The following is a 111,977-nucleotide window of genomic DNA, read 5'->3' as shown; positions in this document are numbered from 1 at the left end:
ATGGGCCTATGACCGCATCCCCGCCACGCAGTCGGTCGCACATCCGCTTACGCAGGATGTTGAAATCGCTGTTTACGCGGTGCCAAAGGACCGTCACAATGCGCCGACAGATCATCATCCGCTGCTGCTCAGCTACATCGACGTCGTTGTGCAAGGATATCTGCGTATTTTTGGACCGGACGGGGCCGACCGGTTCTTCGCAACAACGGATGGCTGGGACGCGCCCGTCTTGAATGACAGGGCCGAGCCAAGATACCCGCGCCACCAGCAGCTCAGACCCGACGAGACAGACTTTGTTGACGATCGTTTGCGCCGGGCGTCGGTGCGGGTCATCCAACCGAACCAACAAAAAGAGGCAGACGAATTGCCTGCCTCGTTCAAGTTCTAAGGTCCGGCAATCAGCCTCGCGCGCGGATCACTTGCAACAGCGGCAAGAGTGCAGCCATCTCAGGCCCACGCTCCATCCCGGTCAGCGCCTTGCGCAGCGGCATGAACAGGCCCTTGCCCTTGCGGCCTGTGGCCTCTTTGACGGCCTTGGTCCAACTGCCCCAGGTTTCGCCATCAAACGGACCTTCCGGCAGTAGCGCAATCGCCTCGGTGATGAAGTCACGATCCTCATCCGCGATCAGAGGCTCGGCTCCGTCCCGGCAAAGATCCCACCAGCCCTTGAGATCGGTCAGAGTGGTGATGTTCTCGCGCGCCATGGCCCAGAACGGCTCGGCCAGATCGGCAGGAACGCCCGCCTCGGCAACCGCGTCTGCAACATCCGCCAGCGGCAGCGACTGCAGATGCTTCGCCGTCAGTGGGAACAGGTCCTGCACATCGAACTTCGTTGGTGCCGACCCAAAACGGTTGATATCAAACCCGTCGATCAACTCGGCCATTTCGGAACGCAATTCAACCGGATCAGACGAGCCCAGACGCGCCATCAAGCTCAGCAACGCCATCGGCTGCACGCCCTGCTCTCGCAGATCACGCAGGGCCAACGTACCAAGACGTTTCGACAGCGCCTCACCCTGAGGACCCGTCAGCAGCGAATGGTGCGCAAAGCGCGGGCTGGTGCCGCCCAGCGCTTCGATGATCTGGATTTGAGTTGCGGTGTTGGTCACGTGGTCGGACCCGCGCACCACATCGGTCACGCCCATCTCGGTATCATCCACAACAGACGCAATCGTATAAAGAACCTGACCGTCGCCGCGGATCAGGACCGGATCGGAAACCGAGGCCGCATCAATCGAGATGTCGCCCAGAATACCATCATTCCACTCGATCCGCTGGTGATCCAGCTTGAACCGCCAGACACCATTGCCCCGCTCGGCGCGCAGCGCGTCTTTCTCGGCATCGCTCAGGTTCAGCGCGGCACGGTCATAGACCGGCGGCTTGCCCATGTTGAGTTGCTTCTTGCGCTTGAGGTCCAGCTCGGTCGGCGTCTCGAACGCTTCATAGAACCGGCCCATCTCACGCAGTTTGTCCGCGGCTTCGGCGTAGCGGTCCAGACGTTCAGACTGACGCTCGACCCGATCCCAGTGCAGACCCAGCCACTCAAGATCCTGTTTGATCGCGTCGACATATTCCTCTTTCGAGCGTTCGGGGTCGGTATCGTCGATACGCAGAACGAAGGTGCCGCCTGTCTTTTGGGCGATCAGGTAGTTCATCAGGGCGGTGCGCAGGTTGCCCACATGGATGTAACCGGTGGGCGACGGGGCGAAACGGGTGGTTGTCATGGGTGTCTCCTGTTGGCGCGGCTCTTGTCACAGGATGGACGTATTGTCCAGTCAAGGCGGAATTCCGCGCCCTTTCACACTGCTCACAGCAACGTGGAGTGGCAAGCGCATCCTATTGTTCTACCATTTGCGCGCTGGCACCAATTTGGAGAATGACAATGACCATCAAACTGACACGCCGGGCCGCACTCGGAACTGCTGCAGCCCTGCCATTTGCCGCTGCCGTAACCCCGGTTCTGGCTGCAAGTTCTGATACCAAAGCCAACTCGATCATTGCCCGGTCTTTTTCGCTGGGCGATTTCACTGTCACGACCCTATTGGACGGCAGCGCGCCACGTGATGACGTCCGACAGCTATTTGGCGCAGGCGTTCCAGAGGAAGAGTTCAACAAAGTCTCGTCCGAAAACTTCATCTCGCCCGACAAAGCGCAGTTGGCCTTCACACCGACGCTGGTCAATACCGGGTCAGAAATGGTGCTTTTTGACACCGGGCTGGGACAGGGCGGCATTCAGGCGGCGCTTGCGGATGCAGGTGTGGCACCCGATCAGATCGACGTGGTCGTGATCACGCATATGCACCCCGACCATATCGGCGGGATGACCACCAATGACGCGCCGACCTTCCCGAATGCGCGCTATGTCACTGCAGCGGCTGAATATGATTTCTGGGCCGCGCAAGAGGCCGGAAACCGCGTTGGCGATCTTGTCGCCTCCAAGGTTACACCCTTGGCCGAGAAGATGAGCTTTGTTGACGACGGTGCCGAGGTTGCGTCCGGTATCACCGCGATGGCGGCGTTCGGCCACACGCCGGGTCACACTGTCTATCATCTGGAAAGCAACGGTAAACGACTGGTTCTGACCGCCGATCTGGCCAATCACTATGTCTGGTCGTTTGCACGCCCGGAATGGGGCTTCAGTTTCGATCTGGACAAAGAGGCCGCAAGCGCCTCGCGCCGAAATGTGCTGGGCATGCTGGCCGCCGACAAAGTACCGATGATCGGCTATCACATGCCCTTCCCCGCCGCCGGTTTTGTAGAAACGCGCGGAGACGGCTTCCGCTTTGTGCCCGTCAGCTACCAGTTGGCAGGCTAAGCGCTCAATACCCAGGGTCCGGCCGGACCGTTGAGCCATCGGTGAAACGAGACAGGCGAAACGCGGCCGGATCCACACAGGGCGTTCTGTGCATAACCAGATCGGCCATCAACAGGCCTGCACCGGGGCCGATGCCGAAACCGTGGCCGGAAAACCCGGTGGCAATGAACAAGCCGGGCAGTTCATCGACCGTCGACATCACCGGGATTGCATCCGGTGTCACGTCAATCATACCGGCCCAGCTTTGGACGATCTCGGCCTGTTCCAGCGCCGGATAAGTCTTGCGCGCATTCGCCCATGCTCTGCGTATGACTTTTTGCGACGGCTCGGGGTCCAGCACACGGCAATGTTCGAACGGAGTCACATCGGTGGGCAGCCACCGCCGGTCCTCTCGCGCTTCGGTCGCCCAGCGGCCCGACAGGCGAAAACGCAGCGACCTCCACTCCTGCGCGAAAGCTGGCAGGAACTTCAGCGCCAGCCGGAAGCTATCGGGTACGATATCCACCGTGTTTTCATGGCCCGAGGCGATGGTATAACCGCCATCGGCCCGCTTTCGGATTGCAAACCCATCCGACCAGAACGCGGCCTTGGGCCCCTCGGCCACTGGCGACACGCGCATGACCGTGTTCAGCACCTTCAGTTGCGGCAGGTCGATTCCGGCATTTCCCGCAAACAGGCGCGACCAAGCCCCACCGGCCAGAACGACCTGATCACACGCCACACGGCCCCGCTCAGTGAACACGCCAGCAATGCGGCCCTCTTGCATATCGACGCTACGCACGGCGCAATTTGTCATGACAATCGCCCCGCGATCACGCGCGGCCTCGGCGATGGCGGGGGCGGCCCATTGCGGCTCGGCCCGGCCGTCTTGCGGCATATAGAGACCGCTTGAAATATCCGACTGCGCTCCGGGTATCAGATCGGCCAGTTCGGCCCCGGCAACGATCCGCGCCCCTGTGTCCAACCCGTCGACATGGCACAACCAGCGTTCAAGATTTCGCGCATCCCGCTGACCCGAGGATCCGAACACGATCCCCGACTGCGTATAGCCGGTCTGGCGTCCGATTCGGCTATCCATCCCGCGCCAAAGGCGTATCGCCTCCTGCATCAGAGGGATCTCCCTCGGGTCGCGCATCCCCAGCCGCACCCATCCCCAATTGCGAGAGCTTTGTTCGCCCGCGATCTGGCCCTTTTCACATAACAGGACCGAAACGCCCCGCTCGGCCAGCTCCAACGCTGTCGACACCCCGATGATACCGCCGCCGATCACGACGACATCGATTTGTTTCGGCAGTGAGAGATCGGAGTCAAAGACAGTAGGCTTGGGGCCGGGCATCAAAAGCTCATGGTCAATCGCATGGACCGCCATGGAGACCCACCGCCGCGCCACTGGCAACCGGTTTTTCAGGATCACAAAAGGATTGTGCAGACCTGTGGCGCGCACGCCAAAGGTGCCGCGAAAAACGCCGCACCTTTTAGGATTTTAGCCTGACGATTTACGCCGCGCCCGACAGTTCAGCCCATTTCTGACGCAGATTGACCGAAAAGCCGTTGGCTTCGGACCTTGACGCAGACCTGACCTCTTCCTGAGGGACAAGATCGGGGAATTCAGGCCGCTTTATCGGCGCGACATTCTGCTGGCCTGCATCTTCCTTCAACAGGTCCGCAATGGCCGCATCCAGCTTCTCCTCATCCAATTCCTGAGGAGGAGACTCCATCGTATTCAGCGCCAACGGCGCATGAAGCGATCTATCATATTGCTCATTCATCGTAACACCACACTGTTCACTCAGACATCCCACCCGGATGTGGCGTCGTCAGGCTAGAAACACTTCGCCATGACCCTGCAACCTTCGCAGCAATACGTCACACCCGCCTCACATGAGGCAATATCCAAGCATAAATATGGCGAAAAAATGTCTTCGAAACAAGGGCGACCAGCAAAACACCCCAGAATCCAGCGGTACACACATCATTTCGGAAACAATGACGGATCGGTAGGTGATACTACACCCAAAACAAGAAACGGCTGCCCTTATTCACCCTGATCGCGCCAACGATTCACAATCGGATAGCGACGATCCAACCAGAAAGCCCGACTGCTCAGACGCGTACCGGGGGCGGATTGGAACCGCTTGTACTCGCTGATGTAGATCAGGTGTTCGACCCGTTTGGCATCGGCCTCGTCGAAACCGGCCGCAATGCAATCAGCAATCGAGCCATCCTGATCGACCAGGATTTCCAAGATGCCATCCAGAACCGGATAGTCCGGCAGGCTGTCGCTGTCTTTCTGATCTTCGCGCAGCTCGGCGCTTGGGGGTTTGTCGATGACTGAGGGGCGAATGACCTCACCCTCGGGGCCCATCATCCAATCGCGGTGATGCGCGTTGCGCCAGCGGCAGGTTTCAAACACACGGGTTTTGTAGAGGTCTTTGATCGGGTTATAGCCCCCGTTCATGTCGCCGTAGATGGTGGCATAACCCACGGCGACCTCGGATTTGTTGCCGGTGGTCAGCAGCATCTCACCAAACTTGTTCGAGATCGCCATCAGCAGCACACCGCGCAGGCGGGATTGGATGTTCTCTTCGGTCAGATCGGCGTCACGACCGGCGAACAAAGGGGCCAGAGTTTTGGTCACAGCGGCGCGGCTGTCCGAGATCGGCACATAGTCATAGTGAACGCCCAGAGCCTTGGCGACAGCCTCGGCATCGTCCAACGAGGCCTGGCTGGTGTATTCCGACGGCAGCATCACGCAGCGCACATTGTCATCGCCAATCGCGTCAACGGCAATGGCCGCAACAAGGGCTGAATCGACCCCGCCTGAAAGCCCAAGAACGGCCTTTTTGAACCCAGTCTTGCCCATATAGTCACGCAGGGATTGGACCATGGCGCGGTAGTCCTGCTCCCATACATCCGGCTGGGGGACGATCTCAGCCGGAACGATGCGCCAGCCGTCATCGCCGCGCTCTAGGTCCACATGGCGCATGGCTTCGTCGAATACGGGCATGCGGAATGCAAGCTCACCACCCGGATTCAGGCCGAAGGTGGCCCCGTCAAAGACCTGATCATCCTGCCCGCCGACCATGTTCAGATAGATCAGCGGCAGGCCGGTCTCGACCACGCGAGCCACCATGTGGTTCAGGCGCACATCATATTTGTTACGAAAATAAGGCGAGCCGTTGGGGATCAGCAGAAACTCGGCCCCGGTTTCCTCCAGCGTCTCAGCCACATCCGGGTGCCAGCCATCTTCACAGATCGGGCTGCCGATGCGGAAATTGCCCACCGAGTACGGCCCACCCAGCGGACCGGAATCATACAGGCGCACCTCATCAAAGACCGTTTCGTTCGGCAGATGGTGCTTCAGGGACTTGCTGGTGATTCGTCCGCCATTCAGGATCAGGTAGGCGTTATAGAGGCTTTGATCCTCGACCCACGGCCCACCAATTGCAATGGCGGGTCCTTCGGCGCAATCCACAGCCAGCGCCTCAATTGCGGCCATTGCAGCGCGGTGAAACACGGGCTTCATCACAAGGTCCTGCGTGTTGTAGCCGGTGATGAACATCTCGGGGAAGGCCACCATATCGGCCCCGGCCTCGCGGGCCTCGTGCCACGCTGCGCGCGCTTTGGCGGCGTTGCCGGGAATATCCCCCACGGTGGGGTTAAGCTGCGCCAGAGTGATGCGGAAACGGTCGGCCATGCTGCCCTCTTGCCTTCGTCAGTCCATTTGCATTTAGCAGATCACCGCGCGAGTAAAAGGGTCATGCGCCAAAAGCCGTTGCTCTGCCCGTGGCGGTCCCTTAGTTTTGCGCCGAAGACAGCAAGCAATGATGACCGGGCAGGCAGGAACAACAATGGATGTGATCCGCAATTCGATTGCTGCAGGGGCCATGACCCTGATCGCAGCGACAGCCTTTGCACAGGACGGAACCGTCATCGTCAAGGATGACGAGGTCGGAGGCGTCTATGAGGGCACCTTCCTGAACGGCCTGCGGCACGGGACCGGCTCGTATCGGCTGCCCAATGGGTTTGAATATTCCGGTGAATGGATCGAGGGCAAGATTCAGGGGCAAGGCACGGCGCGCTTTGCCAATGGTGCGATCTACGAGGGCACATTTGCCGATGGCCAACCGGATGGTCAGGGCAAGATCACCTATCCTGATGGCGGCACCTATGAAGGAACCTGGTCCAACGGGGCCATCAACGGAACCGGCGTGGCCCAATATGCCAATGGCCTGCGCTATGAAGGCGCGTTCAAGGACGCGCGCCATCACGGCAAGGGCACCCTGTCCGACCCCAACGGGTACGCCTACGAGGGCGACTGGGTCGATGGTGAAAAACAGGGCACGGGCAAGATCACCTTGGCCGATGGATCGGTCTACGAAGGCGAGATTGAACAGGGACAGCGCCAGGGTCAGGGTCGTCTGGTTCAATCCGATGGCGTGGAATATGACGGCGAGTGGCAGAACAACCTGATGACAGGCACCGGGCGGCTGACGCTGGCAAACGGGGATGTCTATCAGGGCGCATTGCTGGAAGGGCGCCGTCAGGGCAAAGGCAAGGAAACCTATGCCAACGGCAATGTCTATGAGGGCGACTACGAAGACGATCAGCGCCACGGCAAAGGCACCTTCACCGGGACGGATGGCTACAGCTATACCGGCGACTGGTCCCGCGGTCAGATCGAAGGCTTTGGCGAGATCACCTATCCCGACGGCTCAACCTATATCGGCGAACTCAGCGCGGACCTGCCTCATGGCAAGGGCCAGAACACCTATCCCGACGGCACGGTCTATGATGGTGAGTGGGTTGCGGGCGTGTTCGAAGGCCGGGGCAAGGCTACTTATCCGAACGGTGTCGTCTATACCGGCGAATTCCGCAATGCAGTCAGCCATGGCACCGGCGTTGTCACCTTTGCCAACGGCTACCGCTATGACGGCGAATGGGTCGACGGCGCGCGGCAGGGCAAAGGCAAGGCAAGCTACGCAGACGGTACCGCCTATGACGGAGATTTCCTGAACGGCAAGCGCCACGGCAAAGGCACGATCACAACGCCCAACGCCTTCACCTACACGGGCAATTGGGTTGACGGAAAAATCAGTGGTGTCGGCGTTGCGACCTACAGCACGGGCGATGTTTACGAGGGCGGTTTCCTCGACAACAAGCGCCACGGCGAAGGCACTATGCGTTATGCCAATGGGAAAGAGGAATCGGGCGTTTGGGACAATGACGCTCTACCCGCGCAAAGCGCCGCAGAAGAGGCCCCCGCGCAAGAGGAACAACCCGATCCGGTCGAAAACGCTGAAGAACCAGCGCAGGCTGAACCGTCCGACGGTTGACCCGCTACCACGGAACGGATTTTCCGGCCCAGTCGAAGAACCCACCCGTGTCATCGGTTGTCAGGCCGTTGACCACGTCTAGCAAATTCCGAGCGGCCTCTTCAGGCTCCACAGCCGGATGCCGCCCTAGGTATTTCTGCGTGAAACCCGTTTTGACGGTGCCGGGATGCAAAGACACGCAGATCGCCTGTTTATGCGTGCGCGTCAGCTCAATGGCCGAGGTGTGGACGATCTGATTCACAGCGGCTTTGGCGGCACGGTAGCTGATCCAACCCCCGATCCGGTTGTCTCCGATCGACCCCACACGCGCCGACAGGACACCAAAAACAGATCGCCTGTCGCGCGGCAGCAATCTGTGCGCATGGCTAAGGACCAAAGCCGGGCCAACCGCATTCAACGCAAACTGATCCATCATGGCCTGTGCCGATACAGCGCGGATCGTCTTTTCCGGCTCCGCCCCGTTGATCTCCAACGCGCCTGAGGTGACCAAAACCAGATCGAACGGATCAGGCAGGTCATCCAACATCTGCAAAGCCTCGTCCGGTTGGGTCAGATCAAACCCGTCAACCGACCGGGACAGGCTTGTGACCTGCACGCCTAGTCCCTCAAGACGCGCGCAAAGCGTCGCACCAATTCCGCCAGAGGCGCCTATAACCAAAGCTGTTTTCATGTCTCTCGACCTAGCGGCGGTATCGGCTGGATCAATGTTGGGTCCCCAAGAATTCGCACAGAAAGGACCACGCCCTCATTTTGGTTCTTTTCATTCCGCGCAAGCTGGGTATAACCTCATCCTCATGATCAACCGCGCAGATATCCTTGTTGCCGACACCGCCCTTCGCGGTGCGTCGCTGCGTGGCCTACTGATCCTAATCCGCCTCTGAGCGTGCCAACCGGCGCGCCCGCTCAGAGGAGGACGCCAGCGCGCCAAGAGGCTTTAGGACAGAAGAAGAAAGAGAACCCCATGACCAACGTGACCGACCAAGACCGCGTCTTGATCTTCGATACCACTTTGCGCGACGGCGAGCAGAGCCCCGGCGCAACCATGACCCATGACGAAAAGCTCGAGATTGCCGAGCTGTTGGACGAAATGGGCGTCGACATTATCGAAGCCGGTTTCCCCATCGCATCCGAGGGCGATTTCAAAGCCGTTTCCGAAATCGCGCAACGATCGAAAAACAGCCGTATCTGCGGGCTGGCCCGTGCGAACTTCGCCGATATCGACCGCTGCTGGGAGGCGGTGAAACACGCCGAGAAGAATCGCATTCATACGTTTATCGGCACATCCCCCCTGCACCGCGCCATTCCGAACCTGACGATGGACGAGATGGCCGAAAAGATCCACGAAACCGTGAGCCACGCGCGCAACTTGTGTGAAAACGTGCAGTGGTCACCGATGGATGCGACGCGGACCGAGTGGGACTACCTCTGCCGTGTGATCGAGATTGCGATCAAAGCAGGCGCAACCACGATCAACATCCCTGACACGGTGGGCTACACCGCCCCGGTGGAGTCTGCCGACCTGATCAAACGCCTGATCGAGACTGTGCCCGGCGCGGATGAGGTGATCTTTGCCACGCACTGCCACAACGACCTTGGCCTGGCGACCGCGAACTCTCTGGCCGCTGTTGCAGGCGGTGCGCGTCAGATCGAGTGTACCATCAACGGTCTGGGCGAACGGGCGGGCAATACGGCTTTGGAAGAGGTCGTGATGGCGCTGCGCACCCGCAACGACATCATGCCTTGGCACACGGGCATCGACACCACCAAGATCATGCATATCTCACGTCGCGTGGCGACGGTGTCGGGCTTCAACGTGCAGTTCAACAAGGCCATCGTCGGCAAGAACGCCTTCGCGCATGAAAGCGGCATCCATCAGGATGGCATGCTGAAAAACCGCGAAAACTTCGAGATTATGCGCCCCGAGGATATCGGCCTCTCAGGGACTTCTCTGCCCTTAGGCAAACACTCGGGCCGCGCCGCGCTGCGTGACAAGCTTGAGACGTTGGGGTTTGATGTGGGCGACAACCAACTCAAAGACATCTTCGTTCGGTTCAAGGATCTGGCCGACCGTAAAAAAGAGGTGTTCGACGACGACCTGATCGCCTTGATGACCATGGATGAGCATGACGACTATCTGCAGCTTGTCTCGATGAAAGTGACCTGCGGCACCGGTGGTCAGGCCGAAGCAACCGTTGAGCTTGAGATGGACGGCAAGGACATCATCGCCACCGAGCACGGCGACGGGCCTGTGGATGCAACGTTCAAAGCGATCCGCGCGATCTATCCCAACAACGCCCGGTTGCAACTGTATCAGGTTCACGCAGTGACCGAAGGCACCGACGCGCAAGCCACGGTCTCGGTCCGGCTGAGCGAGGACGGCATGATCGCCACCGGTCAGTCAGCCAACACTGATACGGTTGTTGCGTCAGCCAAAGCCTATATCCACGCGCTGAACCGCCTGATCGTCCGGCGCGAGAAAACAGGCCCCGGCGTAGACACGCGTGAGATCAGCTACAAAGACCTGACCTAGAAACGGCAAAGGGCTCCCGCACCCGCGGCGGCCCGGCTTCGCCGACCCACCTTGGGTTTTGGGCCCGGCAGCGCGCCTATGGCGCGCTGCCGGGCCCAACGCGTTTGACGGCATCTTTGATGCAGGCAAACGGGGCGGGAGCTTTACGTGTTTCCCACCAAGGCCTCAGAGCTGTTTGAACAAGCCGGACAGTCTGTGCGTTTCCTGATCCAAACCAAAGGGCGCGTTGATCACGAACATTCCAGACCCGACCATCCCATGCCCCTCGCGCGCTGCGGGGAACAACACCTCATGTTTCAGCACCTTCGGGAAACCCTGAGCATTCAGCGCATCCACCATCGGCTTGTGCCGCCTGTCCTTCAGGATCGGATACCACAAAGCGATCACGCCCACGTTCCACTTGCGATGCAGCTTGGCGATTATCCCCGGCAGGCGGTCATATTCCGCCTTCACCTCGTAGCTGGGGTCAATCAGCAGCATGCCTCGTCTGGGCGTCGGTGGGAGCAGTGACTGCGCCAGCTCATACCCGTCCTGCTTGTAGACGCGCGTATTGCCCCCCGGCACCGCCAGCGACAATGCCGCGTATTCCTGCGGATGCAATTCGGCGAGGTGAAGACTGTCCTGCGACCTTAACAAGCTAGCCGCAATCAAGGGCGATCCGGGATAGCTGGCCTCTCCAAAACGCGCCCGGGTCATCTCGATGGCCTGCGCCAGCGGATGATCATCGCCAAACCACGCACCACGCTGCACCCGCTCAATCCCGGCAGCTGCTTCTCCGGTCTTAAGCGCCTCATCTGAATCCAGCCGGTAGAGCCCGCGCCCCGCATGGGTTTCGACATAGGTCAGCGGTTTGTCCTTTTGGGTCAGATAGGACAGGGTCCATGCCAATAAAGCGTGCTTTTGCACATCAGCCAGATTCCCGGCGTGGTAAATATGTTGATATGAGAGCATGTTGCCTTCTACAGTCCCTGCAATTGAGGCGAAAAGGTGCTGATTGCCGCGGAATCAGCCCTTTTACCGGGCGAGTTGGCACCCTATAAGTCATCCGTCCCGGAACCGTCGAGTCGCGGGCAGTAGAAAACCGACATACAGGATCAGGGGAAACATGGGGATCTTTGGCAATCTGGGCGGCCTGTTCACAGCGGACATGGCTATCGACCTTGGAACGGCAAACACGCTGGTCTACGTCAAGGGGCGCGGTGTGATCCTGTCTGAACCCTCGGTTGTAGCCTATCACGTCAAGGACGGCGTAAAAAAGGTTCTGGCTGTGGGCGAAGACGCCAAGCTAATGCTGGGCCGGACGCCTGGATCCATCGAGGCCATTCGCCCGATGCGCGAAGGCGTGATTGCCGACTTCGACACCGCCGAGGAAATGATCAAGCACTTCATTCGCAAGGTGCACAAGCGTTCGACCTTCTCGAAGCCAAAGATCATCGTCTGCGTCCCGCATGGCGCGACCCCGGTTGAAAAACGCGCGATCCGTCAATCGGTTCTGTCCGCAGGCGCGCGCCGTGCTGGCCTGATTGCCGAACCGATTGCAGCAGCGATTGGGGCAGGCATGCCGATCACCGATCCGACCGGCAACATGGTCGTCGACATCGGCGGCGGTACAACCGAGGTTGCGGTTCTGTCGCTGGGCGATATCGTGTACGCCCGCTCGGTCCGCGTGGGTGGGGACCGTATGGACGAGGCGATCATCTCATACCTGCGTCGTCAGCAGAACCTGCTGGTCGGCGAATCCACCGCTGAGCGCATCAAGACCACCATCGGAACCGCCCGCATGCCCGACGATGGCCGTGGCCAGTCGATGCATATCCGCGGACGCGACCTCTTGAACGGCGTGCCGAAAGAAATCGAGATCAGCCAGGCTCAGGTGGCCGAGGCACTGTCAGAACCCGTCCAGCAAATCTGCGAGGCGGTGATGACCGCGCTGGAGACCACGCCGCCCGATCTGGCCGCAGATATCGTGGATCGCGGCGTGATGCTGACCGGTGGCGGCGCGCTACTGGGTGATCTGGATCTTGCCTTGCGCGAACAGACCGGACTGGCCGTGTCGATTGCCGATGAAAGCCTGAATTGTGTGGCTTTGGGCACCGGCAAAGCGCTAGAATACGAAAAACAGCTGCGCCACGCGATTGACTACGAAAGCTAAGGCGCGCACCCTTTAGAAAATAGGGTAAACTCGGCCCGAGCAGCACGGGAAGGTAACCTGTGGCAAAAGACCGATCACAGCGCGATGACTATACGGCCCCACTGCGGCGTCTGCTTCTGGGGATCGTTGTGCTGTGCCTGCTGGGCATCTTCATTGTCTGGCGGATCGACAGCCCCCGGGTCGAACGGTTCCGCGCGCAGGTTGTGGATGCTGTTGTGCCCTCGATGGACTGGGCCATGGTTCCGGTCACCGCAACGGTCAACCTGTTTCGTGATTTCCAAAGCTATCAACGCCTGAGCGAACAGAACCGCGAGCTGCGCTCGGAACTGCGGCTGATGCGCGCCTGGAAAGAGGCGGCGCTGCAGTTGGAACAGGAAAACGCGCGGCTGCTGGATTTGAATAATGTGCGGCTTGATCCGCGCCTGACCTACGTCACCGGTGTTGTGATGGCTGATAGCGGCTCACCCTTCCGGCAGTCAGTACTTTTGAATGTGGGGGAGCGGGACGGGATCGTCGATGGCTGGGCCACGATGGACGGGATCGGGCTGGTTGGCCGCATCTCGGGTGTTGGGCCGGACACGGCGCGCGTCATTCTGCTGACCGATGCCTCTAGCGTCATTCCCGCAACTATCCAGCCTTCGGGTCAGACTGCGCTGATCACCGGCGACAACACCCCTGCCCCAGTGGTCGAGTTTCTGGAAAACCGTGAGCTTGTGCGCCCCGGCGACCGGGTCGTAACCTCGGGCGATGGCGGCGTGTTTCCTGCCGGTCTGCTGATCGGCCAGATCGCCGCCGACCCCGGAGGCCGCCTGCGCGTGCGTCTCTCTGCCGATTTTGAACGGTTGGAGTTCCTGCGCGTTCTACGCTACAACTCAGCCCCCACAATCCGCGATCCGGGTCAGATTGTTGGCCCCTCACGTCCCGCTGCTTCGTTGTCACCTGAGGAAGCCGACGATGGATAAACCGGCCTCTCACAAATGGGCAATGCGCGGTCTCTATGGGGGGCTGGCAGTGTTTGTGCTGTTTCTGCATCTGCTGCCGCTGGATACACAGCCGGATCGCTGGCCTTTTCCGGATTTTCTGATCGTCCTTACTTTTGCTTGGGGACTCCGGCGGCCGGACTATGTGCCGACCGTTTTGGTGGCTCTGGTCATGTTGCTGGCCGATTTTCTGCTGCAACGCCCGCCGGGCCTGTTGGCCGCATTGGTTGTGCTGGGTGCGGCGTACTTGCGGTCTGCAGCACCCGGGATGCGAGATGCGGGTTTTTTAGCAGAATGGATGTCGGTCACAGCCGTCGTTGCTTGCGTCTTTCTGGGCAACCGGGTCATCCTTGCAATCCTGTCTGTTGATCAGGCGGCTTTGTTACCGGTTTTGATCCAGCTTGTGCTGACAATTCTGGCCTATCCGGTCATTGTTCTGCTCTCTCAGAGTGTATTCGGCGTGCGCCGCGTCTCGGCCGCGGATGCCAGCGCTGCGGGGGCGCGTGCATGAAACAACGCAAGATCAAAAGCGAAGGTGTCGCCTATAAACGTCTGCCCCGGCGGGCCTTGCTACTGGGCGGTTTGCAGGCGGTTTTTATTGGCGGGCTGGCCGCGCGTATGCGGTATATGCAGGTCGACCAAGCGGATGAATATCGCCTTCTGGCCGAAGAAAACCGCATCAATATCCGCCTGATCCCGCCGACACGGGGGCGCATCTATGATCGCAACGGACAGGTCATCGGGCAGAACTCACCCTCCTACCGCATCGTAATTGTGCGCGAGGATGCCGGTGATATCGACAAGGTGATCGCCAAACTCTCGGACCTGATCCCGCTGAACGAGGATGAGATTGAACGCGCGCGCACGGAAATGCGCCGCTCGGCCCCGTTCCTGCCGGTCACACTGGTCGATCAGGTTACGTGGGAAGATATCTCGAAAGTCGCGGTCAATGCGCCCGCCCTGCCCGGTGTCACGCCTGAGGTCGGCCAGACCCGGCAATACCCGCGCTATGAGGATTTCGCCCATATCGTCGGCTATGTCGGCCCGGTCAGCGACTATGACCTCAGCCAGATCGAAGACCCCGAACCGGTGCTGCGCATCCCCCGCTTCCAGATCGGAAAGGTTGGCCTTGAGGCCAAGCAAGAGATCGACCTGCGCGGCAAAGCAGGCTCAAAGCGGGTCGAGGTCAACGCCACCGGCCGCGTCATGCGCGAGTTGGACCGGCAGGAAGGCCAGACGGGTGCTGATCTGCAACTCTCGGTCGACGCGGACCTGCAGCAATACGCGCAGGCACGGCTTGCCGGAGAAAGCGCCGCCGCCGTTGTCATAGATTGCGAAACCGGCGATCTGAGGGCGATGGCCTCGGCCCCCAGTTTCGATCCCAACCTGTTCGTGCGCGGTATCTCGGTTGCGGACTACCAGATCCTGACGCAGGACAAATACCGCCCGCTGGCCAACAAGACGGTTCAAGGCACATACCCGCCCGGATCGACCTTCAAAATGGTCACCGCGCTGGCCGCGCTTGAGGCTGGCGTCGTTGGCCCCGGTAACACCGTATATTGCCCCGGCCACCTCAAGGTCGGCAGCCGCCGCTTCCACTGCTGGAAGCGCGGGGGTCACGGTACGGTCGACCTCAATACTTCGCTAAAGCGCAGTTGCGACGTTTACTACTACGACGTGGCGCTGAAGGTTGGCATCGACAAAATATCGGAAATGTCGCGCACCCTTGGGCTTGGCATCAAGCACGACATCCCCATGTCCGCCGTTCGAGCAGGTTTGGCGCCTAACCAAGAGTGGAAGCTGAAGACCCATGGTGAGGAATGGCTGAGCGGCGATACGGCCAACGCCTCAATCGGGCAGGGATTCATGCTGGCTTCGCCCATGCAGCTAGCCGTGATGACCGCCCGGATCGCCACCGGTCGAGCAGTGAAGCCGCGACTGGTCCGCTCGATTGATGGCGTCGAACAGCCAACGGGCGCGGGCGAACCGCTTGAGATCAATCCGGTCAATCTGAAACATATCCGCGAGGCGATGTGGTCGGTCTCAAACGACCGGCGCGGCACGGCCTATCGCAGCCGGATCATCGCCGATGACCTCCGCATGGCGGGCAAAACCGGCACCAGTCAGGTGCGCAATATCACCAAAGCGGAACGCGCCGCAGGTGTGATCCGCAACGAGGACCTGCCATGGGAACGGCGCGACCATGCGCTGTTCGTCAGCTTCGCCCCCTATGACAATCCCAAATACGCCATTGCGGTTGTGGTTGAACACGGCGGAGGCGGCTCCAAGGCGGCGGCCCCGGTCGCGCGCGACATCATGCTTCAGGCGCTTTATAACGGCACCCCGCCGCTTGAGGCCTACCCGGCCGGAGATCGAGAGCGCATCAAGGAACAGCAAAAACGGCTCGAGGGTGACCGCCGCCCCAAAGCGCGCCCCAGCGAGAAGGACCGCGCATGAGCTATCTTGAATATGCGGTCAAGACCACGCCATCGGGGTTCCGCAAGTTCCTGTATATGAATTGGCCGCTGACACTGTTGCTGATCAGCACGGCCAGTGCCGGCTTCCTGATGTTGTACTCGGTGGCGGGTGGGTCTTGGATGCCATGGGCCGAGCCTCAGATCGAACGTTTCGGGCTGGGCCTGACGGTGATGTTCATCATCGCGCTGGTGCCGATCTGGTTCTGGCGCAATATGTCGGTGCTGGCCTATCTGGGATCAATCGCGCTGTTGGTGTTTGTGGAACTGTTCGGCACCATCGGCATGGGCGCACAGCGCTGGATCGACCTTGGCTTCATGCGCCTGCAACCGTCCGAGGTGATGAAAGTCGCGCTGGTGATGCTGCTGGCGGCCTATTACGACTGGTTGCCCTCGCAAAAAACCTCGCGCCCGCTTTGGGTTCTGATCCCGGTTGTGCTGATCCTGATCCCTACCTTCATGGTGCTGCGACAGCCGGACCTCGGGACCTCGATCCTGCTGTTGGCCGCTGGCGGAGGGCTCATGTTTCTGGCGGGTGTCCATTGGGCCTATTTCGCCGCCGTGATCGCGGCAGTGGTCGGCCTGATTGCCGCCGTTTTCAACAGCCGAGGGACCGAATGGCAGTTGCTGAAAGACTACCAGTTCCGCCGGATCGACACGTTTCTTGACCCGTCTACTGACCCGCTGGGCGCGGGCTATCACATCACCCAGTCCAAGATCGCCCTTGGGTCAGGTGGATGGAATGGGCGCGGCTTCATGCAGGGCACGCAATCACGGCTGAACTTCCTGCCCGAAAAACACACCGATTTCATCTTCACCACATTGGCCGAAGAGTTCGGCTTTGTCGGTGGCATCACCCTTTTGCTGCTTTACGCGCTGATCCTGATCTTCTGCATGGTTACCGCTCTGTCGACCAAAGACAGGTTTTCGTCGCTGGTCACCATGGGGATCGCGCTGAACTTCTTCCTTTTCTTTGCGGTCAACATGTCGATGGTGATGGGGTTGGCCCCGGTTGTCGGGGTACCTCTGCCCATGGTCAGCTATGGCGGGTCGGCCATGCTGGTTCTGATGGCCGCCTTCGGCGTTGTGCAAAGCGCCCATATCCACCGCCCCCGCTGATCGGAAGGCCCCTTCATGCCTATCAATATCCTGTTCTCCGCGCGTCCTGAGATTTGGCCGGTGTACCAGCCGCTTCTGACTGAGGGGCTGCAAAAGGCAGGCGTCGCCTTCAATCTGGCAACCGAATTCCCCGAGGATGAGGTGGACTACATCGTCTACGCCCCAAGCGGCGGGCTGCTGGATTTCACGCCCTACACCCGGCTGAAAGCGGTTCTCAGCCTCTGGGCCGGGGTCGAGAAGATCGCGGGGAACAAGACGCTGACAGTCCCATTGGCGCGGATGGTAGATCACGGTCTAACCCAAGGTATGACCGAATGGGTCGTGGGACATGTGCTGCGCTATCATTTGGGGATGGACCAGCACATCAAGGTGCAAGCCGGTGTGTGGACGCCCGACGCACCGCCATTGGCGAACGAACGCAAGGTCTGCATTCTGGGCCTTGGCGCATTGGGGCAGGAGGCAGCCCAAGCACTGGCTGCATTGAATTTCAACGTCACCGGTTGGAGCCGCACTCCCAAAGCCGTCCCCGGAGTAACCTGCCTGAGCGGCGAAGACGGGTTACGAGAGGCTCTGTCAAAGGCCGAGATCGCCGTTCTGCTGCTGCCCGATACACCGGCGACCGAGAACACTCTGAACGCCGAAACCCTTGCGCTGATGCCCAAAGGCGCGCGGATCATCAATCCGGGGCGTGGGCCTCTGATCGACGATGACGCGCTATTGCAGGCGCTGAACACGGGCCAGATCGGACATGCCACGCTGGATGTGTTCCGGGTTGAACCTCTGCCCGCTGATCATCCCTACTGGGCGCATCCGAACGTGACAGTGACGCCGCATATCGCCTCGGAAACACGGCCGGTCACAGCGGCGCAGGTGATTGTCGAGAATATCCGGCGCGGCGAAGCTGGCGAGCCGTTTGTGCATCTGGTGGATCGCCAGCTAGGGTATTGATCCCCCCCAAGGGCTGAGGGAGAACGGATTAAGCTGCGATCAGGCCGCGCCCTTTCAGCAAAGCTTCGACGCCCGGCATCCGACCTCGGAAAGCCAGATACAGCTCCTCAGCATCGCGCGAGCCGCCAGTGGACAGGATGTTGTCTTCCAGAGCTTTGGCACGTTCGGGATCAAAAGCCCCTCCGGCCTCTTCAAAGGCCTCGAATGCGTCGGCATCCATCACTTCGGACCACATGTAGCTGTAATAGCCCGAGCTATAGCCATCGCCCGCGAAGACATGTGCGAAATGCGGGGTCGCGTGGCGCATGCCGATGGCCGAGGGCATACCGATACCGTCCAGAACCTCGGCCTGTTTCGCCATCGGGTCCGCCGGGGCCGCGCCTTCATGGAACGCCAGATCAACCAAAGCCGAGGCGACATATTCCACCGTCTGGAACCCTTGATCGAAATTCGCGGCTTTCAGAACTTTCTCAAGCATTTCCTGCGGCATTGCCTCGCCGGTGTCCGCGTGGGTGGCGAACTCGGCAAGCACCTCGGGGACCTCCAGCCAATGTTCGTAAAGCTGGCTTGGCAATTCGACAAAATCGCGCGCCACGGACGTGCCCGAGATGCTTTCATAGGTCACATTCGACAGCATCTGATGCAGGGCATGCCCGAACTCATGGAACAGCGTGCGTGCGTCGTCATAGGACAACAACGCCGGATCGCCTTTGGCGAAGTTGCACACGTTGATCACGACCGGAGCCTGTTCTTTGGGGAACTTCGCCTGCCCACGCATCGCACTGCACCATGCGCCTGATCTCTTAGACCCGCGTGCGAAATAGTCACCGATGAAGACCGCGATATGCTTGCCGTCGCGCGTCACCTCCCACGCCCGGCAATCAGGGTGGTAGAGCGGAACGTCCAGCGGTTTGAACTCCAACCCGAACAGACGGTTGGCGCAGGCGAACGAGGCCTCGATCATCCGATCCAGTTGCAGGTAGGGTTTCAGCGCGGCCTCATCTAGATCATGCTCGGCCTTGCGGCGTTTCTCAGCGTAGTAGCGCCAATCCCACGCCGCCAGAGGGCCGTTGACGCCATCCTCCTGCATCATCGCGGTCAGCACGTCGGCATCTGCGTCGGCGCGCGCCTTCGCAGGCTCCCACACTTGCATCAGCAGGTCGCGAACACGGTCGGGCGAGCGGGCCATTTCCGTCTCAAGCTTGTAGTCGGCAAAGCTGTCATAGCCTAACAGCTTGGCGCGTTCTTCGCGCAGGCTTAGGATCTCAGCGGCGATGTCGCGGTTGTCGGTCTCACCGCCATTCGCCCCGCGCGCGGTCCAGGCGCGATAAGCTTTTTCCCGTAGGTCGCGACGAGTGGAGAACTGAAGGAACGGCACAATGATCGACCGCGACAGGGTGACAACGGGACCAGCGGCGCCTTTTTCCTGACCCGCCGCGCGCGCGGCATCGACAACGAAATCCGGCAGGCCCTGCAGATCATCCTCGGACAGGTCCATGAACCAGTCGCGCTCATCCGCCAGCAGGTTTTGGGTGAAGGATGTTCCAAGTGACGCCAGCCGCGCCTTGATCTCTTGCATCCGGGCGTCCTGCTCGCCCTCCAACGCCGCGCCGGCGCGGATAAAACCGCGATGAGACAGCATCAACACGCGGGCCTGTTCGTCGCTCAGGCCCAGATCATCGCGCCGCGCCCACAGGTCGGCCACACGTTTGAACAGCGCCTTGTTCGAAGATATGCCCGAAAAATGCGCGGCCAGCTTTGGCGAGAATTCCCGCTGCAGCTCTTCTCGTTTCGGATTGCTGTCCGCGCCCGCGACGGTGAAGAAAACCGACAGAACTTTATCCAGCTGATCACCCGCCGCCTCAAGCGCTTCGATCGTGTTGGCAAAACTCGGGGCCTCAGCGTTTGCGGCGATCGCGTCAATCTGCGCGTTATGAGCCTGCAGCGCCTCCTCCAGAGCGGGGGCAAAATCATCATCCGAAATCTTGGCAAAAGGGGCGAGTTCGAACGGAGTGGTCCAGTCGGACAGGATCGGGTTGGTCATTCAGATCTCCTTTGACCACAACCTAGGAAGGGTCGGTCAGATGATCCAGAGCTACACTGCGTTTATTGATCACCCGCGCCGCAAATCGGGCAGTCCGAGCGCTTGGACAGGGTGATCTTGCGGCTTTCCCCATAGAGCGCGTCATAGATCAGCATTTCGCCGCGCAGCGCCTGACCGGCCCCGGTAATCACCTTGATCGCCTCAACCGCCATCATGGACCCAACCACGCCTGGCAAGGGGCCGATCACGCCCGCCTCGGAACAGGACGGGGCCAGACCGGCTGCGGGGGCTTCGGGGAAAATACACTGGTAGCAGGGGGCATCATTGGCCGGGTCGAAGATGCTCAGCTGTCCTTCCCATTGAGACAACGCGCCCGAGATCAGCGGTTTGCCCAACGCAACGGCCGTGCGATTGGCCAGATAGCGGGTTTCGAAATTGTCGGTGCCATCCAGAATCACGTCGAAGTCCCCCAACAGGTCCGTTGCGATTTCCTCGCTCAGCCGCCGATTGTAGGGCAGGACGGTGACGTTGGGGTTCTGAGCCTCCATCGCCTTTTGGGCCGAGAACACTTTGGGCACGCCGATATCGGCATCGCGGTGGATGACCTGACGCTGGAGGTTGGCGTTTTCGACCACGTCGTCGTCGATCACCCCGATCGTGCCAACACCCGCTGCGGCCAGATACTGCAAGGCCGGTGCGCCAAGCCCGCCTGCCCCGATCACCAGGACGCGGGCCTTTTTCAACCGTTTCTGCCCCGGCCCGCCGAGTTCACGCAGAACAATGTGGCGGGCATAGCGGTCCAGCTCGGTTTCCGTGAACCGGTCCGAGGGTTTGGCATCGGACTGATCCGTCTTGGGTTGCGCACGATTTCGCAGCGCTTTCAACCCCTTGCCATAAGCCATGACCAGCGCGGCCGCCCCGGCCAGCATCAGCCACAGCGCCGCCGACCCTCCGGTTGCTTCGCGCAAGGGATGACCGTTTGGCAAAACCAAATGCGACAGGATCACCCCGGCCATTAGCACACTGACCGAGGTCACACGCGCCGCCCGTGACACGCCCGCGATATAGCCGACGCCCCACAGACCCGCCGCAAGGACCAGAACCAGCAGCATCAGCCGCGCCCGGTTGAGCCGAAACCGCCCGACCCACGCGCGGTCTCGCCAAGGGTTTCGGTCAGGTCGAACGTGGCCTGCACGACAGGCGCGACGATCAGCTGCGCGATGCGTTCTCCGTGGGTGACCTCGAACCGGTCCTGCCCTGCGTTCATGACGATCACACCCAGCGGGCCGCGATAGTCGCTGTCGATGGTCCCCGGCGTATTGGGCAGGGTAATGCCATGCTTCAATGCCAGCCCGGAGCGCGGGCGGACCTGCACCTCATACCCTGCCGGGATTTCGATCCGCAGGCCGGTGGGGACAAGGGCGCGTTGCCCCGGCTCCAGAAAGATCGACGCGCCTTCGGGCAGGTTGGCGCGCACATCGGCCCCGGCCGCGCCTGTGGTCTCATAGGACGGCAGTGGAACAGAGGCGTCTGCCCCCTCTTCCCGGATCACGCGGATAGCTACCATTTGTATTCCTTTTGTATCATCCGGCCAAAGCGTCGGCGATCTTTTGTGCCAGACGCGCGGCGACCATGTCTTTGCCCATGCGCGGCCAGCTCTCGGCCCCCTGATCCGAGATCAGGACGACTGCATTTTCCGAACCACCCATGATGCCGGTTGCCGGGCTGACGTCATTTGCCACGATCCAGTCGCATCCCTTGCGGGCACGCTTTGCCGTCGCGTTGTCGATCACATCGTCGGTTTCCGCTGCAAAACCCACGACCAGATCAGGGCGACCCGCACCCATCTGCGAAACGCGTTTCAGGATGTCAGGATTCTCAGCAAACTCCAGCGAGGGCAGACCATCGCGGCTTTTCTTCAGTTTTCGATCCGAGGCGCTGGCCACTTTCCAGTCGGCGACTGCGGCGGCAAACACACCTGCATTCACGGGCAGCGCCGCATCCACTGCGTCCGACATCTGCTGTGCGGTCTCAACCTGCACGACCTGCACGCCTTGGGGCGGCGGAACGTCGGCAGGGCCCGTGACAAAAACCACCTCGGCCCCAAGCGCCGCCAAGGCGCGGGCAACGGCAGTCCCCTGCGCCCCGGATGAGCGGTTGGCGATGTAGCGCACCGGATCAATGGGTTCATGCGTCGGACCGGAGGTCACAAGGATGCGTTTACCCTTTAGCGGCCCGTCGGCCAGATACGCCTCAACGGCGGCAACGATCTCCAATGGTTCAGACATCCGGCCCGGACCGTATTCACCACAGGCCATGTCACCTTCGTTGGGTCCTACAAACCGGATGCCGTCCTGCTGCAACTGTTTCAGATTGCGCTGGGTCGCCGGGTGGTCCCACATACGCACATTCATGGCAGGCGCACACAGAACGGGGGTGTCCGTGGCCATCAGCAGGGTCGAGGCCAGATCGTTGGCCAGACCCGCAGCCATTTTGCCCATCATATCCGCAGTAGCAGGCGCGACCACGATCAGATCAGCGGAACGCGACAGTTGGATATGCCCCATCTCGGCCTCATCGGTCAGGTCGAAGAGATCGCGATAGGCTTTCCGACCCGCGAGTGCAGAGACCGACAGCGGCGTCACGAACTCTTCGGCGGCGCGGGTCAGCACCGGAGTAACTTGCGCGCCGCGCTCTTGCAGCCGTCGGATCAGGTCCAGCGACTTATAGGCCGCAATGCCGCCGCCGATGATCAGCAGAATGCGTTTTGATGCCAGCATGTTCAGCCCTTCCCGTCCCGGTCGGTCCTGACATTAGGCAAGGCCACCGGGTAGTTCCAGCGGTTAATTCTGCATCTCAAACGCTTTGCATGGATCTTCACGCTCGATTTCCGGGCTGTCGATCACCGCATCAAAGGTCCCGTCGATTACGCCGCCTTCGGACTGACCCAGCACAAAGACCTTCAGCCCCGGCTTCAGCCGCGACAGAAAGGTCGGGATGCCCCGGTCGGTTCTCGCGTGGCCATTGCCGGTGATCACGGCAATCGGACCATCGGTTTCCTCGTCCGCGCGCAGGATCGCGCGGGTCAGCACCGCGTCACGCAGGCGTTGGATCGAGACCATCTGCGGCAACATCTCGGCGGGCAGGGCATCGCAATGGGCGGCCAGTTGATCCGCCTCACGCGCGGCCTGATCCTCGGACGACAAAGGAACAGTCAGGCCATAGCGTGCCGCATCTGCACCAAGGGCGGTTGCCGCGCCTTTCTCCATCGCGGCGCGCGCGGCAGTGCGTGGAACCATGGCGCCATAGATCGGCGCGTCCGAGGCCTGAAAGACCGGGTAATACATGCTCAGAGGGGGCCAGCCAGACTCTGCCCAGCGCAGGATCCGAGACAATTCCTCGGGGTTGGACGCGGCGGTCTGTGCCAGACGCTGCGCGCCTTCTTCGGTCACCATTTCCCACACCACAGCCGACGGAGCGATCGCGTCCAGCGCCTCGGTCTGCACAAGGTGGTGACGCGGGTTGTCGTGGATTTCACCAAGGATCACCACATCGGCGTCCCGCATCGCGGTCAGGACATCCTCGGGGATCAACTCACCGGCTTGGACCGGGCGCACGACGCTGGTTACAACCGCCAGCCCACACAGCAGAATCGCAAATCTTGTCATGCGATGAAGTGTTGCACCTCACGCGATTGGGCTTCAAGGTTCTTGCGCATCTTGGTGAAGGCCGCGGCCTCAAGCTGGCGTACACGTTCCTTCGACAAACCCAGCTCATTGCCCAGGCTTTCAAGGGTCCGGGCCGGTTCGCGCAGCTTGCGTTCCCGTACGATAAATCTTTCGCGGTCATTGAGGGAATGCATCGCCAACAGCAACCATTCGCGCAATTGTTCGGTATCATGGCGATGTTCGACCGCTTCGGCGGCCTGTTCGCGGTCGTCTTCCAGCGCATCGATCCACTCGCGCCCATCTTCATCAGCCGATTGCACCGCGTTAAGCGAAAAATCGGAACCGGAAAGACGCCCCTCCATCATCTCAACATCCCGCAAAGGCACGCCGATTTCACTGGCGATCTTCTGGTGCAGCTGGTGCCGATCCAATTCAAGTCCTTCAGTTGCAGCTTCACGTTCCAAACGGGCCTGAACGCGGCGCATGTTGAAAAACAGCGACTTCTGGGATGAGGTCGAGCCGGTCCGCACCATCGACCAGTTGCGCATCACATAGTCCTGAATGCTGGCCTTGATCCACCACACCGCATAGGTCGAGAACCGCACGCCGCGATCCGGGTCGAACTTGTCGGCGGCTTTCATCAATCCAAGACCGGCCTCTTGGATCAGATCATTCATCGGCGCGCCGTAACGCTTGAACTTGGCCGCCATCGAAATAGCGAGACGCATATAGGCGGTGATGAGCCGGTGCAGCGCCTGTTCGTCACGGTTGTCGCGCCAGGCATAGGCAAGCTGCAATTCGGTTTCCGCGTCCAGCAGTTCGGCCTTCATCGCTTTGCGGGACATCGAGAAATCGGATGCGTTGTCCAGTGCCATGAAACTCTCCCTTTTTTTGCAGGCATCAGCCGGGCTTGCCTTGCCGACTTAGGGTCGATACGCAGATCATCACCAAGTGGATCACCAGAAAGGTAAGAATTGTGACCGCCAATTTCACCTTTGTGCTGGGTGGGGCCGCATCGGGAAAGTCGGCCTATGCCGAACAACTGGTTGTATCCTCGGGAAAAAGCAGGATCTACCTTGCGACATCACAAGTGTTTGATGGCGAGATGCGGCAAAAGGTCGATCGCCACATCGCACAGCGCGGGTCCGGCTGGGAAACGGTCGAAGCTCCGCTGGACCTTGCCCCGGTGCTGGCAGAGCTGAGCACCGACCAAGCCTGCCTGATTGACTGCGCCACGATGTGGCTGACCAATCACTTGCTGGCCGAGAACGATCTGGGTCAGGCCCAAACCCAACTGCTGAACGCCCTGCACAGTTGCCCTGCGCAGCTTGTGATCGTCTCGAATGAGGTCGGGCACGGCATCGTGCCCGAAAACGCCCTCGCCCGCCGGTTCCGCGAGGCGCAGGGCCGGTTGAACATTGCGCTGGCGGCGCAGGCTGATCTGGTGGTGCAGGTCACGGCGGGGCTGCCGATGGTCTTGAAAGGACACCTGCAATGACCCGCCTGCATCTGGTCCGTCACGGCCCTACCCATGCTAAAACGATGGTCGGCTGGTCTGATCTGCCCGCCGATCTAAGCGATCAGGCCGCGCTGCAACGGTTGCACGATCACATACCTGCGGATGCGGTCGTCGTCTCATCCGACCTGTCGCGCGCAGCGGATACGGCAACAGCAATCCAAGGCCAACGCCTGCGCCTGCCTCACCACCCCGACCTGCGCGAAATCAACTTCGGCACGTGGGAGCTGCGCGGTTTCGCCGAGATTGAGGCTGAAGACCCCGAGCTTGCCTTTGCCTATTGGGACAATCCCGGCGAAGTGCGCCCTCCGAACGGCGAAAGCTGGAACGACGTCCGCGCACGGGTCGACAAAACCGTCGATGCGCTGATGGCAGCACATGGAGGCGCGGATCTGGTCATCGTTGCCCATTTCGGAGTGATCCTGACGCAAGTACAGCGCGCTTTGGATATTGAGGCGCAACAGGCGTTTTCACACCGGATCGACAACCTGTCGGTGACAGAAATCATGTATCACGCGGGCGAATGGTCCGTCGGGGCCATCAATCATCTTCCGTGACCCCTCAGGTCACAAATCACTGATTTACGAGCGCTTCCGGCTCCGCCATCCTTTGATCATGACCTATGATCTCTTTATCGGTGACCGCCTGTTTTCCAGCTGGTCCATGCGCGGCTGGTTGATGCTCGAGAAGTTCGACCTGCCCTATCGCAGCCACTTGGTTGGCCTCTATTCCGGCACCATGGCCGTGGATATGGAACCCCTTGCCCCGGCCCGTCTGGTGCCCGCTCTACGTCTGCCCGATGGCACTGTCGTGGGCGAAAGCCTCGCGATGGCCGAGACATTGGCCGAACACCATCCCGAAGCTGGCCTTTGGCCTGCAGACTCCGCCGCGCGCGCAACTGCCCGTTGGCTATGCGCCGAAATGGTCGCAGGATTTAACGCGCTGCGCGGGGAATGCCCGATGCAGCTGGCGCATGTTTGGAAGGGTTTTCAACCATCAGCAGGCACTTTGAAAGACCTCGCCCGGATTGAGACGCTTTGGGCGCATGCTCGGGCGATCTCGGGCGCGTCAGAAGGGCCATTGTTCGGTGCCTACTCGCTGGCTGATGTCTTCTACACCCCTGTCGCAGCGCGGATCATTGGGTATGATCTGCCAGTCTCAGCCGACAATCGCAGCTATTGCCTAAGCATAATGTCAGATTTATCGGTCCGACAATGGCGCGCGATGGGGCTGACCGTTCAATATGATCCGTACCCCTACCCGGAATACTCCCCTTCGGCCCACTGGCCTGTTGGAGAACCGTCCGAGGCACGACCCGCCGACGAAGGCCCCTCGATCAACGCGCACTGCCCGTATTCCGGCGACCCGGTCACCGATTTCCTCGACCTTGAGGGCCATCGCTGGGGGTTCTGCAACACGTTCTGCCGCGACAAAACCATCGCTGACCCGGATGCGTGGCCAAAATTCACCGCAATGCGTGCAGCCGTTAACCATTCTTAAACCGCCGCCATGGCAGCAACGTCCTGTTAACCAAGAACAGGATTGCCATGGTTGCCCGCGCTCATACAGTTGCGTTTCAAGGGGTCGATGCCCGCCCGGTCGAGGTGCAATGCGCCGTCTCACCGGGCCTGCCCGCCTTTTCCATCGTCGGTCTGCCGGACAAGGCCGTGTCCGAGGCGCGAGACAGGGTGCGCAGCGCGCTTGGCTCCATGGCCATCGCATTGCCGTCAAAGAGGATCACCATCAACCTATCCCCCGCCGACCTGCCAAAAGAGGGCAGCCATTTCGACCTTCCCATCGCCGTTGCCCTCCTGTCCGCGCTTGAGATCATCCCGGCAGACGCGGCCGAAGGCACTGTCGCGTTGGGCGAGTTGTCCCTGGACGGGTCGCTGGTTCCGGTCGTGGGTGCTTTGCCCGCTGCGATGACGGCGGCGGCCGAAGATCGCGCCCTGCTCTGCCCTCGCGCCTCAAGCGCCGAGGCTGCATGGGTGGACGCCACTCAGGTCATCGGAGCCGGTACACTGGGCGACGTGGTGCGCCATTTTTCGGGTCAGGCCCCACTGGCCGCAGCCACACCGGGCGAAGTCAGCCTGTCCTCCAGCACCCGCGATTTGCGCGACGTCAAAGGGCAGGAACGCGCCAAACGCGCGCTTGAGATCGCTGCGGCAGGGCGGCACCACCTGATCATGATCGGCACGCCGGGATCCGGCAAATCCATGCTCGCCGCGCGCCTGCCCGGCATCCTGCCGCCTTTGACCCCGGTTGAGGCGCTGGAAACATCGATGATCCAGTCCCTCTGTGGCTTGTTGGACGAAGGCGGCATCAACCGGACGCGGCCCTTTCGCGAACCGCACCACACCGCCTCGATGGCGGCGATTGTCGGTGGCGGGCGCGGCGCAAAACCCGGAGAGATCTCTCTGGCCCATAACGGTGTCCTGTTCATGGATGAGTTTCCCGAATTTCCCCGCACGGTGCTGGAAACCCTGCGCCAACCGATCGAGACCGGAGAAGTCATGGTCGCCCGCGCCAACGCCCATGTAAAATACCCCTGCCGTTTCATGTTGATTGCCGCAGCCAACCCCTGCAAATGCGGGTACCTGACTGACCCATCCCGCGCCTGTTCCCGCGCACCGGGATGTGGTGAGGACTACCTGAACCGCATATCTGGCCCCTTGATGGACAGGTTCGATATGCGCATCGAGGTGCCTCCGGTCGCCTTCACAGATTTGGATTTACCACCCTCTGGCGACAGTTCGGCCACCGTGGCCGCGCGCGTCGAGCAGGCGCGCGCGGTTCAGGCCGCCCGGTTTGAAGGTCACGAGGGCGTCCGCCAAAACGCTGATATCGAAGGCAAACTGCTGGACGAGGTCGCCGCCCCGGATGCCGAGGGCAAAGAGTTGCTGCTGAAGGCCGCCGACCGGTTTGGCCTGTCGGCGCGCGCGTTCCACCGCATCCTACGGGTCGCGCGCACCATAGCCGACCTGGATGGCGCCTCCGACATCCACCGCCCTCACGTGGCCGAAGCGCTGAGTTTTCGGATCAGCGCACGGGTCATGGCATAAGCGCATACTCTTGGCATTTGTTGGGCTGATAGAGATGCAGATATAAAGCCCGAACAGCCTTTTTTAGACCGTATTGTCAGACCCTCCGATTCGCCTGCTCATTTGACAATGGAACCAAAACGTTACCGCCCCGATCGACACAAGCGAGCAGAGTTTTCCCGATGCCATTTCGGCCACAGCACGAATGGCATGAAGGCCTAGCCGATGGCGACCGAGGCAGCGAGAAAAGCAGTTGGCCTTCGGTTCGGCAGTCAAAGACCCATGAAAACAAACTATGCGAGGTAGACCACTGGCCAACGTCAGCGACAAGCCCGGCAGCCTACCTATTGCGCCATGTTCTAAAGCGTTTTGCGTATTGCTTGAGGCGAGACCATCGAAATGCGCGTTCGACCGCAGGGAGAGGCCGCGTATTTCGATTCAAATCAAACGCAAAGCGATCTAGTGGGCAATCCAGCCAACAGTGCGGCCGTCCATTCCAAAGAACCGGCCGCACCGAACAACCTAGCGCTGCCCCACGACTGTTGCGCTTAAACCTTGGCCTCGATCGCCTGCCAGATTTTTTCGGCAATGTTCTCACCGTTGAAACGCTCAAGCTCTTGGATGCCGGTGGGGGAGGTGACGTTGATCTCGGTCAGGTAGTCTCCGATCACGTCGATTCCGACGAAAATCTGACCTTTTTCTTTTAGCAAAGGGCCAATGGCCGCGCAGATTTCGAGATCACGCTCGCTCAAACCGATCTTCTCGGGTCGCCCGCCGACATGCATGTTCGATCGTGTCTCACCTTCGGCCGGGACGCGGTTGATGGCGCCCACCGGCTCTCCATCCACGAGTATCACACGCTTGTCGCCGTTCTTCACATCCGGCAGGAATTTCTGAATAATCAATGGCTCGCGCGAGAATCCGGTGAACAGCTCGTGCAGCGATGTCAGGTTGCGGTCGTTCGCGTCCAGCCGGAACACCCCCGCCCCGCCATTGCCGTAGAGTGGTTTCAGGATAATGTCCTGATGCTTGTCCTTGAAGGCCTTGATGGTCTGCAAATCCCGCGCAATCGTGGTCGGAGGGGTCAATTCCGGAAAATCCAGAACCAACAGTTTTTCGGGGTAGTTGCGTACCCAGAACGGGTCGTTGACCACCAATGCCTGACCCTTCAACCGATCCAGCAGGTGCGTTGAGGTGATATAATGCATATCGAACGGCGGGTCCTGACGCAGCCACACCACGTCAAATTCCGCCAGATCGACCTCACGTTCGGGGCCGAGAATCGCAGGATCTCCAGCGACGCGCTGAACCTGCATGTCTTGTCCCCGCGCAGTGATCCGCCCCTCCTGATAGGCCAGTTGGTCCGGCCCGTAGAAGAACAGCTCATGCCCGCGGGCCTGCGCCTCTTCCGCAAGGCGGAACGAGCTGTCGGCATTGATATCCACGGCCCCGATCGGGTCCATTTGAAAGGCGATTTTCATGGCATGTCCCTCAACTTCATGCCAGATACATGGCGCAGCAGGGCGAGGGGTTCAATGGGGCTTAGGCCTGTCCGAACGCGTTTTCGATGATTCGAACGGCACCCGTGCCATCTACCAGCGCTGCATCAAACCGAACATTCGTCAGTTGCCCGCCCGGCTCGTTTTCCAGAAACTGCGCGGCAGAGGCGCAGATGCGCTGGGTCTGCCGACGGGTGATCCGCGCCGCAGCCTTATCGAAACTGGCGCTTTTCTTGACTTCAATGAAAACCAGCCCGTCGCCATCCCGCGCAATCAAGTCGATCTCACCACCTGCACCGCGCCAGCGTCGATGAGCGATCGAGAATCCACGGCGTTCATAGTCGGTCGCAACCCGCAATTCTGCAGATTGCCCCGCGTGATAAGATACCGCCCCCCGCACCGAACGCTGCGCCATGTCATCCCTTTCCCAGTTTGAGGGCCTGCTGGTAGATGGGGCGTCGGGGAAGGTCATACATCTTTGACACCAAATCCGCCGCGTCCCGAACCGAATGGGTTTGCAAGGCCTGTTTCAATGCCTCTTCTACGTCGGATTCGTTAACGTTTGGCGAATGGCTGCGATCAACCAACAAAACGACCTCACCCTTGACCGTTTGGTCTTGGTACACTTCTGCCAGTTCATGTAACGGGCCACGTCGGACTTCTTCGAACTTCTTGGTCAGCTCACGGCACAAAGCCGCCTGCCGGTCGGCGCCCAGAATGTCGGACAGGTCCGACAGGCAGCCAGCTACGCGCTTGGGCGATTCGTAGAACACAAGCGTTCCGGGAATATCCCGCAGCGCCTCGATCCGGCTGCGACGCGCGCCTGTGGCATTGGGCAGAAAGCCCGCAAAAAAGAACGCATCCGTCGGCAGGCCCGCCAGCGTCAGCGCCGTCAGCACGGCGGACGGGCCCGGAGCGCAGGTGACTGTGTGACCGGCTTCGGCCGCTTGCCGCCCCAGATCGTAGCCCGGGTCGGCGATCAGTGGCATACCGGCCTCGGACGCGTAGGCAACGGATTGCCCTGCGGTCAAAGCCTCCATGATCCTGCCGCGTGCGCCTGCTCCGCTGTGGTCGTGATAGGCTTGAATGCGTCGTCCGCCCAAGGGGATACCATGGATTTCCATCAACCGACGCAGGCTGCGGGTATCTTCCGCTGCAATCATGTCAGCCGAAGCCAGAACATCCAGAGCCCTGAGCGTAATGTCGCGCGCCGTACCGATCGGAGTGGCAACAAAATACAGGCCCGCAGCCAAACTTATGTTTTGGAAATTCAAAGCTGGACCCTCACAGCGTGACGTTTATTATCGCGGCTCGATAGAACAGCAGCGTCGCAAGCCGCCGGATCAGGGAGTTTTCTTTTAGATGTTTACCGTTTGCAAGTCCGTAAGCAAGTTCGCCAAAACCACCATTGCCCTGACCACTGCCGTTTTTCTGGCCGCATGTGAAACCACAGGCATCGGCGGAGGCCCCTCGATCAACACCTCGGAACCGGTGCCCGTCGCGCTTCTGGTTCCGCGTGGATCGGGCCAGTCCGGCGACGCGGCGCTGGCGCAAAGCCTTGAAAATGCGGCGCGTCTGGCGATGTCAGACCTGCCGAACGTCAAGATTGACCTGCGTGTTTATGATACGGCTGGCAACGCGGGCACGGCAACGGGTGTAGCGCAACAGGCTGTGGCGGACGGCGCCAAGATCATCATCGGACCGGTATATGCACAGGCCGCCAACGCAGCCGGTCTTGCAGTGCTGAACAATAACGTTAACGTCCTGTCCTTCTCAAACAACACCAGCATCGCGGGCGGAAATGTCTTTGTGCTGGGCCCGACCTTCCAGAACACCGCCAATCGACTGGCCAATTTTGGCGGCAGACAGGGCAAGACCGGAGCAATCATAGTACACAGCAATGACGCCGCCGGAGAGGCTGGCCGTTCCGCCATTGCCAATGCGCTGGCCAGCAGCAGTATGAACAACGCCGGGAGCGTCGGCTATGACCGGTCGCAGCAGGGCGTGATCAACGCGGTACCCAACATCAAATCCGCCATGGACTCTACCGGAGCTGATTCGGTGTTCCTGACTGCAACGACCGCGGGTGCGCTGCCTTTGTTTTCGCAATTGCTGCCCGAAGCAGGGATTTCGACGTCGACCTCCCAGTATATCGGTCTGACCCGGTGGGACATTCCCGCCCAAACGCTGGAGTTGCCCGGTGTGCAGGGGGGATGGTTTGCCCTGCCTGACCCCTCGAAAGCGCAGTCCTATCGCCAACGCTACAATGCGACTTACGGCGAAGCGCCTCATCCGATCAGCGGGCTGGCCTATGACGGGATCGCCGCCATCGGTGCGCTTGTCAGCCAGGGCAAGTCGAACGCTCTGACCGGGGCTGCGCTGACCCAGAGCGCCGGTTTCCAGGGCGTTGGCGGCATCTTCCGCCTGCGCTCGGACGGTACCAATGAACGCGGTCTGGCGGTTGCCACGATCCAGAACAAACAGGTGGTTGTGATTGACCCTGCCCCGCAAAGCTTCTCAGGGGCCGGTTTCTGACCAGCCTCACCTGACCATAGTGCCTGAAAACACACTGATCTGCCCGCCCGAGGATATTTTCGACAGCGCCCGCGTTGACGCTCAGCTTGCCGCGGCGCTTGAGACGAGCCCTGACAATTCTGCGCTACGTGCCGAAACGGTGCGCATTCTGCGTGAGGCGCAAGAAACCGGGCGCGCCGCCATTGCCGAGGCCTTTGCCGCCCGCCCCTTTGACGCGCGCCCTCTGACGCGGACCTATACCTACCTCACGGATTGTCTGGTCGGCACTGCAATGCGCGTGGCAAGCGAGCATCTGCATCCGCTGGCCACCCCGACCCAAGGGGAACGCATCGCCGTTCTCGCCGTCGGTGGCTATGGCCGGGGCGAAATGGCACCCGCGTCAGATGTCGATCTGCTGTTCCTGACACCCTACAAGATCACGGCCTGGGCCGAGAGCGTGATTGAATCCATGCTCTATATCCTGTGGGATCTGCGCCTGAAGGTCGGCCATTCCTCACGCACGATCAAAGATTGCCTGCGTCTGGGGACCGAAGATTTCACCATCCGCACCGCGATGCTGGAACAGCGCTATCTGGCCGGAGACACGGGTTTGGCCAAAGAGCTGGACCAACGCCTCAAGGCTGATCTGTTCAAGGGCACCGAGCGCGAGTTCATTGAGGCCAAGCTTCAGGAACGCGACGAGCGCCACCTCAAGCAGGGCCAGCGCTACGTGGTCGAGCCCAATGTGAAAGAGGGCAAGGGCGGGCTGCGCGATCTGCAATCGCTCTACTGGATCGCGAAATACATCTACGGTGTGCAAGACGTGGCCGAGCTGGTTCCGCTGGGCCTGTTCACACCCGATGAATTCAAGACCTTCGCCGAAGCTGAAAACTTCCTCTGGGCCGTGCGCTCGCACCTGCACCTGGTCACGAGGCGCGCGACCGAGCAGCTGACCTTCGACATGCAGGTCGAGGTTGCGGCGCGCATGGGCTATGAAGACCGGGCCGGGCGGCGGGCCGTCGAAGTGTTCATGCAGCGCTATTTCCGCCATGCCACCAGCGTTGGGGAATTGACGCGGATCTTCCTGACCAAGCTGGAAGCCCTGCATATGAAAGGCGCACCGCTGCTGGAGAGGATTTTCCGCCGCCGCCCTCGGGTCAAGGCCGGGTACAGCGTGGTTCACGGGCGACTGGATATTGCCGATCCGGATGCATTCCTTGGCGACAAGCTGAACATGTTGCGCCTGTTCGAAGAAGGCCTGCGCACGGGGATGCTGATCCATCCGGATGCCATGCGGCTGGTCACGGCCAATCTGCACCTGATCGACGACGATATGCGCAACAACAAGGAAGCCCGGCGCATCTTCCTTGACCTGATGCTGAAACATGGCAACCCGGAACGCGCCCTGCGGCGGATGAACGAACTTGGGGTGCTATCGGCCTTCCTGCCCGAGTTTGAGCCGATCGTGGCGATGATGCAGTTCAATATGTATCACAGCTACACCGTGGACGAGCATACCATCCAATGCATCGTCAACCTCGCCCAGATCGAACGCGGAGAGCTGGTTGAATCCCTGCCGCTGGCCTCCTCGATCCTTGAAGGGGGCGTGAACCGCAAGGTCCTCTATGTTGCGCTGCTGTTGCACGACATTGCCAAGGGGCGGCCCGAAGATCACTCGATCCTCGGGGCGCAAATCGCGCGCAAAGTGGCCCCACGGCTGGGATTGAACAAATCCGATTCCGAAACCGTTGAATGGCTGGTGCGCTATCACCTGCTCATGTCGGATATGGCGCAGAAGCGCGATATCTCGGACCCTCGGACCGTGCGGGATTTTGCCAAGGCTGTGCAAACGGTCAAACGGCTGGATCTGCTGACCGTGCTGACCGTCTGTGACATTCGCGGTGTCGGGCCTAATACCTGGAACAACTGGAAGGCCACGTTGCTGCGCGCGTTGCATGCGGAAACCAAACGTGCCTTGGAAACGGGCATGGAGGATCTGAACCGTGCCAATCGCGGGGCCGAGGCCAAGAAACTGCTGCGCGCAGAACTGGCCGAATGGTCCAAGGCCGATCTGAAGACGGAAACCGGGCGGCACTATGCTCCGTACTGGCAGGGCCTGAACGTCTCGACCCACGTGGAATTTGCCGAGATGCTACGGGCGCTGGAACACAGCGGCGATCCCGGCGCGATGGAAATCCGCCTGCACCCGGACGAGGATCGCGATGCCACCCGCGCCTGCTTTGCCATGGGTGATCACCCCGGTATCTTTGCGCGGATCGCCGGGGCCTTGGCCTTGGTCGGTGCTAACGTCGTGGATGCCCGCAGCTATACGACCAAGGATGGCTATGTAACGGATGCGTTCTGGATACAGGATGCCGAAGGCCACCCGTTCGAAGCCAGCCGTCTGCCGCGTCTGACCCAGATGATCCACAAAACGCTGAAGGGCGAGGTCGTGGCCCGCGAGGCACTGAAATCGCGAGACAAGATCAAGAAACGCGAACGCGCTTTCAACGTGCCGACCCATATCACCTTCGACAATGACGGGTCTGAGATCTACACGATCATCGAGGTCGATACCCGCGACCGCCCCGGCTTGCTTTACGATCTGACGCATACGCTGGCGGCGGCCAATGTCTACATCGCCAATGCCGTGATCGCGACCTATGGCGAGCAGGTGGTAGACACCTTCTACGTCAAGGACATGTTCGGGTTGAAATACCATTCGGAGAACAAACAGCGCGGGCTGGAATCCAAACTGCGCAAAGCCATCACCGAGGGCGCAGCGCGCGCGGCCTCATGAAGCAAATCCGGTTGTTTTCGGGCTTCTTCACCGTCGGTTTCTGGACTTTGGCCAGTCGCATTCTGGGCTTTCTGCGGGAAATCCTGCTGACCGCGTTCATCGGGCCCGGTCCGGTGATGGACGCCTTTGTCGCGGCTTTTCGCCTGCCCAACATGTTCCGCCGCTTTTTTGCTGAAGGCGCGTTTAACGCAGCATTCGTGCCCATGTTCTCCAAACGGCTAGAGGGCGGAGAGAATGCGCAAGAATTCGCGCAAGGCGCCTTCAACCTGTTGGTCGCCGTGGTTCTGGCCCTGGTCGGGTTGGCTATGGTGTTCATGCCCGGTCTTGTCTGGCTGACGGCCGAGGGGTTTTACGGCGATGAACGCTTCGATCTGGCGGTCGACTACGGCTATATCGTCTTCCCCTACATTCTGTTCATGTCACTCGCGGCGCTGTTTTCGGGCGTTCTGAATGCAACCGGGCGGTTTGCCGCCGCAGCCGCAGCGCCCGTACTTCTGAACATCTTCGCCTGCACCGCCCTGATCGCTGGCGCGATATCCGGGGGTGAGGTCATTCGCTGGCTCATCGCTGTGATCCCTGTCGCAGGTATGGCGCAGTTGGCGCTGGTCTGGTTCGCCACCGAACGCGCCGGTATCCGCATACGCTTTGGTCTGCCACGTCTGACGCCCGAGATGCGGAATATGGTCCGTATCGCCCTGCCCGCTGCCCTGGCTATGGGGGTGACGCAGGTCAATCTGGTCGTAGGTCAACTGGTGGCCTCGAAAACCGAGAAAGCCGTCAGCTGGCTGTTTGCGGCGGATCGCCTGTATCAACTGCCTCTGGGCGTCGTCGGGATTGCCATCGGAATCGTGCTTCTGCCCGACCTGTCCCGCCGCCTGCGCGCGGATGACAAAGCAGGCGCGCGCAATGCGTTTTCGCGGGCCGGAGAGTTCATGTTGCTGCTCACCCTACCCTCGACCGTGGCTTTCCTGATCATCCCGAACCCGCTGGTCTCGGTCCTGTTCCAGCGGGGCCAGTTCACCGCCGAAGATACAGCCGCGACAGCCCTGGCCGTTGCGATCTATGGCATCGGGCTACCCGCATTCATGCTGCAGAAGCTGCTGCAACCGCTGTACTTCGCGCGCGAGAACACGCGGTCTCCGTTCCACTATGCGGTGGTGGCAATGATCATCAACGCGGCGCTCGCCTTCGGCTTATACCCGATTGTCGGGTGGATCGCGCCCGCCATCGCGGCCTCTGTCGCTGGCTGGGCGATGGTGGCCCTGCTGGCCTTGGGCGCGCGTGGCATGGGGGATGAGGCGCGGTTCGATGACCGCTTCCGGCAACGCGCCGGGCGGATCGCCTTGGCCTCAATCGGGATGGGCGCGGTGTTGTTTGCCGCCATCCAAATGCTCGGCTGGACGCTTGATATGCCCGGATGGCGCTATCTGGCCCTGCTTGCGCTGATCATGGTTGCGGCGGTCAGCTATTTCGCACTGGGCCACCTGCTGGGCGCGTTCAAACTGTCCGAGTTCAAAACGGCCCTGCGCCGGTCTTGATCACTCGCGCCGGATGCGGCCTCTGATCCGCGCCCAGCCGCCCGGCGCCAGAAAGAAGGACAGGCCGAACCCGGTTGCAAAGCCACCCAGATCGGCCACCCAGTCAGATGTGCCGCCAAAGAGCAGACCAAACACCAACTGAATGCCCATCAGCATCGCAATCAACTGAAACGCGCGTGCCTGATTGGCCCCAACCGACGAGAGTTTGCGCCACAGCAGCCAAGTAAACGCCCCGATCAGCCCATAAACCGGAGGGAACCCTCCGACCAGCGGATAAGACGGGTCCAGAAACAGCGCATAGGCAAGCGCGCCACCGATACCCGACAGGACGAAGATCAGCAGCATCGGAAAGCCGCCGAAGACCTCACCCACCATCTTGCCCATGGCCAGCACAAAAACGCAGACAAACACCGCTTGCGTGAAACTGCCCGAGACGAACGGATAGGTTACAAAGCGGATGACATGCTCAAACGGCCAGCGCCCGTTCTGGACCATCCAATCAAAGATATCGGCCGAGAACGCGTAGCTCTGCAGCGCATCCAGCCGCCATCCGACTGCGCCCGGCCCTCCGACCAAACCACGGGCGCCCAGCGTAAACGCCAACTCGATCCCCATGATGAACAGAACCAGGGCCACCACGACAGGCGGCAGAGGGTTCACGGCGGGTGTATAATGCTCACTGCTCATTGGGCTGGCCTTTCGCGGCTGTTGACGTCCCTTTGCCTCATGGGTAAGCGACGAGGGCTGATTTTTCCAGACGGGAGTTCCATTCGATGACCCAGACCCAATTCACGCCGCGCGTGTTTTCCGGTGCACAACCTTCAGGAGATTTGCATCTCGGGAACTATCTGGGTGCGCTCCGGAACTGGGTTGGCATGCAGGGCGACGACTACGAGACTATCTATTGCATGGTCGATCTGCACGCGGTCACCGTCTGGCAGAAGCCCGATGAACTGCGTCACGCAACACGAGAACTGTGTGCCGGCTATATCGCTTCTGGTTTGGATCCGGAAAAATCTATTCTGTTCAATCAAAGCCAGGTGCCTGAGCATGCGCAACTGGCATGGATATTCAACTGCGTCGCCCGCATGGGTTGGATGCAGCGGATGACTCAGTTCAAGGACAAGGCCGGTAAAAACGCACAGAATGCGTCACTGGGATTGTTTGCCTATCCAGCGCTTATGGCAGCAGATATTTTAATCTATCACGCCACGCACGTGCCGGTTGGAGACGACCAAAAGCAACATCTTGAATTGACCCGTGATATCGCCACCAAGTTCAACCATGATTATGGCGTTGAGTTCTTTCCGCTGACTGAGCCAGTCATCCAAGGGGTTGCGACGCGGGTGATGAGCTTGCGGGACGGTTCCAAGAAGATGTCCAAGTCTGATCCATCGGACATGAGCCGCATCAACATGACCGACGATGCCGACACGATCGCCAAGAAAATCCGCAAGGCCAAAACCGACCCGGATGCCCTGCCCTCGGAAGTCGACGGCTTGGAAGGTCGCCCCGAGGCGCGAAATCTGGTCAATATCTACGCCGCACTCAGCGACAGCTCTGCCGCACAAGTGCTGGCCGATGTTGGCGGCAAGCAGTTCGGTGAGTTCAAACCGATGCTCGCGGAACTGGCGGTTGAAAAACTGTCTCCGATCTCGACCGAGATGGCCCGCCTGATGGGCGAGCAGTCCGAGATTGACCAGATCCTTGCCCGTGGTGCGGAAAAGGCGCGCGCGATTGCCGCCCCGATCCTGCGACAAACCTACGAGATTGTGGGCATGGTCGGCGGCGCATCTCGCTGATTGCTACTGGACCTTCGCCGGGCGCCCTCCTAGGTTTGCCGAAAGCATGGGGAGGGCGCTATGGCAGTCGGCAAGAATATCCGCACCTATTTCGAAGGCCAATGGCATGATGGGGACGCACCAATCATGCGGGCGGCGGATCATGGGTCGTGGCTGGGGTCCTCGGTCTTTGATGGCGCGCGCTACTTTGACGGGGTGGCCCCTGACCTGCTGGCCCATTGCGCCCGCGTGAACCGTTCCGCCGAAGCGCTGATGCTGACCCCGACCGTGTCGCCGGAACAGATGGTCGATCTGGTGCGCGATGGGTTGCAATCCTATGGCCCGGAACAGGCCGTCTATATCCGCCCGATGTATTGGGGCATCCACGGGGATGCCACGGCCATCGTACCCGAGAAAGACAGCACCGGTTTCGCCATCTGTCTGGAAGAAATCCCAATGGCACCCGAGACCGCCTCGGTCACTTTGACAACCACCCGGTTCCGGCGTCCGGTGCTGGAATCCGCCGTGGTGAACGCCAAGGCCGGGTGCCTGTACCCGAACAACGCACGGATGCTGGCCGAGGCACGATCCAAAGGGTTTTCCAACGCGCTGGTCGCGGATGCGATGGGCAATGTGGCTGAGACCGCAACCGCCAATATCTTCATGGTCAAAGACGGAGAAGTCTTTACCCCGATGCCCAACGGCACCTTTCTGGCCGGGATAACCCGCGCGCGGCACATCAAGAACCTGCGCGCCGACGGTGTCACCGTGCACGAAGCGGTCCTTAGCTTTGACGATTTCCATGCGGCAGATGAGGTGTTCATGTCTGGCAACATGAACAAGGTTACCCCGGTCACCGCACTGGACGACACGCAATATCAGGTTGGCCCAATCGCCCGTCGCGCACGCGCGCTTTACTGGGACTGGGCCGCAAATGAACGCTAGGGATTTACCCGAGTTGCCAGCACGTCACAGGTCGGGCATGATCCCACAAAATCAAGAGGACCCAAATGCGCAAGTTTCTCGTCATTCTGGATGACAGTCGCGAATGCCTGAACGCCATGCGTTTCGCCGCAATGCGGGCCGCGCATACCGGCGGCGGCGTGACAATCCTGTCCGTGATCCCCCCGGATGAATTCAACCACTGGATCGGTGTAGCCGAAACCATGCGAGAAGAGGCCCGCGAACGCATCCACGCCCATTTCGAAGTCTTCGCCAAATGGATGCGCGACAAGCAAAGCGTCGAGCCTGAACTGGCTATTCGCGAAGGCGATCCGGTGGCGCAGATCATCGAACACGTGCAGTCCGACCCGGAGATTGGTGTTCTGGTTCTGGGCGCCGGCACCGACAAGAAAGGGCCGGGTCCGCTGGTGACTCAGTTGACCAAGAACTCGGGCAGCATGCCGATCCCGATCACCATTGTGCCGGGCGACCTGAGCAAGGAAAAGTTAGAAGCGATTACGTGAGGTATCATGGCTGCGACCCTTCAGTTCTGGTTCGAATTCGCCTCAACCTATTCCTATCTGAGCGCGATGCGGATCGAACAGCTGGCCGCTGAAAGAGATATCAGTGTTGATTGGCAGCCGTTTCCTCTGGGACCGATCTTTGTGGCACAGGGCTGGAACACGTCGCCCTTCACCATCTACCCCGCCAAGGGCCGTTACATGTGGCGTGATATGGAGCGTCTGTGCGCCGCACGTTCGCTGCCATTCAAGCGACCCGAATCTTTCCCCCAGAATTCCCTGACAGCGGCTCGTTTGGCCCTCGCTATACCCACGCAAGACCAACGCGCTGCCTTTGCCCGTGCAGTCTATTCTGCCGAGTTTGGCGAGGGTCGCGATATCTCGGTCGCGTCAACTTTGATCGATTGCCTTGACGCCGCAGGTCTGCCCGCCGGTTTTCTGGACAAATCGCAAGACCCGCAGATCAAAGCGGCGCTCTTCGAGCAATCCAACCGCGCCAAGGACCTCGACCTGTTCGGCGCGCCCAGTTTTGTCGTCGGGGATGAGGTGTTCTGGGGCGATGACCGATTGGTTGATGCGCTAGACTACGCTCTGAAGATTTAGAATCGTTCCAAATCTTGACTTCCAAGGCAGCTGCCCGCATATCAGAAGCAACGAAAACGGAGCTGCCTCATGTTTATTCAGACTGAATCCACACCGAACCCGGCAACCTTGAAATTCCTGCCCGGCCAGACGGTGCTTGAGGCGGGCACAGCCGACTTCCCGTCCGCAGAAGCGGCCGAAAAATCGCCGCTCGCCCACCGCATCTTTACGGTCAGCGGCGTGACCGGCGTGTTCTTCGGCAATGATTTCGTCACCGTCACCAAGGCTGATGGCGTCGATTGGGACCACATCAAGCCAAGCATTCTGGGCGCGGTGATGGAACATTACCAATCCGGCCAGCCCGTCATGGGGGCCGAGGCGGCACCCGCATCCGGCCATGCCGAACATACCGGCGAGGATTCGGAGATCGTTGACCAGATCAAGGACCTGCTGGACAGCCGCGTGCGCCCGGCGGTGGCACAGGACGGTGGCGATATCACCTTCCACGGCTTTGATCGCGGCGTTGTCTACCTGCACATGCAAGGGGCCTGCGCGGGCTGCCCGTCCTCGACCCTGACCCTGAAGATGGGGATCGAGAACCTGCTGCGCCACTATATCCCCGAAGTGACCGAGGTTCGCCCCGTTGCCGTCTGAACCGACCCTTCTGGCATTTGACACATCGGCCGCGCATTGCGCGGCCGCTTTGTTGCGTGGCCAGGAAATTGTCATCACGCGGGTCGAGGCCATGTCGCGCGGGCAGGCCGAACGCCTGATGCCCCTGCTGGAGGAGGTGCTGTCTGAAGCCGGGCTTGGCTGGAAGGATCTGGACGCGATTGGTGTTGGCGTTGGCCCCGGAAACTTCACAGGCATTCGAATCTCGGTCTCGGCGGCGCGTGGGCTTGCATTGGGCTTACAGATCCCGGCCGTCGGCGTGTCAGGCTTTGACGCTTTGGCCGAGATCATGCCCGACGGTCACCTGCCTGCGATCTCAGCCCCGCGCGATCAGGTCTATGTGCAGACCTCTGAAGGCCCGCGCCTGATGCCTCGGGCAGAGGCCGAGGGGCTTGGCGCCCTCAACTCCGCCACTGACCCCAGTGCGCATGTTCAGGCCATCGCCCATGTCGCGGCGCGCCGATACCGCACGGAAACGGAACCACCCGCACCGCTTTATGTTCGCCCAGCGGATGCGGCCCCTTCGCGCGACCTCCCACCTGTGCTGCTGGACGAATGACTCCGGAAGACATGGCCCTGACCCACGATGCGGCCTTCACACAGGCGCGCCCGTGGACGGCTGCCGAGTTCGAAGGCCTGCTGCAAAACCGCTTCACCCATGTTGTCGGAGACCCCAAGTCCTTTGCCCTGTTTCAGGTCATCGCGGGCGAGGCCGAGTTGCTGACCATCGCGACTCATCCGCTTCATCAGCGTCAGGGGTTGGCAGCAGCCTGTATGAAAAACTGGCACGCTATCGCAGCTGACCTTGGGGCAACGCGTGCGATTCTTGACGTTGCCGCCGACAACGAGGCCGCCATTGCCCTGTATGAACGCTTTGGATACCACCCATGCGGGCGGCGAGAAGGCTATTATACACGCGGCTCTGCCCAAAATTGCGATGCAACCGTCATGGAACGCGCTTTGCCATAGTCCCAAGTGCCATTTTTTAGACCAATCGGTCAAATTGCAGTTGACCCTTCCTGTTGCATACGGCCTTAATTCCCGTCATCACAACGGTTATGCTCGCTATAGGTGGGTAAACGAGGCTAGTTTAACCTCGAACCGACAAAAACAACGGGAGTAACAAATGACCCTGATGAAATCTTTGATGGGCGCTGCCGCCGCCGTCGCTCTGACCGCAGGTGCTGCACTGGCCGAACCGGCCCTGATCTTTGACCTGGGCGGCAAGTTCGACAAGTCGTTCAACGAAGCCGCACATAACGGCGCACAGCGTTGGGCCAACGAAACCGGCGGCACCTATCGCGAGATCGAGCTTCAATCCGAAGCACAGCGTGAACAGGCCCTGCGCCGTTTCGCCGAAGCTGGCGCGAATCCGGTTATCACCATGGGCTTTGCCATGGCCGATCCGCTGTCTGCCGTTGCGGGCGACTATCCTGACACCAAGTTCGTCGCTGTTGACGTTACCTGGCTGGACGCTCCGAACATCCGTCAGATCGGCTTTGCCGAACACGAAGGCTCATACCTTGTGGGCATGATGGCTGCGATGGCGTCGGAATCAGGCACTGTCGGCTTCATCGGCGGCATGGATATCCCGCTGATCCGCCACTTTGGCTGCGGCTACGCGCAAGGCGCAAAGGCAGTTAACCCCGACATCAACGTGGTTGCCAACATGACCGGCACCACCCCTGCCGCATGGAACGACCCGGTTAAAGGGTCCGAGCTGACCAAGGCGCAGATCAGCCAGGGCGCTGACGTGATCTATGCTGCCGCAGGCGGCACCGGCGTTGGTGTTCTGCAGACCGCGGCGGATGAAGACATCCTGTCGATCGGCGTGGACAGCAACCAGAATCACCTGCATCCGGGCAAGGTTCTGACCTCGATGCTCAAGCGCGTGGACGTGGCCGTATATGACGCGATGAAAGCGGGCGACGATCTGGAAACCGGCGTATTCGCTATGGGCCTGGCCGAAGACGGCGTTGGCGTTGCCATGGACGACAACAACAAAGAGCTGGTCTCGGTTCGCATGAGCGACGCTGTGGACGACGCACGCAAAGCGATCATCAATGGCGACATCAATGTTGTCAGCTATTACGAGAACGACAGCTGCCCGGCACTGCAGTTCTGATATCGCACGGGGCGGGGGGAGACCTCCGCCTCGGTCCCACTCTGCCGCGAACCGCGCGGCCTTTCGGCAACCCAAGGACAAGACATGACCGTCCCCGCCATTGAGCTCAAAGGGATTTCCAAAGCCTTTGGGCCGGTTCAGGCCAACAAAGACATTTCCATCAGCGTCGCCCCCGGCACGATCCACGGGATCATCGGTGAAAACGGTGCGGGCAAATCCACGCTGATGAGCATTCTCTACGGCTTCTACAAAGCCGACAAAGGTGAGATTTGGATCAACGGCACCAAGACCGACATTCCCGACAGTCAGGCGGCCATCGCCTCTGGCATCGGGATGGTGTTCCAGCACTTCAAGCTGGTCGAAAACTTCACCGTTCTGGAAAACATCGTTCTGGGCGCCGAAGACGGCGGGCTGCTGGCCCCGTCTCTGGCCAAGGCCCGCAAAGAGCTGAAAGCGCTGGAGGAAGAGTACGAGCTGTTCGTCGACCCCGACAAGCGCATCGATGAAATCGGCGTGGGCATGCAGCAACGGGTCGAGATCCTCAAGGCGCTGTATCGCAAGGCCGAGATCCTGATCCTTGATGAGCCCACCGGGGTTCTGACCCCGGCCGAGGCCGACCAGCTGTTCCGCATCCTCGATCGTCTTCGGGCCGAAGGAAAAACCATCATCGTGATCACGCACAAACTGCGCGAGATCATGGAGAACACCGATACCGTCTCGGTCATGCGGCGCGGAGAGATGACGGCCACGGTGAAAACCTCCGAGACCAGCCCTGAGCATCTGGCCGAACTGATGGTGGGCCGCAAGGTCCTGCTACAAGTCGACAAGGTGCCCGCGCAGCCCGGAAAACCCATTCTTGAGGTCGAAAACCTGCGCGTGTTCGATGCGGCGGGTGTTGAACGTGTCAAAGGCATCGACCTGACCGTCCGCGCCGGAGAGATCGTCGGCATCGCAGGCGTCGCAGGCAACGGCCAGTCGGAATTGCTGGAAGTTCTGGGCGGGATGCGTCCCGGTGAGGGGTCGATCAAGCTGAACGGTACGTCGCTGCCCCTCAGCGGGGCCGGGTCCGACGGTCAGGCGCGTCGCGCGCAGCACATCGCACATGTGCCCGAGGACCGTCAGCGCGAAGGTCTGATCATGGATTTCCATGCCTGGGAAAACGTTGCCTTCGGCTATCACCGCGACCCGGCCTACAAGCGCGGCCTGTTCATGGACAACGCCGCCCTGCGCGCGGACACCGAGGCCAAGATCGAGAAATTCGATGTGCGCCCGCCGAACGGTTGGCTGACCGCCAAGAGCTTCTCGGGTGGCAATCAGCAGAAAATCGTCGTCGCACGCGAGATCGAGCGGAACCCAGATCTGCTACTGGTCGGCCAGCCGACCCGCGGCGTCGACATTGGCGCGATCGAATTCATTCACAAACAGATCGTGGCCCTGCGCGACCAGGGCAAAGCGATCCTTCTGGTCTCGGTCGAGCTGGAGGAGATCTTCTCGCTCTCTGATCGGATCGCCGTAATGTTTGATGGACATATCATGGGTGAGCGTCTGCCCCATGAGACCGATGAAAAAGAACTGGGCCTGCTGATGGCCGGTGTTGCGGGAGAGGCCGCGTAGCATGGAAAAAATGCCCAAATGGGCCGATGTCGTCCTGATCCCGGTGATCAGTCTGCTATTGGCCACGATCCTGTCGGCGCTGGTGATCCTCGCCATCGGAGAAAACCCGGTTGAGGCCGTGAACCTGATGGTCACAGGCGCGTTGGGGTCAACCTATGGCTGGGGCTATACGCTCTACTACGCGACCAACTTCATGTTCACCGGGCTGGCGGTGGCCGTGGCCTTTCATGCGCGGCTGTTCAATATCGGCGGTGAAGGTCAGGCCATGCTGGGTGGTCTTGGTGTCGCCATGGTGTGTCTCTACATCCCCTGGCCGCATTGGAGCATCGCTCTGGTAGCTGCAGCGGTGGGTGCTGCTGTATTCGGCGCGGCATGGGCCGCAATCCCGGCCTACTTGCAGGCCAAACGCGGCAGCCACATCGTGATCACCACGATCATGTTCAACTTTATCGCAGCCGCCTTCCTGAACTACATGCTGGTCAATGTCATGCGCCCGCAAGGTTCGCAGGACCCGGCGACCGCGCGCTTCCCCGAGGCGGTGCACCTGCCGACCTTCCAATCCATGTTCTCAACCGCTGAAAACGTGATGTTCCGCGGCGCGCCGGCCAATATTTCGTTCTTCGTGGCGATCATCGCCTGTTTCGTGGTCTGGGCACTGATCTGGCGCACTCGGCTGGGATATGAAATTCGGGCCTATGGACATTCGGAAACCGGTGCCGTCTATGCCGGGATCTCGCCGGTTCGCATCACCATCATCGCCATGCTGATCTCGGGCGGGCTGGCCGGTCTGATGGCCATCAACAATGTAATGGGTGAGGCCGAGCGTCTGGTGCTAAACTCAACCGAAGGCGCAGGTTTCATCGGAATCGCCGTAGCCTTGATGGGTCGTTCGCACCCGTTCGGCGTGTTCCTTGCCGCACTTCTGTTCGGCTTCCTCTATCAAGGCGGTGCCGAACTGGCCTTGTGGACATCCATCCCGCGCGAATTGATCGTCGTCATTCAGGCGCTGGTGATCCTGTTTACCGGAGCGTTGGACAATATGGTGCGGATGCCGCTTGAAAAGCTGTTCCTTGCCCTGCGGAAGGAGCCTCAGTGATGGATTCGTTCGTAACACTGATCCAGGTTCTCGATTCCACCGTCCGCCTGGCGACACCCTTGCTGCTGGCCTGTCTGGCGGGCCTCTATTCCGAGCGCGCCGGGATTTTCGACATCGGGCTTGAGGGCAAAATGCTGATCTCGGCCTTCTTCTCGGCGGCTGTGGCGGCGGTGACCGGCTCAGTCTGGTTAGGGTTGTTGGCGGGGATCGCGGCATCTTTGGTTTTGTCGGCATTACATGGCGTTGCTTCGATCACGTTCCGGGGCAATCAACTGATCTCGGGCGTGGCCATCAACTTTCTGGCCTCAGGCCTGACGGTTCTGATCGCGCAAAGCTGGTTCAAGCAGGGTGGGCGCACCCCGTCGCTGTTCGGGCAAGGCCGGTTTGAGCCGATCAACTTCCCCTTCGCCGAAGCGCTGAGTGACGTGCCCTTCATCGGGCCGATCTATTCCGAGCTGCTGTCGGGCCATTCGATCCTTGTCTATATCGCCTTCCTGATGGTGCCCGCGACGTGGTGGATCCTCTATCGCACCCGGTTCGGTCTGCGGTTGCGCGCGGTGGGTGAAAACCCGGCCGCCGTGGACACAGCCGGTGTTTCGGTCGTTGGTCTGCGCTTTGCGGCTGTCGCCATCTGCGGTGTGCTCTGCGGTATCGCAGGGGCCTATCTGGCAACAGCCCTGCAGGCCGGGTTCGTCAAGGAAATGACCGCCGGTCGCGGGTTCATTGCACTTGCGGCACTGATCTTTGCGAAATGGCGGCCCTGGCATGCGATGTGGGCCTGTTTGCTGTTTGGCCTGCTTCAGGCCATCGCGCTGCGGTTCCAGAATATCGACCTTGGCGGCATCGTGATCCCGGTACAGGTGATGGACGCCCTGCCCTATATCCTGACCGTGGTGATTCTTGCGGGCTTCGTCGGCAAGGCGGTTCCACCCCGCGCCGGGGGCGAGCCCTACGTAAAAGAGCGGTGATAAGTCCAGTTCAGAGCCAAATCTGGGTCCTGTTCGCTGCAGAGCGGCATGCAGAGTTGATTTTGCATGCCGCAACCGCTCTAAGAGGGTATGTGCGTGTTTCCTCTGATAGAAAAGAGTCCAACCCCCCTCTCGTATTTGCCAAAGGCGAGTGGTAGGCCAGTGACCGCAGCACCCGATATTCAGGCTGCACGCAATTCCGATGTCGGCGAATCCGCCGCGTTGCACAGCCGAACTCAATACGTCTAGAGCATACCATGCAGATTTACCTTCCGATTGCCGAAGTCTCCGTCAACGCCTTTTTGCTGCTAGGGCTAGGAGGCATGGTCGGCGTTCTGTCGGGCATGTTCGGCGTTGGCGGCGGGTTCCTTATGACGCCGCTGCTGTTCTTTATCGGCATCCCCCCGGCGGTTGCTGTCGCGACCGAGGCCAACCAGATCGTCGCCTCGTCCTTCTCGGGCGTTCTGGCGCATTTCAGGCGAAAGACGGTCGATTTCAGGATGGGCACGGTGCTATTGATCGGCGGTTTGATCGGGGCCGCGCTTGGCGTTGTGGTGTTCAACTACCTCAAGAGCTTGGGTCAGGTCGATCTGCTGGTGACCCTTTGCTATGTCGTTTTCCTTGGCGTGATCGGCAGCCTGATGTTCGTCGAAAGCCTGCGGGCCTTGCGAAAGTCCAAGAAAGGTGGGGCCGCGCCTGCCAAACGCCGTCAGCGCGGCTGGGTCCATGCGATGCCGTTCAAGATGCGCTTTCGCACCTCGGGTCTGTATATTTCGGTGATACCGCCGGTTCTGGTCGGCCTCTGTGTGGGCGTTCTGTCGGCCATCATGGGCGTCGGCGGCGGCTTTATCATGGTGCCCGCGATGATCTATCTGCTGGGCATGCCCACCAAGGTTGTGGTCGGAACGTCCTTGTTTCAGATCATTTTCGTAACCGCCTTCACCACGATGCTACACGCCACCACGAACTACACCGTGGATGTGGTTCTGGCTGTTCTTCTTCTGGTCGGCGGCGTTGTTGGCGCCCAGATCGGGACCGTGATCGGCGCCCGCATGCCAGCCGAGCAATTGCGGGTTCTGCTGGCCGCGCTGGTTCTGGTCGTCTGTGGCAAGCTGGCGCTTGATCTGCTTCTGGAGCCGTCCGAGCTGTATTCGCTTGGCGCTGGTGGGGGACACTGATCATGGTCCGCTCATTCATTGCTGCCCTGTGCCTGTTCTGCCTGCCCGCCGCCGCCGCTGAAGAGCAGGTGGTCCTAGGTCTTAGCCAGGATCGGGTCGCCATTACCGCCACATTCGACGGATCTGAAATTCTAATTTTCGGGGCCATTAAACGCGAAGCCCCGATTCCCGAAGGTCCTCCGCTTGAGGTGATCGTTACCGTAGCCGGTCCGTCCGAGCCGCTGACCGTTCGCCGCAAGGAACGCAAGTTGGGGATCTGGGTGAACATCGACAGTGTCGTGGTCGACCTGGCCCCCAGCTTCTACGCTGTTGCCACGAGCGGGCCATTCAAAGAAATCCTTACCAATACTGAGGATCTCCGCTATCGGATTTCAATCGAACGGGCCATCCGCTCGGTCGGGGCGGCCATGCATGTCGAGGGTGCGCAGGATTTTGCGGATGCCGTTATACGCATTCGCGAAAGCGAAAGCCTGTATTCGATCCGCGAAAACACGGTTGCGGTCGATGAACAGACCCTGTTCCGCACTTCAATCGACATGCCCGCCGACCTGACCGAAGGTGACTACGCAGCACGTATTTTCCTGACGCGGGGCGGCCAGGTGGTGTCGCAATACGAAACCACAATCGACGTGCGCAAAGTGGGGCTAGAACGGTTCCTCTACAACATGTCCCGCGAACAGCCCATCTGGTACGGGCTGATGTCATTGTTTATCGCGATTGCCTCTGGGTGGGGTGCCTCGACAGCTTTCCGTCTGCTGCGCGAAAAGTAGCGCTCAGCCCCGACCGATATAAGGCATGGTCGTAGCCATTACGGTCATGAATTGCACGTTGGCCTCGGGCGGTAGATTTGCCATGTGCAACACCGATCTGGCAGCGTCTTCCACATCCATGGTCGGGTCGGGCGTCGTACCGTCTGCGATCGCGGCGTCGACCAGCCCCTGCACCATCTGGGTGCGGGCATTTCCGATGTCGATCTGACCACAGGCAATGCCAAAATCGCGCCCGTCCAAAGACAAGCTGCGCGTCAGGCCCGTAATGGCATGTTTCGTCGCCGAATAATGCACCGAGTTCGGGCGCGGCACATGCGCGGCGATTGAGCCATTGTTGATGATACGTCCGCCTTGCGGGGATTGGTGACGCATGATCCGAAACGCCTCACGCGCGCTCAGGAACATGCCGTTGAGGTTGACATTGACACTCTGGTACCAGTCCTCCAGCGCGATTTCGTCAATCGTGCCCCCGGGCGCGAATATGCCCGCGTTATTGAACAAAACATCCAGCCGCTCGGCCCTATTCGAAAAAGACCGGAAGGCGCGCGCAATCGCAACCGGATCGGTCACATCCGCGACCAGAGGGATGGCGTTGCGATGCCCTTCGGCCATTTCTGTCAGTTTGTCTTCGCTGCGCGCCAACAGGCCGACGATCCAGCCCTCGGCCAGAAACAGCTCGGCTGTGGCTTTTCCGATCCCGGAACTCGCACCGGTTATGAGGATGGATTTCATATCTCTTCCGACTCCAGTGTCAGGGTCGCCGCCGGTATGGCACGCAGATCATCAACGCGCAGAGGATGGGTGGGTTTGGACAACCGATTGCGCACCACCCAGATCAACCGTTCCTGCGCGCGGGTGATGGCCACATAGGCAAGCCGCTTCCACAGGGGTTGTCCGGCCTCACTCCGGCCCATACGGGCAGCGGCGTAGATGTCGGGCGCAAAGACCTGCACCGTATTCCATTGCGAACCCTGTGCCTTGTGGATGGTCACCGCTGCCCCATGCAGAAAGGTCGCGCCCATACGCGCGGCAAAGGGGATGAACGGCTCCTCTTCATCCGGCTTTTCGATCTGCACTATCGACGCCGCACTGACCTGAGGGTCCTCGGCCCCCATCACATGCAGGCGCGAGAAACCGGGCTTTCGCCCCGGCCCCAGATAGATGACCTGCGCACCTTTGATCAGGCCGCGCGCCTCAAGATCCAACCGTTTCTTTCGGTGCTTCAACGGCAGCTCGATCCCGTCGCAGATCAGCGGCTCACCTTCCAGCAGCTCTGTCTCGGGCGCGCCGTGGACGTTTCGGAAAGCCTGAATCAGACGGATGCGTGTTGCGTTGCGCCAGACCAGAACCGGGCTGCGGGCCATCAGGTCAACCTCGACCCGCTGACCCCAGACCACACGGTCATCGCGGCGCGCGGTGTCCTCGACCAGACGCTCGAAATCCTCAAACCCCATGGCGGGGTCGGCGAGAGCATGGGCCAGATCCAAGATAGGATTGTCGGCATCCTGACGGTGTATGCGGTGCAGGGTCAGCTTGCGCGGCTCAGGCAGGGTTTCGAACACCATGCTGCCGGATTGATTCACCGGTGCCAGCTGTGCCGGATCGCCAAACAACAACAGCGTCGGAAAAATCTCTTTCAGATCATCAAACTGGCGGTCATCCAGCATCGAGGCTTCGTCGACAAAGCCAACGTCCAACGGTTCTTCCCGGCGTTTCCAGCCGGTAATGAAGTCCGACCCGCGCAGACCTGCAGCGGCCAGAGCACCGGGGATCGACTTGTTGTTCTGATAGAAGGCTGCCGCGCGATCCAGCGCCTCATCCGTCAGGCCTTCGATTTCGGGCCGTTCGTCATTGCCCGCAAGCCATTCAGCGATGCGTTCATATTCAGGGTCGTAGACCGGCGTATAGAGAATGCGGTGGATGGTCGTCGCGGGCACCCCCCGCAGGCGCAGCACGCTGGCGGCCTTGTTCGTGGGCGCCAGAATCGCCAGGCTGCGCTTGTCGCGGGATTTGCGGCTTTCATAGTCGCCCGAGACGATCTGAACGCCCGTATCGGCCAGCGCCTTGTACAGTTCTGCCAGCAGCAGGGTTTTGCCCGAACCGGCCTTGCCGATCACCGCCATCACCCCGGATTCGCCGTTTCCGGGCAGTTTCAGCAGGGCATCATCTTCAAGGTCCACCCCGGCAGAGCGCAGCATCTCGGCGATGCTGTCATAGGCGGCGGCCTGATCTTCTGAGAAGGTAACATTCGGCAAAGACATGGCGCGACCCTACAGGGCCGCGCCACCCTTCACCAGATACGGATTTGGGTTTTCCAAGGCCTAAGCTGACAGCGCAAATCGATGCTGTTTGGCCGGGCCGAACGCGGTCCTGAACCATAGGCGCGAAAGCTCACGCGGGATGCCCGCCCGTTCGGCCACGCGGTTGCAATCATCCGCAGAATAAGGCCACAGACCAACCGAGATTTGATCGCGCCCTTTCCCCTCGGCCCCCAGCACAATCGGAGACGACCCGATCAGACGATAGATCCGGATCATCCGCGCATCAAAGACACCCGCGATATGGGTCAGGCCGAAGCCCTCCATCATTTCGCCCCCGCTCAGCATGATGGCTCCGGCCGTGTGCGGGCTGGCCGTGCGCGACAGGCAAAAGCGCGTGACCTCCCAGATCAGAGGGCTGCAGATCGGCTGACCTTCGTTCAGATGACCGAACACCTCATTTACCATGACCGGACCCGTGGTCGGCAGAACCCGCATCGAGCCGCCATGGCTGCCATCAGGTTCTTCCCAAATCACATAGAGCGGGTTGAGGTCATCATATTGATCCCGCTCCTCTCCCTTTTCATTGACGTAAACGTCCCATCCCAGCCTGGTCTTGAACTGGTCCGCGCGATCGCGAAACATACCTTCGGCCAAAGCTGGAAAATTATGCAGCTCATCCGCATACAAATAACGCAACATGATTAATTCCCCTTGTCGTCCTGTGCAGGAACGAAAGGGGTACGAAGTCGCAGTTAATTTACTGTTTTAGGACCGTACGTTGCTTAAGCGACTATTAACCCTCGGCTGAGCGCGGTTGCGATCGCATGCGTCGTGTTCTGCGCGCCCAGTTTCGAGCGCGCGCTTTCAATATAGACCCTGAGCGTGTGTTCCGAGATCGACAGCGAATGCGCGACCTGCGCGCGGCTGAAACCCTGCGCAAGCAAGGTCATCGCATCAATTTCACGCGGGGACAGACCTCGGGTCGCTTCAGGCTGCCTTTCTTTTTCAAACTCCAGCGCTTTGCGGTTGATGTAATGCGCCACAAGAATCAACTCGCGCCCGAAAGTCGAGATGAACTCCTGCCAGGCAGCATCGTCGCAACTATGACTGACGGTAAATAGTGCAAACTGCCCGTTCGGCCCCCGGATCGGAATAGAATAGCCCTGATTGCCCACCCCATGTTCCAATGCATCCTGAAGAAACGCCTTGGAAACCTTGCTGGACCAGTCCAGCGCCTTCCAGTCGACCGGGTGAAATCGTTGGAAACAGCCTACAATCACCGGGTCGATACGGTGATAGTTCTTTTCGCGATACCGTTCGTCCCAGGCATCGGAATAGGTGGTATAGCCGTACTGATCCCCGGCGGCATCCACCCAATGATATGTCAGATGTTCGACTTTCAGACAGTCGCGCAGGCGAATGGCGACCGCGCCAAGCTCATCAAGCGTGCTGGTGTTTTCCAAATCCTTCAGGATCTGACCCAAATCGAGTTCTGTTCCCATCCGCGGGCGCCCGTGCCTTATCTGTCATGGACGCAATCTCGGCCGCGGCGATCAGCTTGGTGTCATCCAGCTGTTCGGCCAAGGCGGTCAACCCATTCGCGACAGCGAACGCGTTGAGGTCCGACAATACGTCCAGTATCCACTCATTTTGCGCCATAAGGGTCTCTCTGAAACAGTTAACGAAGTGTTAACAACAACCATAACATGTGTGATCTTTTTGACCTATTCACCGGTTTCTACTCCCCAAAAATAGGGAAGGACAAAATTCCAACCTGTTGAAAGGAAAAAGGGGCCGCCAGAAAGGCAGAACACCCGCGTATCGAAAATCCGATTCACGGGTGTTTTTTGTCTATTTCAGAATAGGTTTACGGACGCGCGTCCAGAACCTCTTCCAATGTGCGCATGCCGGTGCGCGGGGCCTGAACCAGAACCGACATGTTGCCCGGCTTGTGTTCGTTGCGCAGCATCTTCATATGCGCTTCGGGCAGATCGTTCCACGCGAACACTTCCGACATGCAGGGATCCAGACGACGCTCGACCATCAGCTTGTTTGCGGCTGCCGCTTGCTTCAGATGCGCAAAATGCGACCCCTGCAGGCGTTTCTGGTGCATCCACATATAGCGCACGTCAAAGGTACAGTTGAACCCGGAGGTGCCAGCGCAGATCACGACCATGCCGCCCTTTTTCACCACGAAGGTCGACACCGGGAAAGTGCTTTCGCCCGGGTGTTCGAACACCATGTCAACGTTGTTACCCTTGCCGGTGATGTCCCAGATCGCTTTGCCGAACTTGCGGGCCTCTTTGAACCATTCGGCATATTCAGGCGTGTTGACCGTGGGCAGCTGACCCCAGCAGTTGAAATCCTTGCGGTTCAGTACGCCCTTGGCGCCCAGCCCCATTACGAAATCCCGCTTGCTTTCGTCCGAGATCACACCGATCGCATTCGCGCCCGCCGTGTTGATCAACTGGATCGCGTAAGACCCCAGACCGCCCGACGCGCCCCAGACCAGAACGTTCTGACCGGGCTTCAGGTCATGAGGCTCATGCCCGAACAGCATCCGGTAGGCTGTCGCCAGCGTCAGGGTGTAGCAAGCCGCCTCTTCCCAGGTCAGATGCTTGGGGCGCGGCATCAGCTGTTGCGCCTGCACCCGGGTGAACTGGCTGAATGACCCATCCGGAGTTTCATATCCCCAGATGCGCTGGCTGGGCGAGTACATCGGATCGCCGCCGTTGCATTCTTCGTCGTCGCCATCATCCTGATTGCAGTGGATCACCACCTCATCGCCGACCTTCCAGCGCTTGACCTTGTCACCCACGGCCCAAACAATGCCCGACGCATCCGAACCGGCGATGTGATAAGGGGCCTTGTGGCCATCAAACGGGCTGATCGGCTGACCCAAAGCGGCCCAGACGCCATTATAGTTGACGCCCGCCGCCATCACGAGGACGAGAACCTCGTTACTATCCAGCTCGGGAATATCAACCACTTCCTGCTGCATCGCAGTGTCTGGGTCTCCGTGACGCTCTTTGCGGATCGCCCAAGCGTACATCTGCTTGGGCACAAACCCCATCGGAGGAATTTCCCCCATTTCATAGAGGTCCTTTTCGGGTGCCTCGTACGACGCGATACCGCTTTCGGTGTCCAAAGCCATGCTGGCCTCCTTTTTCAATACCTTTGCCGCGACGCAGAATCGCCGCCTGTGCTACAGCAGGGATAGGAGGGGTTGCGCAACATTGCAACCATGTTTGGATCATTTTTGTAATTTTATGACCCTGCAGGTGCAGAAATATCCTTCGCGAGCGCAGCATTCAAAGATTTCAACTGTTCGGGTACCGAGTCTGCGTAATATTCCAAAAGATCCTCGCGCTGCCCTGACAGGTCCAAAATACCGCCCGCGCGGGTCAGAATGCGCCGCTCGACCATTTGATCCACTGCGCTTTTGATCGCGCCCTCTGCCTCCGCAAGTGCCAGGCCATCGGCCTCCATAAGGGCAAGGATACGGCTCCGTATCTCGTGTTCGGGCATTGGACCGTTTTCGCGCAGCAGCCAGCATGCGGCCGGACCAGGCACCAAGGGAATCGCTGCGCCAATTCGTTGCATCAACGCGCGGGCGAGGTCAGTCATGACCTCATCCCCGGCGCGCGCCTCGAATTCTTTCAGCGAGATCGGCTCACCATACCGAACCGCGGCCAGTCCGAACCGCTTGTAGCGACCAATAAGACGACGCCAGACCTGTTTGAGAACCCAACTTGTGATCACCCCGATCCGGGCGCGAAACCGTCGATCGGTTCCGAGGGCGGCGCGCGTCAGAATCGTATCCTCAAGCACGCGGTCATAGTTCAGGGCCACGGGCACAAACACAACATCGCGCCCCTCGGGCGAGGTGCCATCGATGATGTATTTCAACAACCCCAGCTTAGGCCGCCCCAATGCGCCGGTCAGACTTAGCCCGCCTTCGGGGAACATCGCTTGTGTGACCCCCGCCTCGGTCGCGTGGCGAACATAGCTGGCCAGAACCTGACGATATAGCTCACTGCCCGATTTGCGTCGGATGAAATAGGCCCCCATTGCCCGGATCAACCGGCTGAGCGGCCAAACCCGCGCCCATTCACCCACGGCGTAAGACAGGGCGGATTGCTGCGCCGCCAGATAAGTGACCAGAACATAGTCCATATTGCTGCGGTGGTTCATCACAAAAACAACCGTCGCCTCGGGGTCGATATCCTTGATCGCGCTTTCATCCTTATAGCTGAGATGAACGTTGTAGAACGTGTTGCTGAGCAACCGGGACAGGCGAATGGCAAAGCTGAAATAGGCAAAGGCGGAAAAGGACGGCACGATCTCCCGCGCGTATCGGCGGGCTTTTTCGAACGCAACGGCTTCGGGGATACCTTCGTCATGGGCATGCTGCTGGACAGCGTGCCCGACTTGAGGATCGTAGATAAGCCGCTGAATCATGTCGTGCCGCCGCGCCAGCTTGAACGGCTGGATTGGCCGTTGCAGACGCGTGTTTAAGCGAGAGACCGCCCTCTCAAGCCTGCGGCGAAAGAACCAGCGGACAGACGGGAACAGAAAATGCGAGGCAAACGTGACCATGGCAAAGACCACAATCAACAGGAATAGCCACAGCGGAAGTTCCACGGTTCTCATCATCGGGTCACACTGCCACCAATCGAGACGGCTCACAATCTAGACAATTCACAGATGCCGCAACGCAGCGAATTGACAATGCCCGAAAATTGCGATTTAGAACCCACATACGTAATTTTGTTACCCATCGAACCACGAGGCCCGCCCATGACGCAGATGCAGAAAGACCGCCCCTGGCTGATCCGGACCTATGCCGGCCATTCCACCGCCAGAGCTTCGAACGCGCTGTATCGCGGCAACCTTGCCAAAGGTCAGACCGGCCTGTCGGTGGCTTTCGATCTGCCGACACAAACGGGCTATGACAGCGATCATACGCTGGCGCGGGGTGAGGTGGGTAAGGTGGGTGTGCCGATCTGCCATCTGGGCGACATGCGGGTCCTGTTCGATCAGATCCCGCTGGAGCAGATGAACACCTCGATGACGATCAATGCGACAGCCCCGTGGCTGCTGGCGCTTTACATCGCCGTGGCCGAGGAGCAGGGCGCGGATGTTTCGAAACTACAAGGCACCGTTCAGAACGATCTGATCAAGGAATACCTCAGCCGCGGCACCTATGTCTGCCCGCCCAAGCCATCGCTGAAAATGATCGCGGATGTGGCCGAGTATTGCTATACCAACGTGCCGAAATGGAACCCGATGAACGTGTGTTCATACCACCTGCAAGAGGCCGGCGCGACACCCGAACAGGAACTGGCCTACGCGCTGGCCACGGCCATCGCTGTGCTGGATGAGCTTCGCCCGCGCGTCCCTGCCGAGGACTTCCCCGCCCTGTGCGGACGCATTTCCTTCTTCGTGAATGCTGGCATCCGTTTTGTTACCGAAATGTGCAAAATGCGGGCCTTTGTCGATCTTTGGGATGAAATCCTGCAAGAACGCTATGGCGTCGAGAACCCCAAGTTCCGCCGCTTCCGCTATGGCGTTCAGGTGAACTCGCTGGGTCTGACCGAGCAGCAGCCGGAAAACAACGTCTACCGTATCCTGATCGAGATGCTGGCCGTGACCCTGTCGAAAAAGGCCCGCGCCCGTGCCGTGCAGTTGCCCGCGTGGAACGAGGCGCTTGGCCTGCCCCGTCCATGGGATCAGCAATGGTCGATGCGAATGCAGCAGATCCTAGCCTATGAGACGGACCTGCTTGAATATGACGACCTGTTCGATGGCAACCCGGCGGTTGATGCCAAGGTCGAAGAACTCAAAGAGGGCGCGCGGGCTGAGTTGGCCAATCTCGACTCTATGGGCGGTGCTGTCGCCTCGATCGAATACATGAAGTCCCGCCTTGTCGATTCCAATGCGGAACGCCTGAACCGCATCGAACGGAACGAGACCATTGTGGTCGGCGTGAACAAATGGGTCGAAGGTGAACCCTCGCCCCTGCAGACCGAGGATGGCGGCATTATGGTCGTCGACCCGGCGGTCGAGCAGGAACAGATCAATCGACTGAACGACTGGCGGGCAGAGCGTGATGACGCAGCCGTAACGGCGGCTTTGGCTGCACTGCGTGAGGCCGCGCAAACCGGCGCGAATGTCATGGAGCCCTCGATTGCTGCGGCCAAGGCCGGCGCAACCACAGGCGAATGGGCCGAGGAAATGCGCAAGGTCTACGGCACCTATCGTGGTCCGACCGGCGTGTCTGGTTCGGTCTCGAACAAAACCGAAGGGTTGGAGGATTTGCGCGCCTCGGTCGATGCGGTCAGTGACCGGCTGGGGCGTCGTTTGAAGTTCCTGGTGGGCAAGCCCGGTTTGGATGGCCATTCGAACGGAGCCGAGCAGATCGCCTTCCGCGCCCGCGATTGCGGCATGGATATCAGCTATGACGGCATTCGCCTGACGCCGGAAGAAATCGTTTCCGCCGCGTCCGAGGATGATGCCCATGTAATCGGCTTGTCGATCCTGTCTGGCAGTCATCTGCCTCTGGTCGAAGATGTGATGGCCCGTCTGAAGCAGGCAGGTCTGTCGCATGTGCCGGTTATCGTTGGCGGAATTATTCCTGACGAAGATGCCGAGGCTTTGAAGAAAATAGGCGTCGCCCGAATTTACACGCCGAAGAATTTCGAGCTGAATGCAATTATGGGTGATATCGTCGCGCTGGTGGACCCGCAGGAAATCGCTGCCGAATAAAAACTCGTTTGGAAAAACTCTTGAAGGCTATTCCCGAAATCAAGGGAATGGCCTATATCCGCGTGTGGAAATGCGGCTTGTATTTTACAACCGCAACCACTCACGCCTGAAAGAGGGAAAAATAATGGGACTTGAGCTTGAAAACATGTCGCGCAATGAACTTCTACAATTGCGCGACGATATTGATAAAGCCCTGGTAAATGCCGAAAAGCGCGAGCGTAAAGCCGCTCTGGAAGCTGCTGAAAAGGCCGCTGCAGAGTTCGGATTTCCTCTGTCAGATCTCTTGGATGGTTCTTCGAAAAGCACCAAGCAACAGAAATCAAAAGCGAAATACCGAAACCCGAACGCGCCCGATCAAACCTGGACGGGACGTGGGCGCAAGCCTAAATGGGTGCATGACGCGCTGAATTCCGGCACCGATATCGCCGAGTTGGAAATCTGAATTTGAGGGCGTTTTAGAAATGACAATTCATATTGGCGCAGAAAAAGGTGACATCGCTGAAACCGTTCTATTGCCCGGAGATCCCTATCGGGCAAAATGGGCGGCGGAAACCTTTCTGGATGACGTTCGGTTAGTCAATGATGTACGTGGCATGCTCGGGTTTACCGGTACGTGGAAAGGAAACCCCGTCACTATTCAGGGCAGCGGCATGGGAATGCCTTCGCTTTCCATTTACGTAAACGAATTGATCCGGGATTTCGGCGCAAAGACACTGATCCGCATCGGTTCCTGCGGCGGTATGCAGGACAGCGTCAATGTCCGGGATGTTATTCTGGCTATGACGTCGACCACGCTCAGCACGCCGTCCCGAGGCATCATGAAGGAACTGAACTTCGCGCCCTGCGCCGATTGGAGCCTGCTGCACGCCGCAGCCAATGCGGCGGCGGCCAAGGGAACACCGACCCATGTGGGCGGGATCTATTCGTCAGATGTCTTCTATGATGAGCGCCCCGATCTGAACGAACAGATGGTGCGTCACGGCATTCTGGGGGTCGAGATGGAAGCGGCCGAGCTTTACATTCTCGCGGCCAGACACAAATGCCGGGCGCTTGCGGTTCTGACCGTCTCGGACCACCTGCTGACGGGCGAGGCCCTGCCCTCATCCGAGCGAGAGCGCAGCTTTGGCGACATGGTCGAGATCGCGCTGCAAGCGGCCTTCCCGGACGCTGCATAACGTGAAACGGGCCGAGCATGTCTGGGCCCGATTTCTATTTACCGATTGATTGCCGCAGACATTTCGAAGGACGATCTAGACCATCTGATGTCGCGCCGCAAAAGGCGCAGACCCACATACCTTCGTCTCGGTGCTGACGCCAGCGACAGTCGCGCGTCAGCGAAGACGTGCGAGATCGCCAGAAGAAATAGGCGAAAACCCCGGCGGCCAGAAGAAGCAGAAGAACAGGCATAGTTCTGTTTGGCCCGTTCCAGCCGCAAATGGCAAGGCTGGTGTCACGCTGCGTTTGCGTATTCGAAAAGTTCAGGCTCTCGCTGATCTTCTGCGACAGCTGGTTCAGGCGTGTAGTACGCCCAAGCTTGCTCCAACAGGGTCAGAGCTTCCTTGGCGTCGGTTTTCGGTGTGTTTGTTTGTGTACTCATCGGAGTGATCCTGATTTCATCACTCCTCCCTTTTGCAAACATACCGCGTCAGTGGTCTGACGACATCGGACGTTTTTGCAAAGGGGGCATGCGCTTGCCGCAGCACGGCAAGCGCTCCGGTCGATCAGACAGAGCGTTCGACCATCATCTTCTTAATCTGCGCAATCGCTGCTGCCGGGTTCAGACCCTTCGGGCAAGTCTTGGCACAGTTCATGATCGTGTGGCAGCGATACAGCTTGAAGGGATCCTCCAGCTCATCCAGACGCTCGCCCGTAGCTTCATCGCGGCTGTCGATGATCCAGCGGTAGGCATGCAGCAGCGCGGCGGGGCCGAGGTAACGGTCGCCGTTCCACCAATAGCTCGGGCATGAGGTCGAGCAGCTGGCGCACATCACGCATTCATACAGGCCGTCGAGCTTTTTGCGGTCTTCGATGGACTGCTTCCACTCTTTCGCGGGGCGGTTGGTTTTGGTTTCCAGCCACGGCATGATCGAGGCGTGCTGCGCGTAGAAATGCGTCAGGTCGGGGATCAGGTCCTTGACCACAGGCATATGCGGCAGCGGATAGATTTTCACGTCGCCCTTGATCTCATCCATACCGTAGATACAGGCCAGCGTGTTGATCCCGTCGATATTCATCGCACAGGAACCACAGATGCCTTCCCGGCACGAACGGCGGAAGGTCAGGGTCGGATCGATCTCGTTCTTGATCTTGATCAGCGCGTCCAGAATCATCGGGCCGCAGCTGTCCATATCGACGAAATACGTGTCGACACGCGGGTTCTGTCCGTCATCGGGGTTCCAGCGATAGATCTGGAACTTGCGCAGGTTCTTCGCGCCGTCCGGTTTGGGCCATGTCTTACCGGTCGTAATCCGGGAATTCTTGGGCAGGGTCAGTTGAACCATGTCAATTCTCCATTCAGCCTGTCCGGGCGCGGTCAGACGCGCCTCGATTGTGGTGCCCCCAATGGGCAGCGTTCACGTCAAAATCCGCTGACAACCAGTCGGCAATCGCCTGAGGGTCGTCGCGGTCGATATCAAAGCGCAGGAACCTTGGGTTCCCGTCGAAATAGGCCTGCACCTCGGCGTGATGTACGTCATACATCCGTCGCCAGCCCTGTTTCACGTCGTCTGCGCCCATCCCGTTGGCCTTGCAGCAGCGTTCGAGATAGCCGCCATTGCTGTGCAGCGCGCGCGACAAAATCCAATCCTCGCGATCGCGCGTGTTCAGCAGGAAATAGGCATCCGGATAAGCCGCATGCAATTCGCGGAAGAACCGCGTGCCATCCAGCATGAACCGGGCATTCACAAAGGCAATGTCGGTAAAGGCCCGGACGGAACCGAACCCCTCCAGAGGTTTCCGACCCATGGCGATATTCGTCACCATTTTCTGGGCCAGATTGTCGCCCTGATCATCCACCCAATGCGCCGACGCAATGCCGCTGTTCTGAAACAGCTTGTGCAGCGACGTGGTGGCGCAGCGGTTCAAACCGATCAGGATGATCTTTGGGTCTCGCCGGCCCGAGGGCAGTTGTTCAACCGTCATGGCAAGCACCCCTCACCGCGCCCGAAAGGGGCGTTTGTCGTGTCGGTGGGTATGTGGCGCTTGCACCGCATTGCCTTCTGTCCGCTCCTGATCAGAACGTCCGCGCTTTGGGCGCGATTTTCTTGAGGCTGATGCCGCCTTCGGCTTCGGTGCTCAGCGGATCGACGATCACCGGGCGATAGCTGAGATCAACCTTGGTGCCGGTTTCATCCACACGGCTGACGGTGTGAACCCGCCAGTTTTCATCGTCCCGTTCGGGATAGTCCTCATGCGCATGGGCGCCACGGCTTTCGTGACGGGCCTCGGCGCTGACGATGGTCGAGATTGCCGACGGCATCAGGTTCGTCAGCTCCAGCGTCTCCATCAGGTCCGAGTTCCAGACCAGCGAGGTATCCGTCACTTTCAGATCGGACATCTTGCCCGCGATTTCCGTCATCGCCTCGACCCCTTCTTTCATGGTCTTGGCTGTGCGGAACACCGCGGCGTCGCGCTGCATCGTTTTCTGCATTTCCAGACGCAGATCAGCGGTCGGGGTGGCCCCTTGCGCGTAACGCAGCCCGTCAAAGCGTTCGAACACTTTCTCGATCTTGTCAGCCGAACTGGTCGGCACCGGGCTGTCGCGATCCACAACCTTGCCGGCGCGGATCGCCGCCGCACGTCCAAAGACCACGAGGTCGATCAGCGAGTTCGACCCAAGCCGGTTGGCCCCATGGACCGAGGCACAGCCAGCTTCACCGACGGCCATCAGGCCCGGAACCACGGCTGTCGGGTCTTCTTCGGTCGGGTTTATCACCTCACCCCAGTAGTTGGTCGGAATACCACCCATGTTGTAGTGAACCGTCGGCAGAACCGGGATCGGCTCTTTAGTGACGTCAACACCGGCGAAAATCTTTGCACTTTCCGAGATACCGGGCAGGCGCTCGGCCAGAGCTTCAGCCGGCAGGTGTGACAGGTTCAGGTGGATGTGGTCGCCTTCACCACCAACACCACGGCCTTCGCGGATTTCCATGGTCATCGAACGCGAGACATAGTCACGCGGCGCAAGGTCCTTGTACTGGGGCGCGTACCGCTCCATGAACCGTTCGCCTTCAGAGTTGGTCAGGTAACCGCCCTCACCCCGTGCGCCTTCGGTGATCAGGCAACCCGACCCGTAGATGCCGGTCGGATGGAACTGAACGAACTCCAGATCCTGCATCGGAAGACCCGCGCGCATGACCATACCGCCGCCGTCACCGGTGCAGGTATGGGCCGAGGTGGCGCTGAAATAGGCGCGGCCATAGCCGCCGGTCGCCAGCACAACCATCTTGGCGTTGAAGACATGCATTGTGCCGTCGTCCAGTTTCCAGCAGACAACGCCCTGACACTGGCCATCATCGCTCATCAACAGGTCGATGGCGAAATATTCGATGTAGAATTCGGCGTTGTTCTTAAGCGACTGACCATAGAGCGTATGCAGGATCGCGTGACCGGTCCGGTCCGCGGCCGCACAGGTGCGCTGCACGGCGGGGCCTTCGCCGAACTCGGTGGTGTGACCACCGAAGGGGCGCTGATAGATCTTGCCTTCCTCGGTGCGGCTGAAAGGTACGCCGTAGTGTTCCAGCTCATACACCGCCTTTGGCGCTTCGCGCGCGAGGTATTCCATCGCATCGGTATCACCCAGCCAGTCCGAGCCCTTGACCGTGTCATACATATGCCACTGCCAGTGGTCCGGCCCCATATTGGACAGGGACGCGGCAATACCACCCTGCGCCGCAACCGTATGCGATCGTGTCGGGAAGACCTTGCTGACACAGGCCGTGCGCAGGCCCTGCTCGGCCATGCCCAGTGTTGCCCGCAGACCGGCACCACCTGCGCCTACGACAACGACGTCGTATTCGTGGGTTTCATATTCATATGCTGCTGTCATTGTTCTTGTTCCTTATCGCGCGTCACAGGGCCAGCTTGATCAGGGCGAACAGCCCCGCAGCCATCAGCGTGTAGCCAAGCGCCCACATCGCAACGAGAGAGATTTTCTCAAGAATCCCATGGATATAGTCTTCGATGGTTTCCTGCGCCTCATACATAAGCTGCTGCAGACCCACGACCAGCGTCAGGGCAGTGACAATCGCTGGGAAGGGGCGGCTGAAATAAGCCAGAACCTCTTCGTACGTGCCGCCGAGGCCCATTCCAAAGGTGATGACAAATACGGGGACCAGCACGGTCAGGATCATCGCGCGCACCATGGTCCGCCAATGGGTTTGTGTTCCCGATTTCCCTGCGCCCAGGCCCTGCGCGCGTTTGCGGTCGGTCAGATATCGCATGTCCGTCTCCTTAAACCACAAGCACGGTGAGAATGGTCAGGACGGTGGCCCCGATGAACATGCCCATCCCCAGCTTTTCCGAGGTGTTCACGTCGAGGCAGTAGCCGAAATCCCAAAACACGTGACGCAGGCGGCCCAGCGTATGATACCAAAGCCCCCAGGTCGCGACGATCAGGATCAGCATGCCGAACCAGCTGGTCAGGAACCCGTCGATCAGCGCAAATGCACTTTCCGAAGTTGACGCGGCCAGCAGCCACCAGACGACCAGAATGGCAACGGCAAACACCCCAAGGCCGGACAATCGGACCATGATGGACGACATGGATGTCATCTGCGGGCGGTAGATCATAATATGTGGCGAGAGCGGGCGGTTGCCCCGATTGACATCGGCCATGGCGGCTCCTCTTACTTTGGCTACCAGTGGTTTTACTGGTTTTTGCGCTTCTGTCACGTGCTGCACCTGCAAAAACAGGTAAAATTGCCCCAAAAACCGCGATTTTGGCAAAATGTGATCACGCAATTTGTTGGTGTGATCACAAATTATATATCCCTGATACTATGTTAGCGTTTTCAAGGCTCAGGCAATGTGATCACGAATCTCTGCATGTTAGCGAAAACTTGCAGATTGCTGCGTCACCTCGCGCAGCAGCTTTTTTCGTATCCGTTCGGGATAATCTGCAAACCCCGAGGCCGAGACCACAAAGGCCCCCTCTCCGAAGATGACGTTCTCAAAGAAATAGGCCGTCAGATCCGGTTCGCTTTCTTCTATGGCTATGGCGTTTACCGTCACGCCTCGATCTTTCAGAAGGCCGTGGATCTGCGTCGGCTCGATCCCTTCGTTGGAAACTCCATCGCCCGAGATATCAATCAGCAACCGCCTGCATTCTGCCACGTCGTCGAACCGGAGCAGGGTGGCTTCCAAAGCCTCTCCGATTGCGGTCGAGAAATTGCGCCAGACCCTCGGATCCTGCGCGACCTGATCAGCGAACTTCTCCAGAGCGATAAAACTGTCAATCTTCGTCCACGGGATTGTCACCCGCTGGCGGGAGGCACCCGTCCATTGCACCAGCATCAACCGCGCCTGACCACGTACCAAGGCCTCGGACACCACGGGGTCGCGCAGCCCAGCGGCGAGGCCATCCATCTGAATGCGGTATTCGCCGCTATCGACAGAGCCAGAAACATCCACCGCCAAGGCCAGCGCCAGATCACACGCCCAGGCGGGGCGTGCAAGGCACAGGAAAAGTGTGAGAAAACGCAGAAACATGCCGACACCCTAGCACGGATTGCGGGTGCTGCATTCACATCACTGTAACCTAATTAGATCGGCATCAGGGCCCAATAATCGAGGTCCAGCAACACATCTGACGTGTATTTTCCGTCTTCGCCACGCAGTTCGAATGGCGCGCCGCCTTTGGTCGCCACCAGACGCAAACGGATCGCTCCAACCCCGGGCACGCCGGTTTCGGCCTTGTCCAAAACCTCGGACCACGCCTTGATCGTGTCTCCTGCGAAACAGGGATTGGCATGTGCGCCGCCATTGAGACCCACGATCATCTGCGCATTGGCCAACCCGTTGAACGACAGGGCCCGCGCCATCGAGATCACGTGGCCGCCATAGATCAGGCGGCCTTCGGGGCGGAAGGTCAGGTCGAAATGCACCTTGGCCGTGTTCTGCCACAGGCGCGTGGCCAGCATATGCTCGGCCTCTTCCACGGTCACACCATCCACATGGTCGATGGTCTCGCCGATCTCATAGTCGCCCCAGCGATGCGGCTCACCTGCAAGGGTGAAGTCGTAGTTCGAGAAATCCAGCCCCTCGGGGATGACAAGATCGCTCGGCTCCAACACTTTCTTCAACTCGGGCACAACCGTTTCCGGTGCCGGCGCATCCGGGTTTGCCTTGCGCACCATCACCCAGCGGACATATTCCATGACCACTTCGTCCAACTGGTTCAGGCCGCGCGTCCGAACCCAGACCACGCCAGTCTTACCGTTCGAATTCTGCTTTACCCCGATCACCTCGGACACCGACCGCAAGGTATCCCCCGCATGAACCGGCAACAGCCAGCGCCCTTCGGCATAGCCCAAATTGGCCACGGCGTTCAGCGAGATATCGGGCACCGTTTTGCCGAACACCACGTGGAAAGCCGCCAGATCATCAATCGGGCTTTCCTGCAAACCACAGGCCCGCGCGAACTCATCCGAGGAATACAGCGCATGACGCGCAGGATAGAGTGCGTGATAAAGGCCGCGCTCTCCTTCCGTCACGGTGCGTGGAACGGCGTGCGGCAGCACCTGCCCGACGGAATAATCCTCGAAAAAGCGGCCCGGATTGGTTTTTGCCATTATTGCTGTCCCAGTTTCATCTCAGGTGAATAGTCCGCGTCGACCTCTTTGGTCACGGCCTGCGCGCATCGCATGACGTTGTTGGCCTGATCGAAGGCGTAGGAGGGATCGCCATAAAGCTCCCACCCTTTTGCCAAGGCATCCGACACTTTGTGACAGAAGGCCGAGGTGTCCTCCTCGGTCAGCAGACGATAGAGTTTTGCCATTCTTTCAGGTCCTTATCATCCAAATGGAGACGGGCCGACCAGCCCGTGGATATAGCCGATCACACCCAGCAGCACGATCGAGGCAACAAAGAACATCGCGTCCATGCCATAGGTGCCGGGTTCACCCGGGGTCCAGTTGGGTTCGGATTTGTTGATCACGATCACTTCGACCACGGCCCAGGCCAAAAGCCCGCCAAACAGGACGATCGAGGCCAGATCTCCATTCACCAGCAAATGCGCAAAAGCCCATAGCTTAAACCCGCCCAGCATCGGATGGCGCAGCTTGTGCAGCAGGCGGCCTTTTTTGGGGGCCGGGCTCATCATGTAGATCGCGATCAGCACCAACAGATTGTTGATGTGGGTCATGAAGCTTGGCGGCGCCCAGACATAAATGAACTCGGTCATGCGGTAACCGAAGATCATCAGCAGGATCGCGGCCAACAGCGCGAGCGCCACAGCCCCCTTGCCGCCATCGCCCATGGCCGCGCGCTGCGCAGGCATCACGCGTTTGAACAGATGTGCGGCCCACCATAGCGCCACACCAAGGATCAGTAGAACAAAGCCCATGCTGGCTTACCCCGCTTGCAAAGCTGAAATCGCCTCCGCTTTTGCCAGAATTTCGCGGGCAGTTACAACATGCAGGTTTTCGACGATCTTACCGTCGACAACTGCAACGCCCTGCCCTTGCGCCTCGGTTTCCTCAAACGCGCTGATCTGACGGCGGGCGAGGTCGATCTCGTCATCCGACGGGGCGAAGGCGGCGTTGGTGACCTCGACCTGCGCTGGGTGGATCAATGTCTTGCCATCAAAGCCCATATCGCGGCCCTGATCGCATTCAGCGGCCAAACCATCGGTGTCCTTGAAGGCGTTGTAGACGCCGTCGACGATGATCAGCCCTTCGGCCTTGGCCGCCAGCAGACAAAGGCCAAGCGAGGTCATCAGCGGCAAACGATCCGGGCGGAAACGCGTTTGCAGGTCCTTGGCCAAATCGTTGGTCCCCATCACGAAACCCGCCATAAGCGGATGCGCTGCAATCTCGGCTGCATTCAGCATCCCGCGCGGGGTTTCCATCATCGCCCAGATCGGCAGGTCCCCTGTGATGGCGGCGAGCGCATCCACATCTGCGGCCGAGTTCACCTTGGGCAACAAAACCGCATCCGCATCCATCTCGCGCACGGCTTTGGCGTCATCTGCGCCCCACGGAGTATCCAGCCCGTTGATGCGCACGATCTTGACCCGAGGGCCGTATCCTCCAGCGGCCAGAGCTGCCTTGAGGGTCTCGCGCGCATTAACCTTTTCGTCGGCAGACACTGCGTCTTCGAGATCGAAGATGATGGCATCAACCGGTAAGGTGCGGGCCTTGTCCAAGGCCCGGTCACGCGAACCGGGAATGTATAGAACCGAGCGATAAGGGCGCTGACGCGGGTGCATTGGCCTCTCCCGTTGAAATAATGTTGCGCGGAAAGGGGCATTTTTTTCAGGAAAGTTCAAGACAAAAATCGCCGCAGCGCAGCATAAATGACGCAACGCTCTTTGCTTTAATGCAATATCACCCTCTTGCCCGCAGTCTTTTGGCGATTTGTGACAGATGGGGTCAGAGATGAATAAGACAGTTTTGAAGATGACAATCGGGCTGGGAATCATGGCCCTCGCGGCACAACAGGTTCAGGCGCAGGCCCGCAATTGCGCCCCTCGGGCCGACGTGTTGCAACGCCTTGCGGAAACCTATGGCGAAACGCGCCGGGGGATCGGCATCGCCCGTCAAGGTGCCGTGATGGAGCTGTTTGCCTCGGACCAATCCGGCAGTTGGACGATCACGGTGACCCTGCCAGATGGGATGACCTGCCTTGTGGCGTCGGGGCAGGCCTATGAGCAGATGGCCGATGCCCTGCCGCCTAACACCTAAGTCAGCGCGTCCCAGATCAGCTTGCCTCCGGTCAGGGTCAGCAACACATAGGCGATGCCAAAGAATAGGCGTTCGGACAGCATGAAATGCGCCCGGACACCTAGCCAGGCCCCCAATATGGCGAACGGGGTCAGCAGAAGATCCGCCAGCGCCGTGTGCCATGTGAACAGGCCAAGATAGGCGTAGGGCACGAACTTCGCCGCGTTGATCACCCAGAACACCAAAACGGTTGAGGCCTGAAACTCGGTCTTCGACAGGCGCTGGGACAATAGGTAAACAGCAGCCGGTGGGCCACCCGCATGGCTGACAAAGCTGGTAAACCCGGCCACCACCCCCGCGAACAGACCCGCAGAGGAAGGCAACCGACGGGTGAAGCCGCGAATCCAGCCCCTGCTTTGGGCGACGTGCCAGATCACAAACCCGACCGAGATCCCTCCGATCAGCAGGCGCAGCAGATCGTCATCCGTCACGCGATATAGCCAGGCACCCAACAGAACACCCGGAACCGCACCCAGGATCAGCAGACGCGAATCTGGCCAGCTCCAGCGTTTCCAGTAGGGTCCCAGCGTGGCCACGTCGATCACCATGAGAATCGGCAGCATCAGCGCCAGCGCCTGCCCCGGCGTCAGGATCAGAGCCAGAATCGACGAGGACGCAAAGGCCACGCCCGACCCGAACCCACCCTTCGAGATGCCCGCAAAGATCACCGCCGGGATCGCCACTGCAAAAAACATCAGGTTCAATTCAAACATGCAGCGTCCCGGGAATTGGCTTGATTCAAAGGCGGTTTAGCGCAACCGGATTGGGAATGGCAAACGGTATGCGGTGGCATGCCGCGTTGCAGGACCCTTGCGCAAAACCCATTTAGCGACTAGCAAACCCGCGATTTCAATACCGACCGGAGATATTCCAAATGGCCAGACCCAAGATAGCGCTGATCGGCGCTGGGAACATCGGCGGCACGCTTGCGCATCTTGCAGCTGTCAAAGAACTCGGTGACGTCGTCCTGTTTGACATCGCTGACGGACTGCCTCAGGGCAAGGCGCTCGACATCGCCGAGTCCGGCCCGTCCGAAGGCTTTGACGCCGCTATGTCGGGCACCAGCGACTATGCGGATATCGCAGGCGCAGACGTGTGCATCGTCACCGCAGGTGTCGCCCGCAAACCAGGGATGAGCCGCGATGACCTGCTGGGCATCAACCTGAAAGTCATGAAATCGGTCGGCGAAGGCATCGCAGCCCATGCACCCGACGCATTCGTGATCTGCATCACCAACCCGCTGGACGCGATGGTCTGGGCGCTGCGTGAATTCTCGGGCCTGCCGCACAACAAGGTCTGCGGCATGGCGGGCGTTCTGGATTCGGCGCGTTTCGCGCATTTCCTGTCGGAAGAGTTCAACGTCTCGATGCGCGATGTCACCGCATTCGTTTTGGGCGGTCATGGCGACACCATGGTGCCGTCGGTGCGTTATTCCACCGTCGCTGGTATCCCGCTGCCCGATCTGGTCGAGATGGGCTGGACCACGCAAGAGAAACTGGACGCCATCGTTCAGCGCACCCGTGATGGCGGCGCCGAGATCGTTGGCCTGCTGAAAACCGGCTCAGCCTTCTATGCGCCTGCGACCTCGGCGATCGAAATGGCCGAAGCCTTCCTGAAAGACCAGAAACGCGTTCTGCCCTGCGCGGCCTATTGCAACGGTGAGCTGGGTGTTGACGGGTTGTATGTGGGCGTGCCCACTGTCATTGGCGCAGGCGGTGTCGAGCGGATCGTCGACATCAAGCTGAACGAAGACGAACAAGCCGGTTTCGACAACTCGGTCAACGCCGTGAAAGGCCTGATTGAGGCGTGCAAGGGCATTGATGGCTCGCTGGCTTAAACCCCTGTAGAACCAATTCTGGAACCGGCCCTGATTGGGGCCGGTTTTTTTGTGCGGTCCACCCAATGAGATTCCAATCTAACGCCGGGAATGTTAGGGCAAACGTCGCAAATGCCTAATTTGAACCGGTTTTAAAACTCCGCTCGCCGTAGGTTCGAATCAATCATTGTTCTGCTCAATTTTGTGATCACACCCTAAAAACCCGTGATCACAAATGTGAAAAATCTTCACTAAAAACCACTCGGAGATCAAAAAAGCCTTTATAAATGCGCCCTAGACACCTCTATATCGGTTTAATCGTAGTCAGACGGGACAATTTCGATGAACATTCACGAATACCAAGCCAAGGCGCTTCTTCGCAGCTATGGCGCTCCGGTCTCCGACGGTCGCGCGGTTCTGCGCGCCGAGGAAGCCAAAACCGCAGCCGGTGAACTGGACGGCCCTCTGTGGGTTGTGAAGGCGCAAATCCACGCAGGTGGGCGCGGCAAGGGCAGCTTCAAAGAGGCCGACGCAGGTGAAAAAGGCGGTGTCCGTCTGACCAAGTCGGTAGAAGAAGCCGCCGAAGAGGCCAAGAAGATGCTAGGCCGCACACTGGTCACACATCAGACCGGCCCCGCAGGCAAACAGGTCAACCGCATCTATATCGAGGCCGGCTCTGGCATCGAACGCGAGTTGTATCTGGCCCTGCTGGTGGATCGCCAGACCAGCCGCATCTCATTTGTCTGTTCGACCGAAGGCGGCATGGATATCGAAGAAGTGGCCGCTGCCACGCCCGAGAAAATCCTGTCCTTCTCGGTTGACCCCGCGACAGGCTATCAGGCCTACCATGGCCGCCGCATCGCGTTCTCGCTGGGCCTGCAGGGCGCTCAGGTCAAGCAATGCGTCAAACTGATGAACCAGCTCTATAATGCCTTCGTCGAGAAGGACATGGAGATGCTGGAGATCAACCCGCTGATCGTCTCGGACAAGGGCGACTTGAAAGTACTGGACGCCAAGGTCGGCTTTGACGGCAACGCGGTCTATCGCCACCCGGATATCGCCGAGCTGCGCGACACCACCGAAGAAGACCCCAAGGAACTGGAAGCGTCTAAATACGACCTGAACTACATCGCGCTGGATGGTGAGATTGGCTGCATGGTCAACGGTGCCGGTCTGGCGATGGCGACGATGGACATCATCAAGCTCTATGGCGCTGAGCCTGCCAACTTCCTCGACGTGGGCGGTGGCGCCACCAAAGAGAAAGTGACCGAGGCGTTCAAGATCATCACCTCGGACCCGCAGGTCAAAGGCATTCTGGTCAACATCTTCGGCGGCATCATGCGCTGTGATGTGATTGCCGAGGGCGTCGTCGCCGCGGTGAAAGAGGTCGGTTTGAAAGTGCCGCTGGTCGTGCGTCTGGAAGGCACGAACGTTGAGAAAGGCAAAGAGATCATCAACACCTCTGGCCTGGACGTGATCGCGGCGGACAACCTGAAAGACGGTGCCGAGAAGATCGTGAAGGCCGTCAAAGGCTGAGTGTCATCCCGTAGGGTGGGCTTCAGCCCACCTTTCCCAAGATTTCGGCGGGCTGAAGCCCGCCCTACAAAGGAGAACGCCAGATGGCAGTCCTCATCGACGAAAATACCAAAGTGATCTGTCAGGGCTTTACCGGCTCGCAGGGCACATTCCACAGCGAACAGGCCATCGCCTATGGCACCAAGATGGTCGGCGGCGTGACCCCCGGCAAAGGCGGGATGGAGCATCTGGGCTTGCCCGTGTTCAATTCGGTCCACGAGGCCAAGCATGTGACCGAAGCCAATGCCAGCGTGATCTATGTGCCGCCGCCGTTTGCGGCTGACTCGATCCTTGAGGCGATTGACGCCGAGATGGAAGTGATCGTCTGCATCACCGAAGGTATCCCGGTTCTGGACATGATGAAGGTGAAGCGCGCGTTGGAAGGCTCAAGCTCGCGCCTGATCGGCCCGAACTGCCCCGGTGTAATCACGCCCGACGCCTGCAAGATCGGTATCATGCCCGGCCACATTCACAAGCGCGGCTCGGTCGGCGTTGTGTCGCGTTCGGGCACGCTGACCTATGAGGCCGTTAAGCAGACCACCGATGTGGGTCTCGGCCAGTCCACTTGCGTCGGTATCGGCGGCGACCCGATCAAAGGCACCGAGCATATCGACGTGCTGGAATGGTTCCTGGCCGATGACGAGACCGAGTCCATCATCATGATCGGTGAGATCGGTGGCTCGGCCGAGGAAGAAGCCGCGCAATTCCTGGCGGACGAGGCCAAGAAGGGCCGCAAGAAGCCAACCGCCGGTTTCATCGCAGGCCGCACAGCCCCTCCGGGCCGCCGCATGGGCCACGCGGGCGCGATCGTCGCCGGCGGCAAAGGCGGTGCCGAAGACAAGATCGAAGCCATGCGCTCGGCCGGTATCGTCGTGGCTGAAAGCCCGGCGCAGCTGGGTGAGGCTGTGTTGGAAGCGATTGGGTAAGTGATCAAGGACCGGGCATATGCTCTGAGAGCTAAGCTCGGTAGTCAGGGTGGACGGTTGGCGTCCGCCCTGTTTGAAACTGAGATGCGCCCCGGGAAGTATGATGACAATTATTGAAGCCACACGTGCATGCTTCATAAAGTACTTTGTTTTCTCGGGAAGAGCCTCTCGGCCCGAATTCTGGAAATTTGTACTGTTCCTGCTGCTTGCATCAGTCGTAGTCACAATTCTGAATTCTGTGCTTTTCGGGCCAACCGTAACCCAGAGCTTTAAAGTGTCAGTCAACTCGCAAGGCGAACAGACACAAGGCTTGGTAACACATTACTCCTATGACGGCGGATGGATGGGGCTTGCACTACAACTCTTGACAGCAATACCTCTTCTTTCTGCGGCTTGGCGGCGAATGCACGACATTGGCCGCCCGGGTTGGCACGTACTCTTGCCGATTCCTGCGTTCGCTCTTTCGGCTTTGATTATCTTTCTAACGTCGCAACCTGTCGCAATTGATCGCAGTGCAATTCCGGCAGAGCTCGACATAGCGGAAACGGTGAGGCTGCCGCAAAGTGGCGCGATGTTTGTGATTGCCTGGCTGATCGCTGTTATTGGTGTGATTTGCGTGATCGTCTGGTTGGCGCGGCAATCAGAGCAAAACCGAAATCGATTTGATCCAATAGCTAACAATGGAGAGGTCGCACCATGACCTTCTCCGACGCCATCCGCACCTGTTTCTCCAAGTTCTTTACCTTCTCAGGGAGGGCCTCTCGGCCCGAATACTGGTTGTTTTTCCTGTTCATCGTGATCTGGAGCTTCATTGCCGGGATCATTGACTGGCAGTTCTTCACTCAGGTCGCAGTGACCGAAACCGAGACGTCCAAATCGGTCACGGCCACCTCAACAGGCCCGGTGCAAAGCATCGTGGCCCTGATCGTCTTTTTCCCGCATCTGGCCGTCGCGTGGCGGCGGATGCATGATACCGGGCGCAGCGGGCTTTACGCTTTGCTGCCGATCATTCTGATCCTCGGGGCGTTTGCGGTTCTGATCTTCGGCATCGGCCTTGCCTCACATTTCCAGCACGGCGGCAATCTGGACATTCTGTTCACACGTGCCACTCTGCTGATCGTCATTCCGACACTGCTTGTTCTGGTAGTGTCGCCCCTCCTGGTTCTGTGGTGGCTGACCCGCCCGTCTCAACCAGGCACCAACCAATACGGTCCCAACCCATATGAGGTAGCCCAATGACCGAACACACGCCCAATTCCGCGTTCCATGCCTCAAGCTTCATGCAAGGCCACAATGCCGAGTATCTGGAGCAGCTCTATGCCCAATACACCAAGAACCCCGGCGCGGTGGATGCCGCCTGGGCCGAGTTCTTCAAGGCCATGGGGGACGCCACTCCGGACGTTCAGCGCGAGGCCGAGGGGCCATCCTGGGCGCGGACCGACTGGCCGCCGATGCCAACGGATGATCTGACCGGGGCGCTGACGGGTGAGTGGACCGAGATCGATGCCAAGGCGGCAGGCAAGAAGATCAAGGAAAAAGCAGCCGACAAGGGCGTCGAGGTCAGCGATGACCAGATCAAGCGCGCCGTGCTGGACAGTTTGCGGGCGCTGATGCTGATCCGGGCCTACCGGATCCGGGGCCATCTGGCCGCCGATCTTGATCCGCTGGGGATGCGCAAGGCCACCAACCATCCTGAGCTGGACCCCAAGACCTATGGTTTCACCGATGCCGATATGGATCGCCCGATCTTTATCGACAACGTTTTGGGCCTGCAGATGGCATCCATGCGCCAGATCGTCGAGATTGTGAAACGCACCTATTGCGGCACTTTTGCGCTGCAATACATGCATATCTCGGATCCCGAACAGGCCGCATGGCTGAAGGAACGGATCGAAGGCTACGGCAAGGAAATCGCCTTTACCAAAGAGGGCCGCAAGGCGATCCTCAACAAGATGGTCGAGGCCGAAGGGTTCGAGAAATTCCTGCACGTCAAATACATGGGCACCAAGCGGTTCGGTCTGGACGGCGGCGAGGCGCTGATCCCCGCGATGGAGCAGATCATCAAGCGCGGCGGCGCTTTGGGCCTGAGTGACATCGTCATCGGCATGCCGCACCGCGGTCGTTTGAACATCCTGGCCAATGTGATGGGGAAACCCTATCGCGCCATCTTCAACGAATTCCAGGGCGGCAGCTTCAAGCCCGAAGACGTAGATGGCTCGGGCGATGTGAAATATCACCTCGGTGCCTCCAGTGACCGTGAATTTGACGGCAACTCGGTTCACCTGTCACTGACCGCCAACCCCTCGCACCTAGAGGCCGTGAACCCGGTTGTTCTGGGCAAGGTGCGCGCCAAGCAGGATCAGCTAGGGGACACTGACCGGACCAAGGTCATGGCCATTCTGTTGCATGGCGATGCGGCTTTTGCCGGTCAGGGTGTGGTGGCCGAAGGGTTCGGCCTGTCGGGCCTGAAAGGGCACAAGACCGGCGGAACGATGCATATCGTCGTGAACAACCAGATCGGCTTTACCACCGCGCCGCATTTCTCGCGCTCCAGCCCGTATCCGACCGATATCGCGCTGATGGTCGAAGCCCCGATCTTCCACGTGAACGGCGACGACCCCGAGGCGGTCACGCACGCCGCCAAGGTCGCAACCGAGTTCCGCCAGAAATTCCACAAAGACGTGGTTCTGGACATCTTCTGCTATCGCCGGTTCGGGCACAACGAGGGCGATGAGCCCATGTTCACCAACCCGATCATGTACAAGAAGATCAAGACGCATAAGACCACGCTGTCTCTGTACACCGAGCGTCTGGTCAAGGATGGCCTGATCCCAGAAGGTGAGATCGAGGATATGAAGGCCGCCTTTCAGGCTCATCTGAATGATGAGTTCGAGGCTGGCAAAGACTACAAACCCAACAAGGCCGACTGGCTGGATGGGCGCTGGTCGCATCTGGACAAGAACAAAGAAGACTACGTGCGCGGCGATACGGCCATTGCCCCGGACACTCTGACCGAGATCGGGTCGGCGCTGACCACCGCCCCCGAAGGCTTTGCCTTGCACAAGACGGTCGGGCGTTTGCTGGATCACAAAAAACAGATGTTTGAAACGGGCAAGGGCTTTGACTGGGCCACTGGCGAAGCGCTGGCCTTCGGGTCTTTGCTGACCGAGGGGTATCCGGTGCGCCTGTCCGGTCAGGACGCGACGCGCGGTACATTCAGCCAACGCCATTCGGGCTTGGTCAGCCAAGAGAATGAGGACCGCTACTATCCTCTGAACAACATCCGCAAAGGTCAGTCACATTACGACGTGATCGACTCGATGCTGTCGGAATATGCGGTTCTGGGTTTTGAATACGGCTACTCGCTGGCTGAACCCAACGCTCTGACCCTGTGGGAGGCGCAGTTTGGTGACTTCGCCAACGGGGCGCAGATCATGTTCGATCAGTTCATCAGTTCGGGCGAAAGCAAATGGCTGCGCATGTCCGGTCTGGTGACGTTGTTGCCGCACGGGTTCGAAGGGCAAGGCCCCGAACACTCGTCAGCACGTCTGGAACGGTTCCTGCAAATGTGCGGGCAGGACAACTGGATCGTGGCGAACTGCACGACGCCTGCGAACTATTTCCACATCCTGCGCCGTCAGCTGCACCGGACCTTCCGCAAGCCGCTGATACTGGTGACACCGAAGTCGCTGCTGCGCCATAAACTGGCTGTCAGCGCTGCGGATGACTTCACCACCGGCTCCAGCTTCCACCGGGTGCTGTGGGATGATGCACAGAAAGGCAATTCGGACACCAAACTGGTGGCGGATGACAAGATCAAGCGGGTCGTCATGTGCTCGGGCAAGGTCTATTTCGACCTGCTGGAGGAACGCGACGCGCGCGGTATCGACGACGTCTATCTGATGCGGATCGAACAGTATTACCCCTTCCCGGCGCATTCGCTGATCAACGAGCTTGAGCGCTTCAAGGGGGCCGAAATGGTCTGGTGTCAGGAAGAGCCCAAGAACCAGGGTGCCTGGACCTTTATCGAGCCCAATATCGAATGGGTCCTGACCCGCATCGGTGCAAAACACTCACGTCCGGTCTATGCCGGTCGCGCCACCTCGGCCTCGCCTGCAACGGGTCTGGCCAGCCAACACAAAGCCCAACAAGAAGCGCTGGTGAACGAAGCGCTGAGCATTGAAGGAAAGTAAACGATGACGATCGAAGTTCGTGTTCCCACGCTTGGCGAGTCTGTCACTGAAGCCACGGTTGCGACCTGGTTCAAGAAACCCGGTGACGCCGTGGCCGTGGATGAAATGCTGTGTGAGTTGGAGACTGACAAGGTCACGGTCGAAGTGCCCTCGCCCGCAGCTGGCGTGATGGGCGAGATTGTCGCCGCAGAAGGCGAGACCGTTGGCGTGGATGCCCTGCTGGCCACGATCGCCGCAGGTGAAGGCGCGGCCCCTGCCCCGGCAGCAGCAGTCCCGGCACCCGCGGCCGCTCCGGCAGCGTCGGGTGGCAGCGTCGATGTGATGGTGCCCACGCTGGGTGAATCGGTGACCGAAGCCACCGTCTCGACCTGGTTCAAGCAGGTTGGCGACGCCGTTGCGCAGGATGAAATGCTGTGTGAGCTGGAGACCGACAAGGTCTCGGTCGAGGTTCCCGCCCCCGCCGCTGGCGTTCTGGCGGAAATCGTCGCGCCCGAAGGCACAACCGTGGATGCATCGGCCAAACTGGCCGTGATCTCGGGCTCCGGTGCAAGCGCTGCCCCAGCAGCCGCCCCTGCCGCCGCAGCAGCCCCGGCTGCAGCTGCAACCGGCAAGGATGTTGCCAACGCGCCGTCGGCGGAAAAAGCCATGGCCGAGGCTGGTCTGTCTGCCGCTCAGGTCTCTGGCACCGGTCGCGATGGGCGTATCATGAAAGAGGACGTAGCCCGCGCCGTGGCAACGGCTGCTGCACCCGCGCCTGCCGCCGCTCCGGCGTCAGCCCCTGCGCCGCGTGCACCGGTTGCCGCCGATGACGCCGCGCGCGAAGAACGGGTCAAGATGACCCGCCTGCGTCAGACCATCGCCAAGCGTCTGAAAGACAGCCAGAACACCGCCGCCATGCTGACCACCTATAACGAGGTGGACATGACCGAGGTGATGGCCCTGCGCAACCAGTACAAAGACCAGTTCGAGAAGAAGCACGGCGTGCGTCTGGGCTTTATGTCGTTCTTCACCAAGGCCTGCTGCCACGCGCTGAAAGAAGTGCCCGAGGTGAATGCCGAGATTGACGGTACAGACATCGTCTACAAGAACTTCGTCCATATGGGCGTCGCCGCCGGTACGCCCACAGGTCTGGTGGTTCCGGTCATCCGCGATGCGGACTCGATGTCTTTCGCCGGGATCGAGAAAGCCATCGCCGAGAAAGGCAAACGCGCCCGTGACGGCAAGCTGAGCATGGCCGAGATGCAGGGTGGCACCTTCACCATCTCGAACGGTGGTGTCTATGGCTCGCTGATGTCGTCGCCGATCCTGAACCCCCCGCAATCGGGCATTCTGGGCATGCACAAAATCCAGGACCGTCCGATGGCGATCAACGGTCAGGTTGTGATCCGTCCGATGATGTATCTGGCGCTGTCCTATGACCACCGGATCGTCGATGGCAAAGGCGCGGTGACCTTCCTTGTCCGCGTGAAAGAGGCGCTGGAAGATCCACGCCGCCTGTTGATGGACCTGTGATCATGGCAACTCATGTCCTCTGGCAGGCCGATGTGGCCGATTTCGATGCCTGGCTAAGCGTGTTCCGGGAAGACCAGCCAATACGCGAGGCTGCGGGCATTCGCGACCTGCATATCTGGCGCGATCCCGATCAGCGCGACCATGCAATCGCCATGTTCGAGGTTACAAACCTCGACAAGGCGCGGGCCTTTTTCGATTCGGAAGAGCTGGCGATGCACCACGAACGGGGCGGCATCGCACATATCAGCATCAAACTGCTGGAACCGGTATAAGCCTACCCGCAGGGGCAGTTTTTCACTTTCCCTGCGGCCCTCGGTCACGAAGGGACCGCCAAAGAGATGAAGTATCGATTGCGAGCTGGAGAATCCGGGTGCTGAAAGACGGGAAACGCGACGGGGATAGAAAGATGTCTTCGTCGCAGCAGACTGATTTGACTGATCCTTCGCAGGACTTGGGTTCGCTGGCCCAGCAGATCAGCGATCATTCTGCGCTGGAAACAGACACGCGAATTGTGGTGCTGACTTTCATCCGGTTGGTTGCCATGGTGTCCGCTTTGGTTTTCCTGACCGGCTGGGCACTGGATCTGTTGAATTTCCGGGACGCATCGCGATTTGTCGTTCAGTTGACATTCATTGCAGCGATGCTTGTCGCGCATGGCCGGTTTCGCGAACTTTACGGGCTCAGCAGACCCTTGTGGGCGAACTGGTTCTTCTACGCTCTGATCGCGCTTGCTGCTGTGGGTCTTGTGATTGCACCTGCAGGACAGCCGAGCGCCCTGTCCCTCACACTGGCCGCTTACCTCATGCTTATCCCCCCGATCTTTGGTGCAATTCTGGCCCTGAATGACCCGGCCAAGGCTGCGGCGCTCAGAAACATTGCAAGGTACAGAAATGCGCTTCCCCGAAACCAACGAAAACGCTTTGATGCAGAAGCCAAGCTGCATCTGGCAGCCAATCGCAAATAGCGGATACCAAACAAACAAGGGAAATGACCCATGGCAAATTATGACGTCATCGTAATCGGCGCCGGCCCCGGCGGCTATGTCTGCGCCATCCGTTGCGCGCAGTTGGGCTTGAAAACCGCCGTGGTCGAAGGGCGCGAAACATTGGGCGGCACCTGCCTGAACGTGGGCTGTATCCCGTCCAAGGCGCTGTTGCATGCCTCGCACCAATTGCATGAGGCCGAGCATAACTTTGCCAAGATGGGCCTGAAGGGCAAATCGCCTTCGGTCGATTGGAAGCAGATGCAGGCCTACAAGGACGAGGTGATCGACGGCAACACCAAAGGCATCGAGTTCCTGTTCAAGAAGAACAAGATCGACTGGCTGAAAGGTTGGGGCTCGATCCCTGCTGCTGGCAAGGTCAAGGTCGGCGATGAGGTGCATGAAGCCAAGAACATCATCATCGCCTCGGGGTCCGAGCCATCCGCGCTGCCGGGTGTCGAAGTGGACGAAAAGGTCGTCGTGACCTCGACCGGCGCGCTGTCGCTGGGCAAGATTCCGAAAAAGATGGTTGTGATCGGCGCGGGCGTTATCGGTCTGGAGCTGGGCTCGGTTTACAGCCGTCTGGGCGCCGAAGTGACGGTGATCGAATTCCTCAAGGAAATCACGCCGGGTATGGACCCCGAAGTGCAGAAGACCTTCCAGCGTATCCTGAAGAAACAGGGCCTGAACTTTGTCATGGGCGCGGCGGTGCAAAAGACCGAAGCCACCAAGACCAAAGCCAAGGTGACTTACAAGCTGCTCAAAGATGACAGCGAGCATGTGATCGACGCCGACACCGTGCTGGTTGCGACGGGGCGCAAGCCTTACTCGGATGGGCTGGGACTGGACGCACTTGGCGTTGAGATGACCCCGCGCGGGCAGATCAAGGTGGGCGCTGACTGGCAAACAAATATCCCCGGCATCTACGCCATTGGCGACGTGATCGAAGGCCCGATGCTGGCCCACAAGGCCGAAGACGAAGGTATGGCTGCGGCCGAACAAGTCGCCGGAAAGCACGGCCACGTGAATTACGGCGTCATCCCCGGCGTGATCTACACCTGGCCCGAGGTTGCCAATGTGGGTGAAACCGAGGCAACGCTGAAAGAGCAAGGCCGCGCCTACAAGGTCGGCAAGTTCATGTTCATGGGCAATGGCCGCGCCAAGGCCAACTTTGCCTCTGACGGCTTCGTCAAGATTCTGGCAGACAAGGAAACCGACCGGATTCTGGGCGCGCATATCATTGGCCCCGCTGCGGGCGATCTGATCCACGAGGTTTGCGTGGCAATGGAATTCGGCGCCTCAGCCGAGGATCTGGCCCTGACCTGCCACGCCCACCCGACCTATTCGGAAGCGGTGCGTGAGGCCGCTCTGGCCTGTGGTGACGGCCCAATTCACAGCTAAATCTCTCTGACCCCGGCAGCGATCAGCCTGTCGGGGTCAACCAGGCATTCAGGTAGGTTTCCAGCCTGTCGGTGAACGTTGTCGCCGAGTGCAACGCACAGAACCTGAGCGACATGGCCTGAATCGCAAAGGCCTGCACACCTTCGGCCAAAAGCTCGGACGGCACGTCCTTGCGCATCTCGGCTGCGTCCAGCCACATCATAACCACCCGGAAATACCGCTCAAAGCAATAAGCGATCGGCCCAACATCCGCGATAGCGGTTGCGCCAGAGTACCGGATCAGCAGATCAAACACATACCGCTCGGACATCATGAAACTGTGGACCGGTTCCAACGCAGCGATAAGCTGCTTGACGGTTTTCGGCGACGGCCCCGCCTCGGCCTGATCCAGGCACGTATTCAATCTGTCTGTGATCAGGATCTCCATTAACGCATCCTTGTCGCGGAAATGGGCAAAGAAGGTGCCCTTGGCGACACCGGCCAATTGCACAACCTCTTCCACCCGAAGGCCCTCATACCCGTTTTTCTGAATCAACTCTTCCGACACTGCCATCAGGCGGGCGCGGGTTTTCAACGTGCGTTTCTGAACTGTCTTTTGCATGAGGCCAGATTGCATGTTTTTTGACCGTGGTCAAATTTAATATTGACCGCGGTCATTTTTTTACCATATAAACTGACCACGGTCATTTTTAGGAGACATCCCATGCACACCAAGAAAATCCTGATCCTCGACGGACACCCAGCCGAAAACAGCCTGTCCCGGACGTTTGCGAAAACCTACGGCGACGCCGCGCGCCAGAACGGTCATGACGTCCGCCTGATCCATCTGAGCGACCTTCAGTTCGATCTCGATTTTGGACAGGGCAACTATCACGCGTTCAAACCCCTGGAACCCGAGCTTGAGAAGCTGTTGCAGGATTTCGAATGGAGCGATCATCTCGTTATGACAGCGCCAATGTGGTGGGGCGGCCTGCCCGCAAAGCTGAAAGGCCTGATTGATCGCATGTTCATCCCGGGACGAACATTCGATACACGAAACACCACCAAGCTGGGCTTTCCGGCCCCGATGCTGACCGGCCGCACCGCGCGAGTCATCCTGACCTCGGACACACCTGGCTGGTTCATGCGCCTGATCTACCGTCAAGCGCTGATCCGGCAAGTTCGTGATCAGATACTCGGTTTTGTCGGTTTCAAGCCAACGCGGTTTACATATTTCGCAGGGGCCAGCGAACCAAAGCCTGGAAGCGTCGATCGTTGGATATCCAAGGTCGCCAGAATTGGCGCACAGGCGGTCTAGCTGCCGTGCCTACCACATCGTCTTTGCGGCACGCACGCCCCATTCCTGGTCGTATTGCGCGCCGCCTTCCTCACCGGATGAGGCTTCTGCAAGGATCTCGCCAACTGTAGGCAATCCATCGCTTTGATCGCCGGACGTCCACGTGCCAGCCCGCATCAAGGCCCGGGCGCATTGGGTGTAGATCTCGGCAATCGAGATAACAATTACGGTGGCCGGTTGCTTGCCTTGTTTTTCGAACCGCGCCCTCAACCCTTCGTCCGCAGATACGCGCGCCGTCCCGTTCAGGCGGACCACAGTGTTGGAGCCGGGCACGATGAACATCACCGAAACCCTCGGGTCGCGAACGATATTGCGCAAGGAATCCAGACGGTTGTTTCCCCGCCAATCCGGCATTGCCAACGTGTTGGGATCAAGCTCGGAAACAACTGGCCCATCGTCACCGCGCGGGCTGCCATCGACCCCTTCTGGGCCAACGGTGCTGAGAACACATAGGCGCGATGCCATGATCCATCGCCGGTAGAGCGGCGTCAGGCTGTGCGCGACCTTGCGCAACGATGGCGCGCCGGGCGTGCCATAAAGTGCCTCTAGGCTCGGGATGTCTTCAATGAACTCCATCCGGATCAAACCCCACTTCTTTCATCAACGCGTCTGAGCGTGTCTCGATCACGTCTTCCAAACGGCTCAGAAACGCGTCCCGTTCGACGCCCGGTTCAATCGGGTCCAGGAAATCGACGATCGCCAGCCCCGGCTTGCGCAAGATACCGCTGCGCGGCCAGAATACGCCGGCATTGGTCGCAACCGGCACGCAGGGAAAGCCCAACCCCCCATACAGGATCGCCGTGCCGACCTTATAGGGTTTGGACACACCGGGCGCGACACGGGTGCCCTGAGGGTAGATGACCAACTGGCCGGGTTCGGCGAATTCCTTTGCGACGTCTTTGACCATTTTGGCCACCGCCACACCTTTCTTGCCGCGATTGACCGGGATGCAACCCAAACGACGGGCATACATTCCGATGACCGGGGTCCATAGCAGCTCTCGTTTCATGATGAACTTACCATTCGGGACGGCGGCGAAAATCATGATGATATCAAGGAAAGACTGGTGCTTGGCACCTACGACAACTTCACCCGTTGGGACCGTGCCGCGCACCTCGCACCGGATACCGACCATCCAGCGCGCAAGCCACATGGTGCTGCGGGCATATGTCTTGCAGGCTTGCCGCGCACCGCGCTTCGTGAAGATCGCGTAGGGCAGAAATACAATGCCGAGGATCAGCATCCAAGCGTAGATCACAATCATGAAGATCAGGGAACGAATCCACTGAAAGCCCTTTAACATCAGGAAAGCTCCTTCAACTTACGGCGCGAAGCGGTCCAGGTGGCAAGGAATGCAACCACGGCACCCAGAACGGGGATCAGCAAAGGCAGCACCCAGCCAAGCCCCTGAAACCCTACTCCGGTCAGAAATCCACCCTCATCCGAGGGGTTGGGCAAAAGCAGAACGCCCGTCATCCCCAACATGGTTCCGACAAATGCGCCAAAGAAAGCGCGGTAGGTAAAGCGGCGCACGAATGCGCCTGCGATGAACCGATCCCGCGCGCCCACCTGCCGCAACACCGCGATGATGCTGGCATTCGCAGCAAGCGAGGCGTTGGCCGCCAGTGTGATCATGGCCGCAGTCGCGCCTCCGATCAGCAGGATCGAGACCCAGCCCAGCCGTCGCAGGGACATCGCTGCATCCACCAAGGGCTCGCGCCAACGGGTGTGATCATCCAGAACCGCTCCGGGCACTTCAGCGCCCAATCGCAGGCGTAGACCCGCGGTGTCCAGACCCGGCTCACCTTCAACGATTTCAATCAGTTGCGGGATAGGTAGCGTTTCAATCGGCAAGTCCGGCCCGAACCATGGTGACAGCAGCGCGGCTTGTTCCTCGGCCGTCAGCGCGCGGGCCGAGGCAACGCCGGGTGTCTGGCCAAGAACGGTCAGCGCGGTTTCCGTCTGCGCCGCCATCTGCTCGGCCGGGGCGTTGATGCGCAAGGTGGCAGCCCCCGCCAGTTCCGAGGCCCAACGATCCGCGACCCGCCCCGAGGCCAGCGAAAGCGCCAAGGCAAACACCGCCAGAAACGCCATTGCGCCTGAGACAAACAGGGTCAGATGCGCGGTATACCCGGTCGGGGGGACAACGCGATCCGCGCGTGTATCCCGGCGCAGCAGGTTGCGGATGTCACCATTGCTCATAGGTCCGCTCCGGCCAAATGCAGTTTGCGCTGCGAGATGCGCAGCACGCGGGCCTGAACCTGGCTTTTGGCCGCCCGGATCAAGCTCAGGTCGTGGGTGGCAATCAGGACGGTTTTGCCCATGCGGTTCAGCTCGACCAAAAGACGCAACAGCCGTTGCGACATCTCCCAATCGACGTTGCCGGTCGGCTCATCCGCCAGCACCACATCAGGCGACAGGATCACGGCGCGGGCCAAAGCCGCACGCTGACGTTCGCCGCCCGACAGTTCGGGCGGATGCGCGTCTAACCGGGCCCCCAGCCCGACCCAGGACAAAAGCTCAGTCAGGTTGTCCTGCTCTTCCGACTCGGCACGGCCCGAGACCATCAACGGCAGGGCCACGTTTTCAGCCAGCGTCATGTGATCCAGAAACTGGCAATCCTGATGCACAACGCCGACGCGACGCCGCAGCAGGGCCATCTGATCCCGATCCAGACGCGCGATATCTTCGTCAAACACGCTCAACCGACCCGAGGTCGGCAACAACGCGCCATAGCACAGCTTTAACAAAGTGGTTTTGCCCGCGCCGGAAGGTCCGGTCAGGAAATGGAACGAGCCGGGCTGCAATTTGACCGAGACATCGCTCAGCAATGCGCCGTCGCCATAGGTATAGCTGACATTTTCCAGCTCGATCACAGGTGTCCCCAGTTCTTTTGCCGATCTTCTTGCCCGAGCTTGCCTGCGGTTTCAATGCCTGCACCGGGTCCAATTGGCGACACTTGCCCCATGAAACCGAAAACGCCCTTTGCTGTTGGGTCTTAACGGAATATCATCCTTGAAAAAACTACTATCGGGCCGAACGTCAGGCCGGGGAGGCAGTATGAGACTTACATGTCCGAATTGCGGCGCTCAGTACGAAGTGCCGGACGAGGTGATCCCCGAAGAGGGGCGCGATGTGCAGTGTTCCGCCTGTGACCAGACGTGGTTTCAGCCCAAGCACCCCGAAGACGCAGCACCCGCTACCGAAACACCTGATACCACCGCCGAGGCTGGCCCTGAGCCCACACCAGAGCCAACCCTTGAACCCGAGAAAAGCGCCGAAGTTGCGGACGAGACTCCCTCAGATTCTGGCAAAACCGGCAGTGTTGACCCTGCCGTCGCCAGCATTTTGAAGGAAGAGGCTGCGCGTGAGGCTGAGCTGCGCTCTCAAGAGGGCAGCAGCCTTGAAACGCAACCGGATCTGGCGCTGGATGATTCTGTGGAACCCGAGTTTCAGATCAAGCGCCCGACTGCGACCGAGACCGCCGAGGATGCGGGGCAGAAGGATGAGCTTCCGGATGTTGAGACCATCAACTCGGGCATGCTGAGCGATGAGGCCGACGATACGCCCCCGCCCAAACAATCCCGAGGGTTCGTGCGCGGTTTTGCCGTGATGTTGATCATCGGCGTGATCCTGTATCTGATCTACGGCAATGCGCAACAGATCAGCGAGGCCGTGCCGCAAGCCGATCCTGCGCTGGACTCGTATGTATCCCTGATCGATCAGGCCCGTATCTGGCTTGAGACGCAAGCCGGGGCTGGCGCGCCACAGGAATAAAGCGTTTCGGGTTTTACCTTGGTCATCAAGTGACACGAATGTCCTGATAGCGCTGAAAACTTGGCAGGGTATTCGTGTCGCAGGTTTAACCCGAAACGATATAGCGGCTCAGAACCGTTCCAGCAGACGTTTGAGGTATTCCAGCTCGATCTCGGGCCGGTCGGTTTCGCCGGTCCTACGGCGTATCTCGTCCAACAGCTCGCGCGCACGGCGGTAGACGTCTTCGCCCTGTAACAGGTTGTCATCGGTCGAGATCGACCCGGCCGCACCGGGATTGCGGCCCAGCGGATCGCGGCTGTTGGCTTGCGCCTCACCTTCCTCGGTGCCTTGTCCGGATTGGTTCTGCTGGTTCTGCGCCATGGCCTCACCCAAGGATCGCATCCCTTCGCGCAGGGCCTCCATCGCCTCGGACTGACGGTCGATCGCTTCGGCCAGATCATTGCCACGCAGGGCCTCTTCGGCCTCTTCCATTGCGTTATCCGCGCGGCCCAGCGCATCGCGCGCCGCGTCGCCTTCGGGGGTGCCTGCACCGGGCAAGCCCTGTTGCTGTCGGTTCAATTCCTGCCGCAGGGCCTCTTGCCGATCCGCCAAGGAGCCTTCGCCCGATTGGCCCTCGCCCGCCTGATCCGAGCCCTGACCCTGACCGCCCTGACCCTCGTGGCTTTCGCCCCGTCCCTGACCGCCATTGCGACCCTCATTGCCCTGATTTTCTCCGGCCTGAGCACCGGGATTGAACTGTTCCTGCAGATCGCGGAACGCCTGATCGCTCAGGCCTTGCTGTTCGCGCAGGGTCTCGGCCAAGCCTTCCATGGCCTGTTGCCCCTCGGATTGGCCACCCTGCCCCTGGCCCTGGGTGACGCGCATGTTTTCCATCATCTGCTGGAACTCTTCCAGCGCCTGCTGCGCCTCGGCCATGCGGCCCTGTTCCATCAGCTCTTGAATGCGATCCATCATGGCCTGCAGATCGTCCTGCGTCATCTGCATGCTTTCGCCGTTCTGACCGGACTGGCGCTCATCACTGTCGCCGTTTTCTTGCGCAAGACGCTGCAACTGGTTCAGGTAGTCCTGCGTGGCCTCGCGCAATTCTTGCATCAGCTCGGCGATTTCCTCATCGCTGGCCCCGTTCTGCATCGCTTCGGTCAGACGCTCCTGCGCCCGACGCATCCGCTCCAGTGCATCTGCCAGAGTGCCGTCTTCAATCAAGACCGCCAGATCCCAAAGGGCCTGCGCGATCTCAGCCTGTTGTTTGTCCTTCAAACCGTAGTCGTTGAAGGTTTCCAACCGCCGCAGGGTAACCCGCAGCCGCAGATAGGCGGTATCGGAGCGAAACAGTTCCTCGGGCCGGTGCGACACGGCCCGCAGCACCTGTGCGACACGCGGCGCATTCGACCGCGACCAGAGCAGATCGCGGCGCTGTTCGATCACCGCAGAGGCCAAGGGATCAAAGAACCGGCGCGCGGGCAGATCGGTCAAATACGGCTCGGACGTGCTTTCCTGATCCGAGGCGTCGCGCGCCATCAACGTGATACGAACCGGCAGATGCGCCCATGGGTGCTGCGAGAAATCTTCGATCAGATCCTCGGTGAAATCCGCGCGGTCTCCGGTGATCGGCATCGGCAATTCGACCTCGATCACCTCACGCGGCTCCGGGTCAGCTATCAGGCCATAGCGACGATCGACCGAAGCCAAGTCCAGCTCGATCACGGCTGATCCTGAGACGATCCCATAGTCATCCGAAGCCGCAAAGGGCAGCTTCATCTGCCCGCCCGCCTCGGCCTCGGCCACGTCTGCAACCGCAATGCTGGGCGGGGCGTCAGGGATGACATCCACCATCCAATCCCGCCCGGCGGGGCCGTCAATGCGCATCTGGCCTGAACGCGCGACGGTGAAGTCCTGCTCGGGCGCGGTCGCGGCCTCGGCACCGAGGGGAGAGCTTGTTTCGGTCAGGCTATGCGCGCCGACCTCGCCGTAGAAACGCAGGGTAACGCGACTGCCTTGCGGGACCGATAGCGCGGGTCCGGTCTGATCAGCCAGATAGAGCGTCGGCAGCCCGGTATAACGCGGTGGTTCGACCCAACCTTCCCATGTTGGACCTTGTCCTGCCACCGCAGTTCCGGGGGCCATCTCGGCCACTGAACCAATCCGCCAGAACGAACCGAACAGGGCCGCGACCACCAGCGCCAGCAAAGCCGCGTAGCGCAGGGCATAAGGATCGCGCGCGGCCAGTCTCAGGTCGGGTTTGGCAACACGTGCTTGCGCCGCGCGGTCCGCCATCCGCGCCTTGTGCGCCTGCCAGAGGGCAACCGAATCCGCATCCCCCGCGCCAATCGCCTGATCATCCATTAATGCCTGAATCGGACGCCCCGGCAGGGTTTCATCCAATCGGGCCAGCGCTTCGGCCCGTGACGGGAGGTAGAATTGCCGAATCCCCAAGATCGCGCTGACCAGCAGCGCCATGATCGCAACTAGGGCGGCACACCAAACAATCTCAACCCGCACCAGGTCCTGCAGGCCCAGCATCAATGCCGCCAAAGCAGCCATCAAAACCGAGAAAAACGGCCAAAACGCGCGCAAAACCTGCTCGGCCAGCAATCCGGCATGTGTCATCCACACGGACAAGCGGGGAACGGGCAGGTTTGGTTTGTCGCGCAAAGCGGGCCTCCGGGGTTGGCCTGCGCGCCTACCGCGTCAGAGCCACTCAGGTATGGTATCGCGGTTTATGATTTCGTCAAAGCTTGGGCGTTCACGAATTACGGCAAATTGATCCCCATTCACCAAAACCTCGGGGATCAGGGGACGCGTGTTGTATTCGCTGGCCATCACAGCACCATAGGCCCCGGCGCTGCGGAAGGCGATCAGATCACCCGGCGCAAGGGGCGGCATGTTGCGCTGTTTGGCAAAGGTATCACCGGATTCGCAGACCGGACCAACGATGTCATAGGGCTGCTGCTCGATCCCCGCCGCGGGTTCCTGCACGGCAACGATATCGTGATGCGCCTCGTACATCGCCGGGCGGATCAGGTCGTTCATGGCTCCGTCGACGATCAGGAAGTCACGGCCTTCGCCGGATTTCACATAGATCACCTTGCTGACCATAATCCCGGCATTACCCGCAATAAGGCGACCGGGCTCGATTTCGATCTCACACCCCAAGTGACCCAGTGTTTTCTTGATCAGCGCACCATATTCCAACGGCAAAGGCGGCGCGTCGTTCGAGCGGGTGTAGGGAATGCCCAACCCACCGCCCAGATCAAGACGTCGGATATTGTGGCCCTCGGCGCGCAACTGCTCGGTCAGTTCGGCGACTTTGGTGTAGGCCAGCTCAAACGGCTCCAGTTCGGTCAGTTGCGAACCGATATGGACGTCGATGCCAATGACCTCCAACCCCGGCAGCGAGGCCGCGTGGGCATAGACCTCGGACGCGCGCGAGATCGGGATGCCGAACTTGTTCTCGGACTTGCCCGTCGCGATTTTTGCATGGGTCTTGGCGTCCACATCCGGGTTCACCCGAACGGTAATCGGCGCAACCACGCCGAGTTCCACGGCGACCGCGTTGATCACTTCCATCTCGGGTTCGGATTCGACGTTGAACTGGCGGATACCGCCAGTCAGCGCTATGCGAATCTCATCTGCCGTCTTGCCAACGCCGGAGAAGACGATCTTGTCGCCGGGCACACCGGCGGCCTTGGCGCGCAGGTATTCCCCGCCCGAGACCACATCCATTCCGGCCCCCGCTTGCGCCAGCGTCTTCAGGATCGCCTGATTGCTGGCGGCCTTCATCGCATAGCAGACAAGGTGGTCCGTGCCCTCAAGCGCGTCATCGAACAGCTTGAAATGCCGCAACAGAGTCGCAGTCGAATAGACATAGAAAGGGGTTCCGACCGCGGCTGCGATTTCAGAGATCGGGACATCCTCGGCGTAAAGCGCGCCGTCGCGGTAGAGAAAATGATCCATAGCAGCGCGCTTAGACCAAAAGAGGCGTGCGGATCAATGGATTCGCACTGAAACGATACGCCGAAGGGCGATCAGAAATCGTTCGACACCCCGGCACGTGCATAGCCGGACACTGAAACTCCGGTTGAACTGGGTTCTTTTTGCGGCTCTGGCCGTTGGCTGGAAGTTGGCTCGCAGGCCGCAAGCGCGACGAGCGCCAGAAGAAATCCGAAAATTCGCATGAGGTCAGTCTCTGAGTGCTGGAACGAACGGCCGCGCCTTGACGAGCCAGACCCAACTTGGGTGTTTTGCCCGGAATTACAACGAGATCAGCGGTTAAACGCCCAGATAGATCCCAAGGCCCCCGCGGCGGAAGCCGATGCCTCCGCCCACATGCGTTCCGCTGGAGCCGACGCCAACACCCAAGCTTGCCGTTGGCTGAACCGGCTCACCATCCGCGCCACATCCAGCCAGCGCGAACCCAGCCGCCACAATCACCGCTATGCGTAGAACTGTCATCATACCAGCGCCTTCCATCGCTCAACCTGCGCCCGCACCTGATCCGGGGCGGTGCCCCCATAGGATTGGCGCGAGTTTACCGAGTTTTGCACGGTAAGAACAGAATAGACGTCATCGGTGATATCCGCATGGACCGACTGCATGTCGTCCAAGGTCAAATCAGGCAGGTCGCAGCCCTTGTTTTCAGCCATCGCCACCAGCGAACCGGTGACATGGTGGGCATCACGGAACGGCAGGCCAAGAACCCGCACCAGCCAGTCGGCCAAATCGGTCGCGGTCGAGAAACCCGAACCGGCAGCTGCAGCCAGGCTGTCGCGGTTGGCGGTCATATCCTTGACCATGCCCTCCATCGCCGCCAGCGCCAGCATCCAGTTGTCGGCGGCGTCGAAAACCTGTTCCTTGTCTTCCTGCATGTCTTTGGAATAGGCCAGCGGCAGGCCCTTCATCACCATCATTAGCGCGGTGTTCGCGCCGTAGATCCGCCCGACTTTGGCGCGGATCAGCTCTGCCGCGTCGGGGTTCTTCTTTTGCGGCATGATCGACGACCCGGTTGAGAACCGATCGGACAGGGTGACAAACCGGAACTGGGCCGAGGACCAGATCACCAGTTCCTCGGCAAAGCGCGACAGATGCACGGCGCAGATCGAGGCGGTCGACAGGAATTCCAGCGCGAAGTCGCGGTCGCTGACGGCATCCAGCGAGTTCGCGGCAGGGCGGTCAAAGCCCAGCGCTTCGGCGGTCATGTGCCGGTCGATGGGGAAGGACGTCCCGGCCAGCGCGGCCGCACCAAGCGGGGATTCGTTCATCCGGGCGCGCGCATCGCGAACACGGGACAGGTCGCGGCCAAACATCTCGACATAGGCCATCATGTGATGGCCCCATGTCACCGGCTGCGCGGTTTGCAGATGAGTGAAACCGGGCATGACCCAATCAGCACCGGCCTCAGCCTGTGCCAGAAGCGCGCGGATCAGGGCCAGCAGACCACTCTCGGCCGCATCAAACTGATCACGGACCCAGAGTTTGAAATCGGTTGCCACCTGATCATTGCGCGATCGACCCGTGTGCAGACGGCCTGCGGGCTCTCCGATCACCTCTTTCAGGCGTGCCTCGACATTCATGTGGATGTCTTCCAGCGCGGTCGAGAACTGAAATTCTCCGTTCTGGATTTCTGACAAGACTGTGAGCAGCCCTTCCCGAATGGCCTGCGCATCACTATCACTTATAACGCCTGTGGCCGCCAGCATGGCGGCATGGGCACGCGAGCCTGCAATGTCCTGGGCTGCCATCCGCTGATCGAACCCGATCGAGGCATTGATTGCCTCCATGATCGCGTCTGGACCGGCGGCAAAGCGGCCGCCCCACATCTGGTTCGAAGATTGATCGGTCATGTAAGAAAACCCGGAGTTGATATGCGCCTATTTCGTCTGATCCCCCTTTATATGGCCCTCGCGCTGGGTGCAAATGCCGCTTTGGCCACCGATGCCGAAACGCTGGCCCCCTTGCGTGAAGACAGCCTGAAACGGCTGATCCTGCACAAGGAACCAAAAGCGGCCAAAACGATCGAGTTTCAGCGTGAAAACGATGGCGGCACCGGAACGCTGGCCGATTTCGAAGGCAAATATGTGCTGCTGAATTTCTGGGCCACATGGTGTGCGCCCTGCCGCAAGGAAATGCCGCAGATCGCCGAGTTGCAGGAAGAGTTCGGGGGCGACAAGTTTCAGGTCCTGACGCTGGCCACCGGTCGCAATTCGCCTGCGGGGATCAAGAAGTTCTTCGAGGAAAACGGCATCGAAAACCTGCCCCGCCATCAGGACCCAAGCTCGGCCGCCGCGCGCGAATTCGGTGTGATCGCCCTGCCGATCACGGTCATCCTGAACCCCGAAGGCCAGGAAATCGCGCGCCTGATTGGGGATGCCGAATGGAATTCGGATAGTGCCAAATCCATCATTTCAGCGCTGGTCGAAGCCAACAGTTAAGCCGCTTCGTTACTGACCGTAGATATGCTATCCTTCCACTTTCTTTGAGTGGAAGGATTTTTGATGAAACTCTTTGTTACGATTGTCGCGAGTACCTTTTTCATCTCCGGATTGGGAACGGACGCACAGGCCAAGGACCTCAAAAAACAAAACCAGTTCGTCGAAGCCGTGGCCGGCAAGAAACTGGTCAGCGGCGATACCTGGTTGATCATATCACCGGATGGCAGAATAAACGGCGTGGGTCGCAACAATGCAAAGCTTACTGGCGCCTGGGCCTGGAGCAAACGGTTCTGGTGCAGAAACGTCGTTGTTGGGCAAAAGAAGTTCCCAGAGGATTGTTTGAAAGTCAAAATAGAAGGCAATCAGGTCACGTTTGCCCGCAACAAAGGCAAAGGTGACGCTATCGTTTATACGATTGCCGAATAAACGCCCTGAAGTCACTCAATTAAACTCGATAACGTGCGCTAGTGTCGTATCGGTATTTACGCCACGCTACCTTTGACAGCCCATCCTCCGATCCGCACTCTGTGCGTAGGAGGATGGAATGCCGCTTGATATCTTGTTGGTGCTTGTGGTCGGCGGAATCGCCGGGATCACACTGTTGCTGCATCTGACCGGCAGATCGCAGCGTTGCGTTCTGTCGCCTGAAACTGTCCGCGACCAATGGAACCGACACTTCCCCGAAGACACCATTCTTGACGTCACCGTTGCTCATGATCGTCACGCCGCGCTGGTGCGCACGGAAAAAGGGCCGGGTCTGATCTGGTCCTTTGGGGCTGATACGGTGGCACAACATCTGCTGGATTTTGATCTGCTGGACCGCACCGACGGGTTCGAGATTCTGTTCCACAATTTCGGCGCCCCCAAGGCCATCATCCATCTGGATGAGTTTGAGCGCCCCCACTGGCGCAACCTGATGGAGCCCGCATGACTGATCAGATCTCCTTTCCCGACGCTGTCCAATGGGCCGTCCCGTTTTTCATCGCCGCCATTCTGGCCGAGTTCGTCTGGATTGCCGTCAAAGGTCGCGGCGGGAGGTATGAGACGCGCGACGCCGTGACCTCTCTGATCATGGGCGCGGGCAATATCGCGTCGGGGTTCCTGCTGGGGTTCATCGCCTATGGGTTTTTCATGTGGCTGTGGCGGATCACGCCGCTCGATCTGGGTACGTCGATCCCGATCATCATCCTGTGCTTTGTGCTGGATGACCTGCGGTATTACTGGGTGCATCGGTTCGGCCATCGCATCCGCTGGGTCTGGGCCAGCCATGTGAACCATCACAGCTCTCAGCACTACAACCTGACCACGGCGCTGCGGCAGACATGGACCTATACGTTTACCTTCATGATGGTGGTGCGCGCGCCGCTGATCCTGCTGGGCTTTCATCCGGCGATGGTGCTGTTCGTGGGCGGCATCAACCTGATCTACCAGTTCTGGATTCACACAGAAGCCATCGGCAAAATGCCCCGCTGGTTCGAAGCGGTCATGAACACCCCTAGCCATCACCGGGCGCATCACGGCCGCAACGCGCGCTATCTGGATTGCAACTATGCCGGCGTTTTCATCATCTGGGACAAGATGTTCGGCACATTCGTCCCCGAACAGGAAAACGACCGCGTCGACTATGGGCTGGTTCACAACATCGCCACCTTCAACCCGCTGCGCGTCGCCTTTCATGAATGGGTCGGCATCTGGCGCGATGCGACCCAACCGGGGCTAACGCTGAAGCAACGCCTCGCCTATTGTTTTGCCCCACCCGGCTATAGCCATGATGGAAGTCGGGACAGCTCAGCACAGATCAAGGCAAAGCATCTAGCCCGCCATCCCGAAGATCTCGGAACGCCCGGATTCGAGCAAACCCCCGAAAACCTGCCCAATCCTGCGGCAAAACAGGCCTGAATCCTGCGCGGCGCGATGCTGCCCTGGTTGAAATTCGGCCTGAACGGTCCATATGAGACGTCAGGCGTGACGTAACAAGTGACCGGAGGCGAAATGACCCGCTTAACAACCGTATCAACTACAGTCGGGCTGCTGGGTGTGTTTCTGGCCATGGTTGCCGCCATCGCAACAGCCGCTTCAGCACTTATTCTGATCGGGGTTTTCATGATGATCCTTGGTGTGATGGGTGCTGTGTTCGGCGCAGCGGCCTCGCTCAGCCATGCGTGGCAATCTGCGCGCTAAACGTCACCTCCATTAACCGCAAATTCATCTGTTTCCTGCGACACTGCGACCGAAGCGTCATTCGGGATCAGCGCGCATGCGGGACAAAACAGTTGCAGATTCAGGGGAAGGCCCCGACAGCCCTTTGACCTCGGCAGTTTCCAGTCGGGATCAATCCGTTTTGCAGATGGCTTCGGATGCGGTGCGGCACAAACAATGCAAGCTGGCCTTTCAACCGGTGATGCAAGCGCAGGCCCCTCATAACGTAGCCTTCTACGAAGGACTGATCCGCGTGCTGGACGAAACCGGGCGGGTCATCCCTGCGCGGGATTTCATGCCTCAGGTGGAAAACACGCCCATTGGGCGCGAACTGGATTGCATCGCGCTTGAGATGGGGCTGCAAACGCTGGTCAGGAACCCTCAGATCCGGCTGTCGATCAACATGTCGGCGCGCTCGATCGGGTATTCGCACTGGTCACGTATTCTGGATCGCTTTCTCAAACGGGATAGCAATCTGGGCGAACGACTAATTTTGGAAATCTCCGAGAAATCAGCGATGCAGGTGCCTGAACTGGTCATCGACCTGATGGACAGGCTGCAGGAGCGCGGCATTGCCTTTGCGCTGGATGATTTCGGCGCAAGCAATTTCTGCTTTCGGCATTTCCGGGAATTCCTGTTTGATGCCGCCAAGATCGACGGTCAGTTCATTCGCGGCATCAGCACCGATCCCGACAATCAGGCCCTCGTCCGTGCATTGATCGCAGTTGCCCGTGAATTCGAGATTCTAGTTACAGCCGAATCAGTCGAAAACCCGCAGGACGCAGCATTTCTGAGTGCAAGCGGTGTCGACTGCATGCAGGGTTTCCTGTTTGGCGCGCCGTCTCTTTCGCCGCCGTGGAAGACAGAAAGAATTACCAAAACAGGGACTTAGGTGGACCACCGAAACGCGAACACATACCTGATTGCAGCCTGAGGCAAGCTGTCCGTTGCTGCACGTGCAGCATTGCGCTATTGCAGAAGGCACTAGAGGGGGGAGAAATTGGCGCTCTGGTACGGGCAGAGGGGGGCCTCTGCGGTCTGCGTCGTCAGATTTCCCGCTGGACCATGACGGTAAAGGACAAATTATATGACCAATGTAGTAATCGCATCCGCCGCACGCACAGGTGTGGGCAGCTTTGGCGGCTCGTTTGCCAACACCCCCGCACATGATCTGGGCACCGCCGTCCTCGAAGCCGTCGTCGAACGCGCCGGCGTCGACAAAGGCGAAGTCAGCGAAACCATCATGGGTCAGGTCCTGACCGCCGCTCAGGGCCAGAACCCCGCACGTCAGGCGCATATCAACGCCGGGCTGCCGCAGGAAAGCGCGGCCTGGGGCATTAACCAGGTTTGTGGTTCGGGCCTGCGCGCTGTTGCGCTGGGTGCTCAGCACATCCAACTGGGCGACGCGGATATCGTCGCCGCTGGTGGCCAAGAAAACATGACCCTGTCTCCCCACGCCGCTGCCCTGCGCGCAGGTCACAAGATGGGCGACATGAAATACATCGACACCATGATCCGCGACGGTCTGTGGGATGCGTTCAACGGCTATCACATGGGCCAAACCGCCGAGAACGTCGCCGAGAAATGGCAAATCAGCCGCGACATGCAGGACGAATTCGCCGTTGCCTCGCAAAACAAGGCCGAAGCCGCGCAAAACGCGGGCAAGTTCGCAGATGAGATCGTTCCCTTCACCATCAAAACCCGCAAGGGCGACATCGTGATGGACAAGGACGAATACATCCGTCACGGCGCAACAATGGAAGCAATGGCCAAACTGCGCCCGGCCTTCACCAAAGACGGCTCGGTCACCGCGGCAAACGCCTCGGGCCTGAATGACGGCGCGGCGGCGACCCTGCTGATGTCGGCTGAGAATGCCGAAAAGCGCGGGATTGAGCCTCTGGCCCGCATCGCGTCCTATGCGACCGCCGGTCTCGACCCGTCGATCATGGGCGTTGGGCCGATCTACGCCTCGCGCAAAGCGTTGGAAAAAGCAGGTTGGTCGGTTGACGATCTCGATCTCGTCGAAGCCAACGAAGCCTTCGCCGCGCAAGCATGTGCCGTGAACAAGGACATGGGTTGGGACCCGTCGATTGTGAACGTGAACGGTGGCGCGATTGCGATCGGCCACCCGATTGGCGCCTCGGGCTGCCGTGTTCTGAACACGCTGCTGTTCGAAATGAAGCGCCGCGATGCCAAGAAGGGTCTGGCCACCCTCTGCATCGGTGGCGGCATGGGTGTCGCCCTCTGCGTGGAGCGCGACTAAGTGCGTTGACATCTAAATAGTAAAGGGCGTCCAGTGGACGCCCTTTTTTGTTACAATCAAGCTTTACACAACCGCTGCGACAATATCGCCAGACAGAAAGACAAGATCGAATACGAAACGATATTGCGCAACGCCCTCTCTCAGAGTAACAGAATTACCAAGACGGCTAAAATTGAAGGAGTCATCCATGGCACGTACAGCACTCGTAACCGGCGGTTCTCGCGGCATCGGCGCAGCAATTTCCAAGGCGCTCAAGGCCGAAGGATACAATGTTGCCGCCACCTATGCGGGGAATGACGAAGCCGCAGCAAAATTCACCGAGGAAACCGGCATCGCCACCTATAAGTGGAACGTAGCCGATTATGACGAATCCAAAGCGGGTATCGAAAAGGTCGAGGCCGAGGTTGGCCCCATCGACATCGTCGTCGCCAATGCGGGCATCACGCGCGATGCACCTTTCCACAAGATGACGCCTGAGCAGTGGCATCAGGTCATCGACACCAACCTGACCGGCGTGTTCAACACCGTACACCCTGTCTGGCCCGGTATGCGCGAGCGTAAGTTCGGCCGCGTCATCGTCATCAGCTCGATCAACGGTCAGAAAGGCCAGTTCGCTCAGGTGAACTATGCGGCAACCAAGGCGGGCGATCTGGGCATCGTAAAGTCGCTCGCGCAGGAAGGCGCGCGTGCAGGCATCACCGCCAACGCGATCTGCCCTGGCTACATCGCCACGGAAATGGTTATGGCCGTGCCTGAAAAGGTCCGCGAGTCGATCATCAGCCAGATTCCTGCCGGTCGCTTGGGTGAGCCAGAGGAAATCGCGCGCTGCGTGGCTTTCCTGGCCTCGGAAGATTCGCAGTTCATCAATGGCTCGACGATCTCGGCCAACGGTGCTCAGTTCTTCGTCTGATCTCAAAGCATTGAACAAAAACGGGCCGGTCCTTTTAGACCGGCCCTTCTTTATCCCGTAAGTCCGCGCGCGCTGCGGTCAGCGGGAACCAAACACCCATCCCAGAATTTCGTGAACAAGCTTGCTGCGCTCTTCATGAGCCCGACGAATTGCAATCTGGACAGACGGGTTTGTTGACATCTCAATCATGGCGGATCCCCTTTTCTAAAGCTGAGCTTGACTTGTCCTGAACATGACCCTTGATTGGAAAAGGCACAAACGAGAGTTTTCAAGTATTCAGATAAGTATTACTTAAGTGACATGAGCGATCGCCTTCCCCCTCTTACCGCTTTGCGTGCGTTTGACGCTGCCGCACGGCACATGTCGTTCGCCAAGGCCGCAGATGAGCTGAACGTCACGCCCGCGGCGCTATCCTTCCAAATCAAATCGCTTGAAGACCATTTGGGCCATCCGCTGTTTCGCCGCCTGAATCGCGCGGTCGAGCTAACCGAGGCGGGCAAAGCGCTCGCCCCCGGCGCGGCCGAGGGATTCGCGTCGCTCAAAGCGGCCTGGGCCGCAACACGCAGGCTTCAGGACAACACCACCCTTACCGTGACGGCGGGACCTGCGCTGACCGCCAAATGGCTGGCTCCGCGCCTTTACGATTTTGCCCGCGCACATCCCGAAATTGACCTGAGGTTTTCGGCCACCCTGCGCAACATGGACCTTGAGAGGGATGACGTGGATGTCGCGATTCGGTTTGGCTATGGCGGGGATGATGGCCTCTATTGCCTGCCGGTGCGCGAGGAGTGGCTGACCCCGGTTATGACCCCCGAATTGGCCGCCGAGTTCACAACACCCGAAAGCCTGCGCGACGCGCCACTGATTCATGACGATTCGATCGCGTTCTTGAAACCTCCAGCGGATTGGCCGACATGGTTCCGCGCTGTTGGCGTTGAATTCACTCCGACCCACGGGGCGCATTTCTCAAATGCGGACCACGCGATTGACGCGGCTGTTGCCGGAGTGGGCGTGGCCTTGGGGCGACGAGCGATGATCATCAAGGACATGATGGAGGGGCGGCTTGTCGCGCCATTCAAAACCGCCATCGAGACCAAAGGCCGCTTTCGCTTTCTCTGCCTGCCCGGAGCGGAGAATCGGCCTCAGATCGCAGCATTTCGCGATTGGTTTGTTGCGGAGATTGGAAAAACCGCTCATATCTCGGACGACTTCACCATCGTTCCTGTAGAAGACGTCTCATCCACATGACCAGACAACGCGCCACCGCCACCGGCTTCATCGCGGTTTTGCTTTGGGCGCTTCTGGCCTTGTTCACGGTCGGATCAGCCCCAACACCGCCGCTGCTGTTGAATGCGATCTGCTTCAGTATCGGCGGTACTTTGGGGCTTGTCTGGACGTGGCGATCGGGCGGGCTGTCCCAGCTGCGTCGCATCAGTTGGAAAGTCTACGCTTTTGGAACGGTGGGCCTGTTTGGCTATCACGCGCTGTATTTTTCGGCCCTTCGGATGGCACCGGCCGCCGAGGCGGGGCTGATTGCCTATCTCTGGCCGCTGCTTATCGTCCTGTTCTCGGGTCTTCTGCCCGGAGAGAATCTACGCGCTGGCCACCTGATCGGGGCCTGTTTGGGCTTTGCCGGGGCTGCGCTTATCATCACCGGAGGCGGCAGCGCCGGGTTTCAAGCCGACCACCTACCGGGATACGCGCTGGCGTTCCTATGCGCACTGACATGGTCGGGCTACTCCGTTTTGTCGCGGAGATTGGGTGAAACGCCCACAAGCTCGGTCGCTGTGTTCTGCGTGTTCACGGCGATCGCCTCATGGGGCCTGCATTTCACGCTTGAGGCACCGGTCTGGCCGGACTCCACGCTCAGCTGGATATCGACCTTGGCACTTGGTCTGGGGCCGGTCGGTCTGGCGTTCTATGTCTGGGATATCGGGGTCAAGCAGGGCGACATTCAGATGCTGGGCACCAGCTCTTACGCGGCACCTTTGCTGTCTACCGTGGTTCTGGTTTTTGCCGGGATCGCCACGTCAACATGGACATTGGCGATCGCGGCGGTCTTGATCACCGGCGGGGCCGTGGTTGCGGCGCGCGCCAGCCTTAAAGGTTAGGTCGATAAGCGCTCGATCTCTTCTTTCAGCCTTAGCTTTTGTTTCTTCAGCTGGGCGATATGAAGATCATCAATGCCTGGCGCGCGTTGAGCTTGTTCCACTTCGAGACCGAGAGATTCGTGCTTCTTCTTCAGTTCCGTCAGATGTGCGCTCACGCTCATGGCGATCCTCCTTGTTTACGTGTCTAGATGTCACGTAAGAAGTTGAGCATATCGTTTCCACGCTGTCACGCCGCAGACGCAAAGAAAATGTGATAAATCCGACAAATTCGGCTGGTCATTGCCGATTGACGTGAAACGGCCCCAACGCCGCGCCCTGCCGCAGCACATCCGAGAGTTCATGCGTATAGCTGTCGCCATCGCGCTCATGCCGTTGACCCGCATGCAGGATGACCGGCGCATGCAGCCGGAACGCCGCCCGCCCGCCTTTGCGCGCCCGTAGAATCACAAGCTCAGCCTCGCGCCCCGTGCGGGCTGCAAACGGAAGCACTTCGACCGAGCCCAAGCGCCCCTGACAGGCCAAAAGCATATCGTGCAGACGATCCGCCTTTTGGATCATGTGCAGATAGCCGCGCGGGGCAAGCCGTTTGGCCGCGACATCAATCCAATCACCCAGAGGCGTCTGCTCCCCCAAAGCCACACTGCGCCCTTGGTCCGTGGCTGCGCTATGTGCGCCCGCGCGATAATAGGGCGGGTTGGCGATCACATGGTCGAACTGGCGCTGTTTGAGATCGGTGGGCAGCTCGGTCAGATCAGCAGCAACAACCTCCAACACCATATTGTTATCTGCGGCATTGCGGCGGGCCAGATCCGCATAGGCCGATTGCAGCTCGACGCCGCACAGGTCCAAACCCGGGACCCGTGCCGCTAAACACAGGATTGCAGCGCCTGCCCCGCAGCCAAGCTCCAGCACCGACTGACCGCTCGCCGCAGGCACGCTGGCCGCCAGCAAAACAGGGTCTACCCCAGCGCGATAACCGGACACGGGCTGCCATAGGCGCAGCCGCCCGCCGAGGAAGTCGTTCCGGCTTAGCTCATCATCCTTGAATCCGGTCATCGCCCCAGCGGGATCTCGTTGTCGCGCATCACACGTTCCGCCCGTGTCAGGTCGTCAGCCCGAACCATTAGGCGGCGGGGGAAAATTCCGATGCCACCTTCGAGGATGCTCATATTTACGTCCATCTGAAAGCAGTCTATATCCTCGCCCTCAAGAAGAGCGGATGCAAAGGCCAGGATTGTCGGATCGGTACTGCGCAATAGTTCTTTCATGGGGATGGATGTAAGGGCAAGGCAAGGCGAAAGTCGAGCCTTGTATCAGGAGTGTGATGGGCATCAGCACAATCTCGAAGCCGCACGAACGGCTGGCCGAAATGTTGACCGGCGAAATGGAGGCGGTGAATACGCTGATCCGGACCAGGATGGCGTCCGAACACGCGCCCCGTATCCCCGAGGTAACCGCGCATCTGGTCGAAGCGGGCGGCAAACGTTTGCGCCCGATGCTGACATTGGCGGCGGCGCGGCTGTTTGGCTATACCGGCGAACATCACGTGCGTCTGGCCGCGACGGTCGAGTTCATTCACACCGCGACCCTGTTGCATGACGATGTGGTCGACGAAAGTGCTCAGCGACGCGGGCGGCCTACGGCGAACCTTTTGTGGGACAACAAATCCAGCGTGCTGGTGGGCGACTATCTGTTTTCCCGCAGCTTCCAGTTGATGGTTGAAACCGGATCGCTGCGCGTTCTGGACATCCTCGCCAATGCCTCGGCCACGATTGCCGAAGGCGAGGTGCTGCAGATGACCGCCGCCACGGATCTGAATACGGATGAGAACATCTATCTGCAGGTCGTGCGCGGCAAGACCGCCGCCCTGTTTTCCGCCGCGACCGAGGTCGGCGGCGTGATCGCCGAAGCGTCGGACGCACAGGTCAAAGCTTTGTTCGATTATGGTGATGCTTTAGGGATCGCTTTCCAGATTGCCGACGATCTGTTGGATTATCAGGGTGATAGCAAGGCAACCGGCAAGAATGTGGGCGACGATTTCCGCGAACGCAAACTGACCTTGCCGGTGATCAAAGCCGTTGCGCAGGCCACCGCGGATGAGCGTACCTTCTGGGAGCGTACGATCGAGAAAGGCCGCCAGCAGGACGGCGATCTGGACCATGCGCTTGGGCTGATGAACAAATACCAGACGCTTGAGGCGACCCGTCAGGACGCGCTGGGCTGGGCGAACAAGGCCAAAGCCTCGCTCGAGGTTCTGCCTGATCACGAAATCCGCACCTTGCTGTGCGATCTGGCCGACTATGTGGTCTCGCGCCTTAACTGAGCATCGTTGCGCGGCACCACCAATCGGGCTGGGCCGCACCGATCTCATAGGCTGCGAAATGCGCGGCCTTCATCGACGGATAAAGCGCAAAACAGGTCGACCCTGATCCGGACATTCGGGCCAGCAATACATCCCTTGTGTCCGCCAACTCCTCCAGCACGTGCCCGATTTGCGGGGCCTGGCTGATGGCGGGTGGCTCAAGGTCGTTTCTTTGGTCCAATAGCCACGCTGCGCAGTCTTCCACGCCTGTGAATGAGGGGATCTGGTCCGGCAGACCTGGATTGTCCCGCGATGCCATTGCGCCGAAGACCGATCCGGTCGGAACCGCGACACCCGGATTGACCAGCAGGGCAGGCAGTGGGGGTAACTCTATCCGATCCACCTGTTCGCCAATCCCCCGCATCCGGCCAGCCCTCGCCACCATGCAGACCGGTATATCGGCCCCCAAAGTGGTCGGAAGATGTGGCGGGATATCAAGCCCCTGCGCCGCCGCATGTCGCAACATGGTCGCCGCGTCCGAAGATCCTCCGCCGATGCCGCCGCCATGGGGCAGCACCTTGTTCAACGTGATATGGCCTGCCCAACCGGTGCCTTCGGCGGCTTGCCAGACCAGATTTCGGCTGTCCGTGGGAACCCCGTCGGCATGCTCTCCGCTCACCGAGATCGAAAGTCCAGCGCCTGCCTCAAACGTCAGTTGATCGCCTATGTCGGCAAAACCCACCAGCGAATCCAGCAAATGATAGCCATCCGCGCGCTGGCCAGTGACATGCAGGGTTAGATTGACCTTGGCCGGCGCAAAGGCGCTAGTTGCCATTGGCAACCTTCAGCGGATCAGCGCCCTCTTCGGACAGAACCGTATCCAGACCGACCTCAAGCTTGCGCCGGATGCGTTCGGGATCGGCCTCGCCATCGGTATCTTCGGGATCGACAAAGGACAGCGCCCGTTTCCATTGAAATTCAGCCTCGCGGGCGCGTCCGACGGCCCAGTAGACATCACCCAGATGGTCGTTGACCACAGGATCAACCGGCATCAGCTCGACCGCGCGTTCCATATGTTCGACCGCTTCTTCATAGCGGCCAAGACGGAACAGGACCCAGCCCAGACTGTCAACGATATAGCCGCTGTCGGGGCGGGCCGCGACGGCGCGCTCGATCATGTCCAGCGCCTCGTCCAGTTTTTCGCGCCGTTCGACCAGCGAGTAACCCAGATAGTTCAGAACCTGCGGCTGATCCGGGTTCAGTTCGAGCGCGCGACGGAAATCGGTCTCTGCCTGATCCCAATGCTTGAGCCGCTCATGCGAAATCCCGCGCGCATAGTAAAGGAACCAATTCCCGGCCGAGACCCCCTCGGCCAGAGCAATCGCCGTGTCATACGATTTAACAGCGGCTGCGTAGTTTTCCTGACGGCGCTGCAGATCGGCCAACGCGACATGAACACCGGGCAGATCAGGCTTTTCCGCAGCCAGCGATTGCAGAACCTCAACCGCCGCATCTGTTTTGCCGGATTGCCCCAGAACATCGGCCCGGCCCAGTTCTGCCGCGTGATGATCGGTGCTGTCCTTGGGGACCGCGCGATAGGCCTCGACCGCCAGATCAAGCTGGTTGAGTTCGGACAAAAGCTCGGCACTCATCAATAGGGCGTCAACGTGATCGGACCGCAGGAAACTGGCCGTTCGGGCATAAAGCAGAACGTAGTCCGGCCCGGCTTCGTCATTCAACGCGGCACCGACGGAAAAGAAGATCTCGGCCATGCCATCCTGTGCCGACCCTACATGGGTGAAGGGCAACGTCTCACCTGCTGACAACCGGCTTGTGTAGTGTTCGATCGACGGGTCGCTTCCGGCCTGAAATACCTCACCAAGGAAGGCCACGGCGTCTTCATTCCGGTCGAGCTGCGACAGGACCTCGGTCCGGGCCAATGCAGCGCGGCGTGTGAACCGGGCCACGACCCCGTCATCAGCCGCGAAAATGGCCTCGGCCCCTTCGAAATCACCGATCGACGCCAAAGCCATCGCTTTGTGATACAGGGAAAACTCACGCAGCCCTTCCTGGTTTGAGACAGAGTCGAACTGCTCCATCGCCTTGGTCATCTCGCCCTGACCAAGATAGGCCCAGGCGGTCATCAGACCATCGACCAGTGGACCCACACCCTGCGTTTCGGGATCGCGTGACAGCAGGGTCTCCCAATCGCCCTCGGTGATCAGGTTTGCGGCAATGGCAATCCGGGCCGCCTGACTGGGCAGTCCGACCTCTTCGATTGTCTGGGCGATGGGCAATGCGCGCTCAACCTCGCCCAGGGCCAACCGCGCGACGACGACACTTTCCAATAGTAACGCGTTATTGGGATCGGACCGCAACGCCTGCGCATAATACCTTTCGGCGGCGGCATAGTCGTTTTCGTAGATCGCCTGACGCCCGGCCAGATAGGCTCCGGACCCGGTATCCGAAAATGCCGGGATTGCGACAGAGGATGAAAGCAGCGCGACCAGCGCCACGCGACGAACCAGGGAAACCACCAAAATCCTGCCTTGCTATCGTTGACTGCACGTTAAGCTAGGGCCTCGGCCCGCAAGAGGCAATGGCTCAAGGCTCACGACACTGCCATTGCACCGGTTTTCGCTTAAGAACTGGCCGCCCTGTTACGCGGATCGAGCGATCGCGCCACTCAGCGCCAAATGGCAGCCCATCCTTGGAGGCGTCAGGTCAACTCACCTAGACCGAGGGCTTGGGCACCCCACGCACATGTCCAGTTTGGGTGACTTCAACTCAATCAGGAGGAAATAGTCTTCCAATTGCGCAAAATGCGGACTGACGGAGTGCCGTGCAAGCTGCTGATACCGGAAAAGACCGCCGAGCTTCACCCCTTTCTGAACAAAAGCCCGGATTTTCGCGGCGGCATCCTGCATACTGAAGACGGCTATGTGAACCCCGTCGAAATCACCATACGCGAGCCGGGCGCAGCCAAATGGCTGGGCGGGATGGGTACGGAATACACCACCGTGCGCAAGGCGGGCGTGAATCCGTTCGGCCTTGAGGCGCTGGAGCCCATGCAGTTTGAAACATCCTATCGTGCAATCAACCGCGAGATCTGCAAGGACCTGACCCCATATAAGGCCGATCTGGGCCAGTTCGTCGCCGTGACCGAGATGATCGGCAGGCAAGTGGTCGAACGAGACTTCATCGGCAAATCCGCGTTGCAGAAACAGCACAATGCGGGGGGTGCAACACTCTGGTCACGTCGAAATTGTCATATTGCGAGACGTCGGTGATGTTTGACGAAGGGGTCTATTCCGATGGTAAGCTGATCGGGCGCGTCACCTCGGGCGGGTTCTCATACTATTGCAACCACGACATCGCGATAGCGCTGGTGCCGCAGGATATGACGGCACCGGGCACGAGAATGCAGGGGCTGGTCCATAACGAGATGCGCGAGGCCGAGGTCATCGATACCTGCACAGGTGATCCCTCCGGCACTTGCGCACGCGCCTGATACGAACAAATGGGGGGCTTGCGACCCCTTGCACGAACACAAGGACAGGATTTAGCCAATGACCGATATCTCGACGAAAACGCTCTCACTCCAAGAGGTTAGGGAATTGGCGAAAACCGTCCTTGTGGCTGCGGGCATGGATGATACGGGCAGCGACATGATCGCTGAGATCGTCGTGAAATCCGAACGTGACGGCCCGCGCAGCCACGGTCTGCGCATGCTGCCGGTCTACGCCCAAAGCTTTACCTCGGGCTATGCCAACCCCGCTGCCCACCCCAAATTCGAGCGTATCGCACCCGGCGTACTGCGCGGCGACGCGGACAACGGGTACTACCAGATCGCCGCGGCCGCAGCACGGGACGAGCTGATTGCGATGGCGCGCGAAAACGGGATTGCTGCCTTTGCCTGCGCAAATAGTCACCACCTTGGCGCGTTGCGCTTTGACACCGAACCGCTGGCCGAGGCGGGGTTGGTGGCCTTGGCTGTCGTCAACTCGCTGTCGATGGTGGTGCCGCAGGGCGGCGTGCGCCCGGTCTTCGGCACCAACCCGATGTCGTTTGCCTGCCCGCGTGATGGTATGGAGCCCATCGTTTGGGATCAGGCGTCCTCGACAGTGGCCTTGATGGATATCCGCATGGCCGCCGCCGAGGGACATGACCTGCCGCGCCCAGCGGGTCTGGCCCCGGATGGCCAGCCCAGCGCCGACCCAAACGCCATTCTGGAAACCCGCAGCCTGTTGCCGTTCGGCGAACACAAAGGGGCCGCGATTGCCTTCCTGATCGAGGTCATGGGCGCGGCGCTGGCCGGGGGCACCCTCTCGGTCGACAATGCCGAGCGCGAGGCGCATGGCGCACTGAACATCAAAGGCGGCGCAACCCTGATTGCGATTGATCCGACACGGTTCGGAAATGCCGCATTCAACGACTATGTCACGCGCATCTGTGCCGAGATCGAAGGCAACGGCACCGCGCGCATTCCCGGTGACGGGCGGCTGAAGAACCGCGCCGCGTCTCAGGCCGAGGGTGTCAGCGTCAGCACCGAATTGCTGTCGCAGTTGCAAGACTTACTGTAAGGTTTCCAAACGATGGCAAAGGGGGCGTGCCGGTCACGATCGCCCCGGACCGGTTCCAGGGTCAAGGCAGGCTCAGCTTTGCCATCCGCCCGCCATCGACCGTGTAGACCTGCCCAGTGATAAAGCCGCTTTCCTCGGCGGCCAGAAACGCCGCCAATGCGGCCACTTCTTCGGGCCTGCCGGTGCGCGCAACCGGGTGAATCTGGCCAATATCCCGGCGAAATGCATCCGGGTCGGACATCGATTCGATGAAGTCGAGGTTCAACTCGGTGTCGATCCAGCCCGGAGCGATCGCGTTACAGCGAATACCCTCGGCCCCGTGATCCACCGCCACGGCGCGGGTCAGCCCGTGCAAGCCGGCCTTGGATGCGCAATAGGCTGCGTGGCCGGGATTACTGCCCAGCCCCTCGATCGAGCCGGTATTGACGATACTCCCCCGTGTTTTACGCAGATGGGGCAAAGCGGCCTGAATCATCAGAAACGGCGCGGTCAGGTTGACGGTCAGGTTTTTCTGCCAGTCATCCAACGTCATCTCTTCGACGCGGGCCTCCTGCATCATCCCGGCATTGTTGACCAGAACGTCCAACTGCCCGGCGCGGGCGATGACCTCGGCCACCACCTGTTCAGGCGCGGCTGGGTCGGTGAAATCGGCTGCGATCCCTTCGAACCGGTCATCTCCGCCTCGCTGGGCGGTGAAGACGCGCGCGCCTTCCTCGGTCAGCCGTGCTGCGATGGCTTTCCCGATCCCAGAGCGACCGCCGGTGACCAGCGCAACCTTGCCCTCAAACCGCCTCATGCGACCGGCTTCCCGCCATTGACCTCGACCAGCGTGCCGCACATATAGCGCGCCGCGTCCGAGGCGAGGAACAGGACCACATCGGCAATATCCTCAGGCTCGGCAATCCGGCCCAGAGGCACGGTCTTACCCAGTTCGCTTACGGCCTCGTCGGGATCAAACCCGCGCTTGGCAAAGCCCGAGCGCAGCATCGGCGTGTTGACCTCATTCGGGCAGACGGCGTTGATGCGGATGCCCTGATGCGCGTGATCCATCCCCATACATTCGGTCAGTGAGGCAATCGCCGCCTTGGTCATGCAATAGAGCGCATGGTTCGGCCCCGGCGCCTTGCCGCCCCAGCAGGACGCGGTGTTGACGATGGCTCCACCACCGGTTTCGGCCATCAGCGGAATGGCGGCGCGGCAGATCCGGAACGGAGCCTCGACATTCACGCCCAAGGACAGGGTCCAGTCAGCGTCCGAGGTCTCGGTCACCGGGCCGCGGGTGATGACACCGGCGTTGTTGATGACGATATCGAGGCCACCCAAAGCCTGTTGCGCGTTGGCAGCCAGTTGGTCGCAATAAGCCGGGTCCAGCAGATCACCGGGCAGATGCGCCTCGGCCTCGATCCCGTCGGTCGAACGATCCGCAACCGCGACCCAAGCGCCCTGCGCGCGCAGTTGTTTGACGACGGCCTGCCCGATCCCTCCGGCAGCACCGGTGACAAGGGCGTTTTTGTCCTGAAACATGTCTAGTCTTCCCAGATTGCGACGGCCTGCCCCAGCAGGTCCCTGTTCATTGTCACGCCAAGGCCCGGCGCATCGGGCGGCAGAACGCCACCGTTTTCATTTGGGGCGTCGAACGCCCCGGTCTGGATCGTCACCATGTCGCGCGGGTCCAGAACACAGCGCAGCAGCCGTTCGGGCACAGTTGCACCCATATGGAAGATCGACGCGGCAGACAGGGTCGACCCCACGGTGTCCTGCACGCTGATCGTCAGCCCTGCGGCTCGGCAGATGTCGCGGTGACGGCGGGCATGGGTCAGCCCTCCGGCTTTCGAGATTTTCAGCCCGATGCCATCGGCCACATCCAGCGCCACCAGCTTGGCGATATCGCCGTCCTCTTGCGCCAGCTCGTCCAGAATGATCGGCACGTCACAGCGCTGGCGCAGGGAAAGCGTCTCGCGCCATGTGGCACAGGGGGCCTCCAGCACGAAATCCAACCCGTTGGGCAGGGCGCGGAGCATCCGTAGCGCGGTTTCCGGGATCAGGCCACCATTGGCATCGACGATGAAGTATTCGTCCGGTCGCCGATCCGCCAATGAGGCCGCGATGCGTTCGGCGTCCAGCGCCGGGCCGCCTTCGGAGTCCATCGCCCCAACCTTGACCGAATGGCCCATATAGCCCATCGCGCGGTGTTCCGCGACACGGGCGCGCATATCCTCGGGCGTGCCTGCGTAGATCGAGCTGATTGCGGGCAGGCGATTGCCCGTCGCGCCGCCCAGCAGTTTATAGACCGGCAAGCCAACCGATTTGCCGAACAGGTCCCAACAGGCGAGATCAAGGGCCGATTTCGCGTGGTTGTGGCCCAGCAGCGCCTCATCCATCGCGTCATTGATCCGGTCCACATCACGGGGGTCACGACCGATCAGATAGGGGGCGATTTCCTCGACCCCAGCGCGGGCACCCCGTGCATGGGCGGCGATGTAGTTCGGGCCGAAGGGCGTGGATTCACCCCACCCCTCGGTCCCGTCATCGGCGGTGATACAGACGATGACACTGTCAAACCCGGTGTAAATGCGTCCGCCCGACAGCTCATAGGAGCCGCCCGCATAGGGCAGATGCAGTTCAAAAAGCTCGATCTTGCGGATTTTCATGATGCCACCTGCGGCGGGATCAGCACCAGCTGCCCGGTATGCGTTTTGGTCAGAAACTCTTCCTGCGCTGTCGCGATCTCGCTCAGCGGATAGGTCTTGGCGATGACAGGGCGGATTTCTCCGGCCTCGATGTATTTCACGAGGTTTTCGAACACGATGTCCTCCTGAAACGTACAGCCAAACAAGGTGAGGTCTTTCAGGTAGAGCGTCCGCACGTCGATTTCACAGATCGGCCCGGCAATGGCTCCGGCGGTTGCATAGCGCCCACCCCGGCGCAGCACGTCCAGCAGGCTTGGCCATTGCGGACCGGCCACAAGATCGACCACCACGTCGATCGAGCTCTCCCCCAGTTCAGCCACCAGATCGGCGTTGCGGTCCAGCACGCGATCTGCGCCCAAAGCCCGAACGGCGTCGGCCTTTGCGGGCGAGCACAGTGCGATCACATGCGCGCCGCGCCGTTTCGCCAGTTGCACCGCAGCCGAACCAACGCCGCCCGAGGCACCGGTGACCAGAATGGTCTCGGCCCCGACGCTGGCGCGGTGCAACATGCCCTCGGCCGTGGAATAGGCGCAGGGGATGGCGGCGAGCTCAACATCCTCCCAGTCGCAATTCACGGCATGGGTTTCCTGCGAAGGTGCGACGCAGAACTGGGCAAACCCCCCATCGCATTCGCTGCCGATGGTCCAGCATTCGTACGGGCGGTAGTCGACATAGGTTCGCAGCATGTTGCGCACGATCACGCGCTCGCCAATGCGTGCCGGGTCGACCCCATCGCCTACGGCAGCAACATAGCCACAGACATCCGCGCCCTGAATGCGCGGGAAGGTCAAGGGCGTGCCGGACCAGCTGGCGTCGTCATCGTCCACGGCTTCAAAACCCGAGGCACCACCAGTATTGGTGTCCTCGGTGACAGCCTTAGAGTACCAGCCAATCCGCGTGTTAATATCGGTGTTGTTCACACCCGCGGCGGCGACCCGGATCAGAACCTCTCCGCGCCCCGGCGTCGGGACCGACACGTCCGAGCGGTAGTCCAGCATCTCGATACCGCCATGGCCGGTCAGTTGGACCGCATGCATGGTTTCGGGGATCATAGTGTTCTCCTTAGTATGATGCGACAGGCGCGCCGAACAGCGTTTCGTCAGGAGTGACGCCCAGACCCGGCCCGGTCGGGCGCTGGATGTGACCGCCTTGGATGGTGATGCCGTTTTCGGGATCGTAGTTGCCTTCGATGTAAGGGGCGGCGAGCCACGCGCCCTCCATCAGTGTCGGACGCACGGTGGATGCAATCTGCGTGCAGGCGGCGGCGATGATGTCCCCACCCCAGCTGTCATCGCAGGTATGCGGCAGGTTGCGCGCCTCGCAGATGTCGCGGAAGGTGCGCATGTTCTGCAGGCCGCCGATCCGGGTGACTTTCATGCCAAACCCGTCTACCAGCCCGGTCCCGGCGGCCGAGATCACAGTGTTCAGGTCGACGCTGTTTTCATCCATGTAGATGCCATGGGTCACCTGAGGGCGGATCTTTTCAAGGTCCTGATAGGTGTTGCAGGGCTGTTCCATGATGAAGGGCACATCCGGGCATTCGCGGCTGACGCGCAGCGCATCGCGCGTGGTCCACCCGCGATTGCCATCGACCGCAAGGCGCATACCTGTTCCACCGACGACCTCCCAGACTTTGCGGATGGTTTCGATATCAATCTCGACCGGACGGCCACCCACTTTGATTTGCAGACGAGGGTAACCTTCGGCCAGTTTCTCTTTGGCAAGCCGCGCGATATCATCCGGCGCGCCCACACCCGTGGCAAAGTAGGACGGCACACGATCGGTCTGCGCGCCGCCCAGCAGGTCGGCAACGTTCACGCCCAGCTTCTTGCCAATCAGGTCATGGGCCGCGATGTCGATGGCGGCCTTCGCATAGTTGTGCCCATTGAGCAGCCCGTTCATCCGGTGGTGCAGTGCCACGGGCCACAGATCCGCGCCAATCAGACCTTTGGCCATTGCCTTCAACGCAGCCCGCGCACCCTCTGCATGCGCTTCGGCATAGGTGGGGCCGACCGGGCAGGTTTCTCCCCAACCGGTCGTGCCATCCTCGGCCACCAGCTTGACCAGCGTGGTGTCCAGCGCCCAGACCTCGGCGTTGGCCATGGTGTAGGGGCCGTTTTTGACCGGCAGATCATGCGCGTAGATGTGGATTTCCTTGATCTTCATATCCGTCTCTTTTGTCGTGTGCCGGATTCCCGGCCTAATGAATTTCGGCAGCGGCCAGCAACGCGCGGGCGCAACGCATCGTGGCCGAGGTTGCGGCCTCGGCACCCATCAAACGTGCGCTTTCGGTCAGGCCTTCGTGCAGGATGAACAGGGCCTCGGCCAAAGCCTCGACATCACAATCGGGGGCCACGTGGATCAACCGCGCGCGGAACATGTCGCGGACATGCTGTTTGTGCGTCGTGACAGCATCGCGGATCGCGTCACTTTCAGGATAGGCCGCCAACGCGTTGCGGAACAGGCATCCGGTATTTGAAACCTCGCGCAGCCAGTCCGCCAGGCGGGTCAGAACGTGCAACACATGATCCGCACCCCGAAGTTGATCCGTGCCAATCCAATCGGAATAAGCGACATCGCGATGATCCAAGGCACCGATAACCATCGCTTCGCGGCTGGGAAAATACTTGTAGAGCGTGCGCAGGGAAACATTCGCGCCCTCTCGCAAGGCTTCAACGCCTTGGGTGGCAAATCCCATCTCTGAAAACTGCCGGTCAAGGTTCTCTGCGATTTTCTGCTGTGTTTCAGTCATGCCACTTTGGTAGAGCGATCACTCTACA

At 59.9% G+C, this 111,977-nt stretch carries 114 protein-coding genes (1 of these 114 running past the window's edge); 60 read left to right on the top strand and 54 right to left on the bottom strand.

All coding sequences use genetic code 11. The features are described 5' to 3' along the window. Positions 1-388, top strand: the 3' portion of a protein-coding gene (locus AC2FD8_RS15750; protein WP_496857639.1) for a gamma-glutamylcyclotransferase family protein. Its footprint begins 224 nt before the window's first position; the window shows 388 of its 612 coding nt (coding positions 225-612); the start codon falls outside the window, past its left edge; its stop codon occupies positions 386-388. A gap of 10 nt (positions 389-398) precedes the next feature. Here AC2FD8_RS15750 and gltX read toward each other — a convergent pair whose 3' ends face one another. After that, positions 399-1,724 (bottom strand): glutamate--tRNA ligase, encoded by a 1,326-nt coding sequence (gene gltX / locus AC2FD8_RS15745; RefSeq protein ID WP_496857637.1) that lies wholly within the window; start codon positions 1,722-1,724, stop codon positions 399-401. A gap of 158 nt (positions 1,725-1,882) precedes the next feature. Between gltX and AC2FD8_RS15740 the strand changes: the two genes are divergently transcribed. Then, positions 1,883-2,815, top strand: coding sequence for an MBL fold metallo-hydrolase (locus tag AC2FD8_RS15740; RefSeq protein WP_496857635.1), 933 nt, complete (start codon positions 1,883-1,885; stop codon positions 2,813-2,815). Between the two features lie 4 nt (positions 2,816-2,819). Here the strand turns inward: AC2FD8_RS15740 and AC2FD8_RS15735 are convergent, their stop codons facing one another. The 3 genes from AC2FD8_RS15735 to AC2FD8_RS15725 all read right to left on the bottom strand — a co-directional run bounded on the left by AC2FD8_RS15735 (position 2,820) and on the right by AC2FD8_RS15725 (position 6,512). Continuing rightward, positions 2,820-4,151, bottom strand: a complete 1,332-nt coding sequence (locus AC2FD8_RS15735; RefSeq protein ID WP_496857752.1) for an NAD(P)/FAD-dependent oxidoreductase — start codon at positions 4,149-4,151, stop codon at positions 2,820-2,822. Positions 4,152-4,311: 160 nt separating this feature from the next. Further along, positions 4,312-4,533 (bottom strand): hypothetical protein, encoded by a 222-nt coding sequence (locus AC2FD8_RS15730; RefSeq protein WP_496857633.1) that lies wholly within the window; start codon positions 4,531-4,533, stop codon positions 4,312-4,314. Positions 4,534-4,850: 317 nt separating this feature from the next. Beyond that, positions 4,851-6,512, bottom strand: a complete 1,662-nt coding sequence (locus AC2FD8_RS15725; RefSeq protein WP_496857631.1) for an NAD+ synthase — start codon at positions 6,510-6,512, stop codon at positions 4,851-4,853. 154 nt (positions 6,513-6,666) lie between these two features. On the opposite strand from AC2FD8_RS15725, the gene AC2FD8_RS15720 reads away from it, so the two are divergent. After that, entirely contained in the window at positions 6,667-8,151 is a 1,485-nt protein-coding gene (locus AC2FD8_RS15720; protein ID WP_496857629.1) for an MORN repeat-containing protein, read from the top strand. Positions 8,152-8,155: 4 nt separating this feature from the next. Here the strand turns inward: AC2FD8_RS15720 and AC2FD8_RS15715 are convergent, their stop codons facing one another. Then, positions 8,156-8,821, bottom strand: a complete 666-nt coding sequence (locus tag AC2FD8_RS15715) for an SDR family NAD(P)-dependent oxidoreductase (protein WP_496857628.1) — start codon at positions 8,819-8,821, stop codon at positions 8,156-8,158. A 291-nt stretch (positions 8,822-9,112) separates the two neighbouring features. On the opposite strand from AC2FD8_RS15715, the gene AC2FD8_RS15710 reads away from it, so the two are divergent. Next, positions 9,113-10,681 carry a 2-isopropylmalate synthase gene (locus tag AC2FD8_RS15710; RefSeq protein WP_496857626.1) on the top strand — a complete coding sequence of 523 codons (1,569 nt, stop codon included), beginning with the start codon at positions 9,113-9,115 and terminating at the stop codon, positions 10,679-10,681. Positions 10,682-10,846: 165 nt separating this feature from the next. On the opposite strand, the gene AC2FD8_RS15705 is transcribed toward AC2FD8_RS15710, so the two are convergent. Next, positions 10,847-11,632 carry a 23S rRNA (adenine(2030)-N(6))-methyltransferase RlmJ gene (locus tag AC2FD8_RS15705; protein ID WP_496857624.1) on the bottom strand — a complete coding sequence of 262 codons (786 nt, stop codon included), beginning with the start codon at positions 11,630-11,632 and terminating at the stop codon, positions 10,847-10,849. A gap of 154 nt (positions 11,633-11,786) precedes the next feature. Between AC2FD8_RS15705 and AC2FD8_RS15700 the strand changes: the two genes are divergently transcribed. The 6 genes from AC2FD8_RS15700 to AC2FD8_RS15675 are packed head-to-tail and all read left to right on the top strand — an operon-like array spanning position 11,787 to position 18,354. Next, a complete protein-coding gene (locus AC2FD8_RS15700) occupies positions 11,787-12,833 on the top strand; it encodes a rod shape-determining protein (RefSeq protein WP_039523195.1) in 1,047 nt (348 codons plus the stop codon). 59 nt (positions 12,834-12,892) lie between these two features. Then, entirely contained in the window at positions 12,893-13,795 is a 903-nt protein-coding gene (gene mreC / locus AC2FD8_RS15695) for a rod shape-determining protein MreC (RefSeq protein WP_496857622.1), read from the top strand. After that, entirely contained in the window at positions 13,788-14,324 is a 537-nt protein-coding gene (locus AC2FD8_RS15690; protein ID WP_496857621.1) for a rod shape-determining protein MreD, read from the top strand. Before mreC ends, AC2FD8_RS15690 begins: the two co-directional genes overlap by 8 nt. Further along, positions 14,321-16,270, top strand: coding sequence for a penicillin-binding protein 2 (gene mrdA / locus AC2FD8_RS15685; RefSeq protein ID WP_496857619.1), 1,950 nt, complete (start codon positions 14,321-14,323; stop codon positions 16,268-16,270). Before AC2FD8_RS15690 ends, mrdA begins: the two co-directional genes overlap by 4 nt. Beyond that, entirely contained in the window at positions 16,267-17,406 is a 1,140-nt protein-coding gene (gene rodA, locus AC2FD8_RS15680; RefSeq protein ID WP_496857617.1) for a rod shape-determining protein RodA, read from the top strand. Before mrdA ends, rodA begins: the two co-directional genes overlap by 4 nt. Before the next feature lie 15 nt (positions 17,407-17,421). Continuing rightward, positions 17,422-18,354, top strand: a complete 933-nt coding sequence (locus tag AC2FD8_RS15675; RefSeq protein ID WP_496857615.1) for a 2-hydroxyacid dehydrogenase — start codon at positions 17,422-17,424, stop codon at positions 18,352-18,354. A gap of 28 nt (positions 18,355-18,382) precedes the next feature. Here AC2FD8_RS15675 and AC2FD8_RS15670 read toward each other — a convergent pair whose 3' ends face one another. From AC2FD8_RS15670 to AC2FD8_RS15645, 6 genes are all read right to left on the bottom strand, one after another. Then, the gene (locus AC2FD8_RS15670; protein ID WP_496857613.1) at positions 18,383-20,398 is read right to left on the bottom strand and encodes a M3 family metallopeptidase; all 2,016 of its coding nucleotides are present in this window, start codon (positions 20,396-20,398) and stop codon (positions 18,383-18,385) included. A 62-nt stretch (positions 20,399-20,460) separates the two neighbouring features. Beyond that, on the bottom strand, positions 20,461-21,510 hold the full coding sequence (locus AC2FD8_RS15665; RefSeq protein ID WP_496857611.1) for a HesA/MoeB/ThiF family protein: 1,050 nt from the start codon (positions 21,508-21,510) through the stop codon (positions 20,461-20,463). Further along, positions 21,510-21,965 carry a dUTP diphosphatase gene (gene dut, locus AC2FD8_RS15660; RefSeq protein ID WP_496857609.1) on the bottom strand — a complete coding sequence of 152 codons (456 nt, stop codon included), beginning with the start codon at positions 21,963-21,965 and terminating at the stop codon, positions 21,510-21,512. Before dut ends, AC2FD8_RS15665 begins: the two co-directional genes overlap by 1 nt. A gap of 16 nt (positions 21,966-21,981) precedes the next feature. Continuing rightward, positions 21,982-23,178 carry a bifunctional phosphopantothenoylcysteine decarboxylase/phosphopantothenate--cysteine ligase CoaBC gene (gene coaBC / locus AC2FD8_RS15655; RefSeq protein WP_496857607.1) on the bottom strand — a complete coding sequence of 399 codons (1,197 nt, stop codon included), beginning with the start codon at positions 23,176-23,178 and terminating at the stop codon, positions 21,982-21,984. A gap of 63 nt (positions 23,179-23,241) precedes the next feature. After that, positions 23,242-24,066 carry a ChaN family lipoprotein gene (locus tag AC2FD8_RS15650; RefSeq protein ID WP_496857605.1) on the bottom strand — a complete coding sequence of 275 codons (825 nt, stop codon included), beginning with the start codon at positions 24,064-24,066 and terminating at the stop codon, positions 23,242-23,244. Beyond that, positions 24,063-24,941: an RNA polymerase factor sigma-32 gene (locus AC2FD8_RS15645; RefSeq protein ID WP_496857603.1), complete on the bottom strand. Its 879-nt coding sequence runs from the start codon at positions 24,939-24,941 to the stop codon at positions 24,063-24,065. The genes AC2FD8_RS15650 and AC2FD8_RS15645 overlap by 4 nt, the downstream gene beginning before the upstream one ends. Before the next feature lie 101 nt (positions 24,942-25,042). On the opposite strand from AC2FD8_RS15645, the gene cobU reads away from it, so the two are divergent. From cobU to AC2FD8_RS15625, 4 genes are read left to right on the top strand one after another with little or no spacing between them, the layout of a single operon-like run. Then, entirely contained in the window at positions 25,043-25,564 is a 522-nt protein-coding gene (gene cobU, locus AC2FD8_RS15640) for a bifunctional adenosylcobinamide kinase/adenosylcobinamide-phosphate guanylyltransferase (RefSeq protein WP_496857601.1), read from the top strand. After that, on the top strand, positions 25,561-26,139 hold the full coding sequence (locus AC2FD8_RS15635; RefSeq protein WP_496857600.1) for a histidine phosphatase family protein: 579 nt from the start codon (positions 25,561-25,563) through the stop codon (positions 26,137-26,139). The genes cobU and AC2FD8_RS15635 overlap by 4 nt, the downstream gene beginning before the upstream one ends. 58 nt (positions 26,140-26,197) lie before the next feature. Beyond that, a complete protein-coding gene (locus tag AC2FD8_RS15630; RefSeq protein ID WP_496857598.1) occupies positions 26,198-27,082 on the top strand; it encodes a glutathione S-transferase in 885 nt (294 codons plus the stop codon). Positions 27,083-27,129: 47 nt separating this feature from the next. Then, positions 27,130-28,644: a YifB family Mg chelatase-like AAA ATPase gene (locus AC2FD8_RS15625; RefSeq protein WP_496857597.1), complete on the top strand. Its 1,515-nt coding sequence runs from the start codon at positions 27,130-27,132 to the stop codon at positions 28,642-28,644. Between the two features lie 527 nt (positions 28,645-29,171). Here AC2FD8_RS15625 and gshB read toward each other — a convergent pair. The 3 genes from gshB to rsmI form a co-directional block, all read right to left on the bottom strand. After that, complete coding sequence (gshB, locus tag AC2FD8_RS15620; protein WP_496857595.1) at positions 29,172-30,104, bottom strand: glutathione synthase; 933 nt, start codon at positions 30,102-30,104, stop codon at positions 29,172-29,174. A 61-nt stretch (positions 30,105-30,165) separates the two neighbouring features. Continuing rightward, positions 30,166-30,537 (bottom strand): YraN family protein, encoded by a 372-nt coding sequence (locus tag AC2FD8_RS15615; protein ID WP_496857593.1) that lies wholly within the window; start codon positions 30,535-30,537, stop codon positions 30,166-30,168. 1 nt (position 30,538) lies between these two features. Next, the gene (gene rsmI, locus AC2FD8_RS15610) at positions 30,539-31,396 is read right to left on the bottom strand and encodes a 16S rRNA (cytidine(1402)-2'-O)-methyltransferase (RefSeq protein WP_496857591.1); all 858 of its coding nucleotides are present in this window, start codon (positions 31,394-31,396) and stop codon (positions 30,539-30,541) included. An 88-nt stretch (positions 31,397-31,484) separates the two neighbouring features. On the opposite strand from rsmI, the gene AC2FD8_RS15605 reads away from it, so the two are divergent. From AC2FD8_RS15605 to murJ, 3 genes are read left to right on the top strand one after another with little or no spacing between them, the layout of a single operon-like run. Further along, positions 31,485-32,657 carry a penicillin-binding protein activator gene (locus AC2FD8_RS15605; protein ID WP_496857589.1) on the top strand — a complete coding sequence of 391 codons (1,173 nt, stop codon included), beginning with the start codon at positions 31,485-31,487 and terminating at the stop codon, positions 32,655-32,657. After that, complete coding sequence (locus AC2FD8_RS15600; protein ID WP_496857587.1) at positions 32,617-35,436, top strand: [protein-PII] uridylyltransferase; 2,820 nt, start codon at positions 32,617-32,619, stop codon at positions 35,434-35,436. Before AC2FD8_RS15605 ends, AC2FD8_RS15600 begins: the two co-directional genes overlap by 41 nt. Then, the gene (gene murJ, locus AC2FD8_RS15595) at positions 35,433-36,974 is read left to right on the top strand and encodes a murein biosynthesis integral membrane protein MurJ (protein ID WP_496857585.1); all 1,542 of its coding nucleotides are present in this window, start codon (positions 35,433-35,435) and stop codon (positions 36,972-36,974) included. Before AC2FD8_RS15600 ends, murJ begins: the two co-directional genes overlap by 4 nt. Here murJ and AC2FD8_RS15590 read toward each other — a convergent pair whose 3' ends face one another. Further along, on the bottom strand, positions 36,975-37,661 hold the full coding sequence (locus AC2FD8_RS15590; RefSeq protein ID WP_496857583.1) for a rhomboid family intramembrane serine protease: 687 nt from the start codon (positions 37,659-37,661) through the stop codon (positions 36,975-36,977). Between the two features lie 86 nt (positions 37,662-37,747). On the opposite strand from AC2FD8_RS15590, the gene trpS reads away from it, so the two are divergent. The 13 genes from trpS to AC2FD8_RS15525 all read left to right on the top strand — a co-directional run bounded on the left by trpS (position 37,748) and on the right by AC2FD8_RS15525 (position 49,223). Then, positions 37,748-38,776, top strand: a complete 1,029-nt coding sequence (gene trpS, locus AC2FD8_RS15585; protein ID WP_496857581.1) for a tryptophan--tRNA ligase — start codon at positions 37,748-37,750, stop codon at positions 38,774-38,776. Positions 38,777-38,836: 60 nt separating this feature from the next. Next, positions 38,837-39,700 carry a branched-chain amino acid aminotransferase gene (locus tag AC2FD8_RS15580; RefSeq protein WP_496857579.1) on the top strand — a complete coding sequence of 288 codons (864 nt, stop codon included), beginning with the start codon at positions 38,837-38,839 and terminating at the stop codon, positions 39,698-39,700. A 65-nt stretch (positions 39,701-39,765) separates the two neighbouring features. After that, positions 39,766-40,221, top strand: a complete 456-nt coding sequence (locus AC2FD8_RS15575) for a universal stress protein (RefSeq protein ID WP_496857577.1) — start codon at positions 39,766-39,768, stop codon at positions 40,219-40,221. 6 nt (positions 40,222-40,227) lie between these two features. After that, positions 40,228-40,821, top strand: coding sequence for a 2-hydroxychromene-2-carboxylate isomerase (locus tag AC2FD8_RS15570; RefSeq protein WP_496857575.1), 594 nt, complete (start codon positions 40,228-40,230; stop codon positions 40,819-40,821). Positions 40,822-40,890: 69 nt separating this feature from the next. After that, positions 40,891-41,454: a NifU family protein gene (locus tag AC2FD8_RS15565; RefSeq protein WP_496857573.1), complete on the top strand. Its 564-nt coding sequence runs from the start codon at positions 40,891-40,893 to the stop codon at positions 41,452-41,454. Next, a complete protein-coding gene (gene tsaB / locus AC2FD8_RS15560; protein WP_496857571.1) occupies positions 41,444-42,031 on the top strand; it encodes a tRNA (adenosine(37)-N6)-threonylcarbamoyltransferase complex dimerization subunit type 1 TsaB in 588 nt (195 codons plus the stop codon). Before AC2FD8_RS15565 ends, tsaB begins: the two co-directional genes overlap by 11 nt. Continuing rightward, a complete protein-coding gene (locus AC2FD8_RS15555; protein WP_496857569.1) occupies positions 42,028-42,441 on the top strand; it encodes a GNAT family N-acetyltransferase in 414 nt (137 codons plus the stop codon). Before tsaB ends, AC2FD8_RS15555 begins: the two co-directional genes overlap by 4 nt. A 157-nt stretch (positions 42,442-42,598) precedes the next feature. Beyond that, positions 42,599-43,597, top strand: coding sequence for a BMP family lipoprotein (locus AC2FD8_RS15550; RefSeq protein ID WP_496857567.1), 999 nt, complete (start codon positions 42,599-42,601; stop codon positions 43,595-43,597). 84 nt (positions 43,598-43,681) lie between these two features. Continuing rightward, the gene (locus tag AC2FD8_RS15545; RefSeq protein ID WP_496857565.1) at positions 43,682-45,211 is read left to right on the top strand and encodes an ABC transporter ATP-binding protein; all 1,530 of its coding nucleotides are present in this window, start codon (positions 43,682-43,684) and stop codon (positions 45,209-45,211) included. 1 nt (position 45,212) lies between these two features. Beyond that, entirely contained in the window at positions 45,213-46,307 is a 1,095-nt protein-coding gene (locus tag AC2FD8_RS15540; protein WP_496857563.1) for an ABC transporter permease, read from the top strand. After that, positions 46,307-47,275 (top strand): ABC transporter permease, encoded by a 969-nt coding sequence (locus AC2FD8_RS15535; protein WP_496857561.1) that lies wholly within the window; start codon positions 46,307-46,309, stop codon positions 47,273-47,275. Before AC2FD8_RS15540 ends, AC2FD8_RS15535 begins: the two co-directional genes overlap by 1 nt. A 257-nt stretch (positions 47,276-47,532) precedes the next feature. Then, positions 47,533-48,453 (top strand): sulfite exporter TauE/SafE family protein, encoded by a 921-nt coding sequence (locus AC2FD8_RS15530; protein WP_496857559.1) that lies wholly within the window; start codon positions 47,533-47,535, stop codon positions 48,451-48,453. Between the two features lie 2 nt (positions 48,454-48,455). Next, positions 48,456-49,223 carry a TIGR02186 family protein gene (locus AC2FD8_RS15525; protein ID WP_496857557.1) on the top strand — a complete coding sequence of 256 codons (768 nt, stop codon included), beginning with the start codon at positions 48,456-48,458 and terminating at the stop codon, positions 49,221-49,223. A gap of 3 nt (positions 49,224-49,226) precedes the next feature. Here the strand turns inward: AC2FD8_RS15525 and AC2FD8_RS15520 are convergent, their stop codons facing one another. The 6 genes from AC2FD8_RS15520 to AC2FD8_RS15495 form a co-directional block, all read right to left on the bottom strand. Further along, positions 49,227-49,955 (bottom strand): SDR family oxidoreductase, encoded by a 729-nt coding sequence (locus AC2FD8_RS15520; protein WP_496857555.1) that lies wholly within the window; start codon positions 49,953-49,955, stop codon positions 49,227-49,229. Continuing rightward, positions 49,952-51,484, bottom strand: coding sequence for an ATP-dependent DNA helicase (locus AC2FD8_RS15515; protein ID WP_496857553.1), 1,533 nt, complete (start codon positions 51,482-51,484; stop codon positions 49,952-49,954). Before AC2FD8_RS15515 ends, AC2FD8_RS15520 begins: the two co-directional genes overlap by 4 nt. 60 nt (positions 51,485-51,544) lie before the next feature. Then, positions 51,545-52,183 (bottom strand): acyl-homoserine-lactone synthase, encoded by a 639-nt coding sequence (locus tag AC2FD8_RS15510; protein WP_496857551.1) that lies wholly within the window; start codon positions 52,181-52,183, stop codon positions 51,545-51,547. An 83-nt stretch (positions 52,184-52,266) separates the two neighbouring features. Continuing rightward, positions 52,267-52,986: a helix-turn-helix transcriptional regulator gene (locus AC2FD8_RS15505; protein WP_496857549.1), complete on the bottom strand. Its 720-nt coding sequence runs from the start codon at positions 52,984-52,986 to the stop codon at positions 52,267-52,269. Between the two features lie 365 nt (positions 52,987-53,351). Continuing rightward, positions 53,352-54,638 carry a crotonyl-CoA carboxylase/reductase gene (gene ccrA / locus AC2FD8_RS15500; protein WP_496857547.1) on the bottom strand — a complete coding sequence of 429 codons (1,287 nt, stop codon included), beginning with the start codon at positions 54,636-54,638 and terminating at the stop codon, positions 53,352-53,354. 113 nt (positions 54,639-54,751) lie between these two features. Continuing rightward, complete coding sequence (locus tag AC2FD8_RS15495; RefSeq protein ID WP_496857545.1) at positions 54,752-56,140, bottom strand: 1-acyl-sn-glycerol-3-phosphate acyltransferase; 1,389 nt, start codon at positions 56,138-56,140, stop codon at positions 54,752-54,754. Positions 56,141-56,284: 144 nt separating this feature from the next. Here AC2FD8_RS15495 and AC2FD8_RS15490 point away from each other — a divergent pair, with 144 nt between their 5' ends. The 3 genes from AC2FD8_RS15490 to deoD are packed head-to-tail and all read left to right on the top strand — an operon-like array spanning position 56,285 to position 59,427. Beyond that, positions 56,285-58,252: a protein meaA gene (locus tag AC2FD8_RS15490; RefSeq protein WP_496857543.1), complete on the top strand. Its 1,968-nt coding sequence runs from the start codon at positions 56,285-56,287 to the stop codon at positions 58,250-58,252. After that, complete coding sequence (locus tag AC2FD8_RS15485; protein ID WP_496857541.1) at positions 58,194-58,694, top strand: H-NS histone family protein; 501 nt, start codon at positions 58,194-58,196, stop codon at positions 58,692-58,694. The genes AC2FD8_RS15490 and AC2FD8_RS15485 overlap by 59 nt, the downstream gene beginning before the upstream one ends. A 19-nt stretch (positions 58,695-58,713) precedes the next feature. Continuing rightward, a complete protein-coding gene (deoD, locus tag AC2FD8_RS15480; protein WP_496857539.1) occupies positions 58,714-59,427 on the top strand; it encodes a purine-nucleoside phosphorylase in 714 nt (237 codons plus the stop codon). A 275-nt stretch (positions 59,428-59,702) separates the two neighbouring features. Here the strand turns inward: deoD and AC2FD8_RS15475 are convergent, their stop codons facing one another. From AC2FD8_RS15475 to AC2FD8_RS15425, 11 genes are all read right to left on the bottom strand, one after another. Then, positions 59,703-59,849 (bottom strand): hypothetical protein, encoded by a 147-nt coding sequence (locus tag AC2FD8_RS15475; RefSeq protein ID WP_496857538.1) that lies wholly within the window; start codon positions 59,847-59,849, stop codon positions 59,703-59,705. Positions 59,850-59,973: 124 nt separating this feature from the next. Further along, positions 59,974-60,753, bottom strand: coding sequence for a succinate dehydrogenase iron-sulfur subunit (locus tag AC2FD8_RS15470; RefSeq protein ID WP_496857536.1), 780 nt, complete (start codon positions 60,751-60,753; stop codon positions 59,974-59,976). Positions 60,754-60,766: 13 nt separating this feature from the next. After that, complete coding sequence (locus AC2FD8_RS15465; RefSeq protein WP_496857534.1) at positions 60,767-61,393, bottom strand: sulfotransferase; 627 nt, start codon at positions 61,391-61,393, stop codon at positions 60,767-60,769. A gap of 91 nt (positions 61,394-61,484) precedes the next feature. Further along, the gene (gene sdhA, locus AC2FD8_RS15460; RefSeq protein ID WP_496857532.1) at positions 61,485-63,299 is read right to left on the bottom strand and encodes a succinate dehydrogenase flavoprotein subunit; all 1,815 of its coding nucleotides are present in this window, start codon (positions 63,297-63,299) and stop codon (positions 61,485-61,487) included. A gap of 22 nt (positions 63,300-63,321) precedes the next feature. Beyond that, positions 63,322-63,693, bottom strand: a complete 372-nt coding sequence (locus AC2FD8_RS15455; protein ID WP_496857531.1) for a succinate dehydrogenase, hydrophobic membrane anchor protein — start codon at positions 63,691-63,693, stop codon at positions 63,322-63,324. Positions 63,694-63,703: 10 nt separating this feature from the next. Beyond that, a complete protein-coding gene (gene sdhC / locus AC2FD8_RS15450; RefSeq protein WP_496857529.1) occupies positions 63,704-64,087 on the bottom strand; it encodes a succinate dehydrogenase, cytochrome b556 subunit in 384 nt (127 codons plus the stop codon). 213 nt (positions 64,088-64,300) lie between these two features. After that, the gene (locus tag AC2FD8_RS15445) at positions 64,301-64,960 is read right to left on the bottom strand and encodes a DUF1194 domain-containing protein (RefSeq protein ID WP_496857527.1); all 660 of its coding nucleotides are present in this window, start codon (positions 64,958-64,960) and stop codon (positions 64,301-64,303) included. A gap of 53 nt (positions 64,961-65,013) precedes the next feature. Next, complete coding sequence (locus tag AC2FD8_RS15440; RefSeq protein WP_496857525.1) at positions 65,014-66,042, bottom strand: MaoC family dehydratase; 1,029 nt, start codon at positions 66,040-66,042, stop codon at positions 65,014-65,016. Beyond that, positions 66,042-66,248 (bottom strand): DUF1737 domain-containing protein, encoded by a 207-nt coding sequence (locus tag AC2FD8_RS15435; protein WP_170378966.1) that lies wholly within the window; start codon positions 66,246-66,248, stop codon positions 66,042-66,044. The genes AC2FD8_RS15440 and AC2FD8_RS15435 overlap by 1 nt, the downstream gene beginning before the upstream one ends. A 15-nt stretch (positions 66,249-66,263) precedes the next feature. Further along, on the bottom strand, positions 66,264-66,815 hold the full coding sequence (locus AC2FD8_RS15430; protein ID WP_496857523.1) for an NnrU family protein: 552 nt from the start codon (positions 66,813-66,815) through the stop codon (positions 66,264-66,266). 6 nt (positions 66,816-66,821) lie between these two features. Beyond that, positions 66,822-67,679 carry an HpcH/HpaI aldolase/citrate lyase family protein gene (locus tag AC2FD8_RS15425; protein ID WP_496857521.1) on the bottom strand — a complete coding sequence of 286 codons (858 nt, stop codon included), beginning with the start codon at positions 67,677-67,679 and terminating at the stop codon, positions 66,822-66,824. Between the two features lie 169 nt (positions 67,680-67,848). On the opposite strand from AC2FD8_RS15425, the gene AC2FD8_RS15420 reads away from it, so the two are divergent. After that, the gene (locus AC2FD8_RS15420) at positions 67,849-68,154 is read left to right on the top strand and encodes a hypothetical protein (protein WP_496857519.1); all 306 of its coding nucleotides are present in this window, start codon (positions 67,849-67,851) and stop codon (positions 68,152-68,154) included. Here AC2FD8_RS15420 and AC2FD8_RS15415 read toward each other — a convergent pair. Next, positions 68,151-68,906, bottom strand: a complete 756-nt coding sequence (locus AC2FD8_RS15415) for a sulfite exporter TauE/SafE family protein (RefSeq protein ID WP_496857517.1) — start codon at positions 68,904-68,906, stop codon at positions 68,151-68,153. The genes AC2FD8_RS15420 and AC2FD8_RS15415 overlap by 4 nt on opposite strands. Before the next feature lie 161 nt (positions 68,907-69,067). On the opposite strand from AC2FD8_RS15415, the gene mdh reads away from it, so the two are divergent. From mdh to lpdA, 10 genes are all read left to right on the top strand, one after another. Beyond that, entirely contained in the window at positions 69,068-70,030 is a 963-nt protein-coding gene (gene mdh, locus AC2FD8_RS15410) for a malate dehydrogenase (RefSeq protein WP_496857515.1), read from the top strand. A gap of 321 nt (positions 70,031-70,351) precedes the next feature. Beyond that, on the top strand, positions 70,352-71,545 hold the full coding sequence (sucC, locus tag AC2FD8_RS15405) for an ADP-forming succinate--CoA ligase subunit beta (protein ID WP_496857513.1): 1,194 nt from the start codon (positions 70,352-70,354) through the stop codon (positions 71,543-71,545). Positions 71,546-71,628: 83 nt separating this feature from the next. Then, a complete protein-coding gene (gene sucD, locus AC2FD8_RS15400; protein ID WP_117870362.1) occupies positions 71,629-72,510 on the top strand; it encodes a succinate--CoA ligase subunit alpha in 882 nt (293 codons plus the stop codon). Positions 72,511-72,613: 103 nt separating this feature from the next. Further along, positions 72,614-73,210, top strand: a complete 597-nt coding sequence (locus AC2FD8_RS15395; RefSeq protein WP_496857512.1) for a DUF805 domain-containing protein — start codon at positions 72,614-72,616, stop codon at positions 73,208-73,210. Beyond that, a complete protein-coding gene (locus tag AC2FD8_RS15390) occupies positions 73,207-73,749 on the top strand; it encodes a DUF805 domain-containing protein (protein ID WP_496857510.1) in 543 nt (180 codons plus the stop codon). The genes AC2FD8_RS15395 and AC2FD8_RS15390 overlap by 4 nt, the downstream gene beginning before the upstream one ends. Beyond that, complete coding sequence (locus AC2FD8_RS15385; protein WP_496857508.1) at positions 73,746-76,703, top strand: 2-oxoglutarate dehydrogenase E1 component; 2,958 nt, start codon at positions 73,746-73,748, stop codon at positions 76,701-76,703. Before AC2FD8_RS15390 ends, AC2FD8_RS15385 begins: the two co-directional genes overlap by 4 nt. A gap of 3 nt (positions 76,704-76,706) precedes the next feature. Beyond that, on the top strand, positions 76,707-78,215 hold the full coding sequence (odhB, locus tag AC2FD8_RS15380) for a 2-oxoglutarate dehydrogenase complex dihydrolipoyllysine-residue succinyltransferase (RefSeq protein WP_496857507.1): 1,509 nt from the start codon (positions 76,707-76,709) through the stop codon (positions 78,213-78,215). A gap of 2 nt (positions 78,216-78,217) precedes the next feature. Further along, positions 78,218-78,487 carry a hypothetical protein gene (locus AC2FD8_RS15375; protein WP_496857505.1) on the top strand — a complete coding sequence of 90 codons (270 nt, stop codon included), beginning with the start codon at positions 78,218-78,220 and terminating at the stop codon, positions 78,485-78,487. A gap of 134 nt (positions 78,488-78,621) precedes the next feature. Further along, positions 78,622-79,179: a hypothetical protein gene (locus tag AC2FD8_RS15370; protein WP_496857503.1), complete on the top strand. Its 558-nt coding sequence runs from the start codon at positions 78,622-78,624 to the stop codon at positions 79,177-79,179. 30 nt (positions 79,180-79,209) lie between these two features. Continuing rightward, positions 79,210-80,598 (top strand): dihydrolipoyl dehydrogenase, encoded by a 1,389-nt coding sequence (gene lpdA / locus AC2FD8_RS15365; protein WP_496857501.1) that lies wholly within the window; start codon positions 79,210-79,212, stop codon positions 80,596-80,598. A 22-nt stretch (positions 80,599-80,620) separates the two neighbouring features. Here lpdA and AC2FD8_RS15360 read toward each other — a convergent pair whose 3' ends face one another. Beyond that, on the bottom strand, positions 80,621-81,199 hold the full coding sequence (locus tag AC2FD8_RS15360; RefSeq protein ID WP_496857499.1) for a TetR/AcrR family transcriptional regulator: 579 nt from the start codon (positions 81,197-81,199) through the stop codon (positions 80,621-80,623). A gap of 102 nt (positions 81,200-81,301) precedes the next feature. Between AC2FD8_RS15360 and AC2FD8_RS15355 the strand changes: the two genes are divergently transcribed. Then, complete coding sequence (locus tag AC2FD8_RS15355; protein ID WP_496857497.1) at positions 81,302-81,895, top strand: NAD(P)H-dependent oxidoreductase; 594 nt, start codon at positions 81,302-81,304, stop codon at positions 81,893-81,895. 9 nt (positions 81,896-81,904) lie between these two features. On the opposite strand, the gene AC2FD8_RS15350 is transcribed toward AC2FD8_RS15355, so the two are convergent. Genes AC2FD8_RS15350 through AC2FD8_RS15335 form a run of 4 tightly spaced genes read right to left on the bottom strand, consistent with a single transcriptional unit; the run spans position 81,905 to position 84,810 of the window. Then, on the bottom strand, positions 81,905-82,510 hold the full coding sequence (locus AC2FD8_RS15350) for a pyridoxamine 5'-phosphate oxidase family protein (RefSeq protein WP_496857495.1): 606 nt from the start codon (positions 82,508-82,510) through the stop codon (positions 81,905-81,907). Further along, positions 82,497-83,237, bottom strand: coding sequence for a lysophospholipid acyltransferase family protein (locus AC2FD8_RS15345; RefSeq protein ID WP_496857493.1), 741 nt, complete (start codon positions 83,235-83,237; stop codon positions 82,497-82,499). Before AC2FD8_RS15345 ends, AC2FD8_RS15350 begins: the two co-directional genes overlap by 14 nt. Next, positions 83,237-84,136: a cell division protein FtsX gene (locus tag AC2FD8_RS15340; protein ID WP_496857491.1), complete on the bottom strand. Its 900-nt coding sequence runs from the start codon at positions 84,134-84,136 to the stop codon at positions 83,237-83,239. The genes AC2FD8_RS15345 and AC2FD8_RS15340 overlap by 1 nt, the downstream gene beginning before the upstream one ends. Then, positions 84,133-84,810: a cell division ATP-binding protein FtsE gene (locus AC2FD8_RS15335; RefSeq protein ID WP_496857489.1), complete on the bottom strand. Its 678-nt coding sequence runs from the start codon at positions 84,808-84,810 to the stop codon at positions 84,133-84,135. The genes AC2FD8_RS15340 and AC2FD8_RS15335 overlap by 4 nt, the downstream gene beginning before the upstream one ends. Positions 84,811-84,994: 184 nt before the next feature. Between AC2FD8_RS15335 and AC2FD8_RS15330 the strand changes: the two genes are divergently transcribed. Continuing rightward, positions 84,995-85,711: a zinc-ribbon domain-containing protein gene (locus AC2FD8_RS15330; RefSeq protein WP_496857488.1), complete on the top strand. Its 717-nt coding sequence runs from the start codon at positions 84,995-84,997 to the stop codon at positions 85,709-85,711. A 108-nt stretch (positions 85,712-85,819) separates the two neighbouring features. Here AC2FD8_RS15330 and AC2FD8_RS15325 read toward each other — a convergent pair whose 3' ends face one another. From AC2FD8_RS15325 to argH, 4 genes are all read right to left on the bottom strand, one after another. Then, entirely contained in the window at positions 85,820-88,363 is a 2,544-nt protein-coding gene (locus tag AC2FD8_RS15325) for a TIGR02302 family protein (RefSeq protein WP_496857486.1), read from the bottom strand. A 36-nt stretch (positions 88,364-88,399) separates the two neighbouring features. Further along, positions 88,400-89,665, bottom strand: coding sequence for a diaminopimelate decarboxylase (gene lysA / locus AC2FD8_RS15320; RefSeq protein WP_496857485.1), 1,266 nt, complete (start codon positions 89,663-89,665; stop codon positions 88,400-88,402). Positions 89,666-89,980: 315 nt separating this feature from the next. After that, complete coding sequence (locus AC2FD8_RS15315) at positions 89,981-90,163, bottom strand: argininosuccinate lyase (protein ID WP_496874320.1); 183 nt, start codon at positions 90,161-90,163, stop codon at positions 89,981-89,983. Then, positions 90,163-91,551, bottom strand: coding sequence for an argininosuccinate lyase (argH, locus tag AC2FD8_RS15310; protein WP_496857481.1), 1,389 nt, complete (start codon positions 91,549-91,551; stop codon positions 90,163-90,165). The genes AC2FD8_RS15315 and argH overlap by 1 nt, the downstream gene beginning before the upstream one ends. A 21-nt stretch (positions 91,552-91,572) precedes the next feature. Between argH and AC2FD8_RS15305 the strand changes: the two genes are divergently transcribed. The 10 genes from AC2FD8_RS15305 (at position 91,573) to yddG (ending at position 99,622) form a co-directional block, all read left to right on the top strand. After that, entirely contained in the window at positions 91,573-92,139 is a 567-nt protein-coding gene (locus AC2FD8_RS15305) for a TlpA disulfide reductase family protein (protein WP_496857479.1), read from the top strand. A 63-nt stretch (positions 92,140-92,202) separates the two neighbouring features. Further along, positions 92,203-92,565, top strand: a complete 363-nt coding sequence (locus AC2FD8_RS15300; protein ID WP_496857477.1) for a hypothetical protein — start codon at positions 92,203-92,205, stop codon at positions 92,563-92,565. A 118-nt stretch (positions 92,566-92,683) separates the two neighbouring features. Beyond that, positions 92,684-93,070 carry a hypothetical protein gene (locus tag AC2FD8_RS15295; protein ID WP_496857475.1) on the top strand — a complete coding sequence of 129 codons (387 nt, stop codon included), beginning with the start codon at positions 92,684-92,686 and terminating at the stop codon, positions 93,068-93,070. Further along, positions 93,067-94,038 (top strand): sterol desaturase family protein, encoded by a 972-nt coding sequence (locus AC2FD8_RS15290; RefSeq protein WP_496857473.1) that lies wholly within the window; start codon positions 93,067-93,069, stop codon positions 94,036-94,038. The genes AC2FD8_RS15295 and AC2FD8_RS15290 overlap by 4 nt, the downstream gene beginning before the upstream one ends. Before the next feature lie 93 nt (positions 94,039-94,131). Continuing rightward, positions 94,132-94,320, top strand: a complete 189-nt coding sequence (locus tag AC2FD8_RS15285) for a hypothetical protein (RefSeq protein ID WP_496857471.1) — start codon at positions 94,132-94,134, stop codon at positions 94,318-94,320. Between the two features lie 76 nt (positions 94,321-94,396). Next, the gene (locus tag AC2FD8_RS15280) at positions 94,397-95,230 is read left to right on the top strand and encodes an EAL domain-containing protein (RefSeq protein ID WP_496857470.1); all 834 of its coding nucleotides are present in this window, start codon (positions 94,397-94,399) and stop codon (positions 95,228-95,230) included. 195 nt (positions 95,231-95,425) lie between these two features. After that, positions 95,426-96,601, top strand: a complete 1,176-nt coding sequence (locus AC2FD8_RS15275) for an acetyl-CoA C-acetyltransferase (RefSeq protein ID WP_496857468.1) — start codon at positions 95,426-95,428, stop codon at positions 96,599-96,601. 187 nt (positions 96,602-96,788) lie between these two features. Further along, complete coding sequence (phbB, locus tag AC2FD8_RS15270) at positions 96,789-97,511, top strand: acetoacetyl-CoA reductase (RefSeq protein ID WP_496857466.1); 723 nt, start codon at positions 96,789-96,791, stop codon at positions 97,509-97,511. 300 nt (positions 97,512-97,811) lie between these two features. Further along, on the top strand, positions 97,812-98,759 hold the full coding sequence (locus AC2FD8_RS15265) for a transcriptional regulator GcvA (protein ID WP_496857464.1): 948 nt from the start codon (positions 97,812-97,814) through the stop codon (positions 98,757-98,759). Beyond that, positions 98,756-99,622 carry an aromatic amino acid exporter YddG gene (gene yddG, locus AC2FD8_RS15260; RefSeq protein ID WP_496857462.1) on the top strand — a complete coding sequence of 289 codons (867 nt, stop codon included), beginning with the start codon at positions 98,756-98,758 and terminating at the stop codon, positions 99,620-99,622. The genes AC2FD8_RS15265 and yddG overlap by 4 nt, the downstream gene beginning before the upstream one ends. Here yddG and AC2FD8_RS15255 read toward each other — a convergent pair. From AC2FD8_RS15255 to AC2FD8_RS15245, 3 genes are all read right to left on the bottom strand, one after another. Continuing rightward, the gene (locus AC2FD8_RS15255) at positions 99,619-99,783 is read right to left on the bottom strand and encodes a YdcH family protein (protein WP_170379030.1); all 165 of its coding nucleotides are present in this window, start codon (positions 99,781-99,783) and stop codon (positions 99,619-99,621) included. The genes yddG and AC2FD8_RS15255 overlap by 4 nt on opposite strands. Positions 99,784-99,898: 115 nt before the next feature. Next, positions 99,899-100,678 carry a tRNA1(Val) (adenine(37)-N6)-methyltransferase gene (locus AC2FD8_RS15250; RefSeq protein WP_496857460.1) on the bottom strand — a complete coding sequence of 260 codons (780 nt, stop codon included), beginning with the start codon at positions 100,676-100,678 and terminating at the stop codon, positions 99,899-99,901. Beyond that, positions 100,675-100,890, bottom strand: coding sequence for a putative signal transducing protein (locus tag AC2FD8_RS15245; RefSeq protein WP_037316655.1), 216 nt, complete (start codon positions 100,888-100,890; stop codon positions 100,675-100,677). The genes AC2FD8_RS15250 and AC2FD8_RS15245 overlap by 4 nt, the downstream gene beginning before the upstream one ends. 56 nt (positions 100,891-100,946) lie before the next feature. On the opposite strand from AC2FD8_RS15245, the gene AC2FD8_RS15240 reads away from it, so the two are divergent. After that, positions 100,947-101,945 carry a polyprenyl synthetase family protein gene (locus AC2FD8_RS15240; protein WP_496857458.1) on the top strand — a complete coding sequence of 333 codons (999 nt, stop codon included), beginning with the start codon at positions 100,947-100,949 and terminating at the stop codon, positions 101,943-101,945. On the opposite strand, the gene AC2FD8_RS15235 is transcribed toward AC2FD8_RS15240, so the two are convergent. Beyond that, the gene (locus AC2FD8_RS15235; protein ID WP_496857456.1) at positions 101,938-102,759 is read right to left on the bottom strand and encodes a 4-(cytidine 5'-diphospho)-2-C-methyl-D-erythritol kinase; all 822 of its coding nucleotides are present in this window, start codon (positions 102,757-102,759) and stop codon (positions 101,938-101,940) included. The two genes, AC2FD8_RS15240 and AC2FD8_RS15235, sit on opposite strands and share 8 nt — an antisense overlap. Next, positions 102,749-104,464, bottom strand: a complete 1,716-nt coding sequence (locus tag AC2FD8_RS15230) for a tetratricopeptide repeat protein (RefSeq protein WP_496857454.1) — start codon at positions 104,462-104,464, stop codon at positions 102,749-102,751. Before AC2FD8_RS15230 ends, AC2FD8_RS15235 begins: the two co-directional genes overlap by 11 nt. A 282-nt stretch (positions 104,465-104,746) precedes the next feature. Here AC2FD8_RS15230 and AC2FD8_RS15225 point away from each other — a divergent pair, with 282 nt between their 5' ends. From AC2FD8_RS15225 to AC2FD8_RS15215, 3 genes are read left to right on the top strand one after another with little or no spacing between them, the layout of a single operon-like run. Beyond that, the gene (locus AC2FD8_RS15225) at positions 104,747-105,214 is read left to right on the top strand and encodes a hypothetical protein (RefSeq protein ID WP_496857452.1); all 468 of its coding nucleotides are present in this window, start codon (positions 104,747-104,749) and stop codon (positions 105,212-105,214) included. Continuing rightward, complete coding sequence (locus tag AC2FD8_RS15220; RefSeq protein WP_496857450.1) at positions 105,214-105,435, top strand: glycine cleavage T C-terminal barrel domain-containing protein; 222 nt, start codon at positions 105,214-105,216, stop codon at positions 105,433-105,435. Before AC2FD8_RS15225 ends, AC2FD8_RS15220 begins: the two co-directional genes overlap by 1 nt. A 58-nt stretch (positions 105,436-105,493) precedes the next feature. Further along, positions 105,494-106,507, top strand: coding sequence for an Ldh family oxidoreductase (locus tag AC2FD8_RS15215; protein ID WP_496857448.1), 1,014 nt, complete (start codon positions 105,494-105,496; stop codon positions 106,505-106,507). A 61-nt stretch (positions 106,508-106,568) separates the two neighbouring features. Here the strand turns inward: AC2FD8_RS15215 and AC2FD8_RS15210 are convergent, their stop codons facing one another. Genes AC2FD8_RS15210 through AC2FD8_RS15185 form a run of 6 tightly spaced genes read right to left on the bottom strand, consistent with a single transcriptional unit; the run spans position 106,569 to position 111,949 of the window. Further along, complete coding sequence (locus tag AC2FD8_RS15210; RefSeq protein ID WP_496857446.1) at positions 106,569-107,303, bottom strand: SDR family NAD(P)-dependent oxidoreductase; 735 nt, start codon at positions 107,301-107,303, stop codon at positions 106,569-106,571. Next, positions 107,300-108,031: an SDR family NAD(P)-dependent oxidoreductase gene (locus AC2FD8_RS15205; RefSeq protein WP_496857444.1), complete on the bottom strand. Its 732-nt coding sequence runs from the start codon at positions 108,029-108,031 to the stop codon at positions 107,300-107,302. Before AC2FD8_RS15205 ends, AC2FD8_RS15210 begins: the two co-directional genes overlap by 4 nt. 2 nt (positions 108,032-108,033) lie before the next feature. Next, entirely contained in the window at positions 108,034-109,158 is a 1,125-nt protein-coding gene (locus tag AC2FD8_RS15200) for a mandelate racemase/muconate lactonizing enzyme family protein (RefSeq protein ID WP_496857442.1), read from the bottom strand. Next, positions 109,155-110,249 (bottom strand): alcohol dehydrogenase family protein, encoded by a 1,095-nt coding sequence (locus AC2FD8_RS15195; protein ID WP_496857441.1) that lies wholly within the window; start codon positions 110,247-110,249, stop codon positions 109,155-109,157. Before AC2FD8_RS15195 ends, AC2FD8_RS15200 begins: the two co-directional genes overlap by 4 nt. A gap of 10 nt (positions 110,250-110,259) precedes the next feature. Beyond that, positions 110,260-111,363 (bottom strand): mandelate racemase/muconate lactonizing enzyme family protein, encoded by a 1,104-nt coding sequence (locus tag AC2FD8_RS15190; protein ID WP_496857439.1) that lies wholly within the window; start codon positions 111,361-111,363, stop codon positions 110,260-110,262. A gap of 34 nt (positions 111,364-111,397) precedes the next feature. Next, entirely contained in the window at positions 111,398-111,949 is a 552-nt protein-coding gene (locus tag AC2FD8_RS15185; protein ID WP_496857437.1) for a TetR/AcrR family transcriptional regulator, read from the bottom strand. Positions 111,950-111,977 lie beyond the last annotated feature (28 nt).

The organism is Ruegeria sp. YTSC192, from assembly GCF_059609705.1.
This window is presented reverse-complemented; position numbering and strand designations above follow the sequence as displayed.

Excerpts from the sequence above, each read along its gene's own strand:
- gltX (WP_496857637.1), bottom strand. The coding sequence starts at position 1,724 with ATGACAACCACCCGTTTCGCCCCGTCGCCCACCGGTTACATCCATGTG.
- AC2FD8_RS15740 (WP_496857635.1), top strand. The coding sequence starts at position 1,883 with ATGACCATCAAACTGACACGCCGGGCCGCACTCGGAACTGCTGCAGCC.
- AC2FD8_RS15735 (WP_496857752.1), bottom strand. The coding sequence starts at position 4,151 with ATGCCCGGCCCCAAGCCTACTGTCTTTGACTCCGATCTCTCACTGCCG.
- AC2FD8_RS15730 (WP_496857633.1), bottom strand. The coding sequence starts at position 4,533 with ATGGAGTCTCCTCCTCAGGAATTGGATGAGGAGAAGCTGGATGCGGCC.
- AC2FD8_RS15725 (WP_496857631.1), bottom strand. The coding sequence starts at position 6,512 with ATGGCCGACCGTTTCCGCATCACTCTGGCGCAGCTTAACCCCACCGTG.
- AC2FD8_RS15720 (WP_496857629.1), top strand. The coding sequence starts at position 6,667 with ATGGATGTGATCCGCAATTCGATTGCTGCAGGGGCCATGACCCTGATC.
- AC2FD8_RS15715 (WP_496857628.1), bottom strand. The coding sequence starts at position 8,821 with ATGAAAACAGCTTTGGTTATAGGCGCCTCTGGCGGAATTGGTGCGACG.
- AC2FD8_RS15710 (WP_496857626.1), top strand. The coding sequence starts at position 9,113 with ATGACCAACGTGACCGACCAAGACCGCGTCTTGATCTTCGATACCACT.
- AC2FD8_RS15705 (WP_496857624.1), bottom strand. The coding sequence starts at position 11,632 with ATGCTCTCATATCAACATATTTACCACGCCGGGAATCTGGCTGATGTG.
- AC2FD8_RS15700 (WP_039523195.1), top strand. The coding sequence starts at position 11,787 with ATGGGGATCTTTGGCAATCTGGGCGGCCTGTTCACAGCGGACATGGCT.
- AC2FD8_RS15690 (WP_496857621.1), top strand. The coding sequence starts at position 13,788 with ATGGATAAACCGGCCTCTCACAAATGGGCAATGCGCGGTCTCTATGGG.
- mrdA (WP_496857619.1), top strand. The coding sequence starts at position 14,321 with ATGAAACAACGCAAGATCAAAAGCGAAGGTGTCGCCTATAAACGTCTG.
- rodA (WP_496857617.1), top strand. The coding sequence starts at position 16,267 with ATGAGCTATCTTGAATATGCGGTCAAGACCACGCCATCGGGGTTCCGC.
- AC2FD8_RS15675 (WP_496857615.1), top strand. The coding sequence starts at position 17,422 with ATGCCTATCAATATCCTGTTCTCCGCGCGTCCTGAGATTTGGCCGGTG.
- AC2FD8_RS15670 (WP_496857613.1), bottom strand. The coding sequence starts at position 20,398 with ATGACCAACCCGATCCTGTCCGACTGGACCACTCCGTTCGAACTCGCC.
- AC2FD8_RS15665 (WP_496857611.1), bottom strand. The coding sequence starts at position 21,510 with ATGCTGCTGGTTCTGGTCCTTGCGGCGGGTCTGTGGGGCGTCGGCTAT.
- dut (WP_496857609.1), bottom strand. The coding sequence starts at position 21,965 with ATGGTAGCTATCCGCGTGATCCGGGAAGAGGGGGCAGACGCCTCTGTT.
- coaBC (WP_496857607.1), bottom strand. The coding sequence starts at position 23,178 with ATGCTGGCATCAAAACGCATTCTGCTGATCATCGGCGGCGGCATTGCG.
- AC2FD8_RS15650 (WP_496857605.1), bottom strand. The coding sequence starts at position 24,066 with ATGACAAGATTTGCGATTCTGCTGTGTGGGCTGGCGGTTGTAACCAGC.
- AC2FD8_RS15645 (WP_496857603.1), bottom strand. The coding sequence starts at position 24,941 with ATGGCACTGGACAACGCATCCGATTTCTCGATGTCCCGCAAAGCGATG.
- AC2FD8_RS15635 (WP_496857600.1), top strand. The coding sequence starts at position 25,561 with ATGACCCGCCTGCATCTGGTCCGTCACGGCCCTACCCATGCTAAAACG.
- AC2FD8_RS15630 (WP_496857598.1), top strand. The coding sequence starts at position 26,198 with ATGACCTATGATCTCTTTATCGGTGACCGCCTGTTTTCCAGCTGGTCC.
- AC2FD8_RS15625 (WP_496857597.1), top strand. The coding sequence starts at position 27,130 with ATGGTTGCCCGCGCTCATACAGTTGCGTTTCAAGGGGTCGATGCCCGC.
- gshB (WP_496857595.1), bottom strand. The coding sequence starts at position 30,104 with ATGAAAATCGCCTTTCAAATGGACCCGATCGGGGCCGTGGATATCAAT.
- AC2FD8_RS15615 (WP_496857593.1), bottom strand. The coding sequence starts at position 30,537 with ATGGCGCAGCGTTCGGTGCGGGGGGCGGTATCTTATCACGCGGGGCAA.
- AC2FD8_RS15605 (WP_496857589.1), top strand. The coding sequence starts at position 31,485 with ATGTTTACCGTTTGCAAGTCCGTAAGCAAGTTCGCCAAAACCACCATT.
- murJ (WP_496857585.1), top strand. The coding sequence starts at position 35,433 with ATGAAGCAAATCCGGTTGTTTTCGGGCTTCTTCACCGTCGGTTTCTGG.
- AC2FD8_RS15590 (WP_496857583.1), bottom strand. The coding sequence starts at position 37,661 with ATGAGCAGTGAGCATTATACACCCGCCGTGAACCCTCTGCCGCCTGTC.
- trpS (WP_496857581.1), top strand. The coding sequence starts at position 37,748 with ATGACCCAGACCCAATTCACGCCGCGCGTGTTTTCCGGTGCACAACCT.
- AC2FD8_RS15580 (WP_496857579.1), top strand. The coding sequence starts at position 38,837 with ATGGCAGTCGGCAAGAATATCCGCACCTATTTCGAAGGCCAATGGCAT.
- AC2FD8_RS15575 (WP_496857577.1), top strand. The coding sequence starts at position 39,766 with ATGCGCAAGTTTCTCGTCATTCTGGATGACAGTCGCGAATGCCTGAAC.
- AC2FD8_RS15570 (WP_496857575.1), top strand. The coding sequence starts at position 40,228 with ATGGCTGCGACCCTTCAGTTCTGGTTCGAATTCGCCTCAACCTATTCC.
- AC2FD8_RS15565 (WP_496857573.1), top strand. The coding sequence starts at position 40,891 with ATGTTTATTCAGACTGAATCCACACCGAACCCGGCAACCTTGAAATTC.
- AC2FD8_RS15555 (WP_496857569.1), top strand. The coding sequence starts at position 42,028 with ATGACTCCGGAAGACATGGCCCTGACCCACGATGCGGCCTTCACACAG.
- AC2FD8_RS15550 (WP_496857567.1), top strand. The coding sequence starts at position 42,599 with ATGACCCTGATGAAATCTTTGATGGGCGCTGCCGCCGCCGTCGCTCTG.
- AC2FD8_RS15545 (WP_496857565.1), top strand. The coding sequence starts at position 43,682 with ATGACCGTCCCCGCCATTGAGCTCAAAGGGATTTCCAAAGCCTTTGGG.
- AC2FD8_RS15540 (WP_496857563.1), top strand. The coding sequence starts at position 45,213 with ATGGAAAAAATGCCCAAATGGGCCGATGTCGTCCTGATCCCGGTGATC.
- AC2FD8_RS15535 (WP_496857561.1), top strand. The coding sequence starts at position 46,307 with ATGGATTCGTTCGTAACACTGATCCAGGTTCTCGATTCCACCGTCCGC.
- AC2FD8_RS15530 (WP_496857559.1), top strand. The coding sequence starts at position 47,533 with ATGCAGATTTACCTTCCGATTGCCGAAGTCTCCGTCAACGCCTTTTTG.
- AC2FD8_RS15525 (WP_496857557.1), top strand. The coding sequence starts at position 48,456 with ATGGTCCGCTCATTCATTGCTGCCCTGTGCCTGTTCTGCCTGCCCGCC.
- AC2FD8_RS15520 (WP_496857555.1), bottom strand. The coding sequence starts at position 49,955 with ATGAAATCCATCCTCATAACCGGTGCGAGTTCCGGGATCGGAAAAGCC.
- AC2FD8_RS15515 (WP_496857553.1), bottom strand. The coding sequence starts at position 51,484 with ATGTCTTTGCCGAATGTTACCTTCTCAGAAGATCAGGCCGCCGCCTAT.
- AC2FD8_RS15510 (WP_496857551.1), bottom strand. The coding sequence starts at position 52,183 with ATGTTGCGTTATTTGTATGCGGATGAGCTGCATAATTTTCCAGCTTTG.
- AC2FD8_RS15505 (WP_496857549.1), bottom strand. The coding sequence starts at position 52,986 with ATGGGAACAGAACTCGATTTGGGTCAGATCCTGAAGGATTTGGAAAAC.
- ccrA (WP_496857547.1), bottom strand. The coding sequence starts at position 54,638 with ATGGCTTTGGACACCGAAAGCGGTATCGCGTCGTACGAGGCACCCGAA.
- AC2FD8_RS15495 (WP_496857545.1), bottom strand. The coding sequence starts at position 56,140 with ATGATGAGAACCGTGGAACTTCCGCTGTGGCTATTCCTGTTGATTGTG.
- AC2FD8_RS15490 (WP_496857543.1), top strand. The coding sequence starts at position 56,285 with ATGACGCAGATGCAGAAAGACCGCCCCTGGCTGATCCGGACCTATGCC.
- AC2FD8_RS15485 (WP_496857541.1), top strand. The coding sequence starts at position 58,194 with ATGCAATTATGGGTGATATCGTCGCGCTGGTGGACCCGCAGGAAATCG.
- deoD (WP_496857539.1), top strand. The coding sequence starts at position 58,714 with ATGACAATTCATATTGGCGCAGAAAAAGGTGACATCGCTGAAACCGTT.
- AC2FD8_RS15475 (WP_496857538.1), bottom strand. The coding sequence starts at position 59,849 with ATGAGTACACAAACAAACACACCGAAAACCGACGCCAAGGAAGCTCTG.
- AC2FD8_RS15470 (WP_496857536.1), bottom strand. The coding sequence starts at position 60,753 with ATGGTTCAACTGACCCTGCCCAAGAATTCCCGGATTACGACCGGTAAG.
- AC2FD8_RS15465 (WP_496857534.1), bottom strand. The coding sequence starts at position 61,393 with ATGACGGTTGAACAACTGCCCTCGGGCCGGCGAGACCCAAAGATCATC.
- sdhA (WP_496857532.1), bottom strand. The coding sequence starts at position 63,299 with ATGACAGCAGCATATGAATATGAAACCCACGAATACGACGTCGTTGTC.
- AC2FD8_RS15455 (WP_496857531.1), bottom strand. The coding sequence starts at position 63,693 with ATGCGATATCTGACCGACCGCAAACGCGCGCAGGGCCTGGGCGCAGGG.
- sdhC (WP_496857529.1), bottom strand. The coding sequence starts at position 64,087 with ATGGCCGATGTCAATCGGGGCAACCGCCCGCTCTCGCCACATATTATG.
- AC2FD8_RS15445 (WP_496857527.1), bottom strand. The coding sequence starts at position 64,960 with ATGTTTCTGCGTTTTCTCACACTTTTCCTGTGCCTTGCACGCCCCGCC.
- AC2FD8_RS15440 (WP_496857525.1), bottom strand. The coding sequence starts at position 66,042 with ATGGCAAAAACCAATCCGGGCCGCTTTTTCGAGGATTATTCCGTCGGG.
- AC2FD8_RS15435 (WP_170378966.1), bottom strand. The coding sequence starts at position 66,248 with ATGGCAAAACTCTATCGTCTGCTGACCGAGGAGGACACCTCGGCCTTC.
- AC2FD8_RS15430 (WP_496857523.1), bottom strand. The coding sequence starts at position 66,815 with ATGGGCTTTGTTCTACTGATCCTTGGTGTGGCGCTATGGTGGGCCGCA.
- AC2FD8_RS15425 (WP_496857521.1), bottom strand. The coding sequence starts at position 67,679 with ATGCACCCGCGTCAGCGCCCTTATCGCTCGGTTCTATACATTCCCGGT.
- AC2FD8_RS15420 (WP_496857519.1), top strand. The coding sequence starts at position 67,849 with ATGAATAAGACAGTTTTGAAGATGACAATCGGGCTGGGAATCATGGCC.
- AC2FD8_RS15415 (WP_496857517.1), bottom strand. The coding sequence starts at position 68,906 with ATGTTTGAATTGAACCTGATGTTTTTTGCAGTGGCGATCCCGGCGGTG.
- mdh (WP_496857515.1), top strand. The coding sequence starts at position 69,068 with ATGGCCAGACCCAAGATAGCGCTGATCGGCGCTGGGAACATCGGCGGC.
- sucC (WP_496857513.1), top strand. The coding sequence starts at position 70,352 with ATGAACATTCACGAATACCAAGCCAAGGCGCTTCTTCGCAGCTATGGC.
- sucD (WP_117870362.1), top strand. The coding sequence starts at position 71,629 with ATGGCAGTCCTCATCGACGAAAATACCAAAGTGATCTGTCAGGGCTTT.
- AC2FD8_RS15395 (WP_496857512.1), top strand. The coding sequence starts at position 72,614 with ATGACAATTATTGAAGCCACACGTGCATGCTTCATAAAGTACTTTGTT.
- AC2FD8_RS15390 (WP_496857510.1), top strand. The coding sequence starts at position 73,207 with ATGACCTTCTCCGACGCCATCCGCACCTGTTTCTCCAAGTTCTTTACC.
- AC2FD8_RS15385 (WP_496857508.1), top strand. The coding sequence starts at position 73,746 with ATGACCGAACACACGCCCAATTCCGCGTTCCATGCCTCAAGCTTCATG.
- odhB (WP_496857507.1), top strand. The coding sequence starts at position 76,707 with ATGACGATCGAAGTTCGTGTTCCCACGCTTGGCGAGTCTGTCACTGAA.
- AC2FD8_RS15375 (WP_496857505.1), top strand. The coding sequence starts at position 78,218 with ATGGCAACTCATGTCCTCTGGCAGGCCGATGTGGCCGATTTCGATGCC.
- AC2FD8_RS15370 (WP_496857503.1), top strand. The coding sequence starts at position 78,622 with ATGTCTTCGTCGCAGCAGACTGATTTGACTGATCCTTCGCAGGACTTG.
- lpdA (WP_496857501.1), top strand. The coding sequence starts at position 79,210 with ATGGCAAATTATGACGTCATCGTAATCGGCGCCGGCCCCGGCGGCTAT.
- AC2FD8_RS15360 (WP_496857499.1), bottom strand. The coding sequence starts at position 81,199 with ATGCAAAAGACAGTTCAGAAACGCACGTTGAAAACCCGCGCCCGCCTG.
- AC2FD8_RS15355 (WP_496857497.1), top strand. The coding sequence starts at position 81,302 with ATGCACACCAAGAAAATCCTGATCCTCGACGGACACCCAGCCGAAAAC.
- AC2FD8_RS15350 (WP_496857495.1), bottom strand. The coding sequence starts at position 82,510 with ATGGAGTTCATTGAAGACATCCCGAGCCTAGAGGCACTTTATGGCACG.
- AC2FD8_RS15345 (WP_496857493.1), bottom strand. The coding sequence starts at position 83,237 with ATGTTAAAGGGCTTTCAGTGGATTCGTTCCCTGATCTTCATGATTGTG.
- AC2FD8_RS15340 (WP_496857491.1), bottom strand. The coding sequence starts at position 84,136 with ATGAGCAATGGTGACATCCGCAACCTGCTGCGCCGGGATACACGCGCG.
- AC2FD8_RS15330 (WP_496857488.1), top strand. The coding sequence starts at position 84,995 with ATGAGACTTACATGTCCGAATTGCGGCGCTCAGTACGAAGTGCCGGAC.
- lysA (WP_496857485.1), bottom strand. The coding sequence starts at position 89,665 with ATGGATCATTTTCTCTACCGCGACGGCGCGCTTTACGCCGAGGATGTC.
- AC2FD8_RS15315 (WP_496874320.1), bottom strand. The coding sequence starts at position 90,163 with ATGACAGTTCTACGCATAGCGGTGATTGTGGCGGCTGGGTTCGCGCTG.
- argH (WP_496857481.1), bottom strand. The coding sequence starts at position 91,551 with ATGACCGATCAATCTTCGAACCAGATGTGGGGCGGCCGCTTTGCCGCC.
- AC2FD8_RS15305 (WP_496857479.1), top strand. The coding sequence starts at position 91,573 with ATGCGCCTATTTCGTCTGATCCCCCTTTATATGGCCCTCGCGCTGGGT.
- AC2FD8_RS15300 (WP_496857477.1), top strand. The coding sequence starts at position 92,203 with ATGAAACTCTTTGTTACGATTGTCGCGAGTACCTTTTTCATCTCCGGA.
- AC2FD8_RS15295 (WP_496857475.1), top strand. The coding sequence starts at position 92,684 with ATGCCGCTTGATATCTTGTTGGTGCTTGTGGTCGGCGGAATCGCCGGG.
- AC2FD8_RS15290 (WP_496857473.1), top strand. The coding sequence starts at position 93,067 with ATGACTGATCAGATCTCCTTTCCCGACGCTGTCCAATGGGCCGTCCCG.
- AC2FD8_RS15285 (WP_496857471.1), top strand. The coding sequence starts at position 94,132 with ATGACCCGCTTAACAACCGTATCAACTACAGTCGGGCTGCTGGGTGTG.
- AC2FD8_RS15280 (WP_496857470.1), top strand. The coding sequence starts at position 94,397 with ATGCGGGACAAAACAGTTGCAGATTCAGGGGAAGGCCCCGACAGCCCT.
- AC2FD8_RS15275 (WP_496857468.1), top strand. The coding sequence starts at position 95,426 with ATGACCAATGTAGTAATCGCATCCGCCGCACGCACAGGTGTGGGCAGC.
- phbB (WP_496857466.1), top strand. The coding sequence starts at position 96,789 with ATGGCACGTACAGCACTCGTAACCGGCGGTTCTCGCGGCATCGGCGCA.
- AC2FD8_RS15265 (WP_496857464.1), top strand. The coding sequence starts at position 97,812 with ATGAGCGATCGCCTTCCCCCTCTTACCGCTTTGCGTGCGTTTGACGCT.
- yddG (WP_496857462.1), top strand. The coding sequence starts at position 98,756 with ATGACCAGACAACGCGCCACCGCCACCGGCTTCATCGCGGTTTTGCTT.
- AC2FD8_RS15255 (WP_170379030.1), bottom strand. The coding sequence starts at position 99,783 with ATGAGCGTGAGCGCACATCTGACGGAACTGAAGAAGAAGCACGAATCT.
- AC2FD8_RS15250 (WP_496857460.1), bottom strand. The coding sequence starts at position 100,678 with ATGACCGGATTCAAGGATGATGAGCTAAGCCGGAACGACTTCCTCGGC.
- AC2FD8_RS15245 (WP_037316655.1), bottom strand. The coding sequence starts at position 100,890 with ATGAAAGAACTATTGCGCAGTACCGATCCGACAATCCTGGCCTTTGCA.
- AC2FD8_RS15240 (WP_496857458.1), top strand. The coding sequence starts at position 100,947 with ATGGGCATCAGCACAATCTCGAAGCCGCACGAACGGCTGGCCGAAATG.
- AC2FD8_RS15235 (WP_496857456.1), bottom strand. The coding sequence starts at position 102,759 with ATGGCAACTAGCGCCTTTGCGCCGGCCAAGGTCAATCTAACCCTGCAT.
- AC2FD8_RS15225 (WP_496857452.1), top strand. The coding sequence starts at position 104,747 with ATGCGGACTGACGGAGTGCCGTGCAAGCTGCTGATACCGGAAAAGACC.
- AC2FD8_RS15220 (WP_496857450.1), top strand. The coding sequence starts at position 105,214 with ATGTTTGACGAAGGGGTCTATTCCGATGGTAAGCTGATCGGGCGCGTC.
- AC2FD8_RS15215 (WP_496857448.1), top strand. The coding sequence starts at position 105,494 with ATGACCGATATCTCGACGAAAACGCTCTCACTCCAAGAGGTTAGGGAA.
- AC2FD8_RS15210 (WP_496857446.1), bottom strand. The coding sequence starts at position 107,303 with ATGAGGCGGTTTGAGGGCAAGGTTGCGCTGGTCACCGGCGGTCGCTCT.
- AC2FD8_RS15205 (WP_496857444.1), bottom strand. The coding sequence starts at position 108,031 with ATGTTTCAGGACAAAAACGCCCTTGTCACCGGTGCTGCCGGAGGGATC.
- AC2FD8_RS15200 (WP_496857442.1), bottom strand. The coding sequence starts at position 109,158 with ATGAAAATCCGCAAGATCGAGCTTTTTGAACTGCATCTGCCCTATGCG.
- AC2FD8_RS15195 (WP_496857441.1), bottom strand. The coding sequence starts at position 110,249 with ATGATCCCCGAAACCATGCATGCGGTCCAACTGACCGGCCATGGCGGT.
- AC2FD8_RS15190 (WP_496857439.1), bottom strand. The coding sequence starts at position 111,363 with ATGAAGATCAAGGAAATCCACATCTACGCGCATGATCTGCCGGTCAAA.
- AC2FD8_RS15185 (WP_496857437.1), bottom strand. The coding sequence starts at position 111,949 with ATGACTGAAACACAGCAGAAAATCGCAGAGAACCTTGACCGGCAGTTT.